Consider the following 115,343-nt stretch of genomic DNA (forward strand, 5'->3'; position numbering starts at 1 on the left):
GGCCCCGAGCTGCCGATGTCGACCAAACGCGTGCTGATCGTTGAAGACGATGCCCACATCGCCGACCTGCTGCGCATGCACCTGGGCGATGAGGGCTACGACGTCGCCCATGCCGCCAGCGGCGATGCCGGCCTGCGCCTGCTCGAGCAGGACGGCCCGTGGGATGCGCTGGTGCTGGACGTGATGCTGCCCGGCGTGGACGGGCTGCAGGTGTGCCAGCGCGCGCGCGCGATGGCGCGGTATGTCCCGATCATCATCATCAGCGCGCGCGGCAGTGAAACGCAGCGCATCGTCGGCCTGGAACTGGGCGCGGACGATTACCTGGCAAAACCCTTTTCGATGCCGGAACTGGTGGCACGGGTACGTGCGCTGCTGCGCCGCGCCGAGGCGATGGCGCAGAGCGCGCGCATCGATGCCGGCGCGATCGAGCTGGGTGGGCTGCAGCTCGATCCGGTCGCGCGCACCGCTTCGGTGGATGGCAACACGCTGGAACTGACCCCGCGCGAGTTCGACCTGCTGCTGTTCTTCGCCCGTCATCCGGACCAGGTGTTCGCGCGCATGGAACTGCTCAACCAGGTCTGGGGCTACCAGCACGATGGCTACGAGCACACGGTCAACACCCACATCAACCGCCTGCGCAGCAAGATCGAACCCGACCCGGCCAACCCACGGCGGTTGCTGACGGTGTGGGGCCGCGGCTACAAGCTGGTCGACCCGGCCGGGGCGGCGGCATGATCAAGCCGAACCTGTGGCAGAAGCTGGCGGTGGTGACCGCCGCGCTGATGCTGATGTGCTGCATGGCGCTGCTGGCACTGCAGATGCGTGCCAACACCCGCCACGAGCAGGAAGTCGTGCAGCGGCTATCGCTGGGCCTGGCCGAACATATCGCCCAGCGCAGCGAGCTGATGGACACCAGCGGCATGCGCGATGCCGCGGTGCGCGCGCTGTTCGGCCAGCTGATGGCGGTCAACCCCAGCGTCGAGGTCTACCTGCTTGACGACCAGGGCCGCATCCTCGGTCACGATGCACCCAGTGGACATCTGGTGCGCAACCGGGTGGACGTGGCGCCGTTGCGTCGCCTGCTGGCCGGTGCACCGCTGCCGATCCTCGGCGATGACCCGCGCAGCGCCGATGGCCGCAAGGTGTTCAGTGCCGCACCATTGATCGTGCAGGGCCGGCCGGCCGGCTATGTGTACGTGGTGCTGGTCGGCGAGCACCGGCAGATGCTCGCCGACGATCTTGCCGCCGGCAGCCAGTGGAACACCACGCTGTGGTCGGTGGTGCTGGTCGGCAGCCTCGGCCTGTTGGCCGGGCTGGTCGCGTTCTACTGGGTGACGCGTCCGTTGCGGCGGCTGACCCGGCGGATCCAGGCCTTTGATATCGATGCGCCGACGCCGCTGCCGCCGCCGGAGCCGCTGCGCGCTGGTGAGCGCGACGAACTGGTGATCCTGGAACATGCGCACGCGCAGATGGCGCAGCGGCTGGGCGAGCAGTGGCAGCAGCTGCGCCAGCAGGATCTGCAGCGCCGTGAACTGGTCGCCAACATCTCGCACGACCTGCGCACGCCGTTGTCGTCGCTGCACGGCTACCTGGAAACGCTGGCGTTGAAGGACGCCACGCTGTCACCGGATGAGCGCCGCCGCTATCTCGGCATTGCGCTGGCACAGAGCGCCAAGGTCGGCCGGCTGGCGCGCGCGCTGTTCGAACTGGCGCGGCTGGAGCACGGCGAAGTGCGGCTGGAGTGGGAAGTGTTCGCGCTGCCGGAGCTGCTGCAGGACGTGCTGCAGAAGTTCGAACTGGCGGCACAGGCGCGTGGCCAGCAGCTGCACGCGGCGTTTCCGCCCGGCCTGCCGCTGGTCCGTGCGGACCTGGGCCTGGTCGAGCGGGTGCTGACCAACCTGCTCGACAACGCGCTGCGCCATGCACCCGAGGGTGGCCAGATCGAGGTGCGCCTGCGCGCGACCGCCGACAGCGTGGAGGTCTGCGTCGCCGATGATGGCCCCGGGGTAGCCCCGGCGCTGCGTACCCAGCTGTTCCAGGCACCGGCCGCGCTCGGCGCGCGGCGTGGCGACAACGGCGGATTGGGCCTGTTGATCGTGCAGCGCATCGTGCAGTTGCATGGCCGCCGCATCGAACTGCGCGACAGCGAACGAGGCGCGCTGTTCGTGTTTGCCTTGCCGCGCGCGGAAACGGCGGTCTAGCAGGCTGCCTCGGCCTCCACGACACCGCCGGTTTCCAGCGGCAGGTGCAGGCGGATGCAGGCGCCGCCCAGCGCCGAATCGGTCACCTCGACCTGGCCGCCATGCTTGTCGGCCACCACCTGCACCAGCGCCAGCCCGAGGCCGAAGCCGGGGCTGCCCGGGTCCAGCCGCACATAGGGTTGCAGCACCTGGCCGCGCAGTTCCGGTGCGATGCCGGGGCCGTCGTCCTCCACCTGCAGGCACAGCCAGCCGTCATTGACCGTGCTGGCGATGCGGATCTGCCGACGCGCGTAACGCAGCGCATTGCCGAGCAGGTTGCGCAGCGCCAGTTCCAGCATGTGCCGGTTGACGTTGACCAGGCCCACCGGCGACAACGCCTGCTGCACCGGGATCGGCAACGGTGCGAACTGGGCCACCACGCCGCGCACCAGCGCCGCCAGCTGCAGGCGCTGGCGGGTCAGCTGATGGCAGCGGCCCAGTGCGGCGTATTCGACGCCGGCATCGGTGAGGTGCTGCAGCCGATCGACGTCGGTGCGCAGCCCGCCCAGCGCATCGCGCTGCACATCGTCGAGCGCAGTGTCCTCCAGGTCGGCCAGGCCGAAACGCATCCGTGCCAACGGCGTGCGCACCTCGTGCGCGACCGCCTGGGCCAGCACGCGCTGGCTTTCCAGCAGCTGCTGCAGCTGCTCGGCCATGTGGTTGAAGGCGTTGGCCAGCGGCCGCACCAGCGCGGTGCCGGCGCGCGGCGCACGCGTGTCCAGCTGGCCGTCGCGCATGCGGCGGGCCGCCTGGGCCAACTGCGAGACGTCGCGCCACAGCCGGTACACCATCACGTACATCGGCAGTGCCACCGCCACCATCAGGATCAGCAGCAGGATCGCCACACCGGATACTTCGCTGTCCTGCCAGCCTTCGTCCGGCAGCGCCTCGTCCAACGGGCCCAGCATCACGGCGTAGTCGCTGTCGCCGATCCGCTGCAGGCTGCGCATGTGCTCCAGGTCGATCTGTACGCGGCCGTTGTTGAACGGCGGGCGCTGGCTGGCCGGCAGCGCCTTCACCGCCTCGGCCAGCGGCACCATGCGCAGCGCGTAGGCGAAATCGGCGTCGAGTTCGCGCGCCAGTGCCGGCCACTGCTCGCGCGGGGTTTCGGCGAAGCGATGCTGCAGCAGCGCGTGCGTGCCGCGCATCTCGGCCTGCAGGCCGGCTTCGGTGCGGTCTTCCAGCAGGGCGTCCCAGGCCCACAGGCCCAGCACGATCAACAACAGGTGGGCGACCAGGAAACCGATGCCGTAGCGCAGGAAGTGGAAGGCGTGGCCGCGCATCGCCGACGGTGTGCGTTTCATCCCCATGCCGAGCGGCTGAACAGGTAGCCGCGGCCACGGACGGTCTTGATCCGTTCCGGCTGCTCCGGGTTGTCGCCCAGCTTGCGGCGCAGGCGCGAGATGCGGGCATCGATTGAGCGGTCCAGGCCATCGAAGGCGATGCCACGCAGGCCGCGCAGCAGCGCGTCGCGGTCCAGGATCTGGCCGGCATTGCTGGCCAGCAGGAACAGCAGGTCGAACTCGGCGGTGGTCAGCTCCAGCAGGCTGCCCTGCAGGTGCACGTTGCGGGTGGACGGGTCGATGCTCAGCTCGCCGAAGCGCAGGCTGCCGTCACGCGGTTCGACCCGGCGGTGGCGGCGCAGGTGGGCGCGCAGGCGGGCCAGCAGCACCCGCGGTTCGATGGGTTTGCCGATGTAATCGTCGGCCCCCAGTTCCAGGCCCAGCACCTGGTCGATGTTGTCGGTACGGGCGGTCAGCACGCAGATGATGCCGTCATAGTGGGGCCGGATCTGCCGACACACTTCGAAACCATCCTGGTCGGGCAGGCCCACATCGAGCAGCACCAGGGCCGGCTTCTCCGCCAGGATCCGGGCCACGGCGCGCTCGCCGCTGCGCTCGTGGGCCACCTGGTAGCCATGCCGTTGCAGGTAGTCGCTGACCATCGTTCCCAGGCGGGCATCGTCTTCGACCAGTACGATATCCAGCATTTCCAAGGCCTCCGTGGGCGCAAACGTACCGCCACGGCACGAGCGCGGCGATGCTATCCCAGGCTTCGGGCCGCCCGGGTCCCGGGGGCGGGCGCCATTCAGCCGGGGTTGCTGGCGCGCGGGCCGGGTCTCAGTCCCGGCAACAACTTGGCGGCCAGCATAGCCTGTTGCTGTTACAAAACGTTACCTTCGTGATACGGCTGGTGACGATCGCTGACAGCAAAGCGACTGACGCCGCGCGCCCCCGCGCCGAGCATGGAGTCTCCTCCGCTCCGCGTGCCGTCCCCATGTCGCCCGCCGCCCCCTGCCTGCCGAACCTGTCCCGCCGCTGCCAGTGCGGAGGCTTCCGATGAGCGGCGTGGTCGGGGCCTGGCTGCCGCCCGCCGAGGATGAGCAGCTGCTGCAGCAGCTGGCGCCGATGCTGCGCGCGCTGCAGCAGCGTGGGCGTGGCCGCATCGGCTACTGGACCGACGCCGAGGCCGGCCTCGCGCTGGGCCATTGCCGGGCGCCGACCGATACGCCGTTGCAGCCGCTGAGCTCGGACTGCGGTCGCTACGTGCTGTGCCTGGACGGCCGCCTGTACAACCGCGGCGACCTGCAGGCGCAGCTGCGCGATCTGCCCCGCAGTTGCAGCGATGCGCGGCTGCTGCTGCAGGCGATCGTCGAATGGGGCGTGCAGCGGGCGCTGTCGCGCATCGAAGGCGCCTTCGGTTTCAGCGTCTGGGACCGGGAGTCGCGCGTGCTGTGGCTGGCCCGTGATCCGGTGGGCGAGCGGCCGCTGTATTACGGCTGGTATCAGGGCCAGTTCCTGTTCGCCTCGGAGTTGAAGGCGCTGCAGGCCTTCGCCGGCTTCGCGCCGAGCATCGACCAGGATGCCCTGAGCCTGCTGCTGCGCCACGACTATGTGCCGGCGCCGCACACCATCTACCGTGGCATCCACAAACTGGTGGCGGGCGCGATGCTGCGTATCGATCTCAGCGACCATGCCGCGGGTTGCTCCAGCCAGGCCGCGCAGGGGGGCGCGCGTTACTGGTGCGCACGCGACGCGATGCAGAGTGCACTGCAGGAGCCGCTGCAGCCGGCGCCGAGCCTGGAACAGGCCACCGACCAGCTTGAAGCGGTACTGCAGAAGGCCATCGCCTCACGCATGCACTCGCCCCTGGCGTGCGGCGCGTTCCTGTCCGGCGGTACCGACTCCTCGCTGGTGACGGCGATGATGCAGGCACAATCGACCCTGCCGATCGAAGCGTGGACGGTCGGCTTCGACGATCCGGGGCATGACGAGAGCGACTGGGCGTCGCAGGTCGCGCGCCATCTGGGCGTGCAGCACCACCTGCATCGCATGGACGCGCGCCAGGGCCTGGACCTGCTGCAGCGCCTGCCGCAGGTCTGGTGCGAACCCTTTGCCGACGCCTCACAGCTGCCGACGTTGCTGGCCAGTGAACTGCTGGGGGCGCGCAAGCCGGTGGCACTGACCGGTGACGGTGGCGATGAACTGTTCTTCGGGCATCCCAGCTATGGCCGCGCGCTGCGCAATGCGCGCCTGTGTGGTGGCCTGCCGGACTGGGTACGCGACCTGGCGCGGCGCAGCGGCAACCGCATGAACGTCGAGCGCGGCCGCCTCGGTGGTTGGCGCGCCCTGGTGGCCGAGGTGGCTGCCAATGATGTGGAAGGCCACTACCTGCAGCGCGTGACCCGCTGGCGGCAGCCGGCGCAGGTGGTGCTGGGCGCGCGCGAACCGGTGACGATCTTCCAGCAGCAGGACACGGCGCTGCCGGCCGAGGCGCGCATCCAGCTGCTGGATTTCCGCATGGACCTGGCCGAGGGCATCCTGGCCAAGGTTGATCGCGCGGGCATGGCGGCGGGTGTTGAAACCCGTGCGCCGCTGCTGGACATGGAGGTGGTGCGCCTGGCCTGGCGGCTGCCGCAGCACCTGAAGTACCACGATGGCGAGCACAAGCTGATCCTCAAGCACCTGCTGGCGCGCTACCTGCCGGAACCGCTGGTGTACCGCCCCAAGCGCGGCTTCGGCCCGCCGATGGCGCGCTGGCTGGCTGGTCCGTTGCGCGACTGGGCGGAGGCGCTGCTGGATCCGCAGCTGCTGCGCAATCAGGGCTGCTTCGATGTGGCGCGCGTGCGTGGTGTCTGGGAGGCGTTCCTGCGGGGCGAGCGCAAGTGGCACACACACCTGTGGAACGTGCTGATGTTCCAGGCGTGGCACCAGCACTGGCACGGTGGTCGCGGGCGCTGAGCCGTTCCTGCATCGCGTGCGGCGGGTTCAATCTGCGCGGCGCAGGGCGGATGCCCTTGCGTACGAATGTCCTCCGGCGCCGGCCGTTGGCCGTCACCTCCCCCTTTACTTCGTACGCAAGGGCATCCGCCCTGCGTTCGGAGTTCGTCGGCGCCTCATTGAAGGCAGATTGTTCGCAGCCTTACCCACCGCAAGCCGAGCCTCGTCGGGGCGGGCAGGGGGTTGGGCAAAGTAAAGGAGGAGGGGACGGCCAACGGCCGGCGCCGGGGGACATTTGCCCAAGCCCCTGCCTGTCTCGGCGGGGCCCGTCAGTTCGCGGGGAATCGGGACGAAGACATGCGTGCGGCGGGTTCATTCTGCGTGGCGCCGGGCGGAGGCCCTTGCGTACGAATGTCCCCCGGCGCCGGCCGTTGGCCGTCACCTCCTCCTTTACTTCGTACGCAAGGGCCTCCGCCCTGCGTTCGGAGTTTGTCGGCGCTTCCTTGAAAGGCGGCCGCGCGTGCTGCGCTCTCCTCACCGCACGCCGAGCCTCGTCGGGGCGGGCAGGGGTCTGGGCAAAGTAAAGGAGGAGGGGACGGCCAACGGCCGGCGCCGGGGGACATTTGCCCAGGCCCCTGCCTGTCCCGGCGGGGCCCTTCAGTTCGCGGCGAATCAGGACGAAGACACGCTTGTGGCGGATGCATTCTGCGCGGCGCAGGACGGATGCCCTTGCGTACGAATGTCCTCCGGCGCCTCGTTGAGAGGCTGCCGCGCGTGCTGCGCTCTCCTCACCGCACGCCGAGCCTCGTCGGGGCGGGCAGGGGTCTGGGCAAAGTAAAGGAGGAGGTGACGGCCAACGGCCGGCGCCGGGGGACATTTGCCCAGACCCCTGCCCGCCCCGGCGGGGCCCTTCAGCCTGCAGAGACGTCGCACGAAGACGCGCTTCGGTATCCAAACGACAAGCAAAAAAAGACCCGGCAGAGGGAGGGATCTGCCGGGTCCGGATTGCGTGGGGGGAGGGACCCACGCAATGAGTGTTGCGTCGCGTCAGTGGTTGTTCGCGTCCGCCGTTGATTCGTTGTAGCCCTGCACCAGCTCGGACCAAGCCTTGCTGGCCTGCAGGCCGAGACCGACCACGTCCTGCTGGGCCTGGCCCAGCCGCTGCAGGTTGTCCTGCCACAGCTGCGCGCCCTTGGAGAGCGTCCCGGCCGCATCCTCGCCGCGGGCCAGTTCACCCAGCCAGCCGCCGGTCGCAGTCAGGTTGCGCTCCATCACCTTCAGCTGCACGCCGAACATGCTTTCCGCGTTCTCCAACGCCAACCGGTTCGCACGCGTTGCCGCGGCGGCGAGCTGGCGGGTGGCATCACTGAAGCGATCGCTGAAGGCGGCGGCCATGGGGGGCGTCAGGGAGTGGCTTGATGCATTGCAGCATACGCCCTTGATGCGGCAATGCAACAAAAATAACAAAGGCGCGCGGGGCGCCTTTGAAACACCTTTCAGATCAATGGGTTGATCAGGCAGTGGGGCCGCGGTAACGGCACCCCGACGTGCAGGTTTCGTGCACGGTGATCTCGCTCAGCGCCGGCAGGCCGGGCTTGAGCTCGTTCCAGATCCACACCGCCAGGTTCTCGCTGGTCGGGTTCTCCAGACCGGGGATGTCGTTGAGGTAGTGATGGTCCAGGCGATCGTAGATCGGCTGGAAGGCCGCCTTCACGTCACCGAAATCCATGATCCAGCCGGTCTGCGCACCCGGCTCGCCCTCGACCTTCAGTTCCACCCGGAACGAGTGGCCGTGCAGGCGCGCGCACTTGTGCCCCGGCGGTACGTTGGGGAGGCGGTGCGCCGCCTCGAGCATGAAGACTTTGAAGATTTCCATGGCGCAATTGTACGCCGCAGGTGGCCGGCCATCCTGAGCGGATGCCGGGCTCTCGTGAAGTAACTCTTTCCATCCGGATGAAGAGATGATAGTTTCTCTTATATCCGTATGAAGAGATGTTATTGGCCGGACCCGGGCCAGGCATGGACTACTGCGGAACTTCATCGCCCTTACCACCTCCCCCACATCGTCATGCCCAAGCACTCCCTGCTCGTGGCGGCCCTGGCCGTCGCTCTGGCCGCGCCTTTGTCTGCCGCCGCCGAAACCTCCGCCGACGCCAGTGGCGAAGCCAGCACCCTGGCCGCCGTGCGTGTCACCGGTTCCAACATCAAGCGCACCGATACCGAGGCCTCCAACCCGGTGCAGGTGATCGGCCGCCAGCAGCTGGAACAGACCGGCAAGGCTACCGTGGCAGATGTGCTGCGTTCGATCTCGGCCAACACCGGCAACGCGAGCAACGAAACCACCAACAACGGCTGGGCCTCCGGCTCGGCCGGCATCGGCCTGCGCGGCCTGTCGCAGAAGAACACGCTGGTGCTGCTCAACGGCCGCCGCCTGGCCAACTATGGTTTCCCGGCCGGTGGCCTGTCTGACACCTTCGTCGATCTCAACGCGCTGCCGCTGGTCGCGGTCGAGCGCATCGAAGTGCTCAAGGACGGCGCCTCGGCGGTGTACGGTTCCGACGCCGTGGCCGGCGTGGTCAACATCATCACCCGGCAAAACTTCGAAGGCGCCGAGATCGGCGGCAGCTTCGGCGGTGCCGACCAGGGCGGCCTGCACGAGCAGAACCTGAAGTTCGTCGGTGGCCTCGGTGATCTGGACACCGACGGCTACAACATCCTCTTCAGCCTGCAGGGCTACAACCGCGAGCGCCTGGACCAGGACGAACGCAACCTGACCAAGAGCGGCATCTACACCGACAAGCCCGGTGGCCGCTGGAACGGCTGGTCGGCCAAGGGCGCGCGCTACCTGGTCAACGGCGTGTCGGTGCCGATGCTCGACGCCAACGGCAACTGCCCGGTCGGTACCACCCGCGTCGCCAGCGCGCCGATCGACGGCCTGGCCGGCGACACCTGCGGCTTCAACCAGGCCCCGTTCACCACGCTGATCCCCTCGACCAAGCGCTACCAGGCCTATGCCAACGGTACCTTCCGCCTGAACGACAACGTCGAAGCCTTCGGCGAAGTGCTGTACAGCCAGATCAAGAGTGCCGCATGGTTCGGCAGCAGCCCGTTCTTCACCCTGGAGAGCGGCCGCTTCGCATTGAACGCAAACAGTGGCCTGGCCGAACCGGTGTCGTCGCTGCTGCCGGCCAACAATCCGTACAACCCGTACGGCCGTGCGATCCCGATCGAATACACCTTCTTCGACCTCGGCGGCACGATCAAGACCAACCGTTCCACCGCCTATCGCGGCGTGTTCGGCCTGCGTGGCACCACTGCGAACTGGGACTGGGAAGTGGCTGCATTCGGCGCACGCAGCAGCGAGCGTGAGAGCGTGTCCGGCGGCTTCGCCAATCGCTGGGCGCTGGCCGATGCGCTGGCCACCGGCAGCTACAACCTGCTGAATCCGGCGGCCACGCCGCAGTCGGTACGTGATTCGATCAACATCGCCACGCTGCGTCCGGCCGAGTCCAAGCTGCAGGGCGTCGACGCCAAGATTTCCGGCAGCCTGGGCCACACCTGGGCTGGCGAGATCGGCTTCGCCGCCGGTGCCGAGTGGCGCCGCGAGAAGCTCGATTCCAACAACCCGTGGCAGATCGATGCCGGCCTGCAGGTGCGCCCGGCCATCGCCGAAGTACATGGCCAGCGCCAGGTCAGTGCCGCCTACGCCGAAGTGAACGTGCCGCTGGCCTCGACCCTGGAACTGTCCGCCGCCGCGCGTGCCGATCACTACGATGATTTCGGCGATGCGTTCTCGCCGAAGATCGGCCTGCGCTGGCAGCCGCTCGATTTCCTGCTGGTGCGTGCCTCGGCGTCGAAGGGCTTCCGTGCACCGTCGCTGTCGGAGAACTCCAACAGCACCAGCATCGCCTACGGCAGCATGGCCGACCCGCGTGATCCGGACGTGCCGGGCTCGCGCCAGAATCCGACCTTCTTCACCGTTGGCAACAACGCACTGAAGCCCGAGCGCACCAAGAGCGTGAACTTCGGCGTGGTGCTGTCGCCATGGGCCAACACCAACCTCAGCGTGGACTACTACCGCATCCAGCTGGACAACCTGGTCGGCACCAACAACACCCAGACCCTGGTCAACGACAACGTGGCCGGCGCCGTGCAGCGCGACGAGCGCGGCAAGCTGCAGGCCGTCTACAACCGCTACCAGAACCTGAGCGAGCTGAAGACCTCGGGCATCGACGTCGAGCTGCGCCAGCGCATCCCGACCGCTGCGCTCGGCGACTTCACCGTGTCCTCCGCCTACACCCACGTGCGCGACTACCGTCGCCCGACCGTGGTCGGTGGCCCGCTGGTCGACTACGCCGGCAGCAACCTCGGCGCGACCCTGCCCAAGGACAAGGCCACCACCACCCTGGACTGGAAATACGGCGACTTCAACGCCGCGGTGACCTGGTACTACACCAGCAGCTACCGCCAGGAGGCCAGCACCGCCGCCAAGGCCGTGCAGCAGCGCGTCGGCAGCTACAGCCAGTACGACCTGTACCTGGCCTACACCGGCATCGACAAGCTGACGGTGTACGCCAAGGTGCAGAACCTGGCCGACAAGACGCCGCCGTACGATGCCTCGTTCCCGGGCATCCGCGCGCCGTACGACTTCAGCCAGTACGACCTGCGCGGCCGCTACTTCACGCTGGGCTTCGACTACCGCTTCTGATCCACCCGCTGCGACCGGTCTCCCCAAGGGACCGGTCGCGCGACCGCCTGCCGTTGTATTCCAGGGGAGTCACTGTGTCCTTGCATCGTCGTGCCGTTCTTCCGTTGCTGCTTGCCGCCGCCACCGCACTGTTCCAGCCGCAGCCGGTACAGGCACAGAGCACCTACTTCTTTCCGCAGGCTGCCGATGCAGCGGCGTTCGATACCGCCGTGCCCACGCCGGAGCAGTTCCTCGGCTATCCGATCGGCAGCCGTTACACCCGGCACGACCAGCTGGTGGCGTACTTCCAGGAACTGGCCCGGCGCTCGGACAGGATCAGCGTGCGCGAGATCGGCCGCAGCTATGAGGGCCGCCCGCTGTTGATCGCCACTGTCACTGCCGCAGGCAACCACGCGCGGTTGGAACAGATCCGCCAGCAGCACGCGACCCTGGCCGATCCGGCGCAGCCGCGCAGTGCGGCGGGCGACAGCCCGGTGGTGGTGTGGCTGGGATACAGCGTGCATGGCAACGAGACCTCCAGTGCCGAGGCGGCGATGCTGACGGCTTACTACCTGGTGGCCAACCGCAGCGCCGAAACCCAGCAGTGGCTGCAGCAGGCGGTGGTGCTGTTCGACCCGGCGCAGAATCCGGACGGTCGCGATCGTGCCGCCAACTGGCACAACGCGTGGGCCTCCGATCCGGCCTCGGCCGACCCGGTCGACAAGGAGCACGTCGAACCGTTCCCGCAAGGGCGCACCAACCACTACTTCACCGATCTCAACCGCGACTGGCTGGCCCTGACCCAGCAGGACTCGCGGCCGAAGGTGGAGGTGTTCCACCAGTGGTACCCGAACGTGCAGATCGACTTCCACGAAATGGGCAAGGACAGCACCTACTACTTCGAGCCCTCGCCGAAGAGCATGCACAGTCCGCTGATTCCCGCGGCGTCGTACGAATTCAACAAGACCCTGGCCAGGTACCACGCGCAGGCGCTGGATGCGCTGGGCTCGCTGTACTACACCGGCGAGAACTTCGACAACTTCTCGCCGGTATACGGCTCGACCTACCCGGACTTCCATGGTGCCGTCGGCGTGACCGTCGAACAGGCCAGCTCGCGCGGCCGCGTGCAGGAATCGGTGAATGGCCTGCTGACGTTCCCGTTCACCATCCGCAACCAGGTCGCCACCGGGCTGGGCACGGTGCGTGGCGCAGTGACCGAGCGCAGCGGCCTGTTCGACCTGCAGAAGCAGTTCTTCCAGAGCGCGCTGAAGCAGGCCGCACAGCAGCCGGTGAAGAGCTTCGTGTTCGGTGATGCGCATGACCCGGCCCTGACCCGTCGCCTGCTGGAACTGTTGCTGCTGCATCGCGTCGAGGTGCGCGCGCTGGATCGTGCCGTCACTGTCGATGGCCAGCGCTTCGATGCCGGCAGCGCCTACGTTGTGCCGGTCCAACAGGCGCAGTTCCGCCTGGTGCATTCGATCTTTGCCGAGACGCCGCCGATCAAGGGTGATGTGTTCTACGGCAGCACCAGCTATGCAATCGCACCGGCCTACGGCGTGGCCTTCGCCGGTAGCCGCAGCCGTATCGAAGGCGGTGCACGCGTGACCGCGCTGCCGGCTGCGCAGGGCGCGGTGCTGGGCAGCCAGGCCGGATTCGCCTACGCGATCGACTGGCGCGACTACAACGCCGGGCGCGCGCTGGCCGCACTGCAGGGCAAGGGCGTGAGCGCACGTGCGGCATTCCAGCCGTTCACCACCGCGACCGCGCAGGGCGAGGTCAGCTTCGCCGCCGGCAGCCTGGTGATTCCGGTGGCCGGGCAATCGCTGCAGGGCGCAGCGCTGCTTGAGGCAGTGACGTCGGCCGCGCGCGAGGCGGGTGTGCAGGTGCACGCATTGCCCAGCGGCCGCAGCCGCGAAGGCATCGACCTCGGCAGTGACGGCGTCAAGGCGCTGCGCAAGCCCACGGTCGCGCTGGTGATGGGCGAGGGCGTGGCCGCCACCGAGATCGGTTCGGCGTGGTTCCTGCTCGACCAGCAGCTGCACCTGCCTGCCAGCAAGCTGGACCCGCAGCAGCTGGGCAAGGTGCCGCTGGACCGCTACACCACGATCGTGCTGTCCGGCGGCACCTACACCGGCATCGATGCCACGGCGGTGGCCGCACTGAAGCGCTGGGTGCAGGCCGGAGGTTCACTGGTGACCTACGGCAGCGCCTCGAAGTGGGCGATCGAACAGAAGCTGGCCGACGGTGAGAAGCTCGGAAAGGAAGAAGAGACTGCCGACGAGAGCCGCCGTGCGTTCGGCGACCAGCGCGACATCGCCGCGATCGAGCGGGTCAGCGGCAACATCCTCAGTGCCGACGTGGATACCAGCCATCCGTTGGCGTTCGGCGTGCCGCGCCGGCAACTGGCGATCAACAAGGAAAACACGGTGACGCTGCAGCCGAGTGCGAACCCGTTCTCGACGGTGGTACGCATCGACGCGCCGCCGCGGGTGAACGGTTACTTGTCCGAGCGCAACCGCACGCGGGTGGCGGGCAGCGCGTGGCTGCTGGTGTCGGCGCAGGGGCAGGGTAACGTGGTGCTGTTCGCCGATGATCCGGCGCATCGCAAGTACTGGCATGGCACGGACCGGCTGCTGATCAACGCGATCTTCTTCGGGAATCTGGTGAATCCGGCGAAAGCGCGGGGTTGAGGTGTTTGGCGCCGAGTTTCTGTTGTGCTTGGGAGGCAGGGGGCCTCAGCCAGGACACGCCGTAAACCCCGCTCCGCGGGCCGGCCCAGCCGCTGGCGGCTGGGCGTTCGGTCGCTTGCGAAGCCGTGCTTCGCAGGCAAAGCGCCCTCACCCATGGGGGCTCGATGCGCCTTGCTCGTGTGCGCTGTCCTGCGCACACGGCTAGACCGGGGTTGGGCGTCCTGCCCAACCCGCCCGAGGCATGCCTCGGGCCCCATGCCCATCCGCCCTCAGCGCAACACACCGCCAGCTTCTACTCACGGTAGCCAGCAACAAAAAAAGGACGGCGCGTCAGCGCCGTCCCTCGGTAAGAAGCCCCCGCGCAGCGGGAAGCACACTCCCTGTCAGCTGGGATCAGCCGGCGCGACCGCCGCCGTTGCCACCCTGGCCGCGGCCACGGCCGCCACCATTGCCGCCACCGCCACGACGCTGGCCCTGACCCGCGCCCGCACCGGCACGCTGCTGGCCATTGCCACCGCCCTCGCGGCGGCCACCACCGGCCTTCTTCGGGCCAGCATGCGCATGGCGCGGCGCATCGCCGTGCGGACGGCGCGCGTGGCTCTTGCGCGGTGCGCGCTCACCGGTATCGTGCTCGGCCTTGCCCGGCGCACTGTTGCCCCAGCGGATCGGCGTCTGCAGCTCGAAGCCCGGCACATCGCGGATGTCCATGTCGCGGCCCAGCAGGCGCACGATCGCGCGCAGCAGCTTCACTTCATCCTGCGCCACCAGCGAAATCGCCTGACCGGTCGCGCCGTTGCGGCCGGTGCGGCCGATGCGGTGCACGTAGTCCTCGGCCACCATCGGCAGGTCGAAGTTGATCACCTTCGGCAGCTCGTTGATGTCGATGCCGCGCGCGGCGATGTCGGTGGCCACCAGCACGGTCACGCGGCCGGCCTTGAAGTCACCCAGCGCACGCAGGCGCTGGCCCTGGCTCTTGTTGCCGTGGATCGCCGCGGTCTTGATGCCCGACTTTTCCAGGAACGTGGCCAGCTTGTCGCTGCCATGCTTGGTGCGGGCGAACACCAGGGTCTGCTCGCGGCTGTCCTGCGCCAGCAGGTGCAGCAGCAGGTCGCGCTTGCGGCCGGCGTCGACCGGATGCACGCGGTGGGTGATGGTTTCGGCCACGGTGTTCTTCGGCGTTACCTGGATCTGTTCCGGGTTGCGCATGAACTCCAGCGCCAGCTGGCGGATGTTGTCCTCGAAGGTGGCCGAGAACAGCAGGGTCTGGCGGTTCTGCTTCGGCAGCTTGGCCAGGATGCGCTTGATCGACGGCAGGAAGCCCATGTCGAGCATGCGGTCGGCTTCGTCCAGGATCAGCACTTCAATGCCGGACAGGTCGACGCTGCGACGCTCAAGGTGGTCGATCAGGCGGCCCGGGCAGGCCACCAGCAGGTCCACGCCACGGCGCAGGATGTCCAGCTGGTTGCCCATGCCGACGCCGCCGTAGATGCAGGCGCTGGGGATGCGCAGGTACTTGCTGTAGCCACGCAGGCTGTCATGCACCTGGGTGGCCAGCTCGCGGGTCGGGGCAAGGATCAGCGCGCGCGGCTTGCGCGGGCCGGCACGTACCTCCTGCGAGGCGGTGCCCAGGTGCTGGAGCAGCGGCAGGCCGAACGCGGCGGTCTTGCCGGTGCCGGTCTGTGCGCCGGCCAGCAGGTCGCGACCGGCCAGCGCCAGCGGGATCGCCTGCTGCTGGATCGGGGTCGGGTTTTCGTAGCCCTGCTCGGCGAGCGCGCGCAGCAGGAAGGGCGCCAGGCCCAGCGATTCAAAAGACATTGAGTTTGCTCCAAGTACAAGAAACGCCTGTCCGAGCGGACAGACGGGGGCAGATCAAACTGATCGGCTGACTCGGAGCGTTCCCGTGAACCGCGCTGCGAGAATTGGGTGCAGCCGGCACGAAGCGCAGGCTGGAATGCGTGACGAACGGCGTCGGAGTGGGGGCGGGCGAAGAGGGCGGACCCTGGTCGCCGGCGATCCCGGAGGGAAACGGACGGCCGCTGCAGACCCTGCAAGTCTAAACGATGTTCGAGACTTCGCGCAAAAAGGCCTGTTCAGGTAGGGGTTCTCTCTGCAGGGCTGCGCCCTGCACCCGCAGAGGCTGAAGCAACGTCAAAGGCCGGGTTCCTGTGGGAGGCGGGGTGGGTCCGGTGGCAGGGGGCGCTGCAAGTACGTCCATGTAAGCTCGGTCGCCGCATCCATGCGGCTCACGCCCCTGTCACCGGACCCACCCCGCCTTCGACAGTTTTCCGCGATCTGTCGAATCTCATTCGATCAATTTCGGTGTCCGACGGATCTCGACGATGAATGATGTGGATGTTCGATCAGTCATTGGGAACCTGTCGGGGGTGGGGCGGTGTGGGTGGGCAGGACCGTTGGCGCCATGGATGGCGCCATCGAGCCCCCATGGACGGGTTTACGGCGTGTCCTGCCCACCCACACCGCCCCGCCCAACCAGTAGAAAGCCAGAGCCGCTTTTGACGTTGCCGTTGCTGTTGCATTGAGCAGGTGCAGGGCAGCAAGCCCTGCCGAACCCCCCACTACGGTAGGGTGGGCCGATGCCGCGCTGCAGCTTGGCGTCGCCGCAGATTTGATTACACTTGAAACTTGTTTGCCCACGACTCCGGACACCCACCCATGAAGCTTGGTTCTTTGAAGGAAGGCGGCCGCGACGGCACCCTGATCGTCGTCTCGCGTGACCTGCGCCACGGCGTGCGCGCCACCGGCATTGCCGCCACCCTGCAGCAGGCCCTGGAGGACTGGAGCCACATCGCCCCGCGCCTGAACGCCCTGTACGCATCGCTCAACGCTGGCGATGCCGATGGCGTGTTCGACCTCGACCCGCAGGCACTGGCCGCGCCGATGCCGCGCGCCTATGAGTTCGTCGATGGCAGCGCCTACCTGCCGCACGTCGAGCGCGTGCGCCGTGCCCGTGGCGCCGAGGTGCCGGAGAGCTTCTACACCGATCCACTGATGTACCAGGCCACCAGCGCCGGCTTCTACGGCCCGCGCGATGCGGTCAAGGTGGTCAGCGAGGACCACGGCATCGACCTGGAAGCGGAGATCGTGGTGATCACCGACGACGTGCCGATGGCGGCGACCCCGGAACAGGCAGCCGGTCATATCCAGTTGGTCGGCCTGGTCAACGATGTCTCGCTGCGCAACCTGATCCCGGGCGAGCTGGCCAAGGGTTTCGGCTTCCTGCAGTCCAAGCCGCGCTCGGCGCTGTCGCCGGTGTTCGTCACCCCTGACGAGCTGGGTGCCGCGTGGCAGGACAGCAAGGTGCACCTGCCGCTGCTGACCCACATCAACGGCCAGTGGTTCGGTGCGCCGGAAGCGGGCGTGGACATGCAGTTCAATTTCGCCCAGCTGGTTTCGCATGCGGCCAAGACCCGTCCGCTGGTCGCCGGCACCATCGTCGGCTCGGGCACCATCGCCAACGAGGACACCAGCAAGGGTGCGTCGTGCTTCGCCGAGCAGCGCGTGGTCGAAACCCTGCGCGATGGCAAGCCGAGCACGCCGTTCATGTCCTTCGGCGACGTGGTCCGCATCGAGATGCTCGATGCCGCCGGCAACAGCATCTTCGGTGCGATCGAGCAGCGCATCGAACAGGCGGCCAGGCCCTGAGCATGGAGGCGGCCATGGAGATCCTGGTTGACGACGGCCCGGTCGACGACGGCATCGTGCTGTACACCTACTGGCGATCCAGCGCCGCCTACCGCGTGCGCATCGGCCTGGAGCTGAAGGGCCTGGCCTGGGAGGCCCGGCCGGTGCATCTGGTGCGCGACGGTGGCGAGCAGCACCGGGATGCCTATCGGGCGCTCAACCCGCAGCAGCAGGTGCCAACCCTGCTGCATGAGGGGCATGTGCTGACCCAGTCGCTGGCGATCCTCGAATACCTGGACGAGCGCTTTCCGCAGGTACCGCTGCTGCCGGCCGACGCCGCCGGCCGCGCGCGGGTGCGGGCGCTGGCCCAGCTGGTGGCCTGCGACATCCACCCGATCAACAACCTGCGGGTGATGCAGTACCTGGAGCGCGATCTGCAGGTGCCGGCCGATGCGCGCACGCAGTGGACCCTGCACTGGATCGCCGAGGGCTTCGCGGCGATGGAAGCCCTGCTGGTCAACAGTCGTGACACCGGCGCCTTCTGCCATGGTGACCGTCCCGGCCTGGCCGATATCTGCCTGCTGCCGCAGCTGTACAACGCCCACCGCTTCGGCCTGGACCTGGCACCGTACCCGACCCTGCGCCGCATCGAAGCGGCCTGCCAGGCAGTGGATGCCTTCGACCGCGCACGCCCGGAAAACCAGCCCGACGCCGCCTGAAAAAAAGGGGACGGAGGGGATTAAGTCGTATATGCACTTACGACTTAATCCCCTCCGTCCCCTTTCTGCCGCAAACGGGCCAGGTCATCGCGGAACACCCGGTAGGCTTCCTCGCGGCGCGCATCGTCGGCCTGCCGCAACACCCATGCCGGGTGCACCGTGGCGTAGCCGCGCGTGCCGTCCTCGAGGGTGTGCCAGCGTCCGCGGTCGCGTGCGAGGTCGAAACCACGACCGAATACCGAGGCTGCGGCTGTCGCGCCGAGGCATACGATCACCTGGGGCCGCACGCGTGCGATCTCACCCATCAGCCAGGGGCGGCAGGCCTGGATGTGGCGGCTTTCCGGCCGCTTGTGCAGCCGCACCTTGCCGCGCCGCTCATGGTGGAAGTGCTTCACCGCGTTGGTGAGGTACAGCTGGGCGCGATCGATTCCCAGTTCCGCCAGTGCGCGGTCCAGCACCTGGCCGGCAGGTCCTGCGAACGGCTGCCCGCGCAGATCCTCGGTATCACCGGGCTGCTCGCCGATCACCATCACCCGCGCATCGGCAGGCCCCTGCCCGAACACGGTCTGCGTGGCCTGCTCCCATAGCGGGCACTGGCGGCAGGCACTGGCCTGTCCGCGCAGATTGTCCAGGCTGCTGGCATCGGCTGCCGGCGTCGCAGCGTTCGCACGCGGGGGAATCCTGCGTTGCGGTGCCTGTGCCGGCCGGTCATGCATTTCCTGCACGCGGTCGGCCGCGTCGCGCACCAGGCGTGGCAGCAACTGTGCTTCAGGCAGGTGGCGCCAGTACTTTGCCGGCATCTCCTGCATCATCATCCGTGTGTTGAGCCGCGCCGGATTGAAGATGCTGGCGTAGTAGGTCTGCCACAGCGACTCGCGTGCATCCTCGGCCGGGGCATCTTCGCGCCGTGCACCGGGGCCGAAGGCAAGCGCCTGCCCATCCCAGGCGACGCTGCGCGAAGGGGTCAGGATCGCCCAGCGCATGCCGGTGAAGCGGCGCGCGAAGAACGGCGCGACCCGGTCGACGATGTGGTGCTGCGGCTCGAACCAGGCGATGAACGCATCAGGCTGGCCAGGTACCTCGCGGAAGCGCACGAATGCCTTCATCTTGTGCGTGTCACGGCGGACGGCCTGGGCGAGGGCTGTCGCGCGCAGGACATCGGCGTCGGCGGGGTTGCCCAGCGCTGATCGCTCGCCATGGGCGATGCGCCACAGCAGGCGATACAGCAAGGCCAGGCGCTGGGGATCGCGATGGCACAGGCAGGTGGCCGCCAGCTCCAGGAAGTCACGTGGAACGTTGGGTGCACCGGCATCGGCAAGCATCGGCGCCTGCTGCACGGCCGGCGCATCCAGCAGCGACGTGTCACTCCCTTCCAGCCAGTCCAGCTGCGGCGGGGCAACGCCGCGCAGCAACGCTTCGCGCGCAGCATCGCGCCAGGCCTGCAGCGACCACGGCGGATCCACCCGCAGCGACCACCGCTGCGCGTCAGGACGCAGACGGGGCATCGAAAAGCGAACCCTGGCGCGGCGGCGGGGCCAGCTGCGCGCGCAGCGCCGCCGGATCATCCAGTGCTTTGCGCGGGTGATGGTCGGCCAGCAGCACGAACGGCAGCAGCTTGCTCATCGGTGCCTTCAGGCGCGCGATGTCGGCCACGCGCAGCCGCCCGTGGCGGCGTGCCATCAGCACGCGCTTGACGTTGCGCACGCCAAGGCCGGGCACGCGCAGCAGCATTTCCTTCGGTGCCCGGTTCAGATCGACCGGAAAGCGCTCGGGATGGCGGATCGCCCAGGCCATCTTGGGGTCGATATCCAGGTCGAGCATGCCGTCCTGGGTGGTGTCGGTAATCTCCTCCACACCGTAACCGTAGAAGCGCAGCAGCCAGTCAGCCTGGTAGAGGCGATGTTCGCGCTGCAGCGGTGGCGGCTGCAGTGGCAGCTGCCGGCTGGCGTCCGGAATCGGGCTGAACGCGGAGTAGTAGACCCGGCGCATGCGGTAGTTGCCGTACAGGCTGTCGGCGCTGGCCAGGATCTGCTGGTCGTTTGCCCCGTCCGCGCCGACGATCATCTGGGTGCTCTGCCCGGCCGGTGCGAAACGCGGAGGGCGCGGGCGAACACTGCGACTGGCCGTCGGCGCCACCGCTGCGGGGGACTTGCGAGCCTCCTTGGCTTCCTCGATGCGCCAGCGCAGTTCGCCCATCGCGCCACGGATCGAGTGCACCGTCTTCTCCGGTGCCAAGGCGCTCAGGCCGGCTTCGGTCGGCAGTTCCACGTTGATGGACAGGCGGTCCGCATAGCGCCCGGCACTGGCCAGCAGTTCCGGCGAGGCCTCGGGAATGGTCTTGAGGTGGATGTAGCCGGCGTAGCGGTGTTCTTCGCGCAGCTGCCGGGCCACTTCCACCATCTGCTCCATGGTGTAGTCCGCATTGCGGATGATGCCGCTGGACAGGAACAGGCCCTCGATGTAGTTGCGCTTGTAGAAGTCCAGGGTGAGCGTGACCACCTCGTCCACGCTGAAACGCGCGCGGGCCACGTTGCTGGAGACCCGGTTCACGCAATAGGCGCAGTCGTAAATGCAGAAGTTGGTCAGCAGGATCTTCAGCAACGAAACGCAGCGGCCATCGGGCGTGTAGCTGTGGCAGATGCCCATGCCCTCGGTACTGCCGATACCGCCACTGGCGCGCGAATCGCGCTTGCCCGAGCCGCTGGAGGCGCAGGACGCGTCGTATTTGGCGGCGTCGGCCAGAATGGCCAGCTTGCGGATGGTTTCCATTGAGGAAACCTACGGATGAGGGGTCTCATTGGATGAGACCGCCCATGAACGCTTCAGAAAAAAGGGGACGGAGGGGATTAAGTCGCAAATGCACAAACGACTTAATCCCCTCCGTCCCCTTTTTCGTGGGGTCAGAAGCCGTGGGTGATGCTGGGTGCGCCGGCCGAGAAATCGGCGTACGGGTCGTGCTCGCCGCTGCTGCCTTCGGACAAACGGAACTTCAGGGCCAGGCCATCGCGCGAGTCGGCCGCGCGCAGCGCTTCCTCCTGCTCGATGATGCCCGCCTTGGCCAGCCGGAACAGGCACTGGTCGAAGCTCTCCATGCCTTCTTCCAGCGAGCCTTCCATCGCCGCCTTGATCTCGTGCACCTGGCCGCGACGCAACAGGTCGCGGATCATCGGCGTATTGATCAGCACCTCGGTGGCCGGCAGGCGACGGCCCTCCTTGTTCTTCACCAGGCGCTGGCTGATCACCGCACGCAGGTTCAGCGCCAGGTTCATCAGCACGTTCTTGTGCGCGCTTTCCGGGAAGAAGTTGAGGATGCGCTCGATGGTCTGGTCGGCGTTGTTGGAGTGCAGGGTGGCCAGGCACAGGTGCCCGGTCTCGGCGAAGGCGATCGCCGCCTCCATCGTTTCCGCATCCAGGATTTCGCCGATCAGGATCACGTCCGGCGCTTCACGCATCGCGTTCTTCAGCGCGTTGTGGAAGGCGTGGGTGTCCAGGCCGACCTCGCGCTGGTTGACGATCGACATCTTGTGCTTGTGCAGGTACTCGATCGGATCCTCGATGGTGAGGATGTGACCGGTGGTGGTGCTGTTGCGGTGGTCGATCATCGACGCCAGCGAGGTGGACTTGCCGGAACCGGTGGACCCCACCACCAGCACCAGCCCGCGCGGGGTCATGATGACGTCCTTCAGCACCTGCGGCAGGTTCAGCTCCTCGATGCTCGGGATACGGCTGCGGATGGCGCGGATGACCATCCCGACCTCGCCCCGCTGCTTGAACACGTTGACGCGGAAGCGCCCGGCATCGGGCAGGGCGATGGCCATGTTGAGCTCCAGCTCGCGCTCGAACTGCGGCACCTGGCCTTCGTCCATCAGCGAGTAGGCGATTTTCTTGACCATGCCCGGCGGCAGGCCGGTGTTGCCCAGCGGATAGAGCTTCCCCTCGATCTTGATGTAGACCGGTGCCCCGGTGGTCAGAAACATGTCCGAAGCGTTCTTTTCGGTCATCAGCTTCAGGAAGTAGCCGATATCCATTGCGAATTTTCCCCAACGAAACGGCCGACGCCCGTTGCCAGCACGGTGTCGGCTTGACGACAATGGCCGTGAACCGACAACCGGTACGGCCTCCCCAATGAAACGACTTAGCTTCGCACGAATGCGCCATGGCCTGTATGTGATGGCGTTTGCATTCGCACTGTCTGCCCCCGCCTGGGCGCAGGACGCCGCCCTGGAACTGGCGCAGGCCCGGCAGGCGGTCGACAAGGCCACCCAGGCCGACGCCGACCAGTACGCCCCGGACCTGATCGGTCTGGCCCGGCAGGGGCTGGAGCAGGCCCAGCGCGCCGCCGGCGACCGCCGCGAACGGAAGAACGCCCCGGCGATGGCCCTGCGCGCCGCCGCCGATGCCGACCTGGCACGCGTCCGCAGCGAGGAAGCCACCGTCACCGCGCAGCTGCAGCTGCGCCGCAACGAGGTCAACCAGCTGCAACGCCAGCTGTCGACCGGGGAGGACCGCCGGTGAAGCCGATGACCGCCGCAACCCTGGCCGCGCTGCTGGCGCTGCCGACCCTGGCCGTGGCCGCCGACAACCCGATGGTGGCGCAGCTGAGCCAGCGCCTGATGGCCATCCAGGCCAACCCGGATACCGCTGAGCTGGGCGCCTTCGAGCGCATGCAGGCCCAGCAGGCCATCGCGACCCTGGACAAGGCCAAGCGCCGTGACCAGGAGCTGGCCACCTACCTGGCCGAGCGCCGGGTGGAGATTGCCGAGACGGCCGTGCGCACGGCGATGGCCGCGCGCGAGGTCGACCGCCTGGAGCGCACCCGCAGCGACCTGCTGATCGAGGCCAGCCGCCGCGACGCTGCCCGCGCCCGCCAGGAAGCCGAGCAGCTGCGCATGCAGGCGCAGATGCAGGCCGAGGAGGCCGAACGCCTGCGCCAGGCCGCCGAGGCCGAAACCCTGGCCCGCCAGGACGCCGAAAACGCCCTGACCAGCGTGGCCGGCAAGCAGCAGCAGCGGCTCAGCGCTGCCCAGCAGAACGCCGCCAAGCTGGCCCGTGAGGAGGCCGAGCTGGTCTCCGGGCAGAAACTGCCGGGTTCGAAGTTCGACGGGCGAGGCGAAGTCTTCACCTTCAATGGCGACGCGTTCGCTGCAGGTGCCTCCAGCCTGTCCGGTGGGGCCCGCAACCAGGCCAAGGCGCTGGCCGAGTACCTGAACATCGGCAAGAAGGGCCGCCTGCGCATCGAGGCCTACGACAATGCCAACGGCGTGGGTCAGAAGCGGGCCGAAGCGCTGCGCGACGCCCTGGTCGCGGCTGGTGTCGCCAGCAACCGGATCCAGGTCAGCGGCAAGAAGGCAGCCTCCACCCGGGCCCGTTCGGCCGAGGTCATCATCGCCCCGTAATGCATTGATATTGTTTGTTTTTCGTTGCAATGAGCATTCAGCCTGAACCCCGCCCCGGCGGGGTTCGGTCTTTTTGACGCAGGGGTCTTGTACCCCGCCCTGAGCAGGCGTAGGGTCAATCGTCCGGGACGCAATGCCGCGGACCGGACGATGGGAGGGCCGGGCCGATGCAAGCAGGGCGCGAACCGCAGCAGATCGACGTGCGCAGGCCAGTGCCGCAGGTCGTTGCAGGCGTCCAGGTGGCCATCGGCCGGCGCTCCTCCATGAACAACGCCCCGTGCCTTGTGGCCGGGGCGTTCGTGTATCTGTCGAAGGAGGTCCATCATGTTTGAAGATCAGCCCCAGAGCGAGATCGACGCCCGTCGCGCGCGTGATCCGGAGTTCAGGGCACTCCATGACCAGCACCGCAAATTGAACAAGAAGTGCATGGACGCGGAGTTGGGTGTACTCCCGATCGATGATGTCACCCTGGGTCGCATGAAGCGTGAGAAGCTGCTGGCCAAGCAACGCCTTCTGCGAATGTACGAAACACCGCTCCCAACGACGTCCCCCACGCTTTGACGCACCCCGTCGCGCCCGGAACGGCGTGACCCGGCCATCGATGGCCCCGCCGGGCGACCCCGCCCCGGCATCGCGGCACCGCCGATGAGGCGGCCGCGCCAAGGCATCACAGGCGGTGGTGCCTTGGCCAGCAGGCACAACTCACCGATGCGGGCGGTACCGGTCTCCTCGTCGATCCGGGGCCGCCCGCATCCCTTCATGGGGCAGGCGGGCGGCATGCCTGCACCGACCTGACATTCAGCGCCATCCGTCGGATAATCATCGGTCCGGCCCTGCGTGGCGCGAACCGAAAGTCCTCCGAATGCCCATCCATTCTTCCGTCCTCGAACTCATCGGCCAGACCCCGATCGTCAAGGCCCAGCGCCTGGACACCGGCGTCTGCGAGCTCTACCTGAAGCTGGAGAGCGCCAACCCGGGCGGATCGATCAAGGATCGCATCGGCCTGTCGATGATCGAGGCGGCGGAGCAGCGTGGTGACCTGAAGCCGGGGGCGACCCTGGTTGAAGGTACCGCCGGCAACACCGGCCTGGGCCTGGCGCTGGTGGCACAGCAGAAGGGCTACAAGCTGATCCTCGTCGTTCCCGACAAGATGAGCCGCGAGAAAATCTTCAACCTGAAGGCGATGGGCGCTGAAGTGCGCCTGACCCGTTCAGACGTCGCCAAGGGCCATCCGGAGTACTACCAGGACCTGGCCAAGACCATCGCCGAGCAGACCCCGGGCGCCTACTTCATCAACCAGTTCGGCAACCCGGACAACCCGGCCGCGCATGAGTTCGGCACCGGCCCGGAAATCCTCGAGCAGATGGGCGGTGACCTCGACGCCATCGTGTTCGGCTGCGGCAGCTCCGGCACCATGACCGGCCTGTCGCGCGCGTTCGCCAAGCTGTCGCCGAAGACCGAGCTGGTGCTGGCCGATCCGGTCGGCTCGATCCTGGCCGAATACATCAACGACGGCGTGCTCAACGACAAGTCGGGCAGCTGGCTGGTGGAAGGCATCGGCGAGGACTTCCTGCCCTCGATCTCCGACTTCAGCCGCGTCAAGAAGGCTTATGCGATCAGCGATGCCGAGAGCTTCCACACCGCGCGCGAGCTGCTGGGCAAGGAAGGCATCCTGGGCGGTTCGTCCACCGGCACCCTGCTGGCGGCGGCGCTGAAGTACTGCAAGGAGCAGACCACGCCGAAGAGGGTGCTGGTGCTGGTCTGCGATACCGGCAACAAGTACCTGTCGAAGATGTACAACGACTACTGGATGCTGGACAACGGCTTCCTGCAGCGCCCGCAGCACGGCGACCTGCGCGACCTGATCCTGCGCCCGTACGGCCAGCGCGACACCGTGGTGATCGGCCCGAACGACCTGCTGACCACCGCCTACCAGCGCATGAAGCTGTACGACGTCTCGCAGCTGCCGGTGATGGACGGCGAGAAGCTGGTCGGCATCGTCGACGAAAGCGACGTGCTGCTGCATGTCTATGGCGACGAGGCGCGCTTCCGCGACACCGTGGCCACCGCGATGGTCAGCAAGCTGGACCGGCTGGACGTGAAGTCGCCGATCGAGGCCCTGCTGCCGGTGTTCGACCGCGGCCAGGTGGCGATCGTGATGGACGGCGACGCCTTCCTCGGCCTGATCACCCGCATCGACCTGCTGAATTACCTGCGTCGGCGCGTTCAGTAAGGCGTTTATCGCCGCAGATCGCTGCTGAATCCCGGTTTATCCGCGTCAAAGCTCGTTAAGGCCGCGCTGATAGACTCCCGCTCCTTCGACGGCGCCGGTCATCGGCGCCAATCAGGAAACAACATGTCCAACGCTTCTTCCCCGGACCGCGCGCTGGCCCTGGCCACGCTGGCCATCCACGGCGGCCAGTCGCCCGACCCCAGCACCGGCGCGGTGATGCCGCCGATCTACGCCACTTCGACCTATGCCCAGTCCAGCCCGGGCGAGCATCAGGGCTTCGAGTACTCGCGTACCCACAACCCGACCCGGTTCGCCTATGAGCGCTGCGTGGCCTCGCTGGAAGGCGGTACCCGCGGCTTTGCCTTCGCTTCGGGCATGGCGGCCAGCTCGACCGTGATCGAGCTGCTCGACGCTGGCAGCCACGTGGTGGCGATGGACGACATCTACGGCGGCAGCTTCCGCCTGTTCGAGCGCGTGCGTCGCCGCACCGCCGGGCTGGACTTCAGCTTCGTCGACCTGACCGATCTGGCGGCATTCGAAGCCTCCATCACGTCGAAGACGAAGATGGTCTGGATCGAGACCCCGACCAACCCGATGCTGAAGATCGTCGACATCGCCGCGGTCGCCGCCATCGCCAAGCGCCATGGCCTGATCGTAGTGGTCGACAACACCTTCGCCTCGCCGATGCTGCAGCGTCCGCTGGAACTGGGTGCGGACCTGGTCCTGCATTCGGCCACCAAGTATCTCAATGGCCACTCGGACATGGTCGGTGGCATGGTCGTGGTCGGCGACAACGCCGAACTGGCCGAGCAGATGGCCTTCCTGCAGAACTCGGTGGGGGGCGTGCAGGGCCCCTTCGACAGCTTCCTGGCCCTGCGCGGCCTGAAGACCCTGCCGCTGCGCATGAAGGCACACTGCGCCAACGCGCTGGCGCTGGCCCAATGGCTGGAAAAGCACCCGGCGGTGGAGAAGGTGATCTACCCGGGCCTGGCCTCGCACCCGCAGCATGAACTGGCCGGCAAGCAGATGGCCGGCTACGGCGGCATCGTCTCGATCGTGCTCAAGGGCGGGTTCGAGGCGGCCAAGCGCTTCTGCGAGAAGACCGAACTGTTCACCCTGGCCGAGTCGCTGGGCGGTGTTGAAAGCCTGGTCAACCATCCGGCGGTGATGACCCATGCCTCGATTCCGGTCGCGCGCCGCGAACAGCTGGGCATCAGCGATGCGCTCGTGCGGCTGAGCGTGGGCGTGGAGGAGCTGGGGGATCTGCAGGTGGATCTGGAGAGGGCGCTGGCGTGAGCAGTCGCTTGGAAAAGAGATCTTCCGGGCTGACGCCCTATGCAACTGCCCGGCGGCGGCCATTGGCGGGCTTCCTGCGTTCGCCCTTGGAGCACCGTCAACTCATCTTCCGTCTGATCCAGCGTGAGATCGTGGGCCGCTATCGCGGTTCCTTCGCCGGCCTGGCCTGGTCGTTCATCACGCCATTGATCATGCTGGTCCTGTACACGTTCGTGTTCTCCATCGTGTTCAAGGCAAAGTGGAAGGACTTTGATACCAGCGGTGGCTTTGCCTTGATCCTCTTTTCCGGACTGATCGTGCACGGCGTGGTAGCCGAATGCATCAATCGCTCCCCGGCATTGATCACGAGCAATGCCAACTACGTGAAGAAGGTTGTGTTTCCGCTGGAAGTCTACGCGTGGGTGACGCTCGGTTCGGCGGTTTTCCATGCGTTCGTCAGTTGGATCGTGCTGACCATTGCCCAGTTGTGCATGGGCGTTGCGCTGCCCTGGACCGTGATCCTGTTCCCCGTGGTGATGCTGCCGCTGTTGCTCGGTTGCCTTGGCGTTTCCTGGTTCCTTGCCGCGATCGGCGTCTACTTCCGAGACGTGGCACAGATTACCGGCACGCTTGCGACGCTGCTGCTGTTCCTTTCTCCCGTGTTCTACGCGCTTGATTCGATTCCTGAACGCTATCGTCCCCTGATCCAGGCCAATCCCCTGACGGGTGTCCTGGAGGCGGCACGCAAGGTATTGATGTTCGGTGACATCCCGTCTCCTGCGTACTTCGGGATCGGCCTGCTGGTGGGCCTGCTCATGGCCATGGCTGGTTACGCTTTCTTCCAGAAATCTAGAGATGGATTTGCCGATGTCATCTGATCCGGTCGTTCTCAAGATCGACGGCGTTTCCAAGCACTATCAGGTCTACGGCTCGCCCCAGGACCGGTTGAAGGACGCCCTTTTTTCGCGCGCTGCGCGTGTCGTGGGAAGCCGAGGCAAATCCTATGGCCGCCAGTTCAGTGCGCTGAAGGATGTTTCATTCGAGATTCGCAAGGGTGAAACGGTCGGCATCATCGGACGCAACGGGTCGGGCAAGTCCACGCTGCTGCAGCTGCTGAGCGGTACGCTGGCGCCATCGGAAGGCCAGATCCTGGTCGACGGAAGGGTTGCGGCACTGCTGGAGCTTGGGGCGGGCTTCAATCCTGATTTCACCGGCCGCGAGAACGTGTTCTTCAACGGTGCCCTGCTGGGACTTTCGGACGAGCAGCTGCGCAGCAAGTACGACTCCATTGTCGAATTCGCCGATATCGGCGAGTTCATCGACCAGCCGGTGAAGACATACTCCAGCGGCATGTTCGTGCGGCTGGCCTTCGCCGTGATCGCGCACGTGGAAGCTGACATTCTGGTCATCGACGAGGCACTGAGTGTCGGCGACGCGTTCTTCGTGCAGAAGTGCATGCGATTCCTCCGTTCCTTCATGCAGAACGGCACGGTGGTCTTTGTATCCCATGACACCGCCGCCGTCATCAATCTCTGCGACCGAGTGGTCTGGTTGTCGCACGGGAAGATCGTTGCAGATGGCGCCCCCAAGGAAGTCACCGCCAAGTATCTGGAAGATCTCTACGCGGTGGAGATGGCCGCTGCTGGTCCTGCTGCGGTGGCCGTTGACGCTCCCGAAAGTGACGCGCAACCGGCAGCTGCTGGTGCGACCGCCATCGAACCGGACCACGCAGGCATGGCGCCCCGTGATTTCCGCCAGGATCTGATCAACGCCAGTGAGCATCGGCAGGAAATCCGGGTCTTTGAGTTCAATGCAAACAAGGGGTTCGGACAAGGCGGGGCGCAGGTCGAGTTCGCTGCCTTTGTTGACGTGGATGGCAACCCGCTGTCCTGGGTGGTGGGTGGAGAGCCGGTCCGGCTGCAGATCCGCTGCCGTGTGAACCAGGTGTTGAGCTCGCCCATCATCGGTTTTGAGGTGTACGACCGCCTGGGGCAGACCCTGTTCGCGGACAACACGTATGTCGCCTCCATCGATCCCCCTCCCGGCGCTCAAGCGGGGCAGGTACTGGTGGCTTCCTTTGATTTCCGGATGCCTGTCCTGCGCGAGGGTGACTACACCATGAGTGCAGCCATCGCAGACGGCAATCAGCATCACCATGTCCAGCACCATTGGCTGCATGACGCGCTTGCCTTCCATGTTCATGCACGTGGCATCTGCCTTGGATTGTTCGGCGCACCCATGCAGCGCGTGCGCCTTGTAGTCGAGCAACAAGATCTGGTATCCGGGTGACCGGCTTCAGCAGCAATCATGTATTGAGGTGACCCATGGCAACCCAGCTTGACGAGCACGTAGAAGATCTCGCATTCACCGGCGAACGGTTCATGCCCGAAGTGGCCGGTCAGATCGCCTTCGAACATCTCCATCGCTATCACTTCGCCGCCAGGTTCTGTGCCGGCAAGCAGGTGGTGGACGTGGCCTGTGGCGAAGGTTATGGCAGCCAGATCCTGTCTGGCGTTGCGGACTCGGTGACCGGCATAGATATCTCGGCCGAGGCCGTCGCCCATGCGGCTGGCCGCTACGGGTCCGATCGCTTGCGCTTCGTCGAGGCGTCTGCTGCCTTGCTGCCATTGGAGGACGACTCCGTTGACGTGGTGGTGAGTTTCGAGACCATCGAGCACCACGACCAGCATGAGGAAATGCTGTCGGAGATCCGGCGCGTTCTACGTCCGGGTGGGATGCTGATCATGTCCAGTCCGAACAAGCAGCACTATTCGATCGACCCGGGCTACGAAAACCCCTATCACGTGAAGGAGTTGTTCCGTCACGAGTTGATCGAACTCATCCAGCGCTACTTCCCGCAGCAGCAGGTGTATTCGCAGCGCGTCGTCTACGGTTCCCTGTTGGTCGCTGACGGTCCGGCGGCCTTCGATTCAATCCTGGGCACCGGCCCTGAAACCAGTGAATGGGCCGAAGGCCTCAGCCGCCCGCTCTACGACCTGGTGGTTGCGACGGATGGGGTGCTGCCTGTGCAGTCGTCCTCGTTCTTCGAACTGAAGGTTCATGGAATGGATGCCGGCGCCTTCTACGGGGTGCACTTGCCTGAGCGCGTCCAGAACGCGGATATCGAAGTCCTGCAGCTTCGCGCCAAGGTCGAGGAACTCGAGGCCCAGGCCCAGTCCCATCTTTCCCATCGGGAAGCCGCTTCCCTGGAGGCGGCGGAGGAACTGCGGCGGACGCGCGAAGCGCATCTGGCCGAGATCGAGCGGCTTCGTGACAGCCGCAACGAGGTGCTGTCCTCGATCTCCGTGCTGGGTTCGCTGGTCGATGATGTTCGCCGCGAAGGCGGTCATGATCGGCTGGCCCAGGAACGCAGGCTGGAAAGCCTGCAGAATGCGCTGGATCAGAATCGAGCGCTGGTTGCTGAAGCAGCCAGCAGCCAGTCGATCGACAACGGTCAATTCAAGGCTCAGCTGGCCGAACTCCGCCAGCAGTTGATTCAGGCCGTTGCCACCGAGGAAAGGGTCCGCTCCCTCGAGCGCATGCTTTCCGAGTCCCAGGAGATGGTGTTGGGGCATATCAATGCCAACGGCAGCCTGCGCGAAGAAATGTCCGCTCTGCGTGCGGAAATCGACCGGACCATGGCCGAACGGGATGAGGCAAGGCAGTCCGTGCAGCAGCTGCAGTTGGCCGTAACCGAGCAGCGCGTCATCAGCGAGCACCGCGAACGGGATGTGGAACTGCTTAAGGCGTCACGGAGTTGGCGTTACACTGCATGGCTCAGGAAACTGTCAGGAAGTGCCAGGAGGCACCTGTAAGCGATGCATCAGGGTCAGAAAATGGGAAAACTGGGGGCAGTTGCACGCCGCATGTACATGGCGGTGCCGGGCTGGAATGCGCGGCTTGCACTGAAGGATTTCCTGTTCCGGAACTTCAGCTTCGCCTTTGCCAATACAAATGCCTACCGCCGATGGAAAACCTTCGGCGCAGGGCAGGAATTTGCTGTTGTCACGGCGGGCGCGCAGCAGCCGCCAGCCGCTGCCGCTCCGATCGTTGCCGAAGGCGTGAAGGTGTCCTCCGTGGCGCGTATCTACGCAGACGCCTTCGACGTCGCTGCAGGCGTGCGCGGGTCTGAGTACGTGGAGCTGGCGCCTGCGCTACAGCCACCGACCAGCCTCCGCTTCAAGACGATCGCGTTCTACCTGCCGCAGTTTCACCCCTTCGCCGAAAACGACGCATGGTGGGGCAGGGGCTTCACCGAGTGGACCAATGTGAGCAAGGCCGTGCCACAGTTCCAGGGGCATCGCCAGCCGCACCTGCCCGGTGAACTGGGTTTCTATGACCTGCGCTTGATCGATGTGCTCAAGCGCCAGGCCGAGCTTGCCAAGCTGTACGGCGTTCACGGCTTCTGCTTCCACCATTACTGGTTCTCCGGTCATCGACTGATGGAGCGGCCGGTGGACCAGCTGCTCGCGCATCCGGAGATTGACCTGCCGTTCTGCATCTGCTGGGCCAACGAGAATTGGACCCGGCGCTGGGATGGGCATGAAAACGATGTGCTGATTGGTCAGAACTACACGGCTGACAACGACATCGCGTTCATTCGTGATGCGATGCCGTACCTGTCTGATCCGCGGTATATCCGCATCGATGGTCGGCCGTTGCTCATCATCTACCGGCCATCGCTGCTTCCCGATGCCCGCAAGTCGCTGGATGTCTGGCGCGGCTATGCGCGTGAGCAGGGCCTTGGCGAGCTGTTCATCGCCATGGTCCAGTTCGACGTCGATGATCCGCGCACGTACGGCTTCGATGCAGCCCTCGAGTTCCCGCCGCACAAGGTGGCGCGTGGCCTGTCCAGCATCAACCACACGCTGCACATCGCCAACCCGCGTTATGAAGGCTACGTGGTCGACTACCGCGAGATGGCCGAACGTTCCAGGAACTGGCCGGAAGAAGACTATCCGCTGTTCAAGGGGGTTACGCCACGCTGGGACAATGAAGCGCGAAAGCCGGGGCGCGGCTACACGTTCGCCCATTCCTCGCCGAGCGAGTACCAGCGCTGGCTGGAATCGGCGGGCGAGTTCGCACTGGCCAAACCTGTGCGTGGCGAGAGCGTGGTCTTCATCAACGCCTGGAACGAGTGGGCCGAAGGCGCCCATCTGGAACCGGACCGTTACTACGGTTATGCCTTCCTGCAGGCGACGCGCAATGTCACCGCCGGCACGGCGAAGCCGCGTGTCGCACTGATTTCCCATGATGCGCACCCGCATGGCGCGCAGTACCTCGCGCTCAACATGGCACGCAAGATGACGGCCGGCCTGGGACTGGACGTGCATGTCGTGCTGCTCGAAGACGGCCGCCTGCACAGCCAGTTCGCCGAGTGCTCCACGGTCCACCTGCTGGGCGACCGGGATCCAGCGGTGCTGGCCAATGAACTACGCCAGCTGGGCGTGCGCTCGGTGCTTGCCAATACGGCGGTCAGCGGCCGCATCGTGCAGGCGTTGGGTGATGCAGGTCTTACCGTGGTGTCGATGATCCACGAGCTGCCGGGTGTCATCCAGAGCTACGGCCTGCAGCCTGCACTGGCGGACATTTCCCGTGTGGCCAAGCGCATCGTCGTCGCCTCGGACGCAGTACGCGAAGGTTTGCAGCCCTTCCTCGACCCGGCAGGGCAGGCCAAGGTAACCAAGCTGCCGCAGGGGCTGTTTGCAGCCAACCGCCATCGCGGGAAGCGCAATCGAGACGCTGCGCGCGCAGCGCTGCGGCAGCGCTTGGGTCTCAAATCCACGGACAGGATCGTGTTGTCGGTGGGCTACGCCGATGCGCGTAAGGGTGTCGACCTGCTGGCCGAGGCGTTCACCAGCGCATTCGCCCAGCGACCTGATGTCCACGTCGTTTGGGTCGGTCACCGTGAAGAGGCTGCGTGTGAGGCCGCGGAAAAGGTGCTCCGCAGCCATGGCATGCTGGAGCGGTTTCACTTCGCCGGTCTCGACTTTGACACCGATGACTACTACGCAGGCGCTGACATCTACGCGCTCGCGTCGCGGGAAGATCCTTTCCCATCCGTCGTGCTGGAGGCCTTGTCTGTCGAGCTGCCGGTCGTCGCATTCGCAGGCACGGGGGGCGGTGCGGACCTCGTGGCCCAGCACCAGGCGGGCGTGGTCGTGCCGGCACTGGACGCCGTCGCCTATGGCGGCGCCTTGGCGCGTCTGCTCGATGAGGATTCGGTGCGAGCAACGGCAGGCGAAGCCGGACGACGCCTTGTCAATGCCGACTTCTCCTTCCGCAGCTACCTGCTGGACTTGCTGGATCTGGCCGGGCATCGCATTCCGCGTGTCTCGGTGGTAGTGCCGAACTACAACTACGCCCACTACCTGGAAGAGCGTCTGGCGTCGGTGTACGGGCAGGACTTCCCCCTGTATGAGGTCATCATCCTGGATGACGCCTCATCGGATGGGAGCCTGGCAGAACTCGAACGCCTCTGGCCAACATTTGATCCGGAGCCGCGCCTTGAGGCGTCGTCGGACAACAGCGGGTCGGTCTTCCGCCAGTGGATGAAGGGCGTGAGCCTGGCGCGCGGCGAGTACGTCTGGATCGCCGAGGCCGACGATCTTTCCAAGCCAGCATTCCTGCGCTCGCTGGTGGACCTGCTCGAGTCCAACCCCCGCTCGGTGATGGCGTTCTCGCAGTCGGAACAGATCGACGAGTTCGGCGAGGTGATGGCTGGCGACTATCTGGAATACACCAATGATCTCTCGCGTGATCGCTGGCGCAGCAGCTATTCGGCGATGGGTTCCGAAGAAGTTGAAGCCGGTCTGGCTGTTAAGAACACCCTGCCCAACGTCAGCGCCGTGCTGTTCCGTCGCGAGGCGCTGCTGCGCGTGATGCAGGAGCACATCGAAGAGATCACTCAGTATCGGATCGCGGGCGACTGGCTGGTCTACCTGCTATTGCTGCGCGATGGCGGCCTCAGCTTCAATGCGGAATCGCTCAACCAGCACCGCCGCCATGGCAACAGCGTGACCATCGGCTCCAAAGCGCAGGGTCACCTGGATGAAATCCGCAGCCTGCATGCCCACGCCCAGCGGCTTTTCCCGTTGAGCGCAGCCACGCGGAGCGCGGCCGCGGCATACGAAGACAAGCTGCGCACCCACTTCGGGTTGCGGAACCATTCAGCTGGGACGGAGTGATTGCATGAGCGCGTTGGTCATCGGTGGCAATGGTTTCATCGGTTCACGACTCGTCGCCGCGCTGCGTACGCGTGGTGAAGAGACGGCGGTGCTGGATCGCTTCCCTGCCCGCACGGACATGGACTGGGCTGGTGTGCGCTACTTTCAGGGCGATTTCCACGACGCTGATGTACTGGAGCAGGCGCTGCAGGATGTCGATTCCGTGTACCACCTCGCCAGCTGCACTGTGCCGAGCACTGCTGATGCTGATCCGATCGCTGATATCGAAGGCAATCTAATCGGTACCCACCGTTTGCTGGAGGCAATGCGCGTACGGGGCGTGCGTAGGCTCTGCTACTTTTCCTCTGGAGGAACGGTGTATGGCAACCCCGACACCCTTCCCGTTCCCGAAACGCACGCGCTGCGACCGATTTCCTCCTACGGCATCGTAAAGGTCGCCATCGAGCACTATCTGACGATGTTCCAACGTCAGGGTTGGCTGGATCCGGTGATCATCCGTCCCTCAAATCCCTACGGGCCAGGGCAGTCCACGCGAGGGATCCAGGGCGCAGTGGCTGTATTCCTGGGACGCGCGCTGGCAGGATTGCCTGTCGAGATATGGGGTGACGGGGAAACCGTCCGAGACTACGTGTTCATCGACGACCTCATCGATCTTGCGCTGTTGGCAACGGAGTCCGGAAGGACAGGAGTATTCAACGCGGCGTCTGGTAATGGCATCAGTCTGAATGAGCTCTGCGCGGCAATTCGGGTAGCTTCGGGCAGGGCATTGCCTGTGCAGTACAAGCCTGGTCGCACGTTTGATGTGCGATCCATTGTTCTCGACGTCCAGCGCGCCAAGCAGTTGCTGGGCTGGACACCAAAGATCGCGCTGGCGGAGGGGTTGATCCTCGCCTGGCGAAGCATGCAGGACGCGACGGGCAGCTAGATTCGCTTGAATCTCCGCGACGGCGTCGCACGGAGACGCAGGTGAATGTGCCCAGCAAGCAGTCGTGTGGCTTCATCGAACACAACTCAGTGTGAACTGAATCTGGCCTCCAGTCCTCGTATCGCTCGTCTTCAAGTGCGATTCCCTTCCCAACTGCAGTCTCGACGAGCGAGTCTGCGGAATTTTTCGAGTATCGGCACAAAGGAATGAGCAGAACAGCGTCCTCCCAAACAAGTCACTTCCCGCTGATAGTGGCTATCTGCGCCGCCCTCGGACTATTCGTGTACGTGGCGACTGCCATGATTTCACCTCTCAACGGCGAGGATTTCGCATTGACGCGGGATATGGCCGGCGTTGCGCCGATGGATCGTTTCGGCTGGATCATTGAACGTTCGTCGGCACAGATTACGCAGTGGAACGCACGTCTTGGAGAGCAGCTCGCAATCCTCTGGCTGAGCGTACCTCGGATCTACTTCGTCCTGGCGACGACAGCCTCGCTGCTGTTCTTCTGTGCCGTGGTTGCCGTGTATGGGCGCAGGCAAACGGATCGCGATTCGTTCCTGCATGGCTCAATCTACGCGCTGGCGATGCTCTGGTTGTTCTGGCCGGGTTACGAAGTTTTTTTCTGGACGACGGCCCAAGCGGCCTACTTCCAGCCGATGATTCTCACCCTTCTGTTGATGTCCTTTTACTTTACCGCCGAGGCGACGCAGAAGCTTGGTGAATCGAACCTCCGCTGTCTTGTTGCGGTCGTACTGGCGTGCCTTGTTGGCCTTTCGTTCGAGAACGTACCGCCTGCGCTGGGTGCGGGAATGGGGCTGGTACTTCTGCTGAGCGGAAGGGCTCGCTGGCGAATACGCGCAATTGTTCCCATCATCGCACTCGCCGCTGCGTGGGGAGTGTTGATGCTGGCGCCCTCCACAGCAATCCGTCGTGCCGCATACGCAGCCATGTATCCAGCCAACCTCGGTGTTGGTCACGTGCTTGAGCGGTCCCATAGTGTTTTTGGCACGTTGGTGAGTACAGGCTGGCTGCTCGTGTTGGCAGGGACGGCGGCTAGCGTTTACCTGTGGCGCGTGCACGGATGGCGGCAGCAGGTGGTGCTGGCGTGGACGGTGTCCTCTCTCACTGTGCTCAGTGTCATTGCCGCGCCCTACACGGAGCCTCGTGCCTTTATTGTTCCGTGGGCAATCTGGTACATGCTCGTTGTCGCCGCTGTCATTCGACTGGTGTCGATCAGTTGGTTCCGCTCGGGTGCAGCGATTGTAGCCGTTGCCAGTCTTTACCTTCCGCTGCAGGCGAATCTCTCATATGTTGAGTTTGCGCGCAGCCTGGAAGAGCGAGATTCCTACATACGAATCATGTCTAGGACCGAGCGCTGCCAGCAAGGCATTGATGTCGGGCATGCTACTAAAGCATATTCTTATAAGTATCTGAACAGTCGCGAAGCCTGGTTCGTCGCAAATCCTGCTTACGTAAGCGCCTACTACGGTTGCAAGGTGCTGCCGCAATGAGCAGTCGCCGATGGATGCCATTCCTGCGATATGCGGTCACTGGTGGCCTGAATACTGCCGTGCACTGGATGATATTTGTGCTTCTGGTATGGCTGGGTAACCCACAGTCCATCTCCAACCTCTGCGCGTTCCTGGTGGCGGTCACATTGTCTTTCTTCCTGAATGCTCAGTGGACATTCAAGACCCGGACCAGCATCAAGCGGTATGTGGTGATGGTTCTGACAATGGGGACGCTCAGCTTCGTTCTGGGTGCCGTCGCAGATGCGCTCTCACTGCATCCGATCGTTACAATGGTCGGGTTTTCTGCCGTAAGCTTGGTGATTGGTTACCTTATTGCAAAGTTCATTGTTTTCCGGGAGGTCCCTTGAAAATCAGTCTTGTCATACCGGTCTTCAATGAACAAGAGGCCATCCCCATCTTTTACCGGGCGGTGCAGATGCTGCCTGGACTTGAGGGGCATGATCTCGAGCTTGTTTTTGTAAATGACGGCAGCTCCGATGGAACCGAGTCGGTCATCACTGCGTTGGCGGCGGCGGATCCCAAAGTCACGCTGATCAATTTCTCGCGTAATTTCGGTAAAGAACCAGCATTGCTGGCTGGCATACACGCAGCGCGTGGCGATGTCGTCATCCCGATGGATGTCGATCTCCAGGATCCACTGGAGTTGCTTCCCGCCATGGTCGAAAAGTTCAAGGCAGGTGCCGATGTTGTACTCGCACGGCGCGTTGATCGCGGTAGCGATGGCTTCCTCAAGCGAAACAGTGCCAACTGGTTCTACAAATTGATCAATGCGATTTCAGAAAGTCCTGTAGAGGCAAACGTTGGTGACTTCCGCCTGATGTCCAGGCCTGTCGTTGAAGCGATCAAGCAACTGCCCGAGAACCGGCTGTTCATGAAGGGCTTGTTGAGTTGGGTTGGCTTTTCAACCGACTTTGTCGACTACTCACGACCCGAGCGCTCTGCCGGTGTCTCGAAGTTCAATGGTTGGAAGCTGTGGAATTTTGCGCTTGAGGGAATCACCTCGTTCAGTAGCGCGCCGTTGCGCGTGTGGACGTACGTCGGCAGCACGATTGGATTTTTCTCGATTGCCTACGGGGTCTGGATTGTGATCGACAAGCTGCTGCATGGGAACGCAGTGCAGGGTTACTCCTCTTTGATTGCAGCCATTCTCTTTCTCGGTGCCGTCCAGTTGATTGGAATTGGCGTCCTCGGTGAGTACATCGGGCGTATCTATTCCGAGGTGAAGCGTCGTCCCCGCTACATCGTCCGCAGCACAGTGCAGCATGAGAAGAAGGACTGAACGGATGGAGGCTGGCGCGTACCGTATGTGGGTAGCGGGACTGTTGGTGAGCCTGGTCGGAATAGCCGGGTGCTCAGAACAGGTGCCCGAGGTGACAGTTCCGGCCGGGATGGTCCACGGCGAGCGGGCAAGCCCCTCCGCCGTCATCCAAAAGCCGCATGTCGCGCAGGGCTGCAATCTTGAGACCGTCAATGGGCAGCCCGTCGCCTCGTTACCGGTCCAGGCGTCAAACGGTCAGATTGCATTGAGTGGTTGGGTCGCGGGCCAGATCGATGATCGTGGCGAGCTGGTCGGCGAGACTTCGCTGGTGTTTTCTGCGGGTCCCGGAACCACGGAAATTAACGTCGCCGGAGCAGATGTTCATCACCGTGAGGATGTTGCGCGTTCTCTCGGAGAGCCTGCGTTGTCCGCGGCAGGATTCGAAGCTCTCCTAGATGGATCAAAGCTGTCGCCGGGCACATACGCCCTCACGCTGAAGCGAGGCTCTTACGTATGTGCCCAACCATTCAGTCTGCAGAGGGGCAATTGAAGTCTGATCCTGCACGCTCCGCGGGCCACTTCCTGCACAGCGGATTCACTTGTTTTATGAGGTTCGCGTGAGCCTGCCCCCGCGCAGCTTGTCGTACAGACGTTGGCCAGGTACTTCCACGAAGTAATATGTGAAAGCTGCCGTCACTACCACGCAGGCGAGCGTGACCAAAGCTGCAGTGGCAAATGCGAGTCCACCGTGTCCGATGTGCGCATCTATTTGCGCGTAGATGCCATGCATCTGCAGGAGTTGGATCAGCGGGAACTGCACCAGATGCTGTAGCTTACAAGGCCAAGCCAGCGGGTTACCTTGTTGTCGAGCCATCGCGGGAAACCCGCTATCGACATGCCGACCATCAAGGGCGCTGCAATCGAAAGCAGAACTTCTTCTGGCAGGCCGAACGGTGCGTGCAAGGAATAGATGGTGCATGCCAGCAGCGCCAGGAAAGCAACACCTACGGCTTGGCGCTGCATTGCATTGCGTGCTGTCGGCATGCCGGCACGGCTGAGATGTAGGATAAGGAGGCCGAGAACGAAATATTGGCTGTGGACCAGTACGTTGAGTGATGCGAACTCGTTCAGTTGGCCATCAAAGCTGTCCTGCAGGTAGCGCTTTGAAAGTACTGCAATCGGGCATAGCACTACCCACGCGAGTGCTGCCGACTTGACTGTCCTGATGGTCGAAAGCAGCAGCGGGAACATGAAGTAGAAAAGCCATTCGATACCGATGGACCAACCGCCGCCGACGAGGCCGCTCTGCTTGCCTGGTACAAGCGTAAACAGGAAGCTTCCTGACAGCATGAAGTCGAGCAGAGGTGGCATCGGTTGATCCATGGCCAGCCGAAAAGCCACGCCTGTGAGGATCATGAAGTAAAACAGCGGAGCGATTCGGAAGAATCTTTTCTGGTAGAAGACCTTGATCGCTTCGGTACTGCTCATGCGTGAATAGTAGGCATGACCGATAGCAAACGCGCTCAGCACGAAGAACACGCGGACGAAGAAGTCCATCCTTCCGGTAATGGCCGCAGCCGTCTCATTGATCGGGATGCCCGAAAGATAGAGGACATGAAACATGACCACGCCGAGCGCCGCCAATCCGCGGAGGACGTCCGGCCCGTGGATGCGGTCTTGCATCTGATTGTTCATAGTAAGAAGTGAACCCGTGAAGGAGAAAAGGGCCGGCTGAACTTCAGCCGGCCCTTGGATGGCGAAAGGCCTCTGCGCTGAGTCGTCAGAGCGCCTTTTCCAGCTCCGGCAGGATCCCAAACAGATCGCCCACCAGACCGATATCGGCGATCTCGAAGATTGGCGAATCCGGATCCTTGTTGATCGCCACGATCGTGCCGGCATCCTTGATGCCGGTCAGGTGCTGGATGGCGCCACTGATGCCGACGGCCACGTAAAGTTCCGGCGCGATGATCTTGCCGGTCTGGCCGACCTGCAGGTCGCTGGGCACGTAGCCGGCATCAACCGCAGCGCGCGAGGCACCGACGGCGGCACCGAGCTTGTCGGCCAGCTGGAAGATGACCTTGAAGTTCTCTTCCGAACCGACACCACGGCCACCGGAGACCACGCGCTTGGCGCTCTGCAGGTCCGGGCGGTCGCTGGCACCAGCGGCGAGGCCGACGAAGCGGGTGTGGGTCGGCAGGGCAGCATCGACGCTGGCCGCTTCGATGGTGGCGCTGCCGCCCTGGGCGGCTTCCGGCCACGAGGCGGCACGCACGGTGGCGACCACGATCTGGTCGGCCGGGGCTTCCACGGTGATGATCGCGTTGCCGGCGTAGATCGGGCGCTTGAAGGTGTGGCTGCCTTCAACGCTCATCAGGTCGGAAACCTGGTTGACGCCCAGCAGGGCGGCCACGCACGGCATCAGGTCCTTGCCGAAGGTGGTCGACGGGCCGAACACGTGGGTGTAACCCTTGGCCAGCTGCGCGATCTGCGGTGCCAGCACCTGGGCGATGGCCTGCGCGTTGGCAGCGTTGGCCACGGTCAGGACCTTGGCGACGCCAGCGATCTTCGCGGCCTCGGCAGCCACGGCAGCCGGATCGGCGGCCAGCACCAGCACGTCGATGCTGGCGCCGCTGATGGCGGCAGCAGCGCTGACGGTCTTGGCGGTGGCGGCGTTGAGCTTGCCGTCGTGGTGCTCGGCGATGACGAGAATCCAGCTCATTACAGCAACCCCTTCTGCTTGAGTGCGGCAACCAGTTCGGCCGCGTCCTTGACCATCACACCCTTGCTGCGCTTGGACGGCGCGGCGTACTGGGTGGTCTTGAAGGTGTCGGCGGCTTCAACGCCGAGGTCGGCCAGCTGCAGGGTCTCCAGCGGCTTGGCCTTGGCCTTCATGATGTCCGGCAGCTTGATGAAGCGCGGCTCGTTCAGGCGCAGGTCGGTGGTGACCACGGCCGGCAGATCGACTTCCAGCGTTTCCAGGCCGGCGTCGACTTCGCGGGTCACCGTGGCCTTGCCGTCGGCAACGTCCAGCTTGCTGGCGAAGGTCGCCTGCGGGCGCCCCCACAGCGTGGCCAGCATCTGGCCGGTCTGGTTGGCGTCGTCGTCGATCGCCTGCTTGCCCAGGATCACCAGGTCCGGCTGTTCCTTCTCGATCAGCTTGAGCAGGGTGCGCGCGGCGGTCAGCGGCTGGATGGCCTGGTCGGTGACCACATGGACGGCGCGGTTGGCGCCCATGGCCAGGCCGTTGCGCAGGTGCGCCTGGGCATCGGCCGGGGCGATGGTGGCGACCACGACCTCGCTGGCGATGCCCTTGTCGCGCAGGCGCAGGGCCTCTTCCAGGGCGATTTCATCGAAGGGGTTGGGGGACAGCTTGACGCCGTCGGTGACCACGCCGGAACCGTCCGGCTTGACCTGAATGCGGACGTTGTAGTCCACCACGCGCTTGTACGCGACGAGGATTTTCATCTGGTACGGGGTCCTTCAATAACGGAGAGAACGTCCGGTCCTCGCACAGCAACCGGTTCGGGGGTGGGACCCCGATTCTAGCTGGCTTGAGGGGACCATGCGAATGCGTATGGTCTTGTAGTGATGCTGCGCCGCCGCATAGCTTTGGCGTGAAGGCAGCTTTCTGATGTCATGTTCACGTCATGCAGGCAGTCGTGAAGGTTTCCCCGATGTATCCTGTCCCGCTATGTCGGGCACCGTGGGTGCCTGTGGACGTCATCATTGAACAGGAGATCAGGTAGTGCCCACATGGCTTGTCACCGGCGGTGCCGGCTTTATCGGCGGAAATTTCGTCCTCGAGGCAGTTGCCCGTGGCATCAAGGTCATCAACCTCGACGCCCTGACCTACGCCGGCAACCTGAAGACCCTGTCCAGCCTGGACGGCAACCCGAACCACGTGTTCGTGCAGGGTGACATCGGCGACGGTGCTCTGGTGACCCGTTTGTTGGCCGAGCACCAGCCCGATGCGGTGCTGAACTTCGCCGCCGAGAGCCACGTCGACCGTTCCATCGATGGCCCGGGTGCCTTCATCCAGACCAATGTGGTGGGCACTCTGGGCCTGCTGGAAGCGGTGCGTGACTACTGGAAGGCGCTGCCGGCCGAGCAGGGCGCGGCCTTCCGCTTCCTGCACGTATCGACCGACGAGGTGTACGGCACCCTGGGCGAGACCGGCAAGTTCAGCGAAACCACGCCGTACGCCCCGAACTCCCCGTATTCGGCGTCGAAGGCCGCTTCGGACCACTTGGTGCGTGCGTTCCACCACACCTACGGGCTGCCGGTGCTGACCACCAACTGCTCCAACAACTACGGTCCGTACCACTTCCCCGAGAAGCTGATCCCGCTGGTGATCGCCAAGGCGCTGGCTGGCGAACCGCTGCCGGTGTACGGCGATGGCAAGCAGGTGCGCGACTGGCTGTTCGTGTCCGACCACTGCGAAGCGATCCGCACCGTGTTGGCCAAGGGCCAGGTGGGCGAGACCTATAACGTCGGCGGCAATTCGGAAAAGCAGAACATTGAAGTGGTGCAGGCGATCTGCGCACTGCTGGACCAGCGCCGTCCGCGCGAAGACGGCCAGCCGCGCAGCAGCCAGATTACCTACGTCACCGACCGCCCCGGTCATGACCGCCGCTATGCGATCGATGCCTCGAAGCTGAAGAACGATCTGGGCTGGGAACCGGCCTACACCTTCGAACAGGGCATCACCTTCACCGTTGACTGGTACCTGGACAACCAGGAATGGGTCAACGGCGTGCTGGACGGCAGCTACCGTCTGCAGCGCATCGGCACCGCAGCCTGAATCCAGGAGATTTCATGACCCAGCGTAAAGGCATCATCCTGGCCGGGGGCTCCGGCACCCGGCTGTATCCGATCACCAAGGGCGTCAGCAAGCAGCTGCTGCCGGTGTACGACAAGCCGATGATCTATTACCCGCTCAGCGTGCTGATGCTGGCGGGCATCCGCGAGGTGCTGATCATCAACACCCCGCACGAGCAGGCGCTGTTCCAGCAGCTGCTGGGCGACGGCTCGCAGTGGGGCATGGACATCCAGTACGCGGTGCAGCCGAGCCCCGATGGCCTGGCCCAGGCCTACCTGATCGGCCGTGATTTCGTCGCCGGCAAGCCGAGCTGCCTGGTGCTGGGCGACAACATCTTCCACGGCCACGGTCTGCGAGAAGTGCTGCGCAACGCCGACCAGCGCGAGCAGGGCGCGACCGTATTCGGCTACTGGGTCAACGACCCGGAGCGCTACGGCGTGGCCGAGTTCGACAAGGACGGCAAGGTCATCGATCTTGTCGAGAAGCCGGAGAATCCGCGGTCGAACTATGCGGTTACCGGCCTGTATTTCTATGACGGCAATGCCAGCGACTATGCGGCCGAGCTCAAGCCGTCGCCGCGTGGCGAGCTGGAGATCACCGATCTGAACCAGCGCTACCTGCGCGAGGGCCATCTGCATCTTGAGGCGCTCGGCCGTGGTTACGCCTGGCTCGATACCGGCACCCATCAGTCGCTGCTTGAGGCGTCCAACTTCATCGAGACCATCCAGACCCGTCAGGGCCTGCAGGTGTGCTGCCCGGAAGAAATCGCGTTCGGCAAGGGCTGGATCAACGCCGAGCAGCTGGAAGCACTGGCTGCGCCGCTGATCAAGAATGGCTACGGCCAGTACCTGCACAAGCTCGCCCTGCGTGGAGTCGTTCCGTGAAAGTGATTGAAACCAAGTTGCCCGGCTGCGTGGTGATCGAGCCGGCGGTGTTCGGCGATGCCCGCGGTTATTTCTTCGAAACCTGGAACGCCGAGCGCTTCGCCGCGCTGGGCCTGCCGGACCGTTTCGTGCAGAGCAACGTGTCGACCTCTGCGCAGGGCGTGCTGCGCGGCCTGCATTACCAATGGCCGCGGCCGCAGGGCAAGCTGGTCAGCGTGCTGGAAGGTGAGGTCTATGACGTGGCCGTGGATATCCGCCGCGGTTCGCCGACCTTCGGCCAGTGGGAAGCGGTGGTGCTGAGCGCGGAGAACAAGAAGCAGTTCTGGATTCCGGAGGGCTTTGCCCATGGCTTTGCCGTGTTGTCCGAGCGTGCGGTGTTCAGCTACCTGTGCACCGAGGTTTATCTGAAGGACTTCGATGCCGGCGTGCGCTGGAATGACGCAGGCATTGCCGTGGACTGGCCGGTCAGCGCACCGACCCTGTCAGCCAAGGACGAGAATGCACCGTTCCTGAAGGACATTGCTGAAGATCGCCTGCCGGTCTACGTGCCATGACCGTGCTGGTGTTCGGTGGCAACGGGCAGGTGGGCCAGGAGTTGCTGCGCGCGCTGGCGCCGCTGGGGAAGGTGATTGCAACCACGCGCAGCGGCCAACTGCCCGACGGAAGTACCTGCGAAACGGCCGACTTCGGCCAGCCCGACAGCCTGCCGGCATTGCTGGACCGCGTGCAGCCGTCGCTGGTGGTCAATGCGGCCGCCTATACCGCAGTTGATCGTGCGGAGCAGGAGGTCGAAGCTGCCTTCGCTGCCAATGCGCAGGCGCCGGGCGTGATCGCGCGCTGGTGTGCGGCGCATGGCGTGCCGTTCGTGCATTACTCCACCGACTACGTGTTCGACGGCCAGGGCAGCGCGCCCTACTGCGAGGACGAGCCGACCGCACCGCTGGGCGTGTATGGCACCAGCAAGCGCGATGGCGAGGACGCGGTGCGCGCGGCCGGTGGCCGCCATCTGATTTTCCGCACGGCGTGGGTGTATGCCTCGCACGGCGCGAACTTCCTGCGCACGATGTTGCGTGTGGGTGCAGAGCGTGACGTATTGCGTGTGGTGGCTGACCAGATCGGTACGCCGACGCCGGCGGCGCTGATCGCCGATGTCACCGCGCAGGCACTGCAGCATCCTGGACAGTTGTCGGGTACCTGGCACCTGACCGCCAGCGGCCAGACCAGCTGGCATGGCTTTGCCGAGGCCATATTTGCCGAGGCGTTGGCCAGCGGCGTGTTGGCCAAGGTGCCGACGGTCGAGGCGATTCCCAGTTCCGAATATCCGACCCCGGCCAAGCGCCCGGCCTGGTCGGTGCTGGACAACCGCAAGCTGCAGCAGGATTTCGGCGTCGTGCTGCCGAGCTGGCAGGATGGCCTGAAGCGGGTGATGGCGGAGCTGGCCTGACGGCCGTAGCGCCGGGCCAAGCCCGGCGACGCAGCGCTGCCGGGCCGATCAGGGACGGGTCAGAGCCCGCTGCGCAGCAACGGGATCCGACCCCGGGCAAACCTCAGCGGCGCCCGTAGGTATCCTCGAAGCGCACGATGTCATCCTCGCCCAGGTAGCTGCCGGACTGCACTTCGATCAGTTCCAGCGGCAGCTTGCCCGGGTTGCGCAGGCGGTGGGTCACGCCCAGCGGAATATAGGTGCTCTGGTTCTCGCTGAGCAGGATCACCTCGTCACCACGGGTCACTTCAGCGGTGCCGCTGACCACTATCCAGTGTTCGGCGCGATGGTGATGCATCTGCAGGCTCAGCGTGCCGCCGGGCTTGACCGTGATCCGCTTGACCTGGAAGCGCTCGCCGTTGTCGATCGAATCGTAGGCACCCCACGGGCGATAGACCTTGCGGTGCCAGGTGGCCTCGCTGCGGCCCTCGGCCTTCAGCTGCGCAACCACTGTCTTGACGTCCTGCATGCGGTCGGCCTTGCCGACCAGCACCGCGTCGTCGGTTTCCACCACCACCACGTCATCCAGCCCGACCAGCGCCACCAGGCGCTGTGCGTAGGCATAGGTGTTGCGGCAGTCGATGGCGATCACGTCGCCCTGGTGGGCGTTGCCATCGCCGTCCTGCTGCGAGACATCGCGCAGCGCGGTCCACGAGCCGACATCGTTCCAGCCGGCATCCAGTGGAATCACCACGGCATCGGCGGTCTTCTCCATCACCGCATAGTCGATCGAATCGGACGGAACGGCAGTGAAGGCCTCCTTGTCCAGGCGCGTGAAATCGGCATCGCGACGCGCCTGCTGCCAGGCCTGGCGGCTGCCGGCGAGCATGGCGGGCTGGAAGCGTTCCAGCTCCTGCAGGTAGCGCGAGGCCTTGAACAGGAACATGCCGCTGTTCCAGTAGTACTGGCCGCTGCTGACGTAGCGGGTGGCGGTGCCCAGGTCGGGCTTCTCGACGAAGCGCTCGACCGCGCGCAGGCCCTGGCCATCGGCGGCCTTGATATAGCCGTAGCCGGTTTCCGGGCCGGTCGGCACGATGCCGAAGGTCACCAGCTTTCCGGCTTCGGCGGCAGCGGCGGCGGCCTGGACGGCGCTGCGGAATGCAGTCTCGTTGTTGATCACATGATCGGAGGGCAGCACCAGCAGCAGCGCGTCGCCGCCGTCGCGGGTGGCTTCCAGCGCGGCCACCGCGATCGCCGGTGCCGTGTTGCGGCCGACCGGCTCAAGGATGATCGCGGCTGGCTCGGCGCCAACCTGCTGCAGCTGCTCCGCGGCTACGAAGCGATGCTCTTCGTTGGCGATCACCAGCGGTCCACGCGCGGCGATCGGCGCCACGCGCTTCCAGGTGGCCTGCAGCATCGTCAGTTCGCCCGCCAACGACAGGAACTGCTTTGGGTACGCCTCGCGCGACAGCGGCCACAGGCGGGTACCGGATCCACCGGACAGGATGACGGGCTGGATGCTGCTCATGCGTTCCTCGATTACTGCTGGATGAGGCGGGAGATGTCGTCGGTACGTGCCTGCATCAGTGCGGCATCGCCCCGGGCTTCAACATTCAGGCGCAGCAGCGGCTCGGTGTTGGAGCTGCGCAGGTTGAAGCGCCAGTCGCCGAAGTCGGCGCTGATGCCATCGGTGTGGTCCAGCGTGGGCGACTGCGCTGCGAAGTGCTCCATCACGCGTGCGACGGCGGCCTTGGCATCGCTGACCTTGAAATTGATTTCGCCGCTGCACGGGTAGGCAGCCATGCGGTCTTCGACCCAGTCGGCCAGCGAGCGCCCGCTTTCGGAAACCAGCTGGGCGATCAGCAGCCACGGAATCATGCCCGAGTCGGCATAGGCGAACTCGCGGAAATAGTGGTGGGCGCTCATCTCGCCACCGTACACCGCGTCTTCGGCGCGCATCTTTTCCTTGATGAAAGCGTGGCCGCTCTTGCACTGCACCGGTACGCCGCCGGCCTGTTCGACCATGTCCACGGTGTTCCAGACCAGGCGCGGGTCGTGCACGACCTTGCCGCCGGGATTGCGCGCCAGGATTGCCTTGGCCAGCAGGCCGACCAGGTAGTAGCCCTCGATGAAGCGGCCGGTATGGTCGAAGAAGAAGCAACGGTCGAAGTCACCGTCCCAGGCAATGCCGAAATCGGCACCGTGTTCGCGCACGGCGTCGGCGGTGGCGGCGCGGTTCTCCGGCAGCAGCGGGTTGGGAATGCCGTTGGGGAAGCTGCCGTCCGGCTCGTGGCAGATGCGGATGAACTCGAACGGCAGGTGCGGCGACAGCAGGTCGACGATGGCCCCGGCACCGCCGTTGCCGGCGTTGACCACCAGCTTCAGCGGTCGCAGCTTGCCAGCGTCGACATAGCTCAGCAGGTGCTGGATGTACGCGCTCTTGTCGTGCTGCGCGCTCTGCGCGGCACGCGGCGGCTGTGCCGCGGACGTATCGGCGGCAACCGCATCGGAAATCGCGAACAGGCCAGTATCGGAGCTGATCGGTCGTGCGTTTTCCTTGACCAGCTTCATGCCGTTGTAGTCCATCGGATTATGGCTGGCGGTGACCATCACACCGCCGGCCGCGCCCAGGTGGTCGGTCTGGAAATAGACCTCTTCCGTGCCACACAGGCCGATGTCGATCACCTCGCGCCCGGTACCGCGCAGACCTGCGGCCAGTGCATCCTGCAGCGCGGGGCTGGTCAGGCGCACGTCATGGCCCAGCACCACCGGGCCCGGCGCAAGCTGCGCCGCCAGGGCAACGCCGATGCGGCGGGCCAGATCTTCGTTCAGTTCTTCCGGCACGCGGCCGCGGATGTCATAGGCCTTGAAGGCGGGCAGGGGCATTGATCGGGATCCTTGGGTGGCTCAGCACGCGATTGTAGTACCTGTCTTGTATGGGAAGCGTTTCCATGCCGCAACGCCACGTGACCGCCTGCCGTGCTGGCCTAGAATGGTGTGATTACATCAACGAAGTGAGGGCGTAGATGAGCAATCCGGCAACGACCGGCGCAAAGCGCGGCAAGCGCTTCGCCAGTGCGACGGAGGCCCTGCAGGGGGTGGTCGCCGATGGACAGACCCTGGCCGTGGGCGGCTTTGGCCTGTGTGGCATCCCCGAGGCGCTGATCGCTGCGCTGCGCGACAGTGGCGTCAAGGGCCTGACCGTGATCTCCAACAATGCCGGTGTCGATGGCTTCGGACTGGGCCAGCTGCTGGAAACCCGGCAGATCAGCAAGATGATTTCGTCCTACGTGGGCGAGAACAAGGAATTCGAACGGCAGTTTCTGGCTGGTGAGCTGGAGCTGGAGTTCAACCCGCAGGGCACTCTGGCCGAGCGCCTGCGTGCCGGTGGTGCGGGTATTCCGGCGTTCTTCACTGCCACCGGCTATGGCACGGTGGTTGCCGAGGGCAAGGAAACCCGCGAGTTCGACGGCAAGCACTACGTGATGGAGACGGCGCTGCGCGCCGATGTGGCGCTGGTCAAGGCCTGGAAGGCCGACGAGGCCGGCAACCTGGTGTTCCGCAAGACCGCACGCAACTTCAACCCGGCCTGTGCGATGGCCGGCAAGGTCTGCATCGTGGAAGTGGAGGAGGTGGTGCCGGTCGGTGCCATCGACCCGGACCAGGTGCACCTGCCAGGCATCTATGTGCACCGCATCGTGCACAACGCGCATCCTGAGAAGCGAATCGAACAGCGCACCATCCGCGCGGAGGGCAACTGACATGGCGTGGACCCGTGACGAGATGGCGGCACGCGCCGCCCAGGAGCTGACCGATGGCGCCTACGTGAACCTGGGCATCGGCCTGCCGACGCTGGTTGCCAATCACATTCCCGAAGGCGTGGACGTGTGGCTGCAGTCGGAGAACGGCCTGCTCGGCATCGGCCCGTTCCCGACCGACGCTGAAGTCGACGCGGACCTGATCAATGCCGGCAAGCAGACGGTTACGGCGCGTGCCGGTGCCAGCTACTTCGGCAGCCACGACAGCTTCGCGATGATCCGCGGTGGCCATGTGAACCTGGCCATCCTTGGCGCCATGCAGGTCACCGACAAGGGTGACCTGGCCAACTGGATGGTGCCCGGCAAGATGGTCAAGGGCATGGGCGGGGCAATGGACCTGGTCGCCGGCGTGCAGCGGGTTGTGGTGCTGATGGAGCACACTGCCAAGAACGGCGAGCACAAGATCCTGGCCGAATGCACGCTGCCGTTGACCGGCGTGGGCGTGGTCGACCGCATCATCACCGATCTGGCGGTGTTCGACGTGACTGAAAAGGGCCTGTTGCTGGTGGAGGCCGCGCCGGGTGTCAGCGATGAAGAGCTGAAGGAAAAGACCGGCGTCGCGTTCCAGCGCGGCTGAGGCTGCAAGGGCGGCCAAACGTGCCGCCCTGCTTCTTGAGGTGCCGCCATGCTGTTCCCCCACGACCTGCCCGATGCCGATGTCCTGCACCTGCCGGGATGGCTGGCTGCGGCCGAGGCCGACCAGCTGCTGTATTCGCTGCAGGCCGAAGTGCCCTGGGAAACCCATCGCATCCGCATGTTCGGCAACTGGGTGGACTCGCCGCGGCTGAGCTGCTGGATCGGCGACCCGCAGGCCCGCTATCGCTATTCCGGTGCCGAGTTCGTGCCGCGCCCCTGGCCGCCGGTGTTGCAGGCCATGCGCGGGCGCCTGGAAGCCGAAGGCCACGGCCGCTTCAACAGCGTGCTGCTGAACCGCTACCGCGGTGGCGGTGACTACATGGGCTGGCACAGCGATGACGAGCCGGAGCTGGGCCCGGCCCCGGTGATCGCTTCGCTGAGCCTGGGCGCGGCGCGCCGATTCCTGCTGCGACGCCGCGACGACCCGGCACGCAAGGCTGAATTCGTGCTGGGCCACGGCGACCTGCTGCTGATGGCCGGACAGACCCAGCGCTTCTACCAGCACGCGCTGCCGAAGATGGCACGGGTGCAGGGTGAACGGATCAACCTGACGTTCCGTTGGATTTCGCCGCGTTGACGAAGAAGGGGTCAGATCCCTTTCTGGCCGGAAAGGGACCTGACCCCGTAACCACATGCCCGGCGAATGCTGCGATCAGCGCGCAACGGTCGGCTGGTCGGCCTGCCCGCTCTGCAGCGTCCAGCCCACCACGTCCTGCGCCAGCTGCTGCAGGCCACGCTCGAACGCGGCGGTCACCGCCGGTACGTCGGTGCTGCCGACCGGCTGCGCCTGGCGGAAGGTGCGGTCAGCGACCACACGCTGGTCGGCGACATGGATCAGCTTGGCGTTGACCTCGATCACCACGGTGGGCGTGGCCTGGCCCTGGTAATCCGATTCGAAGCGGCGCACATCGGTGGACAGCTTGTAGTCGGCGCGGATGCCGGCGGTGCTGCGGGCCACGCCGCGGATGCGGCCGGAATCCTCGAAGCCACGCAGCAGGGTGTCCTCGATCATGTCGGTGGCCGGCTGCGCCCAGCTGGCACCCTTGTAGATCTCAAGCTGCGACGGTGTCGGCCGCACATTGATGCGCGGGCTGTCGACCATGCGCGCGGCGCTGGGCTTGGCCAGTACCAGCTGCCAGCTGGCCTGCGGCCACGCCGGGTCTGCCTTGACCTGCACGGACGGCGAGTACAGCGTCACCGCGGTTTTCTCGCTGCTGCCGAGGATGGAGCAGCCCCCCAGCAGGGTGACCATCGAAGCGGCCAGCAGCAGGCGCGGAAGGGTGGTCGGGCTCATTTGGGTTCGAACTCCTTCGGTGCGTCGCGGCCCAGCAGGTAGCGCGCGGGGTTGTTCTCGAGGCGGTCGCTGACCCGGCGCAGGTCGCGGATCAGGCCGCGCAGTTCGGTCAGCGTCGGGCCCAGCTGGCCGAGGCCATCGTTGGCGAAGCTGTTGATCGCGGCGCGGTTCTCGCCAAGGATCGAATCGGCGTTGCCGGCGGCCGAGTCGAGCTTGGCCAGGGTCGCGTCGAGCTTGTCGATGATGCCGGGCAGCTGCTGCACCAGGTTCCTGTCCAGGCGCTCGATGGTGCCGTTGGTGGTCTTCAGCGTGGTGTCCAGGCTGCGGGCGGCATCGCGCGCGCTGAGCAGCAGCGCCTGCGTGCCCTGGTCACGGTCGGCCAGGCCGCCGCTGATCGTCTCCAGGTTGGCCAGCGTCGCGTTGATCGAGGCCACGTTGCGGTCGCTGAGGATCTGGTCCATGCGCTCGACGATGCGGTTGGCGACGTCGGTGATGTTCTGCAGCGCAGAGGGCGTGGTCGGGATGATCGGTGCCGGGTCCTTGTTGACCGTGGTCAGCGCCGGCGACTGCGGCGTGCCGCCGCTGAGCTGGATGATCGACGGGCCGGTCAGGCTGGTGATCGCCAGCTTGGCGCGGGTATCGGTCTTGACCGGCGTGTTGGAGTTCAGGCGGATGCGCGCGACTACCTGGCGCGGGTCGTCCGGCACCAGGTTCAGTTCGGTGATCGAGCCCACCGCGATGCCGTTGTACTGCACCGGGCTGCCCACCGACAGGCCGGTCACCGCTTCGCGGAACACCACGCGGTACTCCTGCCAGGTACGGTCGGAGGAGTATTTGGCGGCCCACAGGCCAAAGGCCAGCAGAGCCAGGCCGGTGATCAGGGTGAACGCGCCGATCAGCACGTAGTTGGCTTTGGTTTCCATGGCTCAGGCACTCTCGATCTGTTCGCCACGCGCGGCGCGCGCGCGGGGTCCGTGGAAGTATTCCTGGATCCACGGATGATCCAGTTTCTCGATGTCAGGCAAGGGTGCGTTGGCCACCACCTTGCGGTCGGCGATCACCGCGACCCGGTCGCAGATCGCGTACAGCGTGTCCAGGTCGTGGGTGATCAGGAACACGGTCAGCCCCAGCGCTTCCTGCAGGGTCTTGATCAGGCGGTCGAACGCGGCCGCGCCGATCGGGTCGAGGCCGGCGGTGGGTTCGTCCAGGAACAGCAATGGCGGATCCAGCGCCAGTGCCCGGGCCAGGCCGGCGCGCTTGCGCATGCCGCCGGACAGCTGCGAGGGCAGCTTGTTGATCGCATCGGCGGGCAGGCCGGCCAGCTTCACTTTCAGCAGCGCCAGTTCGTAGTGCCAGCGCTCGGGCAGCTCGCGATGGTGTTCCTTCAGCGGCACCTGCACGTTCTCGCCCACGGTCAGCGAGGAGAACAGGGCGCCATCCTGGAACAACACCCCGGTGTTGCGCTCGATGTGCAGCCGGCTCTCGGCGTCGTCGGCCCGCGCGTCGCGGCCGAGTACTTCGATCTGCCCGGCATCGGGCACGCGCAGGCCCAGGATCGAGCGCATCAGCACCGATTTGCCGGTACCGGAGCCGCCGACCACGCCCAGGATTTCGCCGCGGCGCACATCCAGGTCCAGGTCTTCGTGCACGGTCTGGCTGCCGAAGCGGTTGACCAGGCCACGCACGCGGATGGCCAGTTCGTGGCCCTGGTCGTCGCGCATGTCGATGGAGTCGGGGAGGGCGGATGTGCTCATGTCACCAGTCCATGTGCATGAACCACAACGCCGCGAAGGCGTCGATGATGATCACCAGCGAGATCGTCTGCACCACGCTGGAGGTGGTGCGCTCGCCGACCGACTGCGCGGTGCCCTCGACCTTCAGTCCTTCCAGGCAGCCGATCAGGCCGATCACCAGCGCGAACACGGGTGCCTTGGACAGGCCGACCAGCAGGTGCCGCACTTCCATCGTCTCGTGCATGCGCGCGATGTACATCTGCGGCGGGATGTCGAGGTCGAACGCGCCGACGGTGATGCCGCCGGCCAGGCCCGCGATCATCGCGATGAAGGTCAGCAAGGGCAGGGTGACCAGCAGCGCCAGCAGTCGCGGCAGCACCAGCAGGTCGACCGGGTCCAGGCCCAGCGTGCGCATTGCATCGATCTCCTCGCGTGCCTTCATCGCACCAATCTGCGCGGTGAACGCACTGGCGGTGCGGCCGGCCAGCACGATCGCGGTCAGCAGTACCGCGAACTCGCGCAGGAAGGCGATGTTGACCAGCTCGACCACGTAGATCTCGGCGCCGAAGTCGCGCAGGATGGTCGAGCCGAGGAATGCGATCACCGCGCCCACCAGGTAGGACAGCAGCGCCACCAGCGGCACCGCATCCAGCCCCACCTGCTCCATCTGGTGCACGGTGGCGGTCAGCCGGAAGCGGCGGGGTTCCTTGACCAGCCGGGCCGCCTTGACCAGGTTCTCGCCGAGGAAACTGCACAGCGCCTTGATGTTGTGGCCAGTGGCGTGGACGCTGACACCCAGCCGTTCCAGCGCGGCCAGCACGCCGAAATCGCGCTTGGGCTTGGGCCGGTCGTCGGCCACTTCCTCGATGGTGCACACCAGCGCCTGGTGGTCCGCGCGGAACTGCAGTGCGTCCTCGTGCAGATCGGCACGGTGGGCCACGCGCAGCACCTGCAGCACGCCGGCCGAATCCAGCTGCTCGATGCCGGTGGCATCGATGCCGGTCAGCTTGTCGGGAACGCCGTGCAGGACCTCGGCCGCGGCCAGCGCGGTCTTCAAGGTCCAGGTGCCGGACAGGTGGATCAGGCCCGGGTCATGGGCATCCTGTTCGAGCTGGGGGGCGAGGTTCGGGGTGACGTGGGCCATTCGGGTCGCAGCATAACCGTTCCGTATAGGGCTTCGCGTCGAACTCGGATGAATTTCTCCGGTGGGCCCCAGCGTAGGTAATACTACGGCGCATGTCCGCAGACGCTCACACGATCCCCACGCCCCAGGCCACCTACGCACAGCGCGTGGCCTTTGTTTCCGAGATCGCCGGACGCCTGCACAGCTATGGCACCACGGCCCAGCGCCTGGAAACGGCGGTGGTGGCACTGGCCCGCCAGCTCGATCTGGATTGTGAACCGTGGTCGAATCCCACCGGTATCATCCTCAGCTTCAGCGATCCGGCGCAGGCGATCGGCTCCAGCGACATCACCCGCGTGATCCGCCTGGCGCCCGGTGAGAACGACCTGCACAAGCTCAGCGTCGCCGACCATATCGCCGAAGAAGTGTCCAACGGGCGGATGAGCATCGCCCAGGGCCATACCGCGCTGCGCCAGCTGGACAAGGATCCGGGCCGGCGCGGCAAGCTGCGCACCATCCTGTCATTCACCCTCGGCGCGGCCGGCGTGGCCGGCATGTGGAAGCTGCCGTGGCTGGACATCGCCACCGCCGGTGTCATCGGCCTGATGATCGGCCTGCTCGGCATGGTCACCGACCGCCGCCCGGCCACCCGCGAAGCGGCCGAGGCGCTGGCGGCGCTGCTGGCCGGCATGGTCGCCACCCTGGTGGCGTCCTTCATTGGCGCGCTCAACCTCAATACGGTGATCATCGCCTCGCTGGTGGTGCTGCTGCCCGGCATGTCACTGACCAATGCGGTCAATGAGCTGGCCAGCCAGCACTGGGTGTCGGGCACCGCGCGCTTTGCCGGCGCGCTGACCACCATCATGAAGCTCAGCGTCGGCGCGATGATCGCGGTAACCCTGGCCGACGTGCTCGGGCTGGATCCGGTGATCCGCGCCGCGCGGCCGCAGGGGCCGTGGGTGGAGTGGGGTTCGCTGCTGACCGCGGCCTTTGCGTTCGCGATGCTGTTCAAGGCCAACCGGCGCGATTACCCGTGGGTGATCGCCGCCTCGGTGGCCGGTTATGCGATCTCCAAGTTCGGCGGCCATGCCTGGGGCGCGCCGGCCGGCATCTTCCTGTCGGCGATGCTGCTGACCGCGGGCGGCAATCTGTTCGGTCGCCTGATCGGGCGTCCAGGCGCGATCATCCGCCTGCCCGGCATCATCATGATGGTGCCCGGCAGCACCAGCCTGCGCGGTGTTCTGACCCTGGTCCAGCAACAGGATGTCGGCGCCGGCCAGAGCGTGTTCCTCACCGTGCTCAACGTGGTGATGGCGCTGGTCGCCGGCCTGCTGTTCGGCAACCTGCTGATGCCCGCTCGCAAGACCCTGTGATGATGTCGGTGGGTGTGGACCCCGGTCCACACACCGGAGAATGAAAAACGCCGGCGTCCGCCGGCGTCTTTCATTCCAACCTGATCCCGGCCTCAGGCCTTCTTGATCAGGAAATCTTCCGGCTTCTTGTTGCCCTTGGCGGTCAGTTCAGCCATCCAGCGCGGCTGCTTGCCACGGCCGGTCCAGGTTTCCTTCGGATTGGCCGGGTTGCGGTACTTCGGTGCAACCTTGCCCAGCTTGCGGCCGGCGGTCTTCGACGGGGCCTTGGCGGCCGGGGCGGCCTTGCGGGCACGCGTGGCCGGGGCGCTGCCGAACAGTTCTTCGATGGTGTAACCCTCGGTCTTGGCCAGCTTGGTCAGCTGGGCCCGGACCTTGGTGATCGGCCGGCGCTTGGCGACGATGGTCTGCTGCTTCTTGGCGGTACGGATCAGGGCGCCCAGCTCGCGTGCTGACAGGCCGGTCAGGTCAATGCTCATTTACGGTTACTCCGGAAACTAATGTGTGGACGGGACAAGCCAGTCCATGGCGTCGGCGGACAGAATAGAGATGAATTAATCACAGCACAAATGCAGGCGGGTCATGGCGTGGCGGCATGCAGACGCCGTCGCGGTGATTTTGACCGGATTATGTCCGCTGCAATATCGGGGAAGGGCGCGGGCAAAAAAAAAGACCGGGGCAGGCCCCGGTCTTTTCCTGATCAGCCCTGCAGACGCTGCAGCAGGGAGGCCTTGTCCAGGTTCTCCGCGTCGCTGGCGCGGCGCGAGCGGTACTCGTAGGTGCCAGCGGCCAGGCCGCGTTCGCTGACCACCACGCGATGCGGAATACCGATCAGCTCCATGTCGGCGAACATCGCGCCCGGGCGCAGGCCGCGGTCGTCGAGTGCAGCGTCCAGGCCCGCCTCGCGCAGCTCCTGCAGCAGGTTGGCAGCGGCGTCGGCCACGGCCGCATCGCCCTTCGGGTTGATCACACACACCACCACCTGCCACGGCGCCATCGCGTCCGGCCAGATGATGCCGGCATCGTCATGGTTCTGTTCGATCGCGGCAGCCACCACGCGCGAGATGCCGATGCCGTAGCACCCCATCGCCATCACCGCGGCCTTGCCGTTCTCGTCCAGCACGGTGGCATCCAGCGCTTCGGCGTACTTGCGGCCGAGCTGGAACACATGGCCGACTTCGATGCCACGTGCGATCTTCAGTTCACCGCCGTCCACGGCACGGTCGCCGGCCCGCACGTTGCGGATGTCGGCCACTTCCGGTTCCGGCAGGTCGCGGCCCCAGTTGACGCCGGCCAGGTGGAAACCGGCTTCGTTGGCGCCGACGACGAAGTCGGCCATCGCCGCCACTTCGCGATCGGCGACCACGCGGATGGCCTTGGCCGGCGCGACCGGGCCAAGGAAGCCCGGCACGCTGCCCAGGTGCTCGGCGATTTCCGCCTCGCTGGCGAAGCGCTGCTCGTCCAGGCCGGCGACCTTGGCCAGCTTGATCTCGTTGACCTCATGGTCGCCACGCACCAGCGCCAGCACGAACTGCTGTGCCTTGCCTTCGCCGGCGATCAGCGCCACCGACTTCACCGTGCGCTGCAGGTCGATGCCGAGCAGCGCCGCGACGTCCTCGCAGGTCTTCTGGGTGGGGGTATCCACCTTGCGCATCGTTTCGGTGGCGGCCGCACGCGGCGCCGGATCGGCGGCAATCGCCGCTTCCATGTTGGCTGCGTAGTCCGAGCCGGTGGAGAACACCAGCGCGTCCTCGCCGGAATCGGCGATGACGTGGAATTCCTGCGACGCATCACCGCCGATGGCACCGGAGTCCGCCTGCACCATGCGGAAATCCAGGCCGAGGCGGGTGAAGATGCGGCTGTAGGCCGACTTCATGTTCTCGTATTCGCGCACCAGGCACTCATCGTGCAGGTGGAACGAATAGGCGTCCTTCATCAGGAACTCGCGCGAACGCATCACGCCGAAGCGCGGGCGGATCTCGTCGCGGAACTTGGTCTGCACCTGGTAGAAGTTCACCGGCAGCTGCTTGTAGCTGGACAGCTCGCTGCGCGCGAAGTCGCAGGCGGCTTCTTCGGCGGTCGGGCTGTAGCAGAACACCTGGTCCTTGCGGTCCTTGATCTTCAGCAGCTGCGGGCCGAACTTCTGCCAGCGGCCGGTCTGCTCCCACAGTTCCTTCGGCTGGATGGTCGGGATCTGGAATTCCACGGCACCGGCCCGGTCCATTTCCTCGCGCACGATGCGCTCGACCTTGCGCAGCACGCGCAGGCCCAGCGGCGACCAGGTGTACAGGCCCGATGCCAGCTTGCGGATCATGCCCGCGCGCAGCATCAGCCGATGGCTGGTCAGCTCGGCGTCGCTGGGGGTTTCCTTGGTGGTGTGCAGGTGGAACTGGGAGAGGCGCATCGTCGGCTTCGGATAACGGCAGAGACCTCTATTCTGCCAGCCCGGCCGGGGGGAGGGGTATCGGCAGGGCTGCGCCCTGCACCTGCGGGTAGTGCCGGCCGCTGGCCGGCAACAGCAACAGCAAAAACGGGTCTCCTGGGAGATGGCGGGGTGGGTCCGGTTACAGGGGGCGCCGTAAATCCGTCCATGGAGGCTCGGTCGCGCCTTGCTCGTGTGCGCTGTCCTGCGCACACGGCAAGACCGGTGTTGAGCGTCCTGCCCAACCCGCCCGAGGCATGCCTCGGGCCCACGCCGCTCACACCCCTGCCGCCGGACCCACCCCGCCTTCGATAGTTTCCTGCGAGCTGTCGGAATGGCTCCTGGGGTCAGATCCGTTTTCCGCAGGAAAACGGATCTGACCCCGAATTCAATTCGAGATCTGACAGATTTCATCCACGTATGGCGTGGATCTACCACCGTCACCGGGAAACTGTCGAAGGCGGGGCGGTGTCGGATTGCGGGGTGTCCGCGGCATGGATGCCGCGGCCAAGCCCCCATGGACGGGTTTACGGCGTCCCCGCAATCCGACACCGCCCCGCCATTCCACGGAATGCCCGCTTTTGACGTTGCCGTTGCTTGCAGCCTCTGCAGGTGCAGGGCGCAGCCCTGCCGATACCCTTAACCGGCCGGTGGGCAGTACGCCTTGATGGCGGCCTGCGCCAATCCCCTCTGCGCGGTGTGCTGCTCCGGAGTCAACGGGGTATCGGCCTTGCCATCACCATCGGTGTCCTGCATCACCTGGCCACCACCGTCCAGCAGGGCCAGGTTGGCCCGGGCCGTGCTGCACTGCCCAGGGACCGGCGCGGCCGGGGTCTCGGTGCTGGCTGCGGCCTGCGGGGTGCGGGCCTGCTCGCGGGTCTCGAACTTCTTGCCCGCCGGCGGGGTCTCCGAATACTGGGTTACGCCATGGGCGTCCTTCCATTTGTAGACGGGGCCGGCCACGGCGTTGGCACTGGCCAACAGCAGCAGGCATCCAAGGCAGGACAGGGCACGCATGGCAGACTCCACGGAATGGGCGCAGAACGCCGATTGCAGCATTGGCGCCGACCGCTGGCAAGTCGATTAAACTGGATTCCATGGACCCGATCACACCGCCGCCGCGCTCGCGCACGATTTACCTGCTGCCCAACCTGTTCACCACCGCCGGCCTGTTCGCCGGTTTCTACGCGATCATCGCCGCGGCCAACGGGGATTTCGTCAATGCCAGCATCGCCGTGTTCGTGGCGGCGGTGATGGATGGCCTGGACGGGCGCGTGGCGCGCCTGACCGGTACCAGCAGCGAATTCGGCGTGCAGTACGACTCGCTGGCCGACCTGGTCAGCTTCGGCATGGCCCCGGCGCTGGTGATGTACCACTGGTCGCTGTCGTGGCTGAAGTTCGACGATCCGCTGCTCGGCCGCGTCGGCTGGGCCGTGGCCTTCCTGTATGCGGCCTGCGCGGCGCTGCGCCTGGCCCGCTTCAATACCCAGGTGGCGGTGGTCGACAAGCGCTGGTTCGTCGGCCTGGCCAGCCCGGCAGCAGCGGGCCTGATGATGTCCTTCGTCTGGGCGTTCGCCGATGGCAACCTGGGCTGGGACGGCAACCAGCTGCGGTACGTGGCGCTGGCGGTGACGATCATCGCTGCGCTGCTGATGGTCAGCCGCATCCGCTTCTGGAGCTTCAAGGGGGGCGCTGCCAAGGGCACCCGTTCGGACCGCGTGCCGTTCCTGGTGCTGGCACTGGTGCCGGTGGCGATCGCGATTGCGGTCATCGACCTGCCGCGCGTGCTGTTCGCGGTCGGCATCCTGTACGCCTTGTCCGGCCCGGTGATGTGGGCCGTGCAGCGCCTGCGCAAGAAGCCCGAGGCCGCGTGAGCCAGGACCTGCCCGTGCTGTGGTCACCGGCCCAGCAGGCCTGGCTGCAGGCCATGGGCTACACCGTCTATCACGATGGCCAGCTGGCTGCCGAGCTGGATGCCGCGCTGCAGTTGAGCGTGGCCGAAGCCGAGGCCAGCGTCGCCCCGCCGGAACCGGTGCGGGCCCCCGTGCCGTCGCGCGAACAGCATGCCGGGGTGGCGCCCGCAGCCCGCCCGGAACGGCCGGCACCGCCGCGCCGCGAAACGCCGGTCAGTGCCCCGGATACCGTGCCGGCGGCTGAGCGCCCGATGCCCAGCGGCAACGCGCGCCAGCCGGTGGTCCGCCTGCCGGATCGCCTGCAGATCGCGCTGCTGCGTGCGTCCGGCTGCAACCCGAACGACCCGGCTACGCAGCGGTTGATGGACAGCTGGCCACTGGACCAGCTGCGCCACGACCCGGCCGCCAAGCGTGCGCTGTGGCCGCAGCTGCGTGCCCTGCGCAAGCGGGGCACGCCATGAGCGCGGTCACCCGACCCGGCCCGGTCAGCCTGCGTGCGTTGCGCGAGAGCGACCTCAATGCGGTAATGGCGATCGAACTGCGCGGCTACCCTTTTCCCTGGACCCGCGGCATCTTCATCGACTGCCTGCGTGCCGGCTATCCCGGCCTGGCGATGGAGCGCGATGGCCTGCTGGTCGGCTATGGCGTGCTCAGCATCGCCGCCGATGAAGCGCACGTGCTGAACATCTGCATCGATCCGCTGGCACAGTCGCGCGGGCTGGGCCGCCAGCTGCTGCGCGCGCTGGTGCAGCTGGCCGCCGACCGTGGCGCACAGCGCGTCTTCCTGGAAGTGCGTCCGTCCAATACGCCGGCGCTGGCGCTGTATCACAGCGAAGGATTCAACGAGATCGGCCGCCGCCCGCGCTACTACCCGGCTGCACAGGGCCGCGAGGATGCGGTCGTGATGGCGATCGAGCTGGTCGACGGCGATCTGCAGGAAATGCCGCCGCTGTAACGCAGACGGGTTGCCGGCCAGCGGCCGGCACTACCGATGCGTCGCTCACGCCAGCCGCAACGCCAGCACGCCGCCCACGATGAGCGACGCTGCCAGCCAGCGCGTGCGCGGCACCCGCTCGCGCAGCAGGAACACCGAGATCAGCAGCGCGAACAGGATCGAGGATTCGCGCAGCGCCGAGATCATTGCTACCGGCGCCTGGGTCATGGCCCACAACGCCATCGCATACGAGGCGGTGGTGCCGACGCCACCGGCCAGTCCCAGCGGCCAATGCTGCCGCGCATAGTCCAGTACCGCGCCGCCGCGCGTATACAACGCCCACAGCGGCAGCGGGATGCCCGACAGCAGGAACAACCACAACGTGTAGCTGAGCGCGCTGCCGGACTGGCGCGCACCCTGCGCATCGACCAGCGTGTAGGTGGCGATCATCGCCGCGGTCAGCAGCGGCAGGCGCAGCTGGCCGCCGCGCGCCCCCAGTGCCATGCACAGGATGCCGGTGCTCACCAGCACCACGCCCAGCCACGCTGCGGCGGGCAATGGCTCACCGAGCAGGGTACCGGCCAGTGCGACCAGGATCGGCGCGCTGCCACGCATCAGCGGGTAGGCCAGGCTCATGTCGACCTGTTGGTAACAACGCGCGACCAGCCCGTAGTAGGTCACCTGCAGCAGCACCGACGCAGCCAGCCAGGGCCAGCTGTGCGCGGCCGGGAAGGGCAGGAAGGGCAGGGCGGCGGCCGACAGCAACGCGGCACTGCCGGTCACCAGCACGGTACCGAGGAACTTGTCCGGGCCGCGCTTGACGATCGCATTCCAGCTGGCATGCAGCGCCGCGGCAGCGAGGACGAGCAGGAAGATGGAAAGCGGCATCCGCCGATGATGCCATGCGGGGCAAATGGAAACGCCGGGCATCGCCCGGCGTTTCCGATTCCGCTTCGGTGGGTGCCAACCTCTCCCGCGGCAGGTGCCAACCCCCCCTGCCGTGGCAGGTGCCAACCTCTCCCGCCGTGGTAGGTGCCAACCTCCCCTGTCGTGGTAGGTGCCAACCTTGGTTGGCACGCACCAGAGCGCGGCGTTACAGCTTCGCGCGCTGCTCGCGCAGGCCGGCCAGCTGGGTGTTCCAGTCGACCAGGCGCACGCGCTCCTGATCGACCACCGCCGGTGGCACCTTGTCGGTGAACCTGGCCAGCTTGGTTTCGCTCTTTTCCTGCTCACCTTCCACGCGCTTGATCTCCTTGTCCAGGCGCGCGCGCTCGGCATCGAGATCGACCAGGCCTTCCAGCGGCACCAGCAGCTTCAGCTCGCCCACGATCGCGGCGGCCGCCGGCGGTGCGCTTTCGCCCTCGGCCAGCCACTGGATGCTGTCCAGCTTCAGCAGGAACGACAGCGAGGCGCTGAAGCGTTCGATGCGCACGCGGTCCTGCTCCAGGCCGGCCTGCAGGCGCAGCGGCACCTGCCTGGACGGCGCGACGTTCAATTCGCTGCGCACGCGACGCACCGCACTGATCACCGCCTTCAGCCATTCCACGTCGGCCTCGGCCTGGGCGAAATCACCGGCGAATTCGGCGGCGGTCGGGTACGGGCGCAGCGACAGCGTGGTTTCGGCCAGGCCCAGGCGCGGGGCCAGCTGCTGCCACAGCTGTTCGGTGATGAACGGGGTGAGCGGGTGCAGCAGGCGCAGCAGCGCTTCCAGCACGTACAGCAGGGTGTGGCGGGTGCTTTCGGCATCAGCCGCGTCGGCACCGTTCAGTGCCGGCTTGCTCAGCTCCAGGAACCAGTCGCAGAACGCGTTCCAGGCGAACTCGTACAGGCACTGCGCCAGCAGGTCGAAGCGGTACGCGGCGAAATGGCCCTGCGCTTCGGCGGTGGTGGCGGCCAGGCGCGAAAGGATCCAGCGCTCGGCATCGGTGCGCGGGGTCGGCACGCCGGTGAACGCCGCACCTTCGGTGTTCATCAGCGCGAAGCGGCTGGCGTTCCACAGCTTGTTGCAGAAGTTCTTGTAGCCCTCGGCGCGGTTCATGTCGAACTTGATGTCGCGGCCGTGGGTGGCCAGCGCGGCGATGGTGAAGCGCAGCGCATCGGCACCGTGGGCAGCAATGCCGTCCGGGAATTCCTTGCGGGTGGCCTTCTCGATCTTCTCCACCATCTTCGGCTGCATCAGGCCGCCGGTGCGCTTGGCGACCAGGTCGTCGATGGTGATGCCGTCGATGATGTCCAGCGGGTCGAGCACGTTGCCCTTGCTCTTGGACATCTTCTGGCCCTGGCCGTCGCGGATCAGGCCGGTGAAGTACACGTCCTTGAACGGGATCTTCCCGACCAGGTTGTCGGTGGCCATGATCATGCGCGCCACCCAGAAGAAGATGATGTCGAAGCCGGTGATCAGCACCGACGACGGCAGGTAACGGTCGAAGCCGCGCTCGGCCATGGCCTGTTCGTTCGGCCAGCCCAGGGTGGAGAACGGCCACAGCTGCGAGGAGAACCAGGTCTCCAGCACGTCGCTTTCCTGGTTCAGCACCACCTCGCTGCCCAGGTTGTGCTTGGCCCGCACTTCCTCTTCGCTGCGACCGACGTAGCAGCTGCCGGTGGCGGCATCGAACCACGCCGGGATGCGGTGGCCCCACCACAGCTGGCGGCTGATGCACCAGTCCTGGATGTTGTTCATCCAGTGGCGGTAGGTGTTGATCCAGTTCGGCGGCACGAAGGCAATGCTTCCGTCCTCGACCAGGTCCAGGCCACGCTTGGCCAGGTCGTCCATCTTCACGAACCACTGGTCGGTCAGGTACGGCTCGATCACCTGGCCGGTTCGGTCGCCACGCGGCACCTGCAGCTTGTGCGCCTTGGTCTCGACCAGGATGCCCAGGTCTTCCAGCTCGGCCAGCACGGCCTTGCGTGCTTCATAGCGGTCCAGGCCCCGGAAGCGTTCCGGCGCGTTCTCGTTCAGCGCCGCCACCGGGGTGAACAGGTTGATCATCGGCAGGCTGTGGCGCACGCCTACTTCATAGTCGTTGAAGTCGTGCGCCGGGGTGACCTTGACCACGCCGGTGCCGAACGCGCGGTCCACGTAGTCGTCGGCGATCACCGGCACGCGCCGGCCGGTCAACGGCAGCACCACGTTCCTGCCGATCAGGTGCGCGTAACGCTCGTCTTCCGGGTGCACCATCACCGCGGTATCGCCCAGCAGGGTTTCCGGGCGGGTGGTGGCAACGACCAGGTAGTCGCGGGTTTCGCGGAGGGTTTCCACGCCGTCGGCATCGCGCTCGACGTGTTCGTAGCTCAGGCCGTCATCCAGCGTGTAGGCGATCGACCACAGGAAGCCGTCCTCCTCGGCGCTCTCCACTTCCAGGTCGGAAATGGCGGTCTTCAGCACCGGGTCCCAGTTGACCAGGCGCTGGCCGCGGTAGATCAGGCCCTGCTCGTACCAGCGCACGAAGGCCTCGTTGACCGCCGCCGATGGCTGCGGGTCCATGGTGAAAGTGCTGCGCGACCAGTCGGCGGAGGTGCCGAGGCGGCGCATCTGGCGTTCGATGGTGTCGCCGGACTGCTGCTTCCACTCCCAGACCTTGCCGATGAAGCCTTCGCGGCCCAGCGAATCGCGGGTCTCGCCCTTGCCTTCCAGCGCCAGGTTGCGGCTGACCACCATTTCGGTGGCGATGCCGGCGTGGTCGGTACCGACCTGCCACAGCGTGTCGTAGCCGCGCATGCGGTGGTAGCGCACCAGCGCATCCATCAGGGTCTGCTGGAAGGCATGGCCCATGTGCAGGGTGCCGGTCACGTTCGGCGGTGGCAGCAGGATGGTGTACGGCTCGCCCGTGCCGGACGGCTTGAAGTGGCCGGCCTTCTCCCAGGCCTCGTAGAGGTCGGTCTCGAAGGACGTCGGGTCGTAGCTGGAGGCGAGTTGGGTCATGCGGGGGAACCGGTAATCAAGGCGGAAGGGAGATCAGCGCGACCCGAGGGCGCGGCGGATCTTCTGGTCGGTGTGGTACTGGCTGACCGCGTAGGCGGCCCAGATGGCGGCGGGCAGCCAGCCGATCAGGGTGATCTGCAGGATCAGGCAGACGATCCCGGCCAGCGGCCGGCCGATGGTGAAGAAGGACAGCCAGGGAAGAATCAGGGCGATCAGCAGGCGCATCAAGGGGTCCTCGCCGGGCTCACATGTCGTGCTTGTTGAGGTCGTAACCGGCGGCCTTGTACTGGCGCCAGCGCTCGCGCAGCGGTTCGCGCGCTTCCGGATCGGCCGGAACCACTTCCAGCACGCGTTCGCACTGGCCCAGCCAGGGCTCATCGCGCAGGTTGATCACCAGCGGGCGTGCCGGCGCGTCGGTGCCGGGTACGGCGATCAGCACCAGGGCCTCTTCCTCGTCCATGTCTTCGCCGGCAATCTGGTGCGGGATGTAGGCATCGTTGTCGAACGCCCACAGCAGCTCGTCCAGTTCCTCGGCCTGGGCCTGGTCACGGGCCAGCACCAGGGTGAACAGCCCGGCGTCGTTGGCCTTGCGCGCCAGTTCGCAGACCAGGCGCAACGGCTCGGTCAGGAAGCGGGGCTTGGCGATCAGGTAGAAGTCGGCGCGGGGCATGGCAGGGTCCGGGTCAGGCAAGGGCCCGGCAGTGCCGGGCGAGGCCCCGGCCGGCGTCTGCCGGCCAGGGTCGGGTACGGCATCAGGCGCGGGCGACCTGGTCCAGCAGCCACTGGCTCAGCAGGCCGACCGGGCGGCCGGTGGCCATGCCACGCTTGCCTTCATCGCTGGCGACGCCGGCGATGTCCAGGTGGGCCCAGCGCTGGCCTTCGGTGAAGCGCGACAGGAAGCAGCCGGCGGTGATCGCGCCGGCCCAGCGGCCGCCGATGTTGTAGACGTCGGCGAAGGTCGAATCCAGCATCGGCTGGTACTCGTCCCACAGCGGCAGGCGCCAGGCGCGGTCGAACACGTGCTCGCCGGCGGCCAGCAGCTCGTTGGCCAGGTCGTCGTGCTTGCTCATCAGGCCGGCGGTCTGGTGGCCCAGGGCGACCATGCAGGCACCGGTCAGGGTGGCGACGTCGACCAGCGCGGCCGGCTCGAAGCGCTGTGCGTAGGTCAGCGCGTCGCACAGGATCAGGCGGCCTTCGGCGTCGGTGTTGCCGACTTCGATGGTCTTGCCCGACATCGAGGTGATCACGTCGGAAGGACGGTAGGCGTTGCCGTCGATGGCGTTTTCCACCGCCGGCACCACCACCACCAGGTTCAGCGGCAGCTTGGCCTTGACCGCCGCGACGAAGGTGCCGATGACGTTGGCGCCACCGCACATGTCGTACTTCATCTCTTCGATGCCGCCCTGGGTCTTCAGGTTGACGCCACCGGTATCGAAGGTGATGCCCTTGCCGACCAGCACGTAGGGCTTGGCGTCGCCGCCATTGTTCCACTTCAGCACGACCAGGCGCGGGCGGTTGGCCGAACCGCGGGCCACGGCCAGCAGCGAGCCCATGCCCAGCGCTTCCATCTGGTGCTCGTCGAGGATCTCGGCTTCGGCACCCTCGTGCTCGCCGGCGAACTTCACGCCGACCTCGGCCAGATAGGCCGGGGTGCAATAGTTCGGCGGCAGGTTGCCCAGCTCGCGGGCGAACTCGACACCGGCGGCGATGGCCTGGCCCTGGGCCAGGGCCTGGGCGTCGTCACCGGCCACGGCCAGCTGGGCCAGGCCGGCATCGTCGGCCTTCTTCTTGCCTAGGGTGGCGGTGTAGCGGTAGGCGGCGTGATCGGCGGCGATCACTGCCTGGCGGATCGCCCAGGCCGCGTCGCGGTCCTTGATGGCCACTTCGGACAGGGTGAACAGCGCGCTGCGGACGGCGCCGGCCTTCAGCGCGCGCACCGCGTCGCCCACGGCCTTCAGGTACTGCGGCACGCCGAAGCGGGCGGCGTCGCCGAGGCCGACCACCAGCACGCGCGGCGCGGTCACGCCCGGCAGGTCGTGCAGCAGGGTGGTCGCGCCGGTCTTGCCGGACAGGTCGCCACGCTGGGCCAGGGCGGCCAGGCGGCCACCGCTGGCGGCGTCCAGGGCCTGCGCGGCCGGGGTCAGGGTATGGTCGGCATACGCGCCGACCACCAGGCAATCAACGGTGGCGGCGGCCGGAGCAACGTGGTTCAGGGTGAATTCGAGGGCCATTGAGCAGATTCCATTGGCGAGTCCGTACAATCGCAGGCCGTTTACGCCCAGACAGTAGACTGGGCGGCACCGCGAACGAACCCCAGAGTTTAAACCACCGCCCCATGCTGAAGCTCGACCGATACCTGCTGGGCGATTTCGTCCAGAGTTTCCTGGCTACCCTGATCGTCCTGCTGGTGGTCAGCGTGGGCGGCGTGCTGGTGGACATCCTCGGCAACATCGCCGACGGACGCCTGCCGGCCAAGCTGCTGTTCTCCCAGCTGGGCCTGCAGTTCATCGCCTACCTGCCGCTGATCCTGCCGCTGGCGCTGATGCTGGGCCTGCTGCTGGCCGTGGCCCGGCTCTACCGTGACTCGGAGATGGCGGTCATCACCGCCATTGGCGTGGGGCCCAAGCGGCTGCTGCGGCCACTGCTGATGCTGGTGGTGCCGGTGGTGCTGCTGGTCGGCGCCTGCTCGCTGTGGCTGGGCCCGTGGGCCGGCCGGATGGCCGAGCAGATGATCATCGAGGCCAACCGCAGCGTGCTGATGGCCGGCCTGGAGCCGGGCCGCTTCACCCCGCTGCCCAATGGCGGCGTGGTGTACCTGTCCTCGATCTCGCCCGATGGCACCCAGCTGGGCAAGGTGTTCCTGCAGCGCCAGAAGGATGACCGCCTGGAAGTGGTGTCCGCCAATGGTGGCCGCATGTTCTTCGAGGGCACCCGCCAGCGCTTCCTGGAGCTGGATGATGGCCACCAGGTGGAAGGCCCGGTGGCCGGCGCGCTGGATTACCGGCTGGCGACCTTTGCCCGCAACGACGTGGCCCTGCCCGACGGTGCACAGACCCGCACCGAGGACGACCCGGAACTGATGCCGACCCTGCAGCTGATCGGTGATGAGCGCCCGCAGGCGCAGGCGCAGCTGCACCGCCGCCTGGCACCGCCGCTGATCGCGCTGGCCTTCGCCCTGCTGACCGTGCCGCTGGGCCGCAGCTCGCCGCGCCAGCAGCGCTACGGCCGCATGATGCTGGCCCTGATGGCCTACATGGTGGGCACCAACCTGATGTTCATCGGCAGTGGCTGGATCGCCAACGGCAAGATTCCGGCCGCGCTCGGCCTGTGGTGGTTGACCGTGCCGCTGCTGGCGCTGGCGATCTGGATGTATGCACGTGATGGCCGCCTGGGCCGCTCGAAGGGAGCCCGCGCATGAGGCTGCGCCCGATGCGTTTCGATCTGTACCTGGGCCAGTCGGTGTTCACCACGGTGCTGCTGACCTGGGCGGTGCTGGTCGGCCTGGACGTGGTGATGGCGTTCTCCGGCGAGTTCAAGGACATCGGCAAGAACGGCTACACCCTGGGCCATGCCGCCGCCTGGGTGCTGTACACGGTGCCGCGCCGCGCCTACACGATGTTCCCGACCGCCGCGGTGATCGGCGCGCTGATGGGCCTGGGCCAGCTGGCCGCGACCTCGGAGCTGACCGCACTGCGTGCGCTGGGCCTGTCGCGCAAGCGCCTGAGCGTGTCGGTGGCGATCGCGCTGTCGCTGCTGACCGCAGTGATGGTGCTCAGCGCCGAGACGCTGGGCCCGTGGGGCCAGGACCGTGCCGATGCATTGAAGGCCAGTGCCAAGTGGGGGCGGGACATCTCCACCACCCGCTACTCCGGCCTATGGGCACGCGAAGGCGACACCTTCCTCAACGCCCAGAGCGGCGAGGAACAGCTGGTGGGCGACAAGGGCACGCGGCTGATCCTGCGTGACGTGCGGCTGTACCGGATCGCCGAAGACGGCAATATCGCCTCGTTGACCCATGCCGCCACCGCCGAGCACGACAAGGACGGTTGGGTGCTGACCGGGGTGCGTCGCGACACCTTCGGCGAGCGCTCGGCCACCCGCCAGGAAGTGGCGCGTGAGCCGTGGAACTCGAAGCTGGATCCGGCGGCGCTGGCCACCGGCATCGCCAAGCCGCGAAACCTCAGCGTGGCTGAGCTGAGCACCAGCATTGCCTACCGCCAGCGCAACGGGCTGGATGCGCGCGATTTCGAGGATGTGTACTGGAGCCGCTGGTTCTACCCGGTGAACGTGCTGGCGCTGTGCCTGGCCGCGGTGCCGTTCGCGTTCGGGTCGCTGCGTAGCGGCGGCATGGGCAAGCGCCTGTTCCTGGGCATCCTGTTTGCACTGGGCTTCTGGCTGCTGCAGCTGTTCTTCGGCCGCATGGCCGGTGCGCTGAAGTTCGATTACCGCATTGCCTATGCGCTGCCGCCGATCGTGATGCTGGCCGTGTCCGGATTGCTGTTCCGGCGCAAGTCGGGCTGATTCTGGTAGCGCGGGGCCATGCCCGGCGCTACCGGGGCAATCCACCGCTTCGGCATCCGTGCCAGGACCACCAGCATCCCGGCCCAGCGTGCTGGATTCTGTAGAGCCGAGCCCATGCTCGGCTGCTTTTTGCGCGCCGCCTGCCAGCCGAGCATGGGCTCGACTCTACAGATCGTGCATCACCGCTTGGGCATGCGCACCAGGCGGGTGCCGCTGGCGCGGTCGTGCCAGGTCAGGCGTTGGCGGTCGACCCAGGCCCACCAGAATCCCAGACCGCCGAGCAGCAGCGACAGCGTCCCCACCGCGAAGCGCAGCCACAGCTGGCCGCGCCGCAACGGCGTGCCATCGCGCGATTGCAGTTTCAGCCGCCACGGCCGCATGCCCAGCGTCTGTCCGCCACGGCGCCAGCTGGCCGTGGCATACCACCCCGTGATCGCCCAGCACACCGCCCACAGCAGCCACTGCCAGGTACTGAACGGCGCGATGTTCTCGCGCTGCGCGTGGCCGCTGAAGGTGTAGGCGAGGGTGAACAGCGTGCCGGCCAGCATCCACAGCGCCAGCACCGGCAGCGCGTCATAGACCATCGCCAGCATGCGCCAGGGCAGCAGCGCGCGCGGACGGGGCGTTTCGGTAGCGGCCGCAGGGGCCGTGTCGGTGGCAGGGCGGGACATGCGCCGAGCATACGCAAAGCTGGCCGTGCCCGCAGTGGCCCTCGTATCCTGCATGCATGGCCCTTGTTTCCACCCCCGCCGAACGCCGCCAGCTGGTCCAGCAACTGCCCGAGCTGCGCGCCGACGACAGTGTGCGCATCCAGCGCTTCCTCGATGCGATCTGGGCCGAGAACGGCCTGGCCCGCGCCACCCTGGACAGCTACCGGCGCGACCTGGAAGGGCTGGCGCGCTGGATGGATGGACGCGACGGTGGCCTGGCCGGCATCGAACGTCCCGGGCTGTTCGACTACCTGGCCTGGCGCACCCGCCACGGCTGGTCGCCGCGCAGCAACGCGCGCCTGCTGTCGGCGCTGCGGGCGTTCTTCGCCGATGGCGTGCGCCGTGGCGAACGCAGCGAAGACCCCAGTGCGCTGCTCGACCCCCCGAAGCTGCCGCGGCTGTTGCCCAAGGCGCTGGCCGAGAGCCAGATCGATGCGCTGCTGGCGGCACCGGACATCGACAGCCCGCTGGGCCTGCGCGACCGCGCCATGCTGGAACTGATGTATGCCGCCGGCCTGCGCGTGAGCGAGCTGGTGCTGCTGCCGGCCACGGCGGTCAACCTGCGCCAGGGCGTGTTGCGGGTCACCGGCAAGGGCAGCAAGGAACGGCTGGTGCCGCTGGGCGAGGAATCGCAGCACTGGCTGGAGCGTTACCTGCAGCAGTCGCGCCCGCTGCTGGTCGGCAAGGGCAAGGTGCATGCCCTGGCGGATGGTCAGACCCCGTTGTTCATCGAGCCGACGCTGCATGCGCTGACCCGGCAGGCGTTCTGGCACCTGGTCAAGCGCCATGCGCAGGTGGCCGGCATCGACCCGGCGCGGATCAGCCCGCATGGCCTGCGCCACAGCTTCGCCACCCATCTGCTCAACCGCGGTGCCGACCTGCGCGCGCTGCAGATGCTGCTCGGCCACAGTTCCTTGTCGACCACCCAGATCTACACCCTGGTAGCGCGCGAGCATCTGCAGAAGCTGCATGCCCGCCACCATCCGCGCGGCTGAGCGCCGGGCTGAATCGCTGCCCGGGGCCGTGCCGGGCGTCGCGGCCCGGTACCGGCGGCTGTGTCAGAATCCGGAGTCTTCTTCTGCTGCGGATCGCTCCATGCTCCGATTTGCCATCGCCGCCGTGTTCGGTGCGCTCAGCCTGACCGCCTGCGCCCAGCCGGCTCCGCCGGCCGCCAAGGCGCCTGCTGCCGCTGCGGCCAAGGCCAGCCCGGCCGCCAACGCGCCGGCCGACCAGGCGGTACGTGCCGCGTTGACCGCGCTCAATCCGGGTTTCCAGGTCGATTACATCGGTGCCGCGCCGTTCCCCGGCTTCCGCGAGGTCGTCGTTTCCGGCCAGCTGCTGTACGTGTCCGATGACGGCCGCTACCTGTTCCAGTCGCAGCCTTACGACACCCGCGCCAAGGGCCCGGCCAACAGCGAGGGCCTGCTTGGTTACCGCCGCGGCCTGCTGGCCAAGGCCAACCACGGCGATCGCATCGTGTTTGCCGCGCCGAACGCCAAGTACACCATCAGCGTGTTCACCGACATCGAGTGTGGTTACTGCCGCAAGCTGCACCAGGACATCGCCGAACTCAACCGCAACGGCATCACCGTCGAGTACCTGGCGTTCCCGCGCATGGGCCTGGGCAGCAAGGACTACACCGACATGATCTCGGTCTGGTGTGCAGCGGATCGTCGCCAGGCCCTGACCAACGCCAAGCGCGGTGGCAGCGTGCCGGCCAGGAACTGCACCAACCCGGTGGCGATGCAGTACGCGCTGGGCCAGCAGCTGGGCGTGAATGGAACGCCGGCGATCTTCGCGCCGGATGGCACCCAGCTGGGCGGCTACCTGCCGCCGGCGCAGCTGCGTGCCGCGCTGGAGAAGCTGTCGGCCAAGCGCTGATCGCCGCTGGTCTTTTCCTGTAGAGCCGAGCCCATGCTCGGCTGCGGAAACAGCAGCCGAGCATGGGCTCGGCTCTACAGGCAGGAAGCCGGGGATGCGTGTCGCATCCCCGGCTTTTTGCTTACTTCAGGCCATCACTGACCGCCTTGGTCAGCGTGCCCTGCGCATCGTCACCGCTGAACTCCCAGACGAACGCGCCGCCCAGGCCCTGGGTCTTCACGTAACCCATCTTGCGGGTGATGTTGGCCGGGGTGTCGAAGCTCCACAGCGTGCTGCCGTTGTAGATCCAGGTGGCACCGGCGGTGTTGTCGGTGTAGCCCGGCCACGCCAGGTTCTTCAGCACCTTCCAGTCCTCGATGCCGGCTTCATACGTACCCGGGGCGGCGCCGGTCGCGGTCTGGTACAGGCCGTTGTTGGCGTTGGCCACACCCGTCCAGCCACGCCCGTAGTAGCCAATGCCCAGGTTGAGCTTGGCGGCGGGCACGCCACGGCTGATGAAGGCCTCGATGGCGTCGTTGCTGTTGTACAGCTTCTGGTCGCCGGTGGACGGATCATTCGGCGAATCGAACAGCGCCGACTGGTGATTGGTCTTCGCATCCCACGCGCCGTGGAAGTCGTAGGTCATCACGTTGATGTAGTCCAGGTACGGGTGGTATGCGGCCGGATCGGTGACACGGATCTTGTCGATGCCGGCACCCACCGCCACCGTCAGCAACAGGCCCGGCCGCACCGCATCGAGCTGGCGGCGGAACTCGGCCATCAGCGCGGTGAAGTTGGCGTTGTCTTCCGGCTTGCCGCATTCGATGCCACAGGCCACCGGGTATTCCCAGTCGATGTCGATGCCGTCGAACACGCCCAGCGCGGCACCGGCACCGCCGGCACCGTCGGTCACCGGCAGGTTGCCCTTGATGTAGGCGTCGATGCACGAGGCGACGAAGGCCTGGCGGTTTTCCGGGCGCGCTGCGCTGGAGAAGCCGCGCGACCAGGTCCAGCCACCCAGCGAGATCAGCACCTTCATGCCCGGGTATTTGGCCTTGAGCTGCTTGAGCTGGTTCCAGTTGCCGCGCAGCGGCTGGTCCCAGGTATCGGCACTGCCGCTGACGCTCTCGGCGGCACTGAAGGCCTTGGTGTAGTCGGCGAAGGCATCGCCACCGGCACCGCTGTTCGGATCCGACGGCTGGGTGATGCCGACTTCGCATCGGTTGTTGCGCACGTTGCCGAACGCGTAGTTGATGTGGGTCAGGCGTGCGGCCGAGCCGCTGCTGTCGATGTTCTTGACCCGGTAGTTGCGGCCGTAGATGCCCCACTGGGTGAAGTAACCGATGACCCGCTTGCCGGTGGTGCCGCCGTCACCGGCCAGCGTGGTGGCGCTGATTTCGGTGCCCTGTGCCGACGCATTGCCGGCGTTGTCGCGGGCACGTACGCGGTAGCGGTAGGTGGTCGATGCGGTCAGCCCGCCATCCACATAGCTGGCACTGGACGGCGAACCGACCAGGCTGCCGTTGCGGTACACGTCATAGCCGGCCAGGCCGCTGCCACCGGTGTTGTCGGTGGACGGGCTCCAGCTGAGCGCGATGCTGCTGGCGGTGCGCGTTCCGGCCGCCAGCCCGCCCGGCACGCTCGGTGCGGTGGTATCGCCACCGGCAGCGTTGACGGTGATGGTGATGGTCGGGGTGCTGGTGGTGGCGTTGTTGTTATCGGTCGCGACCGCACGCAGGGTGTGGCTGCCGGCGCTGGCATTGGTCCAGCTGGCCGCATACGGCGCACCGGTGGCCACGCCCAGCGAGCTGCCGTCGCGGAAGAACTCGACCTTGGCGACGCTGCCGTCCGGGTCACTGGCGGTAGCGGTCACGTTGACCGTGCTGCCGGCGCTGAAGGTGGCGCCGTTGGCCGGCGAGGTCAGGCTGACCACCGGCGGCTGGTTGCTGCCGCTGCCATCGCAGGCACCAAGGTTGGTGTAGTAGGGCGCACCGGCCGGATGGTCCGGCGGCGCGTTCCAGATGTCCTGGTTCGCCCGATAGAGGACGCCTCCTTTCTGCAGGGTATCGCCGGCCCGGTAGATCCTGGCCTGGTCCCACTGGGCCACGCCGGCACAGCTGGCAGCCTGCGCCAGGCCGGGCAGGGCGGCGGTACCGGCGGCCAGGGCAAGCAGCCAGGCCAGGTGGCGGGGACGACAGCTTCGGGTCGAACGTTCGGCACTGCGCACAATCGGGTCGTACATGGGTAAGTCTCCGATCAAAGGGCGCGCGGGCCCCGATGGCGCCGCGCGTGACGCAGGTCCGGGCGTCGCCCGGGAAGGCGACGGAGGGGGCGGACGGGGTACCTGGGGGGCCGGGGAGAGAGTCCGGCGCCAGGTGGGGACAACGTTGTCATCAATCGCGTGGTCAATCCGTGAGCAAGCGCATGGTTCCGGGATTCGGGCGGAGAGCGGCGCTGCGCGCGGTCGGCGGCCATCGGCGGAGCCCCTCGTGGCTGGTCGGGCGCGAATTCATGGGTTTGGCCGGGTGGGTGGGGTCAGGCGGGGACGCCGTGAACCCGTCCCTGGGGGCTTGGCCGCGGCAACCATGCCGCGGACACCCCGCCTGACCCCACCCACCCGGCCTCTGACAGGTTCCTGCGCAGCCAGCCACGAAAGACAGAACAAAAAATCAAAATCAAAAGCAGAAGCCGGTCGCTGCGCTCTCCAATGCCTGATTTCTGATGTTCCCTGGTTGCCGGCCAGCGGCCGGCACTACCGCAGAGCCTCCACGCATGGCGTGGATCCACCGCACATCGCGGGAAACTGTCGGGGGCGGGGTGGTGGGGGCCAGCAGGACCGTTGGCGCCATGGATGGCGCCATCGAGCCCCCATGGACGGGTTTACGGCGTGTCCTGCTGGCCCCCACCACCCCGCCGTCCCACGGGAACCCAGCTTTTGCTTGGGCCATTGCCGTTGCCATTGCCGTTGCCGTTGCCCTGGCCTCGGCGGGTGCCGGGCGCCGCCCGGCCAAAGCCCATCCCCCCGCTTCCGGTACAATGTCGGGCCCGTTTCCCAACTACGGTTCCCCGGACATGATGGTCCTCGAGGGCGCGCCCGCCCTGTCGCCGTTCCGCCGCGAACGTCTTGAATCCCGCCTGCAGTCCATCGCTCCCTCCCTGCGCATCAGCGGTGCCTGGCACGTCTACTTCGTGCAGCCCGAAGGCAGCGCCGCCCCCGACCTGACCACCCTGTGCCGCATCCTCGAAGCGGCGCCGCAGGCCGAAGCCGTGGCCGACGGCGCGGTCAGCCGCATCGTGGTGCCGCGCCTGGGCACGCTGTCGCCGTGGTCGAGCAAGGCCACCGAACTGGTCCGCGGTGCCGGCCAGTCGGTCAGCCGGGTCGAGCGTGGCCTGCGCATCGACGTGCAGGGCTGGCCGGCCGATGCCGCCGCCCAGCAGGCGCTGGTCAAGGCGCTGCACGACCCGATGACGCAGTCGGTGCTGGAGACCGTGGAACAGGGCCAGGCGCTGTTCTCGGCACCGGCCCGGGGTGAACTGGAGCGCGTGCCGGTAGACCAGCTGGAGGCCGCCAACCAGCGCCTCGGCCTGGCCATGGCCCAGGACGAGATCGACTACCTGCGCGAGCGTTTCACTGCGCTGGGCCGGTCGCCGTCGGACGTGGAACTGATGATGTTCGCGCAGGCCAATTCCGAGCACTGCCGCCACAAGATCTTCAACGCCAGCTGGACCATCGACGGCCAGGAGCAGGACCGCTCGCTGTTCCGGATGATCAAGAACACCCACCAGCAGACTCCGCAGCACACGCTCAGCGCGTACAGCGACAATGCCGCGGTGATCGAAGGCCATCCGGCCTCGCGCTATCGCCCCGATCCGGCCAGTGGCGAATACCGCCGCGAGCCGCAGGTGCCCAGCGCGTTCCAGATCAAGGTGGAAACGCACAACCATCCGACCGCGATCGCGCCGTTCCCGGGTGCCTCGACCGGTGCCGGTGGCGAGATCCGCGATGAGGGCGCGACCGGCCGTGGCGGCAAGCCGAAGGCGGGCCTGACCGGCTTCTCGGTCTCGCACCTGCGCATCCCCGAGCTGCCGCAGCCGTGGGAAGCGCCGCGCGCGCTGAACCCGCGCATGGCGCCGGCGCTGGAAATCATGACCGACGGCCCGCTCGGCGGCGCCGCGTTCAACAACGAATTCGGCCGCCCGAACCTGCTCGGCTACTTCCGCAGCTTCGAGCTGCCCGAAGGCGCCGATCTGGTGCGTGCATACGACAAGCCGATCATGCTGGCCGGCGGCCTCGGCGCGATCGATCGCGTGCAGGTCGACAAGATCCCGCTGCAGGCCGGTGATGCGGTCATCGTGCTCGGCGGGCCGGCGATGCTGATCGGCCTGGGCGGCGGCGCAGCCAGTTCGGTGGCCTCCGGCGAGAGCGCCGAGGACCTGGACTTTGCCAGCGTGCAGCGCGACAACCCGGAAATGGAGCGCCGCTGCCAGGAGGTCATCGACCGCTGCGTGGCGATGGGCGCCAACAACCCGATCAAGTTCTTCCACGACGTCGGTGCCGGTGGCCTGTCCAATGCCATCCCCGAACTGCTGCACGACTCCAAGGTCGGCGGTGTCATCGACCTGGGCAAGGTGCCCACCGATGATCCGTCGCTGTCGCCGATGCAGCTGTGGTGCAACGAGTCGCAGGAGCGCTACGTGCTGGGCGTGGCCCAGGAGCGCCTGGCCGAGTTCGCCGCGCTGTGCGCCCGCGAGCGCTGCCCGTTCGCTGCCGTTGGCGTGGCCACCGCCGAGGAGCACCTGGTGGTGGCCTACGGTGCCGTGCCGGGCCACACCCCGGCCGATGCGCCGATCGACCTGCCGATGGACGTGCTGTTCGGCAAGCCGCCGAAGATGCACCGCGACACCGCGCACCCGCCGGCACCGCGCTGGCCGGCGCTGAAGACCGGCGGCCTGGACCTGCAGGAAGCCGGCCTGCGCGTACTCGCGCACCCGACCGTCGCCTCGAAGAACTTCCTGGTCACCATCGGTGACCGCAGCGTCGGTGGCCTGACCGCGCGTGAGCAGATGGTCGGCCCGTGGCAGCTGCCGGTGGCTGACGTGGCGATCACCCTGGCCGACTTCGATGGCGTGGCCGGCGAAGCGATGTCGATCGGCGAGCGCACCCCGCTGGCCCTGCTCGACGCCGCTGCGTCGGCACGCATGGCGGTGGGCGAAGCGCTGACCAACCTGTGTGCGGCCCCGGTCGATGCGCTGGATGAAATCAAGCTGTCGGCGAACTGGATGGCCGCGGCCGGCCATCCGGGCGAAGACGCACTGCTGTACGACGCGGTGAAGGCGGTGGGCATGGAACTGTGCCCGCAGCTGGACATCAGCATCCCGGTGGGCAAGGACTCGCTGTCGATGCAGGCGCAGTGGCACGACCAGGGCGAAGCGCACAAGAGCGTGTCGCCGGTGTCGCTGGTGATCTCGGCGTTCGCGCCGGTCGCCGACGTGCGCCAGCAGCTGACCCCGCTGCTCGACCGCGACGTGGACAGCGAGCTGTGGCTGATCGGCCTGGGTGCCGGCAAGCAGCGCCTGGGCGGTTCGATCCTGGCCCAGGTGCACGCCGACCATGGCGATCTGCCGGCCTTCGCCGGTGCCGCTCCGGACCTGGACGATCCGCAGCGCCTGCGTGGCTTCTTCGAGCTGATCCGCGATGCGCGCCAGTCTGGCCTGCTGCTGGCCTACCACGACCGCAGCGACGGTGGTGCCTTCGCCGCGCTGTGCGAAATGGCCTTTACTTCGCGCCTTGGCCTGGACATCACCCTCGATGCCTGGGGCGATGATCCGTTCCGCAGCCTGTTCAATGAAGAACTGGGTGCGGTGGTGCAGATCGCGCGCGAAGACCGCGCTGCGTTCGCCGACCTGGTCGAACGCCACGCACTGACCGAATGCGCACAGCGCATCGCCAAGCCGACCACCGCGCCGGTGGTGCGCGTGTCGCTGGGTGGCGAGAACCTGGCCGAATGGCGTTGGGACGCACTGTTCGACGCCTGGTGGTCGGTCACCCACGCGATGCAGAAGCGCCGCGACAACCCGGCCAACGCCGATGCCGAGCGCGAGGTCGCCCGTGCCTTCAACGCACCGGGCCTGAAGCCCAAGCTCAGCTTCGACCTGAACGAGGATGTGGCGGCACCGTTCATCAGCACCGGTGCGCGTCCGCGCGTGGCGGTGCTGCGCGAGCAGGGCGTCAACGGCCAGATCGAAATGGCCAACGCCTTCGAACGTGCCGGCTTCCGCGCCTTCGACGTGCACATGAGCGACCTGATCGAAGGCCGCGTGGCGCTGCAGGATTTCACCGGCCTGGTCGCCTGCGGCGGCTTCAGCTACGGCGATGTGCTCGGTGCCGGCCGTGGCTGGGCCACCTCGATCCTGGAGCGCAGTGCGCTGCGTGATGCCTTCGCCGCGTTCTTCGCGCGCGAAGACAGCTTCGCGCTGGGCGTGTGCAACGGCTGCCAGATGATGAGCCAGCTGAAGAACATCATCCCGGGTGCCGGGCACTGGCCGCAGTTCCGCCGCAATGCCAGCGAGCAGTTCGAAGCCCGCACCGCGCTGCTGGAAGTGGTGGAATCGCCGTCGATCCTGCTGCGTGGCATGGCCGGCTCGCGCCTGCCGGTAGCGGTGGCGCACGGCGAAGGCCAGGCCGTGTTCGACAACGCCGTCGACCAGGCTGCCGCCCGCGTCTCGCTGCGCTACATCGATGGCCATGGCAACGTCGCCAGCCAGTACCCGCTGAACCCGAACGGTTCGCCGGACGGCATCACCGGCCTGACCAGCACCGACGGCCGCGTCACCATCATGATGCCGCACCCGGAGCGCACCCCGCGCGCGCTCAACCTGAGCTGGGCACCGGCTGAATGGCAGGGTGATTCGCCGTGGATGCGCATGTTCCGCAACGCGCGGGTGTGGTGCGGCTGATCGCATCGTTCCGCGCAGGCCGCAATGCCACCGCGTATGGAAAAACCCGCCGCTTTGTCGGCGGGTTTTTCTTTGTGTGCGTGAAATTGCTGATCTGGCCGCTAGTTACATCCGTTTTCATGCGCCAGCAGTTCGTCACGTATGTCTAACAAAATGCCTTTATAAACACGTGAAATAGTGAACTGCTTCACGGCAATAGGATTTGTCGTGTCAAAGTCTTGACGATCTGCAAAGTTGCCGTTAACACTTGAACCCCGTTTCAGAATCATTCATTTCGCAGTAACCGGTTGGCGCACGCGCTCGGTTTTCTGTCGCTGCGCGCCGTTCGGCAATACCCCGCAGTAAATCACGCGAATAAACGCCCCCAGGGGACGTTGGGCCGGAAAGCCCAGCGGTGGCGTTGCTTTGCCCAAAACCAGTCCAATCAGGAGCCGTACCGATGAATCGGATTTATCGCAAGGTCTGGAACAAAGCACTGGGTCAATTGGTGGTGGCCTCGGAACTGGCCTCCTCCGACAGCAGCAGTGGCGGGGTCGTCGACCAGCGCCGCGATGCGACACAGGCCACGCCCGCACTGCTGGCGGTGGCACTGGGCCTGGTATTGGGGTTGGGCATGAGCGGCAGCGCGACGGCACAGTCGGTGCAGATCGGCGGCAGCGCCACCTGCGTTGCATTCAGCGGCAAGCTGCTGGAAAAGTGCCTGATCGAAGGCTCGGCCACGGCCAAGGGCAGCAACGCGGTGGCGATCGGCAGCAACAGCAATGCCAGCGCCGCCAACAGCGTGGCGCTGGGCGCTGGCTCCAAGGCCACGCGGGCCAATACCGTGTCCATCGGCGATGCTGGCAAGGAGCGCCAGCTCACCAACGTGGCTGCTGGTACGCAGGGCACCGATGCGGTGAACAAGGCGCAGCTGGACGCGCAGGCGCGCGCCACACAGGCCGCGCTGGCTGATGTCGCCGCCGATGGAAACCGCTATTTCAAGGCCGACGGCGCAGGCGATGACAGCGACGCGGCGAAGATCGAGGGGCAGGGCGCAGTCGCGGCCGGCGCCGGTGCACAGGCGCTGGCCAACGCCACCACCGCCATCGGGACCCAGGCCATTGCCGCCGGTCTCGGCGCCAGTGCCTTCGGCCAGGGCGCCCTGGCCATCGGCGATGCCAGCGTGGTGGTCGGGCAGAGCGCGGCCGCGTTCGGGCTTGGCGATACGGCCGTCGGCGCCAGCGCGTACGCAGCCAGCGAGAACGGCGCGGCCACCGCACTCGGTGCGTTGTCCGAAGCCACTGCCGATGGCGCGACGGCCGTCGGCGGTGGTGCCGTGGCGATGGGCCCGGGCAGCACCGCACTGGGCCGCGGCGCCACTGCCGCCAATGAAGCATCGATCGCGGTGGGGGCGTTCAGCACTGCCGTGGGTGAGTACAGCACCGCGCTGGGGTCCAACTCGGCGGCGGTCGCCACCGGCAGCGTGGCGCTGGGCGCCGGCTCGCTGGCCGACCGTGTCGACACCGTGTCGGTCGGCGCCGCCGAATACGGCCTGACCCGGCAGATCACCAGCGTCGCGGCGGGCACCGAAGACACCGACGCGGTCAACGTCGGCCAGTTGAAGGGCGTCGCCGCCGTGGCCGATGCCACCGCCAAGCGTTTCCAGGCCACGGGCAGCAGCAACAGTGATGCGGGTGCATTGGCCGAGGGCGACGAGGCGCTGGCGGCTGGCGAGGCGGCCAACGCCATCGGCAACGGCACCACCGCCGTGGGCGCGGGCGCCAATGCCGTCGCACAGAACGCGACCGCGGTGGGCAACAACGCACTGGCCTCAGGTCAGAACAGTGCCGCGTTCGGCAACAACGCGCAGGCCAACGGCCCAGGCAGTGTCGCCGTCGGTGGTGCTGCGGTGGATGCCGATGGCAATCCGCTGATCACCAGTGGCGGCGTGCCGGTGGAAACCGGCGCCACCAGTGCCGGTGTCGGTGGTACTGCGGTGGGTGCGAGTGCCGAGGCCGGCGGTTTCGCCGCGTCTGCCTTTGGCGTGGGCGCATATGCCGCCGGCGCGCAGTCGTCCGCGTTCGGTGCGGTTGCCAATGCCATCGGTGATTACTCCACCGCGCTGGGTACGCAGAGCAATGCCACCGGCACCAGCAGCGTGGCCATCGGCGGCCCGGCCGATCTGATTCCAGGCCTGGGCTTCTTCGTGCAGACCCAGGCCAGCGGCGAAGCGTCGACCGCCGTCGGCGCCGGCGCCATCGCCAGCGGTGATCGCGCGGTGGCCAACGGCAGCCTGACCGAAGCGTCCGGCGCCGAAGCGACTGCGGTCGGCTACTTCGCCTACGCACCGGGCGAGAACGCCAGCGCGCTCGGCGCGCAGACCTGGGCCAGCGGCGCGCAGAGCACCGCCGTGGGCTACTACGCCACCGCACGCGGTGCCAACAGCGTTGCGCTCGGCGCCAACTCCGAAGCGGTGCGTGCCAACAGCGTGGCCGTGGGCAGTGCCGGCAACGAACGGCAGATCACCAGCGTCGCCGCGGGCAGTGAAGCCACCGATGCAGTGAACAAGGCGCAGCTCGACGCGGTGGCCAGCACCGCCGACAGCACCGCGCGCTTCTTCCAGGCCCAGCCGGAAGCAGGCAGCGATGCCGGTGCATTGGCCGAGGGCGAAGGTGCGGTTGCGGCGGGTTCGTCGAGCAATGCGATCGGCGCTGGCGCGATTGCACAGGGCGCAGCGGCCTCGGCCATCGGTGACGACGCCGTGGCGGTGGGGCGCAACAGCAACGCCACCGGCAATGGCGGTGTTGCCATCGGTGGCCTCGGCCAGGCCTACGACGAGTACAACCAGCCGATCATCGGTGCCGACGGTACAGCACAGCAGGTCGGCACCACTGCCGTTGCCGACGCCACGGCGGTCGGCAGTGGTGCGCAGGCGACCGGCGCTGCCAGCAGTGCGTTCGGCAACGCCGCCAGGGCCAGCGGAGACAACAGCTTCGCGGCCGGCGGCAAGTCGCGTGCGACCGGCAGCTACGCGGTTGCGGTTGGCGACAGCGCCTTCGCCAGCAGTGACGACAGCACCGCCGTCGGTGGCTACAGCTGGGCTACCGCAAGCGGGGCGAGTGCGTTCGGTTCCGGCGCCTGGGCAACGGCCACCAATGCCTCGGCATTCGGCAACGCGGCCTGGGCCAGTGGCAGTGGTGCGACCTCCATCGGTTACAACAGCTGGGCCAACGGCACCAGCTCCACCGCCGTCGGTCGCGGCGCATTCGGTTATGGCGACAACAGCGTGGCGCTGGGCTTCCAGGCGCTGGGCAACAGCCTCAACAGCATCGCCATCGGCACCAACACGGTGGCCGGTGGTGAAAGCGCGATCGCGCTCGGTGCCGGCAGCAACGCCAGCGCCAGCAACGCCGTCGCACTGGGCGCCGGCTCGGTCGCCAACCGCGCCCGCAGCGTTTCGGTCGGCAGCACCGGTAACGAACGCCAGGTGACCAACGTCGCCGCCGGTACCCAGGCCACCGACGCGGTGAACAAGGCGCAGCTGGATGCCGTGGCGGGCGCGGCAGCCACCACCGGCCGCTTCTTCCAGGCCAGCGGCAACGGCGGTGATGTGGCCGGTGCACTGGTGGACGGTGACAACGCGCTGGCCGCCGGTGATGCGGCCAACGCCATCGGCAACGGGGCCACCGCACTCGGCAGTGGCGCCAACGCGCTGGCCAGCAATGCGCAGGCACTGGGCGTCAACGCCCTGGCCAGCGCCGCCAACGCCAGCGCGGTCGGTGCAAATGCGCAGGCGACCGCTGAATACGCAACCGCGCAGGGTGCGGAAAGCGAGGCCAGTGGCGAGCAGAGTGCGGCGTTCGGTGCGGCCAGCATCGCCAGCGGTGCTGGCAGCACCGCGACCGGCGTGCTGTCCGAAGCCTCCGGCGAGGAGGCGGTGGCAGTGGGGTACTTCAGCAATGCCAGTGGCAGCGGCGCCACCGCGGTCGGCAGCGAGAGTGTCGCCAGTGGCACCGCGTCGGCAGCGTTCGGCATCGGTGCCGAGGCGACCGGCGGCTACAGCACCGCCATCGGTGGCTATGCACAGGCCTCGGCCTTCAATGCCACAGCCTTCGGCAACTTCGCCAATGCCTCCGGCTCCAACAGCGTGGCGCTGGGCGGCGATTCGGAAGCCTCCGGTGCCTACAGCACCGCCACTGGCCAGGGCAGCCTGGCCACCGGCACCAACAGCGTCGCCGTCGGCGGATCGCTGTTCGGCGTGCTGGCCACCGAAGCATCGGGCAACTACTCCACCGCCGTCGGTGGCGGCGCCTGGTCCGGTGGCATCAACAGCACCGCGCTGGGCAACGCCGCCGAATCGCGCGCTGCCAACAGCGTGGCGCTGGGTGCCGATTCGATCGCCGACCGCGACAACACCGTGTCGGTCGGCGGCGGTGGCAACACCCGCCAGATCACCAACGTGGCTGATGGCACGCAGGGCAATGATGCGGTCAACAAGAGCCAGCTCGACGCCGTAGCCGCCGCAGCGGAAAAGACCAGCAGGCAGTTCCAGGCCAGCGGCAACGCCGATGGCGAAACAGGGGCACTGGTCGAGGGCGACAACGCGCTGGCGGCCGGCGATGCGGCCAACGCCATCGGCAACGGCGCCACCGCGCTGGGCAGCGGTGCCAACGCGCTGGCGGCCAACGCCACGGCCGTGGGCATGGATGCATTGGCCACCGGCAACAATGCGGCGGCGCTGGGCAGCACAGCGCAGGCCAGCGGTGAAGACAGCCTTGCGCTCGGCACCGGTGCCAGCGCCAGCGAGCTCGGCGCCAGCGCGGTCGGTGCGCGTGCACAGGCCAGCGGTGCGTACAGCACGGCAACCGGCACCGAATCCAACGCCAGCGGCACGCAGGCCCTGGCCAGCGGCTTCCGTAGTGCCGCCTCTGCCGATGGCACCACTGCCGTCGGTGGCTATGCCGAGGCCAGTGGACGCCTCGGCACCGCATTGGGCTACGGCTCGGCGGCCAGTGGTGCCAACACGACCGCCGTCGGCTTCGGTGCTGCTGCAGCCGGTACCGGTGCCGTGGCGGTGGGTCAGTCCAGCGAGGCCAGCGGCGAGGAGAGCGTGGCCATCGGTGGCAGCACCTTCTTCGGCCTGATCCCGTCGCGTGCCAGTGGCACCGGTGCGGCGGCGTTCGGTGCCGGCGCATGGGCGACCGAAGACTACGCCACGGCAATCGGCTGGAACTCGTGGGCCGCTGGCAGCAATGCCACGGCCCTGGGCGCCAACGCCACCGCCAACGGCAGCAACAGTGTCGCCCTCGGTGCCGGCTCCAAGGCCGACCGTGACAACACCGTGGCCGTCGGCAAGGCCGGTGGCGAACGCCAGGTGACCCATGTGGCAGCCGGTACCGAAGCCACCGACGCGGTGAACAAGGGCCAGCTGGATGCCGTTGCCAGCGTCGCCGACAGGACCAGCCGCCAGTTCCAGGCCAGCGGCAATGCCGATGGCGAGGCCGGTGCCCTGGTGGACGGTGACAACGCCTTGGCCGCCGGCAACGCGTCCAACGCCATCGGCAACGGTGCCACCGCGCTGGGCAGTGGCGCCAACGCGATGGCCGCCAACGCCACGGCGGTAGGCGCCGACGCCCTGGCGACCGGCAGCAACGCGGCGGCACTGGGTACCAACGCACAGGCCAGTGGTGTCGACAGCGTGGCCGTGGGCAGCGCTGCCAGCGCCAGTGAACTCGGCGCCAGCGCTACCGGCGCCGGCGCCCAGGCCAAGGGCGCCTACAGCACCGCCAGCGGCGCGCAGGCCACGGCCAGCGGCACGCAGTCGCAGGCCAGCGGTTTCCGCGCCACTGCCTCGGCCGATGGCGCCTCGGCGCTGGGCAGCTACGCCGAAGCCAGTGGTCGACTGGGTACTGCGGTGGGTTACGGCAGCAAGGCCACCGGTGCGAACGCTACCGCGGTGGGTGTAAGTGCCAACGCTTCGGCGGCCGGCAGCATCGCACTGGGCGCAGGCTCGGTGGCTGATCGTGCCAACACCGTGTCGGTCGGCAGTGCCAGCAGTGATCGACAGATCACCCGTGTCGCCGCCGGTACCGAGCGCACCGATGCAGTCAATCGTGGCCAGCTCGATGCGGTCGCGGCGACCGCCGATGGCACCGCACGCTACGTCAAGGCCAGCGGCGCGGGTACCGCCAGTGCCAGCGGCAGCGATGCCGCAGCGATCGGTTCGGCCGCCAGTGCCAGCGGCGCACGCAGCAATGCGCTGGGTGCCAATGCGATGGCCATCGGCAACGGTGCGCTTGCATTGGGCAACAGTGCCGGCGCGTCCGGTGCGAACTCGGTGGCACTGGGTGCGGGCTCGCGTGCGCTCGATGCCAACGTGGTGTCGGTCGGTGGTGGCAACGGCACCGATGGCCCGGTCGCGCGCCGCATCGTCAATGTGGCCGACGGCCGCATCGCCGCCGGCAGCAGCGACGCGGTCACCGGCTCGCAGCTCAACGTCACCAACCAGCGCGTAGGCGCAGTGGAAACCCGTGTCGGTGATTTCGACTCGCGCATCGCCACGGTCGAGACCACGGCGGCCAGCGCCGTCGGCTATGACGACGCCAGCCGTGACCGCCTGACCCTGTCCGGCTTCCAGGGCACCACCATCGACAACGTCGGCGCGGGCAACATCGCCGCCGGCAGCCGCCAGGCGATCAATGGCGGTCAGCTGTTCCAGTCGCTCAGTGATGCCGCCAGCTTCCTCGGCGGTGGTGCCAGCGTCGGCATGCAGGGCGTGTTCGTGGCGCCGAACTACGTGATCCAGGGCGCCACCTACAGCAATGTCGGCGATGCGCTGGGCGCGCTGGACCGCAAGGTCAGTGAGATTGACCGTCGCACTGCCGGTGGCACGCGAGCAGGCGCGTCCAGCCTGCGCGCAATGAGTGCTTCGCTGGATGAAAGCCCGCTGGCCAGCGTGGCCGACGCACCGGCAACGGCCGATGCCGCGCCGGCCAGTACCGCACGCGTGCAGGGCACGCCGACGGTGGCCGCGGCGGGGGCGGGCATTCCGGTCGGCACCCCGGCCACCGGCTTCAACGCCGTGGCCATGGGCGATGGCGCGGTAGCCAGCGGCGCTTCGTCCACGGCCATCGGCCAGGGCGCCAGTGCCACGGCGGCAAATGCCGTGGCGCTGGGCCAGGGCTCGGTTGCCGATCGTGCCAACACGGTCTCGGTGGGCAGCGAAGGCAACGAACGTCAGGTCACCAACGTCGCCGCCGGCACCACCGCCACCGACGCCGTCAACAAGGGCCAGCTGGACCGTGGCATGGCGACGGCGAACAGCTACACCGACAGCCGCGTCCAGGCCGTTGCCGACAGCTTCGATGTGTTCAAGGGCGAGATCGACGGACGCCTGCGCCACATGGACCGCCGCATCGACCGCCAGGGCGCGATGAGCGCAGCGATGCTCAACATGGCCACCAGTGCCGCCGGTATCCGCACCCAGAACCGTGTCGGCGTCGGCATCGGTTTCCAGGGGGGCGAGTCGGCGTTGTCGCTGGGTTACCAGCGTGCGATCAGCGATCGCGCCACGGTCACCTTCGGCGGCGCCTTCAGCAGTGACGACAGTTCGGTCGGCGTCGGTGCCGGCTTCGGCTGGTAAGCCACTCCATCGCGCCGGCGGCCACCCACGCCGGCGCCGTACCTGCAGTGAGGGCCTGGGGGGAGGTCACGGCAATCCCGGCTGGGCCGGCCGGGAGTCGTCAAGGAATGATGGCCGCAGTGTTGGTTCGATCCATGACCCAGAAGAGGAATTCGACGTGATCAAGAAGCAGAACCTTCGCATCAATGTGCTTGCCGCCGCCGTGCTGTCGATGACGGCGGTCGGTGCCGTCCACGCCGCCGGGTTGCCGACCCGTGAACCGGTGCGCCAGGCCAGCACCGCCCAGCCGGGTACCGAGCGCATCATCGTCAAGTACCGGGCCGGCGCTGCTGCCGCCACCGACCGCTCGGCGAAGCTGTCCACCGTGCAGTCCGCACTGACCCGTGCCAGTCTCTCCGGCGGCACGTCACGCGCCAGCACGCTCGGCCCGCAGGTGGTCCGCAAGCTGTCTACCGGTGCGGACCTCATCCGTGTGCAGGGCCGCCTGGCACCGGCCGAACTGCAGCGCGTGCTGAAGGAACTGAAGGCCGATCCGTCGGTGCAGTACGCCGAAGCCGACGTGAAGCTGCGCCGCAGCGAACTGCGTGCCGGCAACGTGCAGCCGGCGCTGGTGCCGAACGATCCCTTCTACCAGCAGAACCAGTGGCATCTGCACAATGCGGTCGGCGGCATCAACGCACCGGCGGCGTGGGATGTCTCGCAGGGCGAGGGCATCGTGGTGGCAGTGATCGATACCGGCGTCCTGCCGCAGCATCCGGACCTGGTCGGAAACCTGCTGGAAGGCTACGACTTCATCAGCGATGCGGAGACCTCGCGGCGCCCGACCAACGATCGCGTGCCGGGTGCGCAGGACTACGGTGATTGGGTCGAGAACGACAACGAGTGCTATGACGGCTCGCTGGCCGACGACAGTTCCTGGCACGGCACCCACGTCGCTGGCACCGTGGCCGAGCAGACCAACAACGGCGTCGGCATGGCCGGTGTCGCCTACAAGGCCAAGGTGCTGCCGGTCCGCGTGCTGGGCAAGTGCGGCGGCTACCTGTCCGACATCGCTGATGCGGTGACCTGGGCCTCCGGCGGTACCGTGACCGGCATCCCGGCCAACACCAATCCGGCCGAGATCATCAACATGAGCCTGGGGGGCGGTGGTTCCTGCGCCAGCACCTACCAGGACGCGATCAACGGCGCGATCTCGCGCGGTACCACGGTGGTGGTGGCTGCCGGCAATGAAGCCGACAACGCGTCCAAGTACCAGCCGGCCAGCTGCGAAGGCGTGGTGACCGTGGGTGCCACCCGCATCACCGGTGGCATCACCTACTACTCCAACTATGGAGCCCGCGTGGACCTGTCCGGTCCGGGCGGTGGCGGCAGTGTCGACGGCAACCCGGGCGGCTACATCTGGCAGACCGGCTCCAATGCGGCCACCACGCCGGAATCGGGCACGCCGGGCTACATGGGCATGGGCGGTACCTCGATGGCCTCGCCGCATGTGGCCGCCGTTGCGGCACTGGTGCAGAGCGCACTGATCGCCAAGGGCAAGGATCCGTTGACCCCGGCCGCGATGCGTACCCTGCTGAAGGAAACGGCGCGTCCGTTCCCGGTCGCCATCCCGGCGGCGACCCCGATCGGTACCGGCATCCTCGATGCCAAGGCCGCGCTGGCCAAGGCACTGGAAGAACCGTGCACCGAAAACTGCGGGCCGGTGGCCACGCCGCTGACCAACAAGGCCGCAGTCGGCGGCCTGAACGGTGCTGCCGGCAGCAGTAAGCTGTACAGCTTCGAAGCCGTCGCCGGAAAGCAGCTCAGCGTGATCACCTACGGTGGCACCGGCAACGTCTCGGTCTACATTGCCCAGGGGCGTGAGCCGAGCGCCAGCGACAACGACGGCAAGTCGACCCGTCCCGGCACGTCCGAAACGGTGCGGGTGAACAAGCCGGTGGCGGGTACCTATTACATCAAGGTGGTGGGCGAAGCGGCATACAACGGCGTGAGCATTCTCGCCACGCAGTAATCACCTCATGTCGTAGTTGAACGGCCGACGCCCGTCACCCTGTGTGACGGGCTTCGTCTTTTTACGAAAGGTGGCCGCAGGGCGGCGGAAATCACGGCTTAACTGCTAAAGTCGGGCCGATTGACAGGAGAGTCACGTGAACGCGCTCGCTGCAACCGTTACCGACGACGCCGAAGGCCGCATCCTGGATGCGTTGCTGGCGCGCGGCCGGCTCAAGGAAGGAGACCTGGCACGCGCGCGGCCGTTGCATGCCGAGGCCGGCGGCAGTCTGCTGGGCCTGCTGGTGCGCCTGGGCCTGGTGTCTGAACGCGACCAGGCACAGGCCAGCGCTGAGGTGCTGGGCCTGCCGCTGCTGGAGGGCAAGCAGGTGCCGGAGGCCCCGCCGCAGGCGCTGGCCGAGGGACTTCCGCTGTCGCTGCGCTTCCTGAAGCAGTTCCATGTGTGCCCGCTGGAGTTGGATGAACACGGGGTGCGGCTGTGGCTGGCCGATGCCCACGACGCCTATCCACAGCAGGCCGTGCAGTTGGCCCTTGGGGTCCCGGTGACACCGGTGCTGGGCATGCGCGCGGAGATCGATGACCTGGTCGAGCGCTGGTTCGGCCAGGGCCGCAGCGCGATGGGCGCGATCGTGGAAACCGCGGATGGCGAGGGCGGTGCGGTCGACGACATCGAGCACCTGCGCGACCTTGCGTCGGAAGCACCGGTGATCCGCCTGGTCAACCTGGTGATCCAGCGTGCGGTGGAGCTGCGCGCTTCGGATATCCATGTCGAACCGTTCGAGAGCCGGTTGAAGGTCCGCTACCGCGTCGATGGCGTGCTGGTGGAGGGCGAAAGCCCGCCGGCCAACCTCACCGCTGCGGTGATCAGCCGCATCAAGATCATGGCCCGGCTCAACATCGCCGAGCGCCGCCTGCCGCAGGACGGCCGCATCATGCTGCGCGTGCAGGGCAAGGAGCTGGACCTGCGCGTGAGCACGGTACCGACCGCGCATGGCGAAAGCGTGGTGATGCGCCTGCTGGACCGCGAAACGGTGGTGTTCGATTTCCACCGGCTCGGCTTCACCGATGCCTTCCTGCCGCAGTTCCGCAAGGTGCTGGAACAGCCGCATGGCATCCTGCTGGTCACCGGCCCGACCGGCTCGGGCAAGACCACGACGCTGTACACCGCGCTGAGCCAGCTCAACACCGCCGACGTCAAGATCATCACGGTCGAAGACCCGGTGGAATACCAGATAGAAGGCATCAACCAGATCCAGGCCAAGCCGCAGATCGGCCTCGACTTCGCCAATGCCCTGCGCAGCATCGTGCGCCAGGATCCGGACATCATCATGATCGGTGAAATGCGCGACCTGGAAACCGCGCGCATCGCCATCCAGTCGGCGCTGACCGGCCACCTGGTGCTGTCCACCCTGCATACCAACAACGCAGCCGGTGGCATCACCCGCCTGCTCGACATGGGCGTGGAGGACTACCTGCTCACGTCCACCATCAACGGCATCCTGGCCCAGCGCCTGGTACGCCGGCTGGAGCCGACCCACGCCGAGCGCTACGAAGCCTCGCCGGAAGAGATCGAGCGGTTCGAACTGCGCCGCCTGCAGCCGGAAGGGCCGATCCACCTGTACCGCCCGAAGCCGTCTGCGCTGGCGCCGACCGGCTACCTGGGGCGTACCACCATCATGGAATTCCTGGTGATGAACGATGCGCTGCGCCGTGCGGTGATGCGCCGCGATGGCATGGGCGAGATCGAGCGCATCGCCCGCGAGGCCGGCATGCGCACCATGTACGAGGATGGCCTGTCCAAGGCGTTGAGCGGGCAGACCACCATCGAGGAAGTGCTGCGCGTGACCGAGGAAAGCTGATGCGTGCAGGACGCCGGGGCTGACATGCCGAACTATCGCTACAAGGCGCTCAATCCGCATGGCGAGGTCTTCGATGGGCAGATGGAAGCGGCCAGCGAGGCCGAGCTGATCGCGCGCCTGCAGGACCAGGGCCACCTGCCGATGGAGACGCAGCTGGCCGACGCCGGCGCGATCGGCGGCAGCAGCTGGCGCAACCTGCTGCAGCAGCGCCCGCTGCAGGGGGCCGCGCTGCTGCAGTTCACCCAGCAGTTGGCGACCCTGCTCGGTGCTGGCCAGCCGCTGGACCGCGCGCTGTCGATCCTGCTGGGGTTGCCCGAGGACGAACGATCGCGCCGCGCGATCACCGACATCCGCGACGTGGTGCGCGGTGGCGCACCGCTGTCCACCGCGCTGGAGCGCCAGCATGGGCTGTTCTCGCGTCTGTACGTGAACATGGTGCGCGCCGGCGAAGCCGGTGGCAGCCTGCATGAAACCCTGCAACGCCTGGCCGACTACCTCGAGCGCAGCCGCGCGCTGCAGGGCAAGGTCATCAACGCGCTGGTCTACCCGGCGATCCTGCTGGTGGTGGTCGGTGGCGCGCTGTTGTTCCTGCTCGGCTACGTGGTGCCGCAGTTCGCGCAGATGTACGAAAGCCTGGACGTGGCGCTGCCGTGGTTCACCAACGCGGTACTGCAGCTGGGCCTGTTCGTGCGTGACTGGTGGGTGCTGCTGCTGGTGGTGCCCGGCGTGCTGGTGCTGTTCTTCGAGCGCAAGGCGCGGCAACCGGCGTTCCGGTTGGCGCTGGATGGCTGGCTGCTGCAGCGGCGTGGCATCGGTCGCCTCATCGGCGAGCTGGAAACCGCCCGGCTGGCGCGCACGCTGGGCACACTGCTGCGCAACGGCGTCCCCTTGCTGGGGGCACTGGGCATCGCGCGCAACGTGCTGGGCAACCGCGCCCTGGCCGCTGACGTCGAAACGGCCGCCGATGAAGTGAAGAACGGCGCCGGCCTGTCGCTGGCCCTGTCGCGCGGCAAGCGGTTCCCGCGCCTGGCGCTGCAGATGATCCAGGTCGGCGAGGAATCCGGCGCACTCGATACCATGCTGCTCAAGGCCGCCGACACCTTCGAACAGGACAGCGCCCGGCGCATCGACCGCATGCTGGCGGCGATGGTGCCGGCGATCACCCTGGTGCTGGCCTCGGTGGTCGGCGCGGTGATCGTGGCCGTGCTGGTGCCGCTGTATGACCTGACCAATGCCATCGGTTGACGATGGCACTCCCTGCAACCCCGACACTCCGCAACTGAAAGGACCGTCCATGATTGCCCGTCGCCGACCGATCCGCCTTTCCTTCACCGCCGCGCGCAACCAGTCGGGCATGAGCCTGCTGGAAATCATCATCGTCATCGTGCTGATCGGCGCGGTGCTGACCCTGGTCGCCAGCCGCGTGCTGGGCGGCGCCGACCGTGGCAAGGCCAACATCGCCAAGGCGCAGGTGCAGACCGTCGCCTCCAAGATCGACAACTACCAGATCGACACCGGCAAGCTGCCGGCCACGCTCAACGACCTGGTGACGGCGCCGGCCGGTGTCGGCGGCTGGCTCGGCCCGTACGCCAAGCCCGCCGACCTGAATGACCCGTGGGGCCACGCACTGGAGTACCGGGCGCCGGGCGAAGGCCAGCCGTATGAGCTGGTCAGCCTGGGCAAGGATGGCAAGGCTGGCGGCAGCAGCGTCGACGCTGACATCCGCTACCAGCCGTAACCGCGCATGACGCACTTCCTGCCGCGCCGGTTGCCACGCCCGCGCCTGCACGGCAGGCGTACGGCTGGACTGTCGTTGCTGGAAATGCTGCTGGTGATCGCATTGATCGCAGCGATCGGCCTGATCACCGCCGCCGGCCTGTCGCGCGGGTTCGCCGGCATGCAGCTGCGCAGCGCCGGCAAGGACATCGCCAGCCAGCTGCGCATGGTGCGCGCGCAGGCGATCGCCCGCGGCGAACCGCAGCGCTTCGTGATCGAACCGGCACGGCGCCGCTGGGAGGGGGCCAACCAGCGCCACGGTGAGGTGCCGGCACAGCTGCAGGTGCAGTTCGAAGGTGCCGCACAGCTGGCCACCGCGGCGGGGCAGGGCGTGATCGAGTTCCATCCCGATGGTGGCTCCAGCGGCGGCCGTATCCGGTTGCAGCGCGACGGTGCCGAATGGCGCGTCGACGTCGGCTGGCTGACCGGCGAGGTCCGCTCCGGCCCCTGGCGGGCGCAATGAAGCGGCGCGCGCGTGGCTTCACCCTGCTGGAAGTGATCATCGCTTTCGCCCTGCTGGGCCTGGCGTTGACCCTGCTGCTGGGCAGCCTGTCCGGTGGCGCGAAGCAGGTGCGTGACGCCGAGCTGCGCACGCGTGCGGTGCTGCATGCACAGTCGTTGCTGGCCCAGGCCGGTGTCGACGCGCCGCTGCAGGTGGGCAGCCAGCAGGGTGACTGGGAACAGGGGCGCTATCACTGGGAGCTGCAGGTCCAGCCGTGGGTGGAACCACGCGCCGGCAACGCCGTGCAGGCCACGTCAGCGGGCAACCCATGGCTGGCCGAGCTGCAGCTGCGGGTGCGCTGGGGCGACAGCGAGCGCGAACAACTGCACTGGCGCAGCCTGCGCCTGTTGCCGCCCGACCTGGAGAACGCGCGATGAAGCGGCGCGCCGCGGGCTTCACCCTGGTCGAAGTGATGCTGGCCACCGTGCTGCTGGCCGGCGGCCTGGCACTGGCCTTTGCCAGCGTGCGCTCGGCGATGGCGGTCAGCCAGCGCGGCGAGCAGATCGCCGCTGAAAGCGAACGCATGCGCGCGGTCGAGTCGTTGCTGCGCAGGCAGCTGGCGGGTGCACTGCGCACCCCGCTGGAGGCCCCGGACCCCACCCGCGAACCCATCTTCTTCCAGGGCGAGGAGCAACGCATGCTGTTCGCCGCCGACCTGCCCGGTTACCTCGGCCGTGGCGGCCCCTACCTGCACGCGCTGCAGGTGGACGGACGCGGTGGCCAACAGCGCCTGCTGCTGGACCTCGTGCTGCTGCAGGAAGGCGAGCGCATCGCCGAGAATCCGCCGCGCCCGCCGGAGGTGCTGGTGGACAACCTGAAGTCAGTGCAGCTGCGCTATCGCGGCATCGATGCCAGCACCGGGCAGGTGACCGACTGGCTGCCGCGCTGGGATGACACCCGCCGCCTGCCGATGCTGGTGGAAATCCAGATCGTGCCATCCCGGGGCGCGCCGTGGCCGCCACTGGTGGTGGCGCTGCGTGCCGGTGGCAGTGGAGGCACGCGATGAGCCGTCAGCGCGGGGCGGCATTGGTGCTGGTGCTGTGGCTGATCGCATTGATGACGGCGCTGGTCGGTGCGTTCGCGCTGAGCGCACGGGTCGAGCACCTGCAGCAGCGCGTGCTGGATGACGATGCACGCGGGCAGGAACGTGCGCGCGCCGGCCTCGAATATGCCCTCATGCGCCTGTCAGCCGATCCGCAACGGGCGCCCTGGCGTGCCGATGGCCGTACCTACCGCTGGCAGTTCGACGACGCCAGCATCGAGATCAAGGTGCTGGACGAGAACGGCAAGATCAACCTGAACCTGGCCGACGCCGCACTGCTGACCGCCTTCCTCAAGGCGCTGGGCGAAGACGATGCACAGGCCCGGCAGTTGGCCGGCGCCATCATCGACTGGCGCGACGAGGACAGCCTGCTGCAACCGGGCGGTGGCGCCGAAGCGCCGGACTACGCCGCAGCCGGATTGCCCTACGGCCCACGCAACAAGCGCTTCGAGACCCTGGGCGAGCTGCAGCGGGTCCTGGGCATGCGCGGCCCCCTGTACCGGGCGATGCTGCCGCACCTGACCCTCTACAGCCGCCAGGCACGGCCGGATCCGCAGTTCGCCAGCGCGCCGGTGCTGACCGCGCTGGGCCTGGATGCGGACAGTGTGATGGCGCAGCGCGCACAGCAGGAGCGTGATGCAGATTCCGCTGGCGGCACGACAACGCTTGCCAGCAGCAGCGGCACCTATAGTATCGAGTCCGGTGCCATCGACGGCAGTGGACGCAGGTCGGTGTTGCAGGCAGTGGTACGCAGTGGCTCGGGCGGGGTTCCCGGGCGGACTTACACAGTGCTTCGCTGGGAGCAGGGAATGACAGCAAGATGACGGCGTGGCAGGACAGTCTGCGGCAGGTGCAGGGCCGGATCGGCCCGGGCGCCGGCCGTTTCCTGCGCTGGTGGCGGCAGTCGCTGCTGGCCTGGGTGCCGGTGCGCTGGCAATGGGCATTGGGCTGGGGCCAGGCACGCCTGCTGCTGCAGCACGAGGGCGACCAGCTGCAGGTCTGGCGTGAAGCCGGCGAACGCCGCGAAGGGGTGGCGCGCCTGCCGTGGCCGCTGTCGCCGGTGGAGCTGGACCGCGTGCTGGAGCCTCGCCTGCGTACTCTGCCGCGGGTGTGGCTGCTGCCGGCGACGGATGTCCTGCGGCGTAGCCTGCGCCTGCCCGCTGCAGCGGCCGACCGCCTGCGCGCCGTGGTCGGTTTCGAGATCGACCGGCAGACCCCGTTCGAATCATCCCAGGTCAGTTATGACGTGCGTGAGCTCGGCGCGGGCGGCGAGGGCCAGCTGCAGGTCGAACTGGTGGCGTGGCCATTGCGGCAGCTGGACGCATGGCGCACCAGTGTGGGCCCATGGGCCGATGCGCTGGCGGGCGTCGATGCCATCGATGCGCAGGGCAACGTGCTGCAGGTGAACCTGCTGCCGCCCGCACAGCGCCAACTGCGGCCAGACCCGATGCGACGCTGGAACCTGCTTCTGGCAGTGGCTGCCGTCGTGATGCTGGTACTGGCCGCGGTGCAGCTGCTCGACAACCGCCAGGCCGCCGCCGATGAGCTGCGTGCACAGGTCGAGCGCAGCGCGCGCAGTGCGCGAGGTGTGGCCAGCGAACGCGCGCAGCTGCAGGCGCTGATCGATGGCGCCGCATTCCTGGAGAAGCAGCGCAGCCAGCGCGCCGGCACCGTTGAAATCTGGAACGAACTGACCCGGCGCCTGCCGGAAGGTACCTACCTGGAGAAGCTGGCGATCGAGAACAACAACCTGCAGCTGATCGGCCTGAGCCGCGAGGCGTCGCAGCTGGTGCAGCTGCTGCAGGACGCACCGCAGTGGCGCAAGGTCAACCTGACCGGGGTGCTGCAGGCCGATGGCGCGGCCAGTGGCCGCGACCGCTTCACCATGACCGCCGAACTGCAGCCGTTGCCGGCCGCCGCACCAACCCCGGAGGCGGCCGATGCCGATGCCAAGCGCACGCCGTGACCGCTGGCTGGCGCTGGCACTGCTGCTGGCAGTGCTGGGCCTGGCCTATCTGCTGCTGGTGCACCCCTGGTTCACCCAGCCGCTGCGTGCGATCGATGCCGATGTCGCCGCCCTGCGCGAACGCGAGTCGCGCGTGCAGGCGCAGCTGCAGCAGCAGCCGCAGATCGAACAGCGCCTTCGCGCTACCCGCGAGGCACTGCAGCAGCGGCCAGGCTTCCTGCGCGAAGCCACTGCCGAAGCTGCCGCCGCTGCATTGGGCGCCCGGCTGCAGGATGCGGTGGCGATGGCCAGCCCGGGCAACCGCAGCTGCACCATCAGCAACCGCACGCCGCTGACCGACAACCGGCGCGACGCCGAGTTCGTGCGCGTCGCCATGCAGGTGCGCCTGCGCTGCGGGGTGGCCGAACTGGCCACCGTGCTGCACAGCCTGGAAACCGGCAGCCCACGCCTGTTCGTCGACAACCTCAACCTGATCGCGCAGCGCTTCCAGCAATCACCGAACGAATCGGGGCTGGGCCTGGACGTGTCCTTCGAGCTGGCCGGCTATCTGCTGCCGGGCGCTGCCGCCGATGGCACGGTTCCGGCGCCTGCTGCGACACCGGCACCGTCCGCGTCGCCGGCCGAGGCCGCACCTGCGCCGCAGCCGGCGCCCCCGTCCGAAGGGCAGGAGGTGGCCGATGAAACTTGAGCAGATCAGCCTGCGTACCGGCTTCCTGCTGGCGCTGGCCGGTTGGGCGGCCGCCGTCTGGCTGGCGACCGGCTTCGGGCTGGGCAGCCAGCTGCCGGGTGCCGGCGGTGATGCCGACGCCGCGCCATCGCTGCCATCGCTGCCGCCGCTGGCGGCCGAGCGCATGGCCAGCGCCGACAGCTACAGCGCGATCGGTGAGCGCCCGTTGTTCGCCGAAGACCGCAGGCCGCGGCCTTATCTGCTGGGTGGCAGCGAACCGGCGGCCAGCGCCGCGTTGCGCCTCACCGGTGTGCTGCTGACCGGCGATTTCGGCATGGCCACGTTCACCACCGAACAGAACCGCTCGCTGCGCCTGCGCCTCAACGGCGAAGCCGTGGATGGCTGGCAGCTGGTGGCGCTGCAGCCGCGCCAGGCGACGGTGATCGGCCCCGGTGGCAACCAGGTCCTGGAACTGGCGGTGTTCAACGGCCAGGGCGGTGAGCCGCCGACGGTGCTGCGCGGTGCCAACGGCGCACCGCCTGCAGGTGCGATCGTGGTGCCGCCCTCGGCGGGCGCTCCGCCGGCGCCGCCACCGCCCGCGGCAATCCCATCGCCGTCGCCCGCTGGCAATGCACCAGCGCCTGCGGCGGCCGCTGCAACAACCCCACCGGCCAACAACAACGGTCCCAGTGAAGCGCAGATGCAGGCCATCCGCGAGCGCATCCAGGCCCGCCGCCGCCAGCTGCAGCAACAGCAGCAACAACCGTCGCCGCCCCCGGGCGATGGCACCAACCGATAGAGTGAATGCATGAACCTGCGTTTTCTTCCCTGGTCCTTTGCCCTCGCGCTGCTGGTCGGCTGCAGTACGGTGTCCGCGCCGCACGTGCAGCGCAACGGCAATCTGTCGCCAAGCGCCGACGCCGGCCAGGCGGCCGATGTCGCTGCCGATGCCGCCCGTGAAAGCCAGGGGGCACCGCAGGCGGTGATCCGCCGCGGCACCGGCACCATGATCAACCGCGAGGCCGCGCGTGCGCCGGCACCGGCGCTGCACGGTGCCAGTACCGGCGAGGCGACCTTCAACTTCGAAGGCGAATCGCTGCATGCGGTGGTCAAGGCCATCCTTGGTGACATGCTTGGCCAGAACTACGTGATCGCACCAGGCGTGCAGGGCACGGTCACCCTGGCCACGCCCAAGCCGGTATCGCCGGCGCAGGCACTGAACCTGCTGGAGATGGTGCTGGGCTGGAACAACGCGCGGATGGTCTACAGCGGTGGGCGCTACAACATCGTCGCCGCCGACCAGGCGCTGGCCGGCACGGTCGCGCCAAGCACGGCACCCGCGGCCAGCGCGCGCGGCTTCGAAGTCCGCGTGGTCCCGCTGCAGTTCATCTCCGCCACCGAAATGAAGAAGGTGCTGGAGCCGTACGCGCGCCCCAACGCCATCGTCAACGTGGACAGTGGCCGCAACGTGATCACCCTGGGGGGTACCCGCGCGGAACTGGAAAACTACCTGCGCACCGTCGAGATCTTCGACGTCGACTGGTTGTCGGGCATGTCGGTGGGCGTGTTCCCGATCCAGTCGGGCAAGGCCGAGCAGGTCGCGGCCGACCTGGAAAAGGTGTTCGGCGAAGAGAGCAAGACGCCCAGCGCCGGCATGTTCCGTTTCCTGCCGCTGGAGAATGCCAACGCCGTGTTGGTGATCACGCCGCAGGTGCGCTACCTGGACCAGATCCAGCAGTGGCTGGATCGCATCGACACCGCTGGTGGCAGCGCCCGCCTGTTCTCCTACGAGCTGCGCTACATCAAGGCGCGCGACCTGGCCGAGCGCCTCAGCGAGGCCTTCGCCAGCAGTGGCAACCGCGGCGGCTCCAGCCCGGCCTCGCTGGCACCGGGCGCCATTCCGTCGCAGCTGGGCGGCGACGGCGACCGTGGCATGGACAACAGCAGCAGCAACCTGGGTTCGACGCTGGGCGGAACCAGTGGTAGTGGCAGTGGCAGCAGCAATGGCAGCCTGAACCTGCCGCAGCGCCAGCCCGGCAACGTCAGTGTCAGCCTGGAAGTGGAGGGCGACCGCGTCGGCGTGTCGGCGGTGGAGGAAACCAACACCCTGCTGGTGCGCTCGACGCCGCAGGCGTGGCGCTCGATCCGCGAGGTGATCGAGAAGCTGGACGTGATGCCGCTGCAGGTACACATCGAAGCCCAGGTGGCCGAGGTCTCGCTGGATGGCGACCTGAAGTACGGCGTGAACTGGTTCTTTGACAATGCCGTGGCCGGGCGTGCCCTGACGGGCGCATTGGGCGGCGTGACCCTGCCGGCGGCAGCGGGTGGCTCGTGGAGCAGCTTCGCCGGTGCCGCAACGGGCGGCGAAGGCCTGGGCTGGGCATTCACCGGCCACAATGGCGCGGCGGTGGTAAGTGCGCTGGACAAGGTCACGGATGTACGCCTGCTGCAGACGCCTTCGGTGTTCGTGCGCAACAACGCCGAGGCCACGCTCAACGTGGGCGACAAGGTGCCGATCAACACCACCACGGTGAACACCGGCGTGGGCACCAGCACCTACAGCTCGGTGCAGTACATCGACACCGGCGTGATCCTGAAGGTGCGCCCGCGCGTGACCCGCGATGGCACGGTGTTCCTGGATATCGTGCAGGAAGTGAGCAGCGCCTCGAACGTGCCCGACAACTGCAATCCGACCGAGCGCAACTGCAACCCGCGAATTTCCACAAAGAAGCTGTCGACCGAAGCGGCGGTGCAGAGCGGCGACACCATCATGCTGGCTGGCCTGATCACGGATTCGGGCACCGATGGCAGCAGCGGCATTCCCGGCCTGAGCCGTATTCCGGTAGTTGGCGCGCTGTTCGGGCAGAAGAGCCGCTCCAGCCGCCGTTCCGAGGTGATCGTGCTGCTGACCCCGAGCATCGTGCGCAACAGCCTGGAATCGCGCAACCTGACCGACGAGTACAGCAAGCGCTTCCGCGCGATGGAGCCGCTGAACCAGCCGCGCGCGAAGAAGTAAGGGGTTACGGCCGGGCGGCGCCCGGCACCCGCCGAGGCCGGAGCAACGGCAACGGCCAAAGCGAAAGCAACAGCAACAGCAACAGCAACAGCAGCAGCGGGTTTACTGAGGGAGGGTGGGTCGGCGTGGGGTGGCAGGACACGCCGTAAACCCGTCCCTGGGGGCTCGATGGCGCCATCCATGGCGCCAACGGTCCTGCCACCCCACGCCGACCCACCTCTGACAGACTCCCGCGGCTGTTGGTAGGTGTCGACCTTGGTCGACACGGTGGATCCGCGCCATGCGTGGATGACTGTCTGTCAGATTTCGAAATCAGAAAATGGGGTCAGATCCGTTTTCCTCTGGAAAACGGATCTGACCCCAGGCTTTGCCGACAGATCGCAGAAATCTGTCGAAGGCGGGGTGGGTCCGGTTGCGGGGGCGTGAGCCGCATGGATGCGGCGACCGAGCTTACATGGACGTACTTGCAGCGTCCCCCGCAACCGGACCCACCCCGCCATCCCCCAGGAACCCGCTCTGGCTGTTGCTTCGGCTTCGGCTCCAGCCTCCGCGGGTGCCGGGTGCAACCCGGCCGATACCCTCCCGGTGCTACGCTGTGGCCACCGACAACCACGGAGGCGGGATGGGGGCGATCGTGTTGTTGCCGCTGTGCGTGGACGATGCCGCACTCGACCGCTGCCTGGCCGCGCTGGATGCCGGCACGGCGCCAGGGACCGCGGTCTGGTTGGCCGATGACGCACAGACCGGGCCACGCGCGCAGGCGGTGGTGGAACACTGGCTGGCGCATACGCCGCTGCAGGCCGAGTACACCCGGCGCGCGCGGCCACTGGGCGAAGTCGCCCATCTGGACGAGATGCTGCGCGCCTGCGATGGCCTGGACGTGGCCGTGCTGGCGCCGGACAGCGTGCCATCACCCGGCTGGTTGCAGCAGTTGCAGGATGCCTTCGCCCGCGATGCCGCGATCGCCACCGCAACCCCCTGGTGCAATGCCGGCGAGACCGCCGCGTGGCCACGGCTGGGCGAGATCAATCCCGAGCCGCAGGACCCGGTCCTGCTGGCGCACACCTGCGCGACGCTGCCGACGCTTCACCCGGAGCTGCCATCGGCGGTCACCCACGCGGTGCTGGTGCGCGGCAACGCGCGCCGTCGCGCCGGCGGCCTGGACATAGACAGCTACGCTGGCTGGAACGCGGCACTGGTCGACCTCAGCCTGCGCATGGCCGGCCTTGGCTGGCGCAACGTGCTGTGCGAGACCGCCTTCGTCAGCCGGGCAGGGGAGGCGGTCAGCCGCGATGGCGATCTGGAGGCCCTGGCCGCGCGCTGGCCGGCCTGGGTACCGCGGCTGGCCGATTTCCTGATGCACGACCCGCTGCACGGGCTGCGCGCCGACCTGCAGCAGCGCATGCGGCAGGCGATAATGCCGAAGGAACAGGGCGACCTGTTCGTCCCGTCAGTGCCGGAGCCACCCGTTTGAATGTTGCCATCGCCGCCATCGTCGTCACTTACCAGAGTGGGAGCACCATCGATGCCTGCCTCTCGCGCCTGCGCCAGGCGCAGGATGTGGCCGAGATCCGGGTGATCGACAATGGTTCGCTGGATGGCACCCTGGACATCGTGCAGCGGCATGCCAGCCACGATCCACGCGTGCGCTTCGTCGGCAATCCGGACAATCCCGGCTTCGCCGCCGCCAACAACCAGGGCGTGGCCGACTCGCACAGCCCGTGGCTGGCCTTCATCAACCCGGACCTGATGGTCGAGCCGGACACGCTGGCCGAACTGCGCTCCCGCGCCGAAGCGCTGGGCGACTGCCTGCTGGGCGTTGAGCAGGTGGACGAGCATGGCCATGCCGACGAGGCGGTGCGCCGCCGCGACCCGGATTTCCTGAAGATGCTGCGTTCGCCCGGCAAGGGCTCGAAGCTGGCGGTTCCGCGTGAGCCGCACCAGGCACTGCAGCGGGTGCCGGCACTGTCCGGCGCACTGCTGATGATGCCGCGCGCGCTGTTCGACCGTATCGGTGGCTGGGACGCGGGCTATCGCCTGCACGCCGAGGACCTGGACCTGTGCCGGCGCGCGCGCGAAGCCGGCGCGGTGGTAGCGATCGCCAACGACCTGCAGGTTACCCATGTGCGCGGTGTCTCCAGCCGCTCGCGGCCGTTCTTCGTGGAATGGCACAAGCACAGGGGGCTGTGGCGCTACTTCCAGAAGTTCGAGGCCAGGCAGCGTTCGCTGCCGGTGCGCGCGGCGGTATGGGCTGCGATCTGGGTGCATGCGCTGATGCTGGTGCCGCGCCTGCTGCGCAGGTCGTTGTAGAGCCGAGCCCACGCTCGGCTGCATGGAAAGGGTCATCCACGCAATGGTGTGGCTCCACTCGCCGCGCCCACGGTTCACTCCGCCGGGCGCATAATCCGCCCCATGCCTATCATCCAGTCCCTGCTCGACACCGACCTGTACAAGTTCACCATGATGCAGGCGGTGCTCCACCAGCACCCCGGCGCCCAGGTGCAGTACCGGTTCAAGTGCCGCACCCCCGGCATCGACCTGGCAAGCTACATCGCCCAGATCGATGAGGAAATCGACCACCTGTGCAGCCTGCGTTTCAGCGACGCGGAACTGGACTACATGCGTGGCCTGCGCTTCGTGAAGCCGGACTTCGCCGATTTCCTCGGCCTGTTCCATCTGGACCGCAAGTACATCCAGCTGCGTGCGTCGACGGCCGTGCCCGGCGAGATCGAGCTGGACATCACCGGCCCGTGGCTGCACACGATCCTGTTCGAAGTGCCGCTGCTGGCGATCATCAACGAAGTCTGGTTCCGCAACACCACCACGGCCGACTTCGCCGAAGGCGAGCGCCGCCTGCAGGCCAAGGCCGCGCTGCTGCGCGATACCCCCGGTTTCGAGCACTGCCGCATCGCCGACTACGGCAGCCGCCGCCGCTACTCGCGTGACTGGCATGCCCGCCTGCTGCCGCTGCTGCGCGACGCGCTCGGCCCGCAGCTGGTCGGTACCAGCAACGTCCACTTCGCGCGCCTGTATGGCATGACCCCGCACGGCACCATGGCCCACGAGTACCTGCAGGCGTTCCAGGCGCTCGGCCCGCGCCTGCGTGATTCGCAGGTGGCAGCACTGGAATCGTGGGCGCGCGAGTACCGCGGCGATCTTGGCATCGCGCTGTCCGACGTGGTCGGCCTGGACGCGTTCCTGCGCGACTTCGACATGTATTTCTGCAAGCTGTTCGACGGTGTGCGCCATGACTCCGGCGATCCGTTCGACTGGGGCGACCGCATGCTGGCGCATTTCCAGCAGCGCCGGGTCGATCCGCGCAGCAAGGTGCTGGTGTTCAGCGATGGGCTCGACATCGCCAAGGTGATGCGGCTGTACGACTACTTCCGCGGTCGCTGCCAGGTCGCGTTCGGCGTTGGCACCCACCTGACCAATGACCTCGGCCCGACGCCGCTCAACATCGTCATCAAGATGGTCCGCTGCAACGGCCAGCCGGTGGCCAAGCTCAGCGATTCGCCGGGCAAGAGCATGTGCGACGACCCGGGTTACCTGGCCTACCTGCGCCAGGTGTTCGAATTGCCGCAGCCGGAGTAATACCGGCCTGCAGGGCTTACAGGTAGTCGACGACCACCAGGTAGGCGCCCTGCAGCGGCTGCTGCTTCGAAGCCTGCACGCTGTAGCGCTCGGAGAAGGCGATATCGCCGGCGCGCATCGCGCTGGCCGACACCGACAGCTTCTGGCCCTGGCGCTTGCCGTCACGCAGCGTCGCCGCCTGGCCATCGGCCAGTGCCGTCACGGCCACCGTCGAGCCCTTGGCCGACGGTGGGCAGGCCGCCAGGCTCAGCTCACCCTGGGACAGGTTCGTCGTGCAGCCCGGCTCGGCGATACGGCCGCTGAAACGGATGCTGCCGCTGCTGGCCTGGGCCAGCGCACTGACGGACATCAGGGCCACGCACAGCAGAATGGAGTTCCTCATGACACGTTCTCTGGTTCGGTGTGTCCTAGTTAGCGACAGGATCGATCAACCTTTAATAGGACGATTCCGAATCTGCTAGGGCCATCACCAAGAAAGAGTGATGCGCATCAAAGAAGCCAAATTTCCCCTGAAAAATGCCTGTTTCCGCGCGTGCCGAACGCGTCGCGCAATGCGACATCCCCAGTCGTTTGTAGCGTGACCGGGCCCCGCGTCAAATCCCCCGCACCCCGAGGCTGTGATTCGCCTAACACGTCACATTTAAGGCGTCAATGAATTGGCGTTCAGAAAAATAATGAGACTTTCATCACAGTTGTGCCTATACTTGCGTCACGGATTCAGGGAGAGGTATGTCCGAGTCCGGCCACAGGTGAGACGCAAGGATGGGTCTTGTTAGCCCGGCAGTGCTCCTTGCTTCCTCCTCTACTTCTCATCTCTTCAGTAGGGTTAGGTAAAAGCGAATGCACAAGATGAACCTCATTGCCGCTCTGATGCTGGCCGCCGCTCCGCTGGCCGCCAACGCCGCCGACGGCACCATCACCTTCAATGGCAAGGTGACCGACAAGACCTGCACCATCTCGACCCCGGGCGGCAAGGACTTCGCCGTGACCCTGCCGACCGTGTCCAAGAACACCCTGGCCACCGCCGGTGCCGTTGCGGGCCGTACCCCGTTCGCCATCAACCTGACCAAGTGCAGCGCCGGCAACGTCGCCACCTACTTCGAGCCGGGTTCGACCGTCGACTTCAACAGCGGCCGCCTGGTCAACCAGGCCTCGGCCAACGCTGCCACCAACGTGCAGCTGCAGCTGCTGGGCTCGAACAACCAGTTCCTGCCGATCAAGGCTGCTGGCGCTGGCCTGGCGCAGACCAACTCGCAGTGGGTCACCGTCGGCACCGACGGCTCGGCCGATCTGAACTACTACGCTGAGTACTACGCCACTGCCGCCGCCACCCCGGGCGACGTCACCAGCAGCGTCAAGTACACGATCATCTACAACTGATCGTCGTCGTACCCGCATTGGCCGGCGTACGCGCCGGCCAGTGCTTCGCGGCCCCTGGCCACACCCCTCGAGCGTAGTACTTCCGATGAAAGCAATCTTTCCCCGGGCGCTGCTGCTGGCAGCGTTCACGCTGCCCTTCTGCCAGAGCGCTCTGGCCGGCGTGGTGGTCAACGGCACGCGAGTGATCTATCCGGCGCAGGCGCGCGAAGTGACCGTGCAGGTCGACAACGTGGGCGATTCGCCGGCGCTGGTCCAGGCCTGGATTGACAGCGGCGACGCCAACCAGACCGCCGACAACAGCGACGCCCCGTTTGTACTGACGCCGCCGATCGCGCGTGTCGAGCCGGGCCGCAGCCAGGCGCTGCGCGTGATCTTCTCCGGTGCGCAGCTGCCGACCGACCGTGAGTCGGTGTTCTGGCTCAACGTGCTGGATGTGCCGCCGTCGCCCGACAACGCCGACAGCGGCGACCAGAATTACCTGCAGGTCGCGTTCCGTTCGCGCCTGAAACTGTTCTACCGGCCGCAGGGCCTGAAGGGCGTCGCCAACGACGCGCCGGCAGCGTTGCGCTGGACCCGCACGGGCGATCGCCTGCGGGTGGAAAACCCCAGCCCCTTCCACGTCACGCTGGCCGAAGTGCATGCCGTGACCGGCAGCAGCGAGAAGACCGTCGAGGACAAGGGCGCCATGGTCGCGCCGAAGCAGAGCCTGGAGTTCACCGCACCGGCGGGCTCCGACCAGGTGCGCTTCATCACCATCAACGATTACGGCGGTCGGGTGGAGCACACGGTCCGCCTCGGCAGTACCGGGGGCTGAACGCGCCGCGCCGGCCATGGGCCTGCGCATCCCGCCACCGCCGCCGCGCGGCGAATTGAAGGAATGTCAGTGTGATCGGAAACAGATTGACATTGTCGATCCACCAGGCGATCTGCCTGCTGGTTGCTGGCGTGGCCTGCCCAGGATGGGCGCTGGCTGCGCCGGCCAATCTCGGCGAACAGGCGCTGATGGCGCAGAGCGGTGCGGCCAATGCGCGTGCACCCGAGTCGGCCCAGTTCAACTCCAGCTTCCTCTCCGGCCAGGCCAAGCAGGTCGACCTGGCCTCCTTCACCAATGGCAACCCGATGGTGGCTGGCACCTACCGTGTCGACGTCTACGTCAACGGTGGCTGGCAGGGCCGTCGCGATCTGCAGTTCAAGGCCGATGAGCAGGGCCGCGTCGACGCCTGCCTGCCGCTGCCGATGCTGGAAGAAATGGGTGTGGACAGCGAGGCCGTGCTGCTGCAGCAGGACCCGACGCTGCCGACCGACACGACCAGCTGCGTGCCGGTACAGCGGCGCATGGCCAATGCCTATGGCATCTATGACAGCGGCAACCTGCGCTACGACCTCAGCATCCCGCAGGTGTTCCTGCGCCGCGAGGCGCGCGGCTACGTCAATCCGTCGCTGTGGGACCGCGGCATCAACGCTGGCTTCGTCGGCTACAGCTTCAACGCCATCGACAGCGACAGCCGTGTTGAAGGGGGGCAGCGCAATCGCAGCGCCTACCTCGGCCTCAACGCCGGCCTGAACCTGGGAGGCTGGCAGTTCCGCCACGATTCCAACCTGACCTGGTCCGAAGGCAACGGCCGCCACTGGCAGAGCATTGCCACCTATGCGCAGCGCGGCATCCCGCAGGTGCGCGGCATGCTCACCATTGGTGAGGCCTACACCACGGGCGAGCTGTTCGATTCGATCGGCTACCGGGGTGCCAGCCTGGCCAGCGACGACCGCATGCTGCCCGATTCGCTGCGCGGTTACGCGCCGGTCGTGCGCGGCATTGCCGAAACCAACGCGCGCATCGAAGTGCGCCAGAACCAGCAGCTGATCTACTCCTCCACCGTATCGCCGGGCAGCTTCGTCATCGACGACCTGTACCCGACCGGCTACGGCGGCGACCTGGAAGTGAGCGTGATCGAGGCCGACGGCCGCCGCCGCGAATTCAAGGTGCCGTTCGGTTCTGTGCCGCAGATGCTGCGCGAAGGCGTGTCGCGCTACTCGCTGACCGCCGGCCAGGTGCGCAACAAGCTGCTGGCCGATGAGCCGTGGCTGGTGCAGGGTACCTACCAGCGTGGCATCGGCAACCAGTTGACCCTGTACGGCGGCAGCGCGCTGAGCGAAGGCTACCTGTCGCTGCTGTACGGTGTTGGCCTGTCCACGCGCGTTGGTGCCTTCGCTGCCGACGTCACCCATGCACGGACCTCGTTCGACCACTACGGCAGCCATACCGGCGCCAGTGTGCGGCTGAGCTACAGCAACATGATCGGCGAGACCGGGACCAACCTGACCCTGGCCGCCTACCGCTACTCCACTGAAGGCTTCTACAGCCTGCAGGACGCGCTGTATGGCCGTGATTCGGACAAGCGCGGCATCGATCCGACCACCCGTGGCCGTCAGCGCAGCCAGTTCCAGGTAACGCTGAACCAGCCGCTGGGCCGACGTGGCGGTGCGCTGTACGTGACCGGCTCGGTGCGTGACTTCTACGACCGTTCCGGCACCTCCAAGCAGTACCAGGTGGGCTACAACAACGCCTGGCGCTCGGTGAACTACGGTTTCTCGGCGCTGCGCACCGAAGAAGGCGTGCTCGGCCGTTCCGATACCCAGTACCTGCTGTCGATGAGCGTGCCGCTGGGCCGGGGCACCCACCCGGTGTCGTTCAGCGCCGACCTTGGCGCGCGCGACCGCGGTGGCTACGACAACAGCCGCGTCGGCATCACCGGTTCGGCCGGCGTCGACAACAACTTCAGCTACGGCGTGGCCCTGTCCGATTCCCGCGAGGGTGGCACCACTGCGGTCGGCAATGCCGAGTACCGCAGCCGCTACTCGGCGTTGAACGCCACCTACAGCCACTCGCGTGATTTCCGCCAGGCGTCGGTCGGTGCCAACGGCAGCGTGGTCGTGCATCCGGGCGGCTTCACCTTCACCCCGCAGCGCGGCGACACCATGGTGCTGGTCGAAGCGCCGGGCGCGCGCGATGCGATCGTCAGCAACGCGCCGGGCCTGCGCGTCGATGGCCGCGGCTACGCCGTGGTGCCGTACGTGTCGCCGTACCGCCTCAACACCGTCACCCTCGATCCGCAGGGCATGGCCCACGACGTCGAACTGGAAAGCACCAGCCAGTCCATCGCGCCGTTCGCCGGTGCCATCAGCTACCTGCGCTTCGACACCCGCAAGGGCAACGCGCTGCTGATCCAGGTGCGCAACGCCGATGGCCGCAGCATGCCGTTCGGTGCGCAGGTCAAGGACGAACAGGGCCAGCCGGTCGGCATGGTCAGCCAGGGCGGCCGCCTGTACGTGCGCAGCGAGAAGAACCAGGGCCAGTTGCAGGTCGAGTGGGGCGCCGGTGCCGACCAGCGCTGCACCATTGATTACCAGGTACCGGCGGGCGCCGATGCGTCCAAGACCGGCTTCATCCCGCTGGAGGCAGCATGCCGATGATTTCTTCCCGTGGCCGCCAGGCGCTGGCCGCGCTGGCCGTACTGGGCGGCGTGCTGCTGGCGCAGCAGGCCAGCGCCGCCTGCCGCATCCAGAACAGCTGGTTCATCGCCCAGGACGTGACCATGGACATGGGCCAGATCGTGATCCTGCCCAGCACCCCGGTCGGCGGTGTGATCAAGGAAATCAGTGAACCGATCACCCAGCAGAACAGCGTTGCCCGCTGCGATTCCTGGACCGGCGGTCGTTCGATCGGTGAGTACGTCAACGCAGCGCAGAAGCGCCCCGTGGCCGGCTTCTCGAACGTCTATGAAACCGATGTGGCAGGCGTCGGCATCCGCCTGTACCGCGATTCGGGTGCGATCCAGACCTACTACCCGCACTCGATCAACTTCGGTGGCGGTTCCGTGGTCAGCCTCATCGGTGGCCAGTTCCGCATCCAGCTGATCAAGACCGCTGCGCAGACCGGTTCGGGCGTGATCGCGCCGAACGGCCGCTTCACCAACTACTACTTCGACGGCGATGGCCCCGGGCGCCCGGTACTGACCTCGACGTTCAAGGGCTCGGGCACCACCGTGGTCAGCCCGACCTGTGAAGTGCAGGCCGGCAGCCGCAACATTGCCGTCGATTTCGGCAGTGTGCCCAACACCACCTTCACTGGTGTCGGCTCCAAGGCCGTTGATCGCGACTTCGAGATCCGCCTGAACTGCCAGGGCAGCAACGTTGCCGCCTACCAGAGCAAGATCGGCATCCGCCTCGATGCCGACCAGGACAGCTCGAACATGCCGGGCGTGCTGAAGCTGAGCGCGGCCAGCAACAGTGCCACCCGCATCGGCATCCAGATGGTCCAGCGCGATGGCAGCACCGAGCGTGAAGTGCGCTTCGGCCAGACCATCAGCGTTGGCACCACCGCGCCGGGTACCAGCGTCATGGCGCTGCCGCTGCGCGCGCGCTACGTGCAGACCCAGGCCGGTACGGTGGGCGCGGGTGTCGCAAACGGCCAGGCCACGTTCACCATCCAGTACGAGTAAGGCCGCCCCGGCGGCTGCCCCTGCTGCGTTCCGCCGCAACGTCGCCCGGCTCACGGGCGGCGTTGACTGCGTCTTGATCCTGCAACGATGAAGATCGATGCCACGTCGCGCATACAGACGCCTTAGTGTGATGTATGTCGCGAATTTGGAGTTTCCTCATGAGGTGACCGTCTCCTGCCTGCGGGTGCTGGACGGCAACGCCGAAAGGATCCAGACGTGGCTACTGCTGCTCGCCCCCTTCCGCGCCGGCTTTCGGGAGCGCTCCGGTGAAGGTCCTGTCGGTGTTCGGCACGCGACCGGAAGCCATCAAGATGGGGCCGCTGGTGCGCGCCCTGGCACACGCTGCGGATATCGAATCGGTGGTCTGCATCACCGGGCAGCACCGGGCGATGCTCGACCAGGTGATGGCGCTGTTCGAGATCACCGCCGACCATGACCTCGATGTCATGGTGCCCAACCAGACCCTCAATGGCCTGTGTTCCAGGCTGTTCGAACGGCTTGACGCGCTCTACACGCAGGTCCGCCCCGACTACGTGCTGGTGCATGGCGATACCACCACGGCGATGACCGCGGCCCTGGCCGCGTTCCATCACCGCATCCCGATCGGCCATGTCGAGGCCGGCCTGCGCACCGGCGACATCCACCGGCCGTGGCCGGAGGAGATGAACCGGCGGGTGATCGATGTGGTCGGCCATCAGTTGTATGCACCCACTCCCGGCTCGCGCGCCAACCTGGCCCGTGAGCACCTGGGCGGGCAGATCCTGGTCACCGGCAACACCGTCATCGATGCCCTGCAGCAGACCGTGCAGCGGCTGGATGCCGATCCGGCACTGCGTGCGCAGGCCGACGAACCCTTCCATATGCTCGACCCCGGCCGCCGGCTGCTGCTGGTCACCGGCCATCGCCGCGAGAGTTTCGGCCAGGGCTTCGAGGACATCTGCCGTGCGCTGGCCGAGCTGGCACGGCGGCCGGACCTGCAGGTGCTGTACCCGGTGCACCTCAACCCGAACGTGCAGGGCCCGGTCAATGCCCACCTCGGCAACCTCGACAACGTGCACCTGGTGCCGCCGCAGGATTACCTGCGCTTCGTGCGCCTGATGCAGCGCGCCGACGTCATCCTCACCGACTCCGGTGGCGTGCAGGAAGAAGCCCCGGCGCTGGCCAAACCGGTGCTGGTGATGCGCGATGTCACCGAACGGCCGGAGGCGGTCGAAGCCGGTGTGGTCACGCTGGTCGGCACCACGCCCTCGCGCATCGTCGATGCGGTCAACGCGGTGTTGGCACGCCCCCCGCAGCCGGCCCGCTTCGACCCCGATGCCAGCCCGTACGGGGATGGCCGCGCCAGCGCCCGCATCGTCGCCGCCCTGCGCGGTGCGCCCCTTCCCGAATTCTCGCCCGGCGTCCGCAGCAGCGGCGCCGTCCACCCCATCCACGCGAAGTGACGCCATGACCCAGACCGGCCGCTCTTCCCTGTTTGCATCCGCCGCTGCGTTCGTCCTGTCGGGCGTGGTTGGCAGTGCCCATGCCGCCGACAGCGTCGCCGGCCAGTTCACCGAATGGAGCAGCGACAGCACGGTGAACCGGCAGATGACCCTGCGCGAACTCGGTTTCCGCCAGCCACTGGTGCTGAGCGGGCAGGAGAGCCAGCGCGAGGTCTACCTGCCGGTGCCGGCCGGTGTGGCCACCCGCGACGCGCAGCTGCAGCTGGATGGGCGCTATGTGCGCGGCCACGCCGGGCGCACCTCGGGCCTGTGGTCGGTCGATGGCGACCCGATCGCGGCGCGTTCGATCACCGATGCCCAGGGCGATGCCAGCCAGCTGCTGGCCATCGATGGCGAACCCCGCCAGAGCGGCTTCGTACGGGTCGGCGTCGGCTGGTGGTCGATCGTGTCCGATTACCAGTGCGCCGACCAGAGCGCGCCGGCCAATGTGCTGCGGCTGTCGCCGGACTCGCGTTTCAGCTACCGCTTCGACGGCCGCGCCGTGGATACCGTTGCCAAGGCGTGGGGGGCGCTGCCACCGCGGGTGCGCCTGCTGGTGGATGGCAAGGCGCTGCAGGCACCGGCCTACGATGCGGCCTGGCGCATCGGTACCGCGTTGCAGGCCGGGGGCAAACAGGTGCAGGTGGTGGCCCTGCCCAAGGTCGGTGACAGTGTTGACCTGGCCGGTATCAGCATCCCGGCCAGCCTGCAGGGCGTGCCGGCCTACGCCGCGCTGGCCACGGGTGAGCGCGCGCATGCGATCAGGGATCTGGCCGAAGTCGGCGCGCTGCTGTCATTGCGGGACAGCGGGCCGTTGGCCGCCGATGTGATGATCGGCAGCGATGCACTGCGCGCCGGCGTGCGTGCGGCGCTGGATGCGCTGGCCGTACAGGTCGGCGCGGCGGGGGCCGATGCGGGCACCGCGTTCGCCGCGTGGCGCGGTACCGACATGGGCGGCCTGGAAAAGCCCGCCGCCAACACGTCGGTCAGCGTGGTGGCCGTGGCCGGGCGTCCGACGCTGGTGGTCGACCCGGCGGCGGCGGGCAAGGTCGCCGGGCTGCTCGCCGAGCAGTGGCGCAGCTATGCACTGGGTCGCAGCCTGCAGGTCAGCGCAGCGGGCACGCCCAGACTGGATGGTGACCAGGTACTGCTGAGCCGGCTCGGCAACATCGCCGGCACCATGGATGTGGTGACCCGCGCCGACCGCAGCGCCAGCTTCGACCTCGGCGCACTGTCGGCCGATGGCCGCCTGCCCGAGCAGGTGGTGATCGATGTCTCGGCGGCCCCCAACGCGGCCGGGCAGGGCGCGGTCGCCACGATCTACCTCAACGATTACCTGCTGGGTGGCAAGCTGCTGTCGGCCAACGGCCAGCCGCAACGGCTGGTGGCCAAGGTGCCGGCCTACGCGCTGTCGGCACGCAACGAGATCCGTGTCAGCTTCCTGCGCCAGCCGGCGCGTCCCTACTGCCACGATCCGGCCACGGGCTATCCGGTCTCGATCCTGCCCAGCAGCCACCTGACCCTGGCCAAGCGTTCGCTGGGCAGTGACTTCGTGGGTGCCAGCAGCCAGCTGTCGCGCGGCAACCAGGTGTTCGTGCCCGGCACCTGGCTGCAGGATGCGCCGGCCTCGCTGGGCAAGGTCATCGCGGTGACCAGCGCAGTGGGCGCATCGCCGGAGGCATCGGAACTGAAGGTGGTCGAAGCCGGTGCCGTGGTCAGCCCGGGCGCGCCGTGGCTGGCGTTCGGCGTGGCGCCATCCGGTGTCGATATGGCCGGCCTGAAGGATGGCCACCTGCTGATCGGCGGCAAGCCGCAACCGCTGTTGGATGTGAGCGGGCTGGATCGTGCCGCGGTGGTGCAGGTGGGGTCGTCCGGTGGCCAGCTGGGCGTTGTTTACAGCGACCTCGGTGCGCAGTCACCGCCGTTCGGCGCCCCATTCCGTTTGCTGCGGGGCGATCTCGCCGTGCTCGACGGCAGTGATGCCGTGCGCGAATTCGACCGCCAGGATCCCTACGGCACGCGTATCGCGCAGGACGGCAACCCGCAATCGAAGTGGGAACGGCACATGGTCTGGCTGCTGCTGCTGGTCGGCGTGATCGTGTTCGCGCTGCTGGCCGCCCGCGTCACCCAGGTGCGTCGCCGCAAGTCCGCCAACACAGGGCACTGATCCACCGTGGACGGTCTGTTCTGGAACATCCAGCTGGCCAACTACTACGCCGCCCTGGAAACCACGGCGGCGGCGGTGGCCGTGCTGATCCTGATCTCCAGCCTCGATGACCTGTTCATCGATGTCTGGTACTGGGTACGCGAGAGCTGGCGCGCGCTCACGATCAAGCGCCGCGATGCCTACCGGCCGCTGACCCAGGACGACCTGCTGCAGCGCCCGCAGCAGCCGCTGGCGATCATGGTGCCGGCGTGGATGGAGTACGACGTCATCGCGCAGATGGTGGAGAACATGATCAACGTGCTCGATTACCGCGAGTACGTCGTGTTCGTCGGCACCTATCCCAACGACCAGCAGACCATCGATGAGGTCGAGCGCATGCGTCGCCGCTACAAGCGCCTGCGCCGCGTGGAAGTGCCGCACGACGGGCCGACCAGCAAGGCCGACTGCCTGAACTGGCTGATCCTGGCGATCTTCGACTACGAGAAGCGCCACGACATCGAGTTCGCCGGGGTGATCCTGCACGATAGCGAGGACGTGCTGCATCCGATGGAACTGCGCTTCTACAACTACCTGCTGCCGCGCAAGGACATGATCCAGCTGCCGGTCACCTCGCTGGACCGCGAGTGGTATGAGCTGGTTGCCGGTGTCTACATGGACGAATTCGCCGAATGGCACGCCAAGGATCTGGTCGTGCGTGAAAGTGTTTCCGGCATGGTGCCATCGGCGGGCGTCGGTACCTGCTTCTCGCGGCGCGCGCTGCTGGCGCTGAGCGCGCAGACCGACAACCAGCCCTTCAACACCGACAGCCTCACCGAGGACTATGACGTCGGTGCGCGGCTGGCGGCGATGGGCATGCAGTCGATCTTCGCCCGCTTCCCGGTGCAGTTCCGCGTGCGTCGCCCGTCCTGGTTCGGCTGGGGGCCGGTGCGCGAGCGCACCCAGCAGATGGCGCTGTGCGTGCGCGAGTACTTCCCCGACAACTTCCGTGCCTCGTACCGGCAGAAGGCGCGCTGGGTGCTGGGCATCGGCCTGCAGAGCTGGGAGTCGCTGGGCTGGCGCGGCTCGCTGGCCACCAAGTACCTGCTGGCGCGCGACCGCAAGGGCATCATCACCTCGTTCGTCAGCATCATTGCCTACCTCATCTTCCTGCAGCTGCTGCTGTTCTGGCTGCTGAAGATGTCCGGGGTGTGGACGATGCAGTTCCCCAGCGTGTTCCAGGCTGGCACCTGGCAGATGACGGTGGCGCTGCTGACCACCGCAGCGCTGGCCACCCGCGTCGTGCAGCGCTTCTACTTCGTCAACCGGCTGTACGGCTGGGAGCATGCCTTGATGTCGATCCCGCGAATGGTGGTCGGCAACATGATCAATTTCATGGCCACCGCGCGTGCGTGGAAGGTGTTCCTGGCTTACCTGCTGTTCGGCAAGCGCATGGTCTGGGACAAGACCATGCACGACTTCCCGGATGCGGCGCAGCTGGTGCAGACGCGCAAGCAGCTTGGCGAGCTGTTGACCACCTGGCAGGCGGTGGAGCCGGAGCGCCTGCAGCAGGCGCTGGACCAGCAGCATGCCGGCCGGCAGCAGCCACTGGGCCGCATCCTGCTCACCCAGGGTTGGCTGGATGATGAAACGCTGGCCGAGGCGATCGCCTTCCAGGGCGACCTGCCTCGTGCGGTGATCGACGTGGACTACCTGCGCGCCTGCCACTTCCCGGTCAGTGCCGATGCCTGCGTGCAATGGCGCATGTTGCCGCTGCCACCGCGCCAGCAGGGCACCTTGCGGCTGGCCGTGGCCAGCCCATTGCCCGAAGAAGCGTTGGCACTGCTGAAGCAGGAAACCCGCAGCGAGCACATCGAACAGAGCATTGCCCGCGAAAGCGAAATCAACGCAGGCCTGCGCCTGATCGGCGGCGACCGGCACTGGCAGCTGGACAACGTGCCCCTGCTGGGCGACCTGCTGGTGGAGATGCGCCTGATCGACCACGCGCGCTTCGAGATCGCATTGGACGCGTACAAGCCGCAGCGCGACGGCCGCATCGGCGATTATCTGGTCAAGCAGGGCATCACCACCGAAGACGCCGTGGCCCAGGCCATGCAGGAACAGCGCCGGCGTGCGGCCGCGCTGCAGTCGCCGCCTCCCGGAGCCTTGCCGGCATGAAGACCACGCTGCTGTCCTCCGTCATTGCCGTGGCACTGGCCACGGCGGCCGCGCCGGTGCTGGCCCAGGCCGATGCAGCACTGCCGTTGTCCGGTGCGGCCTACCGCGTCGCCGAGCAGGCGTTTGCCGCCTATGAGCGCGGTGACTACCCGGCGGCTTACCGGCAGTCCACCGAAGCGATCCGGCTTCGCCCGGACGTGGTGCGGCTGCGCCTGTTGCAGATCTATGCGCTGCAGAAACTGGGGCGGGGTGCCGAGGCCCAGCAGCAGGCACGTCGTGCACTGGATGCGGGGTTGAAGGATCCGGCGTTGCCGGCGCTGGCCGCTGCCACCGCTGCGCGCAGCACGCCCCCGGATGCCAGGAGCGGGCGTGCACCTTCCCCACCGCGTGTGGCTGGCAGCGGCGCAGACCGCGCCAGGCAGCAGGCCTACGCGCTGGCCACCGACGCCTACGCCGCTTATGACGCCGGGCGGATGGGAGAGGCAGCCAGCAAGGCCGAGCAGGCCTTCCGGCAGCAGCCAACGCAGGGCGCCTGGGCGATGCTGTGGGTGGCCGCGCTGGAGGCACAGCAGCAGCCCGAACAGGCCGACGCCGCCATTGCCACCGCGCTGCAGCTGGGCGCGCCGAATGTCGAGGCATTGCGCGCACGGCGCGTGGCGCTGGATCGACAGCGCGCGCTGGTGCAGGCCCAGCAGGCGTACCGGTCGCTGTCCACGCAGGGTGATGCCGCGGCCGTTGCGCAGGCACGTGCCGCTGTCGAGCTGGCACCGGAGGTGGCGACGTACCGGTTGCTGCTGATTACCGCGCAGCTGCAGCAGGGGCAGCTGGCCGACGCCGAGCGCAGTGCCGACCAGGCGTTGCAGGCCGACGGCCAGGATCTCAATGCGCGGGTGATGCGCGGCTACCTGCGCCAGCGCCAGGGCAACAGCCTGCTCGCCAACGAGGACTTCGACGCCGCGCTCGCCATGCCGGGCTCAACGACGCAGCAGCGCAACGTGCGCCTGCTGGCGGTGGATGCGGCCCTGGCCGCTGGGGATCGCGCACGTGCGGCTGCACTGCTGGCGCCGCTGCGCGCGGCATTGCCAGCAGATGCCAGCGATGCACGCGCGCAGCAGCTGCTGCAGCAGGGCATCGAGCAGCGCGCCAAGGCGGTCCGTTCCAGTCGCGAGCGTCCGCGCATGAGCGCGCAGACCTATCCGGCGCCGTTCCAGCACTGCCAGTCTGGCGACAGCGGCAACCGTTGCGAGTTGATGCCGGCCGACC

At 67.1% G+C, this 115,343-nt stretch carries 88 protein-coding genes and 1 pseudogene (1 of these 89 cut by a window edge); 61 read left to right on the forward strand and 28 right to left on the reverse strand.

Translation table 11 applies throughout. The features are described from left to right. Window positions 1-15: 15 nt before the first annotated feature. Both AC5P98_RS17340 and AC5P98_RS17345 read left to right on the forward strand, forming a co-directional pair. The gene (locus AC5P98_RS17340; protein WP_014645826.1) at window positions 16-735 is read left to right on the forward strand and encodes a response regulator transcription factor; all 720 of its coding nucleotides are present in this window, start codon (window positions 16-18) and stop codon (window positions 733-735) included. Continuing rightward, window positions 732-2,201, forward strand: a complete 1,470-nt coding sequence (locus AC5P98_RS17345; protein ID WP_032959213.1) for a sensor histidine kinase — start codon at window positions 732-734, stop codon at window positions 2,199-2,201. The genes AC5P98_RS17340 and AC5P98_RS17345 overlap by 4 nt, the downstream gene beginning before the upstream one ends. Here the strand turns inward: AC5P98_RS17345 and AC5P98_RS17350 are convergent. Together AC5P98_RS17350 and AC5P98_RS17355 are read right to left on the reverse strand one after the other, a co-directional pair. Then, window positions 2,198-3,544 (reverse strand): ATP-binding protein, encoded by a 1,347-nt coding sequence (locus AC5P98_RS17350; protein WP_049408265.1) that lies wholly within the window; start codon window positions 3,542-3,544, stop codon window positions 2,198-2,200. The two genes, AC5P98_RS17345 and AC5P98_RS17350, sit on opposite strands and share 4 nt — an antisense overlap. Next, window positions 3,541-4,230: a winged helix-turn-helix domain-containing protein gene (locus AC5P98_RS17355; RefSeq protein WP_014645829.1), complete on the reverse strand. Its 690-nt coding sequence runs from the start codon at window positions 4,228-4,230 to the stop codon at window positions 3,541-3,543. Before AC5P98_RS17355 ends, AC5P98_RS17350 begins: the two co-directional genes overlap by 4 nt. A gap of 349 nt (window positions 4,231-4,579) precedes the next feature. Between AC5P98_RS17355 and asnB the strand changes: the two genes are divergently transcribed. After that, window positions 4,580-6,481, forward strand: a complete 1,902-nt coding sequence (asnB, locus tag AC5P98_RS17360; protein WP_049419261.1) for an asparagine synthase (glutamine-hydrolyzing) — start codon at window positions 4,580-4,582, stop codon at window positions 6,479-6,481. A gap of 1,026 nt (window positions 6,482-7,507) precedes the next feature. Here asnB and AC5P98_RS17365 read toward each other — a convergent pair. After that, a complete protein-coding gene (locus tag AC5P98_RS17365; protein WP_014035870.1) occupies window positions 7,508-7,855 on the reverse strand; it encodes a phasin family protein in 348 nt (115 codons plus the stop codon). Window positions 7,856-7,973: 118 nt separating this feature from the next. Beyond that, complete coding sequence (queD, locus tag AC5P98_RS17370; RefSeq protein WP_014645831.1) at window positions 7,974-8,336, reverse strand: 6-carboxytetrahydropterin synthase QueD; 363 nt, start codon at window positions 8,334-8,336, stop codon at window positions 7,974-7,976. A gap of 192 nt (window positions 8,337-8,528) precedes the next feature. Between queD and AC5P98_RS17375 the strand changes: the two genes are divergently transcribed. Beyond that, complete coding sequence (locus AC5P98_RS17375; RefSeq protein ID WP_495230126.1) at window positions 8,529-11,168, forward strand: TonB-dependent receptor; 2,640 nt, start codon at window positions 8,529-8,531, stop codon at window positions 11,166-11,168. A 74-nt stretch (window positions 11,169-11,242) separates the two neighbouring features. Continuing rightward, window positions 11,243-13,837 (forward strand): M14 family zinc carboxypeptidase, encoded by a 2,595-nt coding sequence (locus AC5P98_RS17380; RefSeq protein WP_049405087.1) that lies wholly within the window; start codon window positions 11,243-11,245, stop codon window positions 13,835-13,837. A gap of 393 nt (window positions 13,838-14,230) precedes the next feature. Here the strand turns inward: AC5P98_RS17380 and AC5P98_RS17385 are convergent, their stop codons facing one another. After that, complete coding sequence (locus AC5P98_RS17385; protein ID WP_014035874.1) at window positions 14,231-15,652, reverse strand: DEAD/DEAH box helicase; 1,422 nt, start codon at window positions 15,650-15,652, stop codon at window positions 14,231-14,233. A gap of 858 nt (window positions 15,653-16,510) precedes the next feature. On the opposite strand from AC5P98_RS17385, the gene AC5P98_RS17390 reads away from it, so the two are divergent. Both AC5P98_RS17390 and maiA read left to right on the forward strand, forming a co-directional pair. Then, a complete protein-coding gene (locus tag AC5P98_RS17390) occupies window positions 16,511-17,500 on the forward strand; it encodes a fumarylacetoacetate hydrolase family protein (protein WP_495230127.1) in 990 nt (329 codons plus the stop codon). 14 nt (window positions 17,501-17,514) lie between these two features. Then, window positions 17,515-18,198, forward strand: coding sequence for a maleylacetoacetate isomerase (maiA, locus tag AC5P98_RS17395; RefSeq protein WP_049406234.1), 684 nt, complete (start codon window positions 17,515-17,517; stop codon window positions 18,196-18,198). 44 nt (window positions 18,199-18,242) lie between these two features. Here maiA and AC5P98_RS17400 read toward each other — a convergent pair whose 3' ends face one another. From AC5P98_RS17400 to AC5P98_RS17410, 3 genes are all read right to left on the reverse strand, one after another. After that, a complete protein-coding gene (locus AC5P98_RS17400) occupies window positions 18,243-19,703 on the reverse strand; it encodes a UdgX family uracil-DNA binding protein (RefSeq protein ID WP_495230128.1) in 1,461 nt (486 codons plus the stop codon). Further along, the gene (locus tag AC5P98_RS17405; protein WP_049406238.1) at window positions 19,684-20,967 is read right to left on the reverse strand and encodes a putative DNA modification/repair radical SAM protein; all 1,284 of its coding nucleotides are present in this window, start codon (window positions 20,965-20,967) and stop codon (window positions 19,684-19,686) included. Before AC5P98_RS17405 ends, AC5P98_RS17400 begins: the two co-directional genes overlap by 20 nt. A 131-nt stretch (window positions 20,968-21,098) precedes the next feature. Continuing rightward, window positions 21,099-22,226 carry a PilT/PilU family type 4a pilus ATPase gene (locus AC5P98_RS17410; protein ID WP_014645840.1) on the reverse strand — a complete coding sequence of 376 codons (1,128 nt, stop codon included), beginning with the start codon at window positions 22,224-22,226 and terminating at the stop codon, window positions 21,099-21,101. Window positions 22,227-22,347: 121 nt separating this feature from the next. Here AC5P98_RS17410 and AC5P98_RS17415 point away from each other — a divergent pair, with 121 nt between their 5' ends. The 14 genes from AC5P98_RS17415 (at window position 22,348) to AC5P98_RS17480 (ending at window position 38,557) form a co-directional block, all read left to right on the forward strand. Then, on the forward strand, window positions 22,348-22,713 hold the full coding sequence (locus AC5P98_RS17415) for a DUF4398 domain-containing protein (RefSeq protein ID WP_005415160.1): 366 nt from the start codon (window positions 22,348-22,350) through the stop codon (window positions 22,711-22,713). Beyond that, window positions 22,710-23,594 carry an OmpA family protein gene (locus AC5P98_RS17420; protein ID WP_080281838.1) on the forward strand — a complete coding sequence of 295 codons (885 nt, stop codon included), beginning with the start codon at window positions 22,710-22,712 and terminating at the stop codon, window positions 23,592-23,594. The genes AC5P98_RS17415 and AC5P98_RS17420 overlap by 4 nt, the downstream gene beginning before the upstream one ends. A 324-nt stretch (window positions 23,595-23,918) precedes the next feature. Next, window positions 23,919-24,155, forward strand: a complete 237-nt coding sequence (locus AC5P98_RS17425) for an HP1242/YdcH family protein (protein ID WP_005407964.1) — start codon at window positions 23,919-23,921, stop codon at window positions 24,153-24,155. Window positions 24,156-24,456: 301 nt separating this feature from the next. Further along, on the forward strand, window positions 24,457-25,827 hold the full coding sequence (locus AC5P98_RS17430; protein WP_014645842.1) for a pyridoxal-phosphate dependent enzyme: 1,371 nt from the start codon (window positions 24,457-24,459) through the stop codon (window positions 25,825-25,827). A gap of 123 nt (window positions 25,828-25,950) precedes the next feature. Then, entirely contained in the window at window positions 25,951-27,123 is a 1,173-nt protein-coding gene (locus AC5P98_RS17435) for a cystathionine gamma-synthase (protein WP_032957893.1), read from the forward strand. Continuing rightward, on the forward strand, window positions 27,120-27,980 hold the full coding sequence (locus AC5P98_RS17440) for an ABC transporter permease (RefSeq protein WP_099475629.1): 861 nt from the start codon (window positions 27,120-27,122) through the stop codon (window positions 27,978-27,980). The genes AC5P98_RS17435 and AC5P98_RS17440 overlap by 4 nt, the downstream gene beginning before the upstream one ends. Continuing rightward, on the forward strand, window positions 27,970-29,391 hold the full coding sequence (locus tag AC5P98_RS17445) for an ABC transporter ATP-binding protein (protein WP_014645845.1): 1,422 nt from the start codon (window positions 27,970-27,972) through the stop codon (window positions 29,389-29,391). Before AC5P98_RS17440 ends, AC5P98_RS17445 begins: the two co-directional genes overlap by 11 nt. 35 nt (window positions 29,392-29,426) lie before the next feature. After that, window positions 29,427-30,917 carry a methyltransferase domain-containing protein gene (locus tag AC5P98_RS17450; protein ID WP_049406241.1) on the forward strand — a complete coding sequence of 497 codons (1,491 nt, stop codon included), beginning with the start codon at window positions 29,427-29,429 and terminating at the stop codon, window positions 30,915-30,917. 3 nt (window positions 30,918-30,920) lie between these two features. Beyond that, a complete protein-coding gene (locus tag AC5P98_RS17455) occupies window positions 30,921-34,289 on the forward strand; it encodes a glycoside hydrolase family 99-like domain-containing protein (RefSeq protein WP_049420155.1) in 3,369 nt (1,122 codons plus the stop codon). Window positions 34,290-34,293: 4 nt separating this feature from the next. Further along, window positions 34,294-35,214 carry an NAD-dependent epimerase/dehydratase family protein gene (locus tag AC5P98_RS17460; RefSeq protein ID WP_014645848.1) on the forward strand — a complete coding sequence of 307 codons (921 nt, stop codon included), beginning with the start codon at window positions 34,294-34,296 and terminating at the stop codon, window positions 35,212-35,214. 206 nt (window positions 35,215-35,420) lie between these two features. Continuing rightward, window positions 35,421-36,728 carry a DUF6056 family protein gene (locus AC5P98_RS17465; protein WP_014645849.1) on the forward strand — a complete coding sequence of 436 codons (1,308 nt, stop codon included), beginning with the start codon at window positions 35,421-35,423 and terminating at the stop codon, window positions 36,726-36,728. Next, window positions 36,725-37,096 (forward strand): GtrA family protein, encoded by a 372-nt coding sequence (locus tag AC5P98_RS17470; RefSeq protein WP_049405977.1) that lies wholly within the window; start codon window positions 36,725-36,727, stop codon window positions 37,094-37,096. The genes AC5P98_RS17465 and AC5P98_RS17470 overlap by 4 nt, the downstream gene beginning before the upstream one ends. Further along, window positions 37,093-38,028: a glycosyltransferase family 2 protein gene (locus AC5P98_RS17475; protein ID WP_032957905.1), complete on the forward strand. Its 936-nt coding sequence runs from the start codon at window positions 37,093-37,095 to the stop codon at window positions 38,026-38,028. Before AC5P98_RS17470 ends, AC5P98_RS17475 begins: the two co-directional genes overlap by 4 nt. Before the next feature lie 46 nt (window positions 38,029-38,074). Beyond that, window positions 38,075-38,557: a hypothetical protein gene (locus AC5P98_RS17480; RefSeq protein WP_141098653.1), complete on the forward strand. Its 483-nt coding sequence runs from the start codon at window positions 38,075-38,077 to the stop codon at window positions 38,555-38,557. 254 nt (window positions 38,558-38,811) lie between these two features. Here the strand turns inward: AC5P98_RS17480 and AC5P98_RS17485 are convergent, their stop codons facing one another. From AC5P98_RS17485 to AC5P98_RS17495, 3 genes are all read right to left on the reverse strand, one after another. Continuing rightward, window positions 38,812-39,690, reverse strand: coding sequence for an acyltransferase family protein (locus AC5P98_RS17485; protein ID WP_495230130.1), 879 nt, complete (start codon window positions 39,688-39,690; stop codon window positions 38,812-38,814). A 97-nt stretch (window positions 39,691-39,787) separates the two neighbouring features. Beyond that, window positions 39,788-40,726: an electron transfer flavoprotein subunit alpha/FixB family protein gene (locus AC5P98_RS17490; protein WP_049405974.1), complete on the reverse strand. Its 939-nt coding sequence runs from the start codon at window positions 40,724-40,726 to the stop codon at window positions 39,788-39,790. Further along, window positions 40,726-41,472: an electron transfer flavoprotein subunit beta/FixA family protein gene (locus tag AC5P98_RS17495; protein ID WP_049419611.1), complete on the reverse strand. Its 747-nt coding sequence runs from the start codon at window positions 41,470-41,472 to the stop codon at window positions 40,726-40,728. The genes AC5P98_RS17490 and AC5P98_RS17495 overlap by 1 nt, the downstream gene beginning before the upstream one ends. Window positions 41,473-41,752: 280 nt before the next feature. Between AC5P98_RS17495 and rfbB the strand changes: the two genes are divergently transcribed. Genes rfbB through rfbD form a run of 4 tightly spaced genes read left to right on the forward strand, consistent with a single transcriptional unit; the run spans window position 41,753 to window position 45,154 of the window. Further along, complete coding sequence (gene rfbB, locus AC5P98_RS17500; protein WP_014645855.1) at window positions 41,753-42,808, forward strand: dTDP-glucose 4,6-dehydratase; 1,056 nt, start codon at window positions 41,753-41,755, stop codon at window positions 42,806-42,808. A 14-nt stretch (window positions 42,809-42,822) separates the two neighbouring features. Beyond that, window positions 42,823-43,710, forward strand: a complete 888-nt coding sequence (gene rfbA / locus AC5P98_RS17505) for a glucose-1-phosphate thymidylyltransferase RfbA (RefSeq protein ID WP_014645856.1) — start codon at window positions 42,823-42,825, stop codon at window positions 43,708-43,710. Next, entirely contained in the window at window positions 43,707-44,264 is a 558-nt protein-coding gene (gene rfbC / locus AC5P98_RS17510) for a dTDP-4-dehydrorhamnose 3,5-epimerase (RefSeq protein WP_014645857.1), read from the forward strand. Before rfbA ends, rfbC begins: the two co-directional genes overlap by 4 nt. Beyond that, a complete protein-coding gene (rfbD, locus tag AC5P98_RS17515; protein WP_049405970.1) occupies window positions 44,261-45,154 on the forward strand; it encodes a dTDP-4-dehydrorhamnose reductase in 894 nt (297 codons plus the stop codon). Before rfbC ends, rfbD begins: the two co-directional genes overlap by 4 nt. A 103-nt stretch (window positions 45,155-45,257) precedes the next feature. On the opposite strand, the gene AC5P98_RS17520 is transcribed toward rfbD, so the two are convergent. Together AC5P98_RS17520 and AC5P98_RS17525 are read right to left on the reverse strand one after the other, a co-directional pair. Next, the gene (locus tag AC5P98_RS17520; protein ID WP_049405968.1) at window positions 45,258-46,661 is read right to left on the reverse strand and encodes a mannose-1-phosphate guanylyltransferase/mannose-6-phosphate isomerase; all 1,404 of its coding nucleotides are present in this window, start codon (window positions 46,659-46,661) and stop codon (window positions 45,258-45,260) included. Between the two features lie 11 nt (window positions 46,662-46,672). Further along, on the reverse strand, window positions 46,673-48,019 hold the full coding sequence (locus AC5P98_RS17525) for a phosphohexomutase domain-containing protein (protein ID WP_049405966.1): 1,347 nt from the start codon (window positions 48,017-48,019) through the stop codon (window positions 46,673-46,675). Window positions 48,020-48,159: 140 nt separating this feature from the next. Between AC5P98_RS17525 and AC5P98_RS17530 the strand changes: the two genes are divergently transcribed. From AC5P98_RS17530 to AC5P98_RS17540, 3 genes are read left to right on the forward strand one after another with little or no spacing between them, the layout of a single operon-like run. Continuing rightward, window positions 48,160-48,894, forward strand: a complete 735-nt coding sequence (locus AC5P98_RS17530; protein ID WP_049405964.1) for a CoA transferase subunit A — start codon at window positions 48,160-48,162, stop codon at window positions 48,892-48,894. 1 nt (window position 48,895) lies between these two features. Next, window positions 48,896-49,528: a CoA transferase subunit B gene (locus AC5P98_RS17535; protein WP_032957921.1), complete on the forward strand. Its 633-nt coding sequence runs from the start codon at window positions 48,896-48,898 to the stop codon at window positions 49,526-49,528. A 48-nt stretch (window positions 49,529-49,576) separates the two neighbouring features. Further along, window positions 49,577-50,164, forward strand: coding sequence for an alpha-ketoglutarate-dependent dioxygenase AlkB family protein (locus AC5P98_RS17540; RefSeq protein ID WP_049405962.1), 588 nt, complete (start codon window positions 49,577-49,579; stop codon window positions 50,162-50,164). A 75-nt stretch (window positions 50,165-50,239) separates the two neighbouring features. Here the strand turns inward: AC5P98_RS17540 and AC5P98_RS17545 are convergent, their stop codons facing one another. From AC5P98_RS17545 to AC5P98_RS17560, 4 genes are read right to left on the reverse strand one after another with little or no spacing between them, the layout of a single operon-like run. Continuing rightward, window positions 50,240-50,881, reverse strand: a complete 642-nt coding sequence (locus tag AC5P98_RS17545; protein WP_014645864.1) for an ABC-type transport auxiliary lipoprotein family protein — start codon at window positions 50,879-50,881, stop codon at window positions 50,240-50,242. Then, a complete protein-coding gene (locus AC5P98_RS17550) occupies window positions 50,878-51,804 on the reverse strand; it encodes an MlaD family protein (RefSeq protein ID WP_014645865.1) in 927 nt (308 codons plus the stop codon). Before AC5P98_RS17550 ends, AC5P98_RS17545 begins: the two co-directional genes overlap by 4 nt. Before the next feature lie 3 nt (window positions 51,805-51,807). Continuing rightward, entirely contained in the window at window positions 51,808-52,635 is an 828-nt protein-coding gene (locus AC5P98_RS17555) for an ABC transporter ATP-binding protein (RefSeq protein ID WP_014645866.1), read from the reverse strand. A gap of 1 nt (window position 52,636) precedes the next feature. Continuing rightward, window positions 52,637-53,758, reverse strand: a complete 1,122-nt coding sequence (locus tag AC5P98_RS17560; RefSeq protein WP_014645867.1) for an MlaE family ABC transporter permease — start codon at window positions 53,756-53,758, stop codon at window positions 52,637-52,639. A gap of 92 nt (window positions 53,759-53,850) precedes the next feature. Here AC5P98_RS17560 and AC5P98_RS17565 point away from each other — a divergent pair, with 92 nt between their 5' ends. Beyond that, on the forward strand, window positions 53,851-55,110 hold the full coding sequence (locus tag AC5P98_RS17565) for a threonine/serine exporter family protein (protein WP_032957924.1): 1,260 nt from the start codon (window positions 53,851-53,853) through the stop codon (window positions 55,108-55,110). Window positions 55,111-55,202: 92 nt separating this feature from the next. Here the strand turns inward: AC5P98_RS17565 and AC5P98_RS17570 are convergent, their stop codons facing one another. From AC5P98_RS17570 to AC5P98_RS17580, 3 genes are all read right to left on the reverse strand, one after another. After that, window positions 55,203-55,586 (reverse strand): H-NS histone family protein, encoded by a 384-nt coding sequence (locus AC5P98_RS17570; RefSeq protein ID WP_010480700.1) that lies wholly within the window; start codon window positions 55,584-55,586, stop codon window positions 55,203-55,205. Between the two features lie 221 nt (window positions 55,587-55,807). Then, the gene (locus AC5P98_RS17575; protein ID WP_014645869.1) at window positions 55,808-57,511 is read right to left on the reverse strand and encodes a proline--tRNA ligase; all 1,704 of its coding nucleotides are present in this window, start codon (window positions 57,509-57,511) and stop codon (window positions 55,808-55,810) included. Between the two features lie 657 nt (window positions 57,512-58,168). Beyond that, window positions 58,169-58,546, reverse strand: coding sequence for a DUF4124 domain-containing protein (locus tag AC5P98_RS17580; protein ID WP_014645871.1), 378 nt, complete (start codon window positions 58,544-58,546; stop codon window positions 58,169-58,171). 80 nt (window positions 58,547-58,626) lie between these two features. On the opposite strand from AC5P98_RS17580, the gene pssA reads away from it, so the two are divergent. Genes pssA through rimI form a run of 3 tightly spaced genes read left to right on the forward strand, consistent with a single transcriptional unit; the run spans window position 58,627 to window position 60,397 of the window. Then, window positions 58,627-59,403, forward strand: a complete 777-nt coding sequence (pssA, locus tag AC5P98_RS17585) for a CDP-diacylglycerol--serine O-phosphatidyltransferase (protein WP_005415206.1) — start codon at window positions 58,627-58,629, stop codon at window positions 59,401-59,403. After that, window positions 59,400-59,903 (forward strand): hypothetical protein, encoded by a 504-nt coding sequence (locus AC5P98_RS17590; RefSeq protein WP_014645872.1) that lies wholly within the window; start codon window positions 59,400-59,402, stop codon window positions 59,901-59,903. The genes pssA and AC5P98_RS17590 overlap by 4 nt, the downstream gene beginning before the upstream one ends. Continuing rightward, complete coding sequence (rimI, locus tag AC5P98_RS17595) at window positions 59,900-60,397, forward strand: ribosomal protein S18-alanine N-acetyltransferase (protein WP_014645873.1); 498 nt, start codon at window positions 59,900-59,902, stop codon at window positions 60,395-60,397. The genes AC5P98_RS17590 and rimI overlap by 4 nt, the downstream gene beginning before the upstream one ends. 45 nt (window positions 60,398-60,442) lie before the next feature. On the opposite strand, the gene AC5P98_RS17600 is transcribed toward rimI, so the two are convergent. The 5 genes from AC5P98_RS17600 to AC5P98_RS17620 all read right to left on the reverse strand — a co-directional run bounded on the left by AC5P98_RS17600 (window position 60,443) and on the right by AC5P98_RS17620 (window position 66,529). Further along, entirely contained in the window at window positions 60,443-61,264 is an 822-nt protein-coding gene (locus tag AC5P98_RS17600; protein WP_032962266.1) for an EamA family transporter, read from the reverse strand. Window positions 61,265-61,469: 205 nt separating this feature from the next. Continuing rightward, complete coding sequence (locus tag AC5P98_RS17605; protein ID WP_032962264.1) at window positions 61,470-64,298, reverse strand: valine--tRNA ligase; 2,829 nt, start codon at window positions 64,296-64,298, stop codon at window positions 61,470-61,472. Between the two features lie 33 nt (window positions 64,299-64,331). Beyond that, window positions 64,332-64,523 (reverse strand): YqaE/Pmp3 family membrane protein, encoded by a 192-nt coding sequence (locus AC5P98_RS17610; protein WP_014035920.1) that lies wholly within the window; start codon window positions 64,521-64,523, stop codon window positions 64,332-64,334. A 19-nt stretch (window positions 64,524-64,542) separates the two neighbouring features. Further along, a complete protein-coding gene (locus AC5P98_RS17615) occupies window positions 64,543-64,968 on the reverse strand; it encodes a DNA polymerase III subunit chi (protein ID WP_014645876.1) in 426 nt (141 codons plus the stop codon). Window positions 64,969-65,050: 82 nt separating this feature from the next. Beyond that, window positions 65,051-66,529 carry a leucyl aminopeptidase gene (locus AC5P98_RS17620; protein ID WP_049404118.1) on the reverse strand — a complete coding sequence of 493 codons (1,479 nt, stop codon included), beginning with the start codon at window positions 66,527-66,529 and terminating at the stop codon, window positions 65,051-65,053. Between the two features lie 104 nt (window positions 66,530-66,633). Here AC5P98_RS17620 and lptF point away from each other — a divergent pair, with 104 nt between their 5' ends. Then, window positions 66,634-67,716, forward strand: coding sequence for an LPS export ABC transporter permease LptF (gene lptF, locus AC5P98_RS17625; protein ID WP_032962260.1), 1,083 nt, complete (start codon window positions 66,634-66,636; stop codon window positions 67,714-67,716). Beyond that, a complete protein-coding gene (lptG, locus tag AC5P98_RS17630) occupies window positions 67,713-68,819 on the forward strand; it encodes an LPS export ABC transporter permease LptG (protein ID WP_032962258.1) in 1,107 nt (368 codons plus the stop codon). The genes lptF and lptG overlap by 4 nt, the downstream gene beginning before the upstream one ends. Before the next feature lie 179 nt (window positions 68,820-68,998). Here the strand turns inward: lptG and AC5P98_RS17635 are convergent, their stop codons facing one another. Next, complete coding sequence (locus AC5P98_RS17635) at window positions 68,999-69,490, reverse strand: RDD family protein (protein WP_049404120.1); 492 nt, start codon at window positions 69,488-69,490, stop codon at window positions 68,999-69,001. A 56-nt stretch (window positions 69,491-69,546) separates the two neighbouring features. Here AC5P98_RS17635 and xerD point away from each other — a divergent pair, with 56 nt between their 5' ends. Further along, window positions 69,547-70,524 carry a site-specific tyrosine recombinase XerD gene (gene xerD / locus AC5P98_RS17640; protein WP_046428433.1) on the forward strand — a complete coding sequence of 326 codons (978 nt, stop codon included), beginning with the start codon at window positions 69,547-69,549 and terminating at the stop codon, window positions 70,522-70,524. 100 nt (window positions 70,525-70,624) lie between these two features. Beyond that, window positions 70,625-71,410: a thioredoxin fold domain-containing protein gene (locus AC5P98_RS17645; RefSeq protein ID WP_014645882.1), complete on the forward strand. Its 786-nt coding sequence runs from the start codon at window positions 70,625-70,627 to the stop codon at window positions 71,408-71,410. A 121-nt stretch (window positions 71,411-71,531) separates the two neighbouring features. On the opposite strand, the gene AC5P98_RS17650 is transcribed toward AC5P98_RS17645, so the two are convergent. Then, a complete protein-coding gene (locus AC5P98_RS17650; RefSeq protein ID WP_049404727.1) occupies window positions 71,532-73,631 on the reverse strand; it encodes a glycosyl hydrolase family 18 protein in 2,100 nt (699 codons plus the stop codon). An 830-nt stretch (window positions 73,632-74,461) separates the two neighbouring features. Between AC5P98_RS17650 and purL the strand changes: the two genes are divergently transcribed. The 17 genes from purL to pncB all read left to right on the forward strand — a co-directional run bounded on the left by purL (window position 74,462) and on the right by pncB (window position 102,399). After that, complete coding sequence (purL, locus tag AC5P98_RS17655) at window positions 74,462-78,346, forward strand: phosphoribosylformylglycinamidine synthase (protein WP_099476194.1); 3,885 nt, start codon at window positions 74,462-74,464, stop codon at window positions 78,344-78,346. A gap of 439 nt (window positions 78,347-78,785) precedes the next feature. Continuing rightward, window positions 78,786-85,967, forward strand: a complete 7,182-nt coding sequence (locus AC5P98_RS17660; RefSeq protein ID WP_049418953.1) for an ESPR-type extended signal peptide-containing protein — start codon at window positions 78,786-78,788, stop codon at window positions 85,965-85,967. A gap of 157 nt (window positions 85,968-86,124) precedes the next feature. Then, window positions 86,125-87,978 carry a S8 family peptidase gene (locus AC5P98_RS17665; RefSeq protein WP_014645887.1) on the forward strand — a complete coding sequence of 618 codons (1,854 nt, stop codon included), beginning with the start codon at window positions 86,125-86,127 and terminating at the stop codon, window positions 87,976-87,978. A 136-nt stretch (window positions 87,979-88,114) separates the two neighbouring features. After that, the gene (gene gspE, locus AC5P98_RS17670) at window positions 88,115-89,836 is read left to right on the forward strand and encodes a type II secretion system ATPase GspE (RefSeq protein ID WP_014035931.1); all 1,722 of its coding nucleotides are present in this window, start codon (window positions 88,115-88,117) and stop codon (window positions 89,834-89,836) included. A gap of 24 nt (window positions 89,837-89,860) precedes the next feature. After that, on the forward strand, window positions 89,861-91,081 hold the full coding sequence (xpsF, locus tag AC5P98_RS17675) for a type II secretion system protein XpsF (protein WP_032956504.1): 1,221 nt from the start codon (window positions 89,861-89,863) through the stop codon (window positions 91,079-91,081). Window positions 91,082-91,130: 49 nt separating this feature from the next. Further along, window positions 91,131-91,574, forward strand: a complete 444-nt coding sequence (gspG, locus tag AC5P98_RS17680; protein WP_014645890.1) for a type II secretion system major pseudopilin GspG — start codon at window positions 91,131-91,133, stop codon at window positions 91,572-91,574. 6 nt (window positions 91,575-91,580) lie between these two features. After that, complete coding sequence (xpsH, locus tag AC5P98_RS17685) at window positions 91,581-92,075, forward strand: type II secretion system protein XpsH (protein ID WP_049404744.1); 495 nt, start codon at window positions 91,581-91,583, stop codon at window positions 92,073-92,075. Continuing rightward, a complete protein-coding gene (gene xpsI, locus AC5P98_RS17690) occupies window positions 92,072-92,491 on the forward strand; it encodes a type II secretion system protein XpsI (protein WP_049404743.1) in 420 nt (139 codons plus the stop codon). Before xpsH ends, xpsI begins: the two co-directional genes overlap by 4 nt. Then, window positions 92,488-93,120, forward strand: coding sequence for a type II secretion system protein J (locus AC5P98_RS17695; RefSeq protein WP_049404741.1), 633 nt, complete (start codon window positions 92,488-92,490; stop codon window positions 93,118-93,120). Before xpsI ends, AC5P98_RS17695 begins: the two co-directional genes overlap by 4 nt. Next, entirely contained in the window at window positions 93,117-93,980 is an 864-nt protein-coding gene (locus AC5P98_RS17700) for a type II secretion system minor pseudopilin (protein ID WP_049404739.1), read from the forward strand. The genes AC5P98_RS17695 and AC5P98_RS17700 overlap by 4 nt, the downstream gene beginning before the upstream one ends. Next, window positions 93,977-95,122 carry a PilN domain-containing protein gene (locus AC5P98_RS17705; RefSeq protein ID WP_049404737.1) on the forward strand — a complete coding sequence of 382 codons (1,146 nt, stop codon included), beginning with the start codon at window positions 93,977-93,979 and terminating at the stop codon, window positions 95,120-95,122. The genes AC5P98_RS17700 and AC5P98_RS17705 overlap by 4 nt, the downstream gene beginning before the upstream one ends. Then, window positions 95,097-95,810, forward strand: coding sequence for a type II secretion system protein GspM (gene gspM, locus AC5P98_RS17710; protein WP_049404735.1), 714 nt, complete (start codon window positions 95,097-95,099; stop codon window positions 95,808-95,810). Before AC5P98_RS17705 ends, gspM begins: the two co-directional genes overlap by 26 nt. Then, on the forward strand, window positions 95,800-96,588 hold the full coding sequence (locus tag AC5P98_RS17715) for a type II secretion system protein, XpsN-like (protein ID WP_014645897.1): 789 nt from the start codon (window positions 95,800-95,802) through the stop codon (window positions 96,586-96,588). Before gspM ends, AC5P98_RS17715 begins: the two co-directional genes overlap by 11 nt. Window positions 96,589-96,597: 9 nt before the next feature. Continuing rightward, on the forward strand, window positions 96,598-98,805 hold the full coding sequence (gene gspD, locus AC5P98_RS17720) for a type II secretion system secretin GspD (protein ID WP_049404733.1): 2,208 nt from the start codon (window positions 96,598-96,600) through the stop codon (window positions 98,803-98,805). Between the two features lie 622 nt (window positions 98,806-99,427). Beyond that, complete coding sequence (locus AC5P98_RS17725; RefSeq protein ID WP_049408712.1) at window positions 99,428-100,279, forward strand: glycosyltransferase family 2 protein; 852 nt, start codon at window positions 99,428-99,430, stop codon at window positions 100,277-100,279. Next, on the forward strand, window positions 100,276-101,115 hold the full coding sequence (locus AC5P98_RS17730; RefSeq protein WP_049408713.1) for a glycosyltransferase family 2 protein: 840 nt from the start codon (window positions 100,276-100,278) through the stop codon (window positions 101,113-101,115). Before AC5P98_RS17725 ends, AC5P98_RS17730 begins: the two co-directional genes overlap by 4 nt. A gap of 102 nt (window positions 101,116-101,217) precedes the next feature. Next, window positions 101,218-102,399, forward strand: coding sequence for a nicotinate phosphoribosyltransferase (pncB, locus tag AC5P98_RS17735; protein ID WP_014645901.1), 1,182 nt, complete (start codon window positions 101,218-101,220; stop codon window positions 102,397-102,399). A 16-nt stretch (window positions 102,400-102,415) separates the two neighbouring features. Here pncB and AC5P98_RS17740 read toward each other — a convergent pair whose 3' ends face one another. Next, complete coding sequence (locus AC5P98_RS17740; protein WP_014645902.1) at window positions 102,416-102,781, reverse strand: hypothetical protein; 366 nt, start codon at window positions 102,779-102,781, stop codon at window positions 102,416-102,418. 458 nt (window positions 102,782-103,239) lie between these two features. Between AC5P98_RS17740 and AC5P98_RS17745 the strand changes: the two genes are divergently transcribed. The 8 genes and pseudogenes from AC5P98_RS17745 to AC5P98_RS17780 all read left to right on the forward strand — a co-directional run. Beyond that, the gene (locus tag AC5P98_RS17745) at window positions 103,240-103,779 is read left to right on the forward strand and encodes a fimbrial protein (protein ID WP_014645903.1); all 540 of its coding nucleotides are present in this window, start codon (window positions 103,240-103,242) and stop codon (window positions 103,777-103,779) included. A gap of 85 nt (window positions 103,780-103,864) precedes the next feature. Further along, the gene (locus AC5P98_RS17750; protein WP_049408714.1) at window positions 103,865-104,593 is read left to right on the forward strand and encodes a fimbrial biogenesis chaperone; all 729 of its coding nucleotides are present in this window, start codon (window positions 103,865-103,867) and stop codon (window positions 104,591-104,593) included. Window positions 104,594-104,685: 92 nt separating this feature from the next. After that, window positions 104,686-107,250 carry a fimbria/pilus outer membrane usher protein gene (locus tag AC5P98_RS17755; RefSeq protein WP_049408715.1) on the forward strand — a complete coding sequence of 855 codons (2,565 nt, stop codon included), beginning with the start codon at window positions 104,686-104,688 and terminating at the stop codon, window positions 107,248-107,250. Beyond that, window positions 107,241-108,278, forward strand: coding sequence for a fimbrial protein (locus AC5P98_RS17760; RefSeq protein WP_046428755.1), 1,038 nt, complete (start codon window positions 107,241-107,243; stop codon window positions 108,276-108,278). The genes AC5P98_RS17755 and AC5P98_RS17760 overlap by 10 nt, the downstream gene beginning before the upstream one ends. Window positions 108,279-108,544: 266 nt before the next feature. Then, window positions 108,545-109,728 (forward strand): annotated as a pseudogene (wecB, locus tag AC5P98_RS17765) (non-hydrolyzing UDP-N-acetylglucosamine 2-epimerase). Continuing rightward, a complete protein-coding gene (locus tag AC5P98_RS17770) occupies window positions 109,725-111,926 on the forward strand; it encodes a membrane protein (RefSeq protein WP_049408716.1) in 2,202 nt (733 codons plus the stop codon). The pseudogene wecB and the gene AC5P98_RS17770 overlap by 4 nt, the downstream one beginning before the upstream one ends. A gap of 6 nt (window positions 111,927-111,932) precedes the next feature. Beyond that, entirely contained in the window at window positions 111,933-114,080 is a 2,148-nt protein-coding gene (locus tag AC5P98_RS17775; protein ID WP_049408717.1) for a glycosyl transferase family protein, read from the forward strand. Beyond that, window positions 114,077-115,343 carry the 5' end (the start) of an NfrA family protein gene (locus AC5P98_RS17780; protein ID WP_049408718.1) on the forward strand. Its footprint extends 1,568 nt past the window's final position, so only the first 1,267 of its 2,835 coding nucleotides appear in the window; the start codon lies at window positions 114,077-114,079; the stop codon falls past the right edge of the window. Before AC5P98_RS17775 ends, AC5P98_RS17780 begins: the two co-directional genes overlap by 4 nt.

It is taken from the genome of Stenotrophomonas sp. YJH_SMC_135, from assembly GCF_059372355.1.

Bases quoted from the DNA above. Each gene is read 5' to 3' on its own strand.
- AC5P98_RS17340 (WP_014645826.1), top strand. From the start codon at position 16: ATGTCGACCAAACGCGTGCTGATCGTTGAAGACGATGCCCACATCGCC.
- AC5P98_RS17345 (WP_032959213.1), top strand. From the start codon at position 732: ATGATCAAGCCGAACCTGTGGCAGAAGCTGGCGGTGGTGACCGCCGCG.
- AC5P98_RS17350 (WP_049408265.1), bottom strand. From the start codon at position 3,544: ATGAAACGCACACCGTCGGCGATGCGCGGCCACGCCTTCCACTTCCTG.
- AC5P98_RS17355 (WP_014645829.1), bottom strand. From the start codon at position 4,230: ATGCTGGATATCGTACTGGTCGAAGACGATGCCCGCCTGGGAACGATG.
- asnB (WP_049419261.1), top strand. From the start codon at position 4,580: ATGAGCGGCGTGGTCGGGGCCTGGCTGCCGCCCGCCGAGGATGAGCAG.
- AC5P98_RS17365 (WP_014035870.1), bottom strand. From the start codon at position 7,855: ATGGCCGCCGCCTTCAGCGATCGCTTCAGTGATGCCACCCGCCAGCTC.
- queD (WP_014645831.1), bottom strand. From the start codon at position 8,336: ATGGAAATCTTCAAAGTCTTCATGCTCGAGGCGGCGCACCGCCTCCCC.
- AC5P98_RS17375 (WP_495230126.1), top strand. From the start codon at position 8,529: ATGCCCAAGCACTCCCTGCTCGTGGCGGCCCTGGCCGTCGCTCTGGCC.
- AC5P98_RS17385 (WP_014035874.1), bottom strand. From the start codon at position 15,652: ATGTCTTTTGAATCGCTGGGCCTGGCGCCCTTCCTGCTGCGCGCGCTC.
- AC5P98_RS17390 (WP_495230127.1), top strand. From the start codon at position 16,511: ATGAAGCTTGGTTCTTTGAAGGAAGGCGGCCGCGACGGCACCCTGATC.
- maiA (WP_049406234.1), top strand. From the start codon at position 17,515: ATGGAGATCCTGGTTGACGACGGCCCGGTCGACGACGGCATCGTGCTG.
- AC5P98_RS17400 (WP_495230128.1), bottom strand. From the start codon at position 19,703: ATGCCCCGTCTGCGTCCTGACGCGCAGCGGTGGTCGCTGCGGGTGGAT.
- AC5P98_RS17405 (WP_049406238.1), bottom strand. From the start codon at position 20,967: ATGGAAACCATCCGCAAGCTGGCCATTCTGGCCGACGCCGCCAAATAC.
- AC5P98_RS17410 (WP_014645840.1), bottom strand. From the start codon at position 22,226: ATGGATATCGGCTACTTCCTGAAGCTGATGACCGAAAAGAACGCTTCG.
- AC5P98_RS17415 (WP_005415160.1), top strand. From the start codon at position 22,348: ATGCGCCATGGCCTGTATGTGATGGCGTTTGCATTCGCACTGTCTGCC.
- AC5P98_RS17425 (WP_005407964.1), top strand. From the start codon at position 23,919: ATGTTTGAAGATCAGCCCCAGAGCGAGATCGACGCCCGTCGCGCGCGT.
- AC5P98_RS17430 (WP_014645842.1), top strand. From the start codon at position 24,457: ATGCCCATCCATTCTTCCGTCCTCGAACTCATCGGCCAGACCCCGATC.
- AC5P98_RS17435 (WP_032957893.1), top strand. From the start codon at position 25,951: ATGTCCAACGCTTCTTCCCCGGACCGCGCGCTGGCCCTGGCCACGCTG.
- AC5P98_RS17445 (WP_014645845.1), top strand. From the start codon at position 27,970: ATGTCATCTGATCCGGTCGTTCTCAAGATCGACGGCGTTTCCAAGCAC.
- AC5P98_RS17450 (WP_049406241.1), top strand. From the start codon at position 29,427: ATGGCAACCCAGCTTGACGAGCACGTAGAAGATCTCGCATTCACCGGC.
- AC5P98_RS17455 (WP_049420155.1), top strand. From the start codon at position 30,921: ATGCATCAGGGTCAGAAAATGGGAAAACTGGGGGCAGTTGCACGCCGC.
- AC5P98_RS17460 (WP_014645848.1), top strand. From the start codon at position 34,294: ATGAGCGCGTTGGTCATCGGTGGCAATGGTTTCATCGGTTCACGACTC.
- AC5P98_RS17465 (WP_014645849.1), top strand. From the start codon at position 35,421: ATGAGCAGAACAGCGTCCTCCCAAACAAGTCACTTCCCGCTGATAGTG.
- AC5P98_RS17470 (WP_049405977.1), top strand. From the start codon at position 36,725: ATGAGCAGTCGCCGATGGATGCCATTCCTGCGATATGCGGTCACTGGT.
- AC5P98_RS17485 (WP_495230130.1), bottom strand. From the start codon at position 39,690: ATGCAAGACCGCATCCACGGGCCGGACGTCCTCCGCGGATTGGCGGCG.
- AC5P98_RS17490 (WP_049405974.1), bottom strand. From the start codon at position 40,726: ATGAGCTGGATTCTCGTCATCGCCGAGCACCACGACGGCAAGCTCAAC.
- AC5P98_RS17495 (WP_049419611.1), bottom strand. From the start codon at position 41,472: ATGAAAATCCTCGTCGCGTACAAGCGCGTGGTGGACTACAACGTCCGC.
- rfbA (WP_014645856.1), top strand. From the start codon at position 42,823: ATGACCCAGCGTAAAGGCATCATCCTGGCCGGGGGCTCCGGCACCCGG.
- rfbD (WP_049405970.1), top strand. From the start codon at position 44,261: ATGACCGTGCTGGTGTTCGGTGGCAACGGGCAGGTGGGCCAGGAGTTG.
- AC5P98_RS17520 (WP_049405968.1), bottom strand. From the start codon at position 46,661: ATGAGCAGCATCCAGCCCGTCATCCTGTCCGGTGGATCCGGTACCCGC.
- AC5P98_RS17525 (WP_049405966.1), bottom strand. From the start codon at position 48,019: ATGCCCCTGCCCGCCTTCAAGGCCTATGACATCCGCGGCCGCGTGCCG.
- AC5P98_RS17530 (WP_049405964.1), top strand. From the start codon at position 48,160: ATGAGCAATCCGGCAACGACCGGCGCAAAGCGCGGCAAGCGCTTCGCC.
- AC5P98_RS17535 (WP_032957921.1), top strand. From the start codon at position 48,896: ATGGCGTGGACCCGTGACGAGATGGCGGCACGCGCCGCCCAGGAGCTG.
- AC5P98_RS17540 (WP_049405962.1), top strand. From the start codon at position 49,577: ATGCTGTTCCCCCACGACCTGCCCGATGCCGATGTCCTGCACCTGCCG.
- AC5P98_RS17545 (WP_014645864.1), bottom strand. From the start codon at position 50,881: ATGAGCCCGACCACCCTTCCGCGCCTGCTGCTGGCCGCTTCGATGGTC.
- AC5P98_RS17550 (WP_014645865.1), bottom strand. From the start codon at position 51,804: ATGGAAACCAAAGCCAACTACGTGCTGATCGGCGCGTTCACCCTGATC.
- AC5P98_RS17555 (WP_014645866.1), bottom strand. From the start codon at position 52,635: ATGAGCACATCCGCCCTCCCCGACTCCATCGACATGCGCGACGACCAG.
- AC5P98_RS17560 (WP_014645867.1), bottom strand. From the start codon at position 53,758: ATGGCCCACGTCACCCCGAACCTCGCCCCCCAGCTCGAACAGGATGCC.
- AC5P98_RS17565 (WP_032957924.1), top strand. From the start codon at position 53,851: ATGTCCGCAGACGCTCACACGATCCCCACGCCCCAGGCCACCTACGCA.
- AC5P98_RS17570 (WP_010480700.1), bottom strand. From the start codon at position 55,586: ATGAGCATTGACCTGACCGGCCTGTCAGCACGCGAGCTGGGCGCCCTG.
- AC5P98_RS17575 (WP_014645869.1), bottom strand. From the start codon at position 57,511: ATGCGCCTCTCCCAGTTCCACCTGCACACCACCAAGGAAACCCCCAGC.
- AC5P98_RS17580 (WP_014645871.1), bottom strand. From the start codon at position 58,546: ATGCGTGCCCTGTCCTGCCTTGGATGCCTGCTGCTGTTGGCCAGTGCC.
- pssA (WP_005415206.1), top strand. From the start codon at position 58,627: ATGGACCCGATCACACCGCCGCCGCGCTCGCGCACGATTTACCTGCTG.
- rimI (WP_014645873.1), top strand. From the start codon at position 59,900: ATGAGCGCGGTCACCCGACCCGGCCCGGTCAGCCTGCGTGCGTTGCGC.
- AC5P98_RS17600 (WP_032962266.1), bottom strand. From the start codon at position 61,264: ATGCCGCTTTCCATCTTCCTGCTCGTCCTCGCTGCCGCGGCGCTGCAT.
- AC5P98_RS17605 (WP_032962264.1), bottom strand. From the start codon at position 64,298: ATGACCCAACTCGCCTCCAGCTACGACCCGACGTCCTTCGAGACCGAC.
- AC5P98_RS17610 (WP_014035920.1), bottom strand. From the start codon at position 64,523: ATGCGCCTGCTGATCGCCCTGATTCTTCCCTGGCTGTCCTTCTTCACC.
- AC5P98_RS17615 (WP_014645876.1), bottom strand. From the start codon at position 64,968: ATGCCCCGCGCCGACTTCTACCTGATCGCCAAGCCCCGCTTCCTGACC.
- AC5P98_RS17620 (WP_049404118.1), bottom strand. From the start codon at position 66,529: ATGGCCCTCGAATTCACCCTGAACCACGTTGCTCCGGCCGCCGCCACC.
- lptF (WP_032962260.1), top strand. From the start codon at position 66,634: ATGCTGAAGCTCGACCGATACCTGCTGGGCGATTTCGTCCAGAGTTTC.
- lptG (WP_032962258.1), top strand. From the start codon at position 67,713: ATGAGGCTGCGCCCGATGCGTTTCGATCTGTACCTGGGCCAGTCGGTG.
- AC5P98_RS17635 (WP_049404120.1), bottom strand. From the start codon at position 69,490: ATGTCCCGCCCTGCCACCGACACGGCCCCTGCGGCCGCTACCGAAACG.
- xerD (WP_046428433.1), top strand. From the start codon at position 69,547: ATGGCCCTTGTTTCCACCCCCGCCGAACGCCGCCAGCTGGTCCAGCAA.
- AC5P98_RS17645 (WP_014645882.1), top strand. From the start codon at position 70,625: ATGCTCCGATTTGCCATCGCCGCCGTGTTCGGTGCGCTCAGCCTGACC.
- AC5P98_RS17650 (WP_049404727.1), bottom strand. From the start codon at position 73,631: ATGTACGACCCGATTGTGCGCAGTGCCGAACGTTCGACCCGAAGCTGT.
- purL (WP_099476194.1), top strand. From the start codon at position 74,462: ATGATGGTCCTCGAGGGCGCGCCCGCCCTGTCGCCGTTCCGCCGCGAA.
- AC5P98_RS17660 (WP_049418953.1), top strand. From the start codon at position 78,786: ATGAATCGGATTTATCGCAAGGTCTGGAACAAAGCACTGGGTCAATTG.
- xpsF (WP_032956504.1), top strand. From the start codon at position 89,861: ATGCCGAACTATCGCTACAAGGCGCTCAATCCGCATGGCGAGGTCTTC.
- gspG (WP_014645890.1), top strand. From the start codon at position 91,131: ATGATTGCCCGTCGCCGACCGATCCGCCTTTCCTTCACCGCCGCGCGC.
- xpsH (WP_049404744.1), top strand. From the start codon at position 91,581: ATGACGCACTTCCTGCCGCGCCGGTTGCCACGCCCGCGCCTGCACGGC.
- xpsI (WP_049404743.1), top strand. From the start codon at position 92,072: ATGAAGCGGCGCGCGCGTGGCTTCACCCTGCTGGAAGTGATCATCGCT.
- AC5P98_RS17695 (WP_049404741.1), top strand. From the start codon at position 92,488: ATGAAGCGGCGCGCCGCGGGCTTCACCCTGGTCGAAGTGATGCTGGCC.
- AC5P98_RS17700 (WP_049404739.1), top strand. From the start codon at position 93,117: ATGAGCCGTCAGCGCGGGGCGGCATTGGTGCTGGTGCTGTGGCTGATC.
- AC5P98_RS17705 (WP_049404737.1), top strand. From the start codon at position 93,977: ATGACGGCGTGGCAGGACAGTCTGCGGCAGGTGCAGGGCCGGATCGGC.
- gspM (WP_049404735.1), top strand. From the start codon at position 95,097: ATGCCGATGCCAAGCGCACGCCGTGACCGCTGGCTGGCGCTGGCACTG.
- AC5P98_RS17715 (WP_014645897.1), top strand. From the start codon at position 95,800: ATGAAACTTGAGCAGATCAGCCTGCGTACCGGCTTCCTGCTGGCGCTG.
- gspD (WP_049404733.1), top strand. From the start codon at position 96,598: ATGAACCTGCGTTTTCTTCCCTGGTCCTTTGCCCTCGCGCTGCTGGTC.
- AC5P98_RS17725 (WP_049408712.1), top strand. From the start codon at position 99,428: ATGGGGGCGATCGTGTTGTTGCCGCTGTGCGTGGACGATGCCGCACTC.
- pncB (WP_014645901.1), top strand. From the start codon at position 101,218: ATGCCTATCATCCAGTCCCTGCTCGACACCGACCTGTACAAGTTCACC.
- AC5P98_RS17740 (WP_014645902.1), bottom strand. From the start codon at position 102,781: ATGAGGAACTCCATTCTGCTGTGCGTGGCCCTGATGTCCGTCAGTGCG.
- AC5P98_RS17745 (WP_014645903.1), top strand. From the start codon at position 103,240: ATGCACAAGATGAACCTCATTGCCGCTCTGATGCTGGCCGCCGCTCCG.
- AC5P98_RS17750 (WP_049408714.1), top strand. From the start codon at position 103,865: ATGAAAGCAATCTTTCCCCGGGCGCTGCTGCTGGCAGCGTTCACGCTG.
- AC5P98_RS17760 (WP_046428755.1), top strand. From the start codon at position 107,241: ATGCCGATGATTTCTTCCCGTGGCCGCCAGGCGCTGGCCGCGCTGGCC.
- AC5P98_RS17770 (WP_049408716.1), top strand. From the start codon at position 109,725: ATGACCCAGACCGGCCGCTCTTCCCTGTTTGCATCCGCCGCTGCGTTC.